This window comes from Arthrobacter sp. SLBN-112 (assembly GCF_030944625.1).
In the GTDB taxonomy this organism is placed as follows: domain Bacteria; phylum Actinomycetota; class Actinomycetes; order Actinomycetales; family Micrococcaceae; genus Arthrobacter.
Genome location: NZ_JAUSXY010000001.1, coordinates 57,672 through 171,969, shown reverse-complemented (window position 1 = coordinate 171,969; position 114,298 = coordinate 57,672). Strand labels below are relative to the sequence as shown.

Here is a 114,298-nt window from a genome sequence, read left to right as displayed (position 1 = left end):
GTTCTGGCTGCCGGACAAGGGCTACTTTGCCGTGGCTCTGGACAAGGACAAGCGGCACGTTGACGCGTTGACGTCCAACATCGGCCACTGCCTGTGGACGGGCATTGTGGACGAAGACAAAGCTGAGTCCGTCATGGAAAACCTGATGTCCCCGCAGATGTTCACCGGCTGGGGCATCCGCACGCTGGCCTCCGACATGGGCGCCTACAACCCCGTCAGCTACCACAACGGCTCAGTGTGGCCACACGACACCGCGCTGGTGGCCACCGGGCTGATGCGGTACGGGTTCGTGGACGAGGCGAGGAGGGTGGCCTTGGGAATACTCGACGCGGCCCGGCACTTTGATGGCCGGCTGCCGGAGCTGTTTTGCGGGTTCGACCGTGGCGAGTACCCCGGCCCGGTTCCGTATCCCACGGCATGTTCGCCCCAGGCCTGGGCTGCGGCGGCGCCGGTGCAACTGGCGCGGATTCTGTTGCGGTTCGACCCCGTCTTCACCCGGGGGGTGGTTCACCTGGCTCCGATCCTGCCGGAAACAGTGGGCACGTTCCGGGCGGAAAACGTCCTGCTGGACTCGAGCCGGGTGACCATCAAGGCCACCGGATCCACCGGCACCATCGAAGGTCTCCCGCCCGGACTGAAGCTCGTGGCCGAACCACGGCCGCCACTTGCCTACCCGTTGGAGGCGGCAGCCGCCGGCCCCGGTGTCCCCAGGCTCAACTAAGGAGGAAGACTGACCGGGCTCCACTTGCAAGGCGCCTCCAACGCCGGGGTCTTGGCCCCTTAACGGAGGGGCCGTTCCAGCACGAAGTCGTGTTCCACCGTGCTTCCCAGCCGGAAGGACTTGGTTCCCACGTTGCGGAAACCGGACTTTTCGTAGAAACGGATGGCCCGGGCGTTCTGGCTGTTGACGCCCAGCCAGGCTCCGGCCGCACCGGTTGCGGCCGCCGCCTCGAGGCTCGCGTGCATGAGCTCAGCGGCAGCGCCCAGCCCGTGGTAATCCGGGTGGACGTAGCATTTGCTGATCTCCACGGACGGGACCAGCGTCAGCGCGGAGGACACGTCCGGGTCCGCGGCGGGCCGGTCCACCAGCAGGCTGTAGCCGGTGAGCGGGCCGTCGGCGTCGATGACCAGGATGGTGGTGTCCGGATCCGCGAGATAACCCTTGAAGTGTTCTTCGCTGAGCGTGTTGGCCAGGTGCGCGGCAATGTCGGACGGTGACGACGACGGCGGGCACGCCAGCGGGAAGGTGACGGCCGCCAGCGCGGCCAGCCGGCCGGCGTCGTCCGCTGTTGCTGTCCGGATGGTGTGGGCCATGGGGTTCCTCCCGGCTCAGGCGGTGATGGTGCGGATGGCGGAGCCGGCCAGCCACGCGGTGATGTCCTCGACGGCTCCGCCGTAGAACTGCCGGTAGCTTTCCTGCGTGACGTAGCCCAGGTGGGGCGAGAGCACCGTGTTGGGTGCGCCCAGGAGCGGGTGCCCGGCCTGCAGCGGTTCCTGGTCGAAGACGTCCAGGGCGGCGCCGCGGATCCACCCCTCGGTCAGCGCCCTGAGGAGGGCGTCCTGGTCAACCAGGGGGCCGCGTGCCGTGTTCACCAGGATGCCCTCGGGGCCGAGCAGCCGCAGTTCCTCCTCGCCCACGATGTTTTCGGAGCGCGGGGAGAGCCGCAGGTGGAGGGTTGCGACGTCGGCGGTGGCGAACAATTCCTTCTTGGAGACCAGGCGCGCGCCGGCTTCCGCTGCGGACTCCGCCGTCAGGTTCCGGCTCCACGCCACCACGTCCATCCCGAACGCCTGCCCGTACGCTGCCACCCGCCGGCCGATCTTGCCCAGCCCCACGATGCCCAGGGTCTTCCCGGCCAGCTCAAAGCCCACGGTGGACTGCCAGGTACCGGCGCGCAGCGAGTTTTCCTCGGCCGGCAGGTGCCGGGCGATTGCCAGCAGCAGGGCCCAGGTCAGCTCCGGGGCGGCGGTGGGCGAGCCGGGCGTGCCGCACACGGTGACCCCGTGCTCGGTTGCCGCCGCGACGTCGATGGCGGCGTTGGCCATGCCCGTGGTCACCAGCAGTTGAAGGGCCGGAAGCTCCTCGAACACCTCACGCGGGAACGCGGTCCGCTCCCGCATGGCGATGACCATGCTGGCGTCGGCCAACGCGGAGACCAGGGCGTGGCGGGAAGCGAAGGGCTCCCGGTACGAAGTGACGGTGACGCCCGCAGCCTCCAGCGCCGCGAAGTCGGCGAAGCCGCGGGCCACGTCCTGGTAGTCATCAAGGATGGCAAGCCGGTGCGTCATGGTGGTCCTTTGCGGTGTCCATTCGTCCAAGGTCACGTTCATCGTATGGCAGGGCCTCCCGGGAGGGCGCCTGGAACCCGGGGCACGCGCGGCGTGATAGCAATGAGGGTGATGAATCCAAGCCCATTCCCGATGTTGTCCCTGTGAGCGGCGGCGTCCTTTCCCGCATGCCCAAGAGCTGGATCCTGCTGGCCTGCATCGGCCTGCTGGCCCTGAACCTTCGGGGTCCCTTCGTGGCGGTCGCGCCCCTCGTGGACCTCATGCAGGCAGAACTGCACTTCTCGCCCGTCCTGCTCGGCTTGCTGACCAGCATCCCCGTGCTCTGCTTCTCGCTCGCTGCTCCGCTGGCCTCCCTGGCGGCGCGGAGGTTCGGGGCGGAGTTCGCCGTCACGCTGACCATCCTGGGGGTGCTGGCCGGAGTGCTGGTCCGCTCCGCCGGCGGCCCGGTACTGGTGGTGGCCGGCACAGTGCTGATCGGGGTGGCCATCACGGTGGGCAACATTGCGGTGCCCCTGATCATCCGCCGCGATTTCGCGCCGCGCCGGCAGGGGACCGCCATGGGGATCTACACGGCAGCGTTGAATATCGGGTCGTTCCTGACCTCGGTGGCCATGGCCCCGCTGGCGGTCGTGACGGGGTGGAGGCTGGCACTGGCCGCTGTCGCCGTCCTGGCCGTCGCCGCCGTGGTGGTCTGGGTCCTGGCCGTGGGGCCGCGGACAGCATTCCTGCCCGAGGGGGACGACGGCGGGGACCAACCCCTGGCACGGGCGGCCGGTTCCGGCTGGACCACGTTCGGGCTCACGGCCGGATTCGGCGGCCAGGCATTCTCCTACTACGGCGTCACGGCATGGCTGCCCAGCTACCTCCACGACGAACTGGGGATGAATGCCGCCCAGGCCGGCGCCGCGTCCTCGATCTTCCAGATCCTGGCCATCGTGGGCGGCCTCGGCGTTCCCTTTGCCGCCAAATACATGAGTACGACGGCGGTGGCGGTCACCTTGGGGACGTTGTGGCTTGCCGTTCCCGTGGGGCTCCTGGTCCTGCCGCAGCTGTGGTGGCTGTGGTCCACATCCGGCGGAATTGCCCAGGGCGGCGGCATCACCCTGATCTTCATCGCCATCATCAAGCTGGCCCGCGACCAGGCCTCCGCCGGCCGGATGTCCGCCACCGTCCAGGGCCTTGGCTACTGCCTCGCCGCCGTGGCCCCGCCGCTGGTGGGCTTCGTCCACGACACGGCCGGCTCGTGGACGCCGGCCCTGCTGGTCATCCTGGCCTCCGTGCTGACCTTCTTTGCCAGCACCACCCTGTCCGTCCGGAAGGTGCCGAAGGGCCGCTAAGCCGGCTGCCGCCGTCGGACGCTCTCTGCCCCTTCCTCAACCCCCGCTCACTTATCGCAGGAATTACGGGGACGCCCGCTCACTTTTTGCAGGAATTACGAGGACGCCCGCTCACTTTCTTTAGGAAAGTGAGCGGGCGTTTTGGGTTTTCCCGCATCAGATGAGCGGGCGTGTGGGGTGGTGCTCCGTCGCCGGGCCGGCGCCCCGGATTTCGGGGGGCCTGTTGCGGAGGGCGTGCCGGCCCGGCGGACGGAAGTTCCCGATGGGTCAGGCGGCTGCCAACTCCTCGACGGTGGCCTTCTCGCGGGCCTCGGTGAGGTAGCTGGCGTAGGCGGGGAGGGTGAGGAAGGACGGGAACTCACGGCTGAGCGTGACTTCCTCGAAAATATCGCGGGCGTCCTCGAACCGGTCGCCGTCGAAGCGTTCCAGCCTGGCGTATTCCTCGTCCAGGAGTTCCTCGATCCATTCGTGGCTGATGATCTCGCCGTGGTCGGTGATGGCCCGGGCGTAAATCCACTGCCACAGCTGGGACCGGGAGATCTCGGCGGTGGCGGCGTCTTCCATGAGGTTGTGGATGGCAACGGCGCCGTTGCCGCGGAGCCAGGACTCGATGTAGCGGATGCCCACTTCGATGTTGTTCCGGATGCCCTGTTCGGTGATGGTGCCGGTGGTGGCGGCCACGTCGATCAGGGCGCGGTCGTCCGGGGTGACGTCCTCGCGGAGCCGGTCCAGCTGGTTGGGCTTGGCGCCCAGGACGCCGTCGAACACTTCCTGGCACACGGGGACCAGGTCGGGGTGGGCCACCCAGGAACCGTCGAAGCCGTCGTTGGCCTCGCGGGTCTTGTCGGCGCGGACCTTCTCCAGTGCGTTGGCGTTGGCTTCCGGGTCCTTGCGGTTGGGGACCGCTGCGGCCATGCCGCCGATGGCCATGGCACCGCGCTTGTGGCAGGCCCGGACCAGCTGTTCGGTGTAGGCGCGCATGAAGGGCTGGGTCATGGTGACCTGGCCGCGGTCCGGGAGGACGAAGCGGGGGCCGCGGGTGCGGAAGTTCTTGATCAGGGAGAAGATGTAGTCCCAGCGGCCGGCGTTCAGGCCTGAGGCGTGGTCCCGCAGTTCGTAAAGGATCTCCTCCATTTCGAAAGCGGCTGTGATGGTTTCAATCAGCACGGTGGCGCGGATGGTGCCCTGCGGGATGCCGAGCAGGTCCTGGGCCAGGATGAAGATGTCGTTCCACAGCCTGGCTTCGAGGTGGTTCTCGATCTTGGGCAGGTAGAAGTACGGACCCTTGCCCTGGGCCAGCAGGCGGCGGGCGTTGTGGAAGAAGAACAGGCCGAAGTCCACGATGCCGCCGGCGATGGGCGTGCCGTCGATGAGCATGTGCTTTTCCGGCAGGTGCCAGCCGCGGGGCCGGACCACGATGGTGGGCAGCTCGCCGGCCGGGCGCAGCTTGTATTCCTTGCCCTCTTCGGACGTGAAGTCGATCCGGCGTTCCAGGGCGTCGGTGAGGTTCAGCTGGCCCTTGATGACGTTCCGCCACGTTGGGGTGGAGGAATCCTCCATGTCAGCCAGCCACACCTTGGCGCCCGAGTTCAGTGCGTTGATGGTCATCTTCTTGTCCACCGGGCCCGTGATCTCCACCCGGCGATCCTCCAGGCCGGGGGCCGGGGGAGCGACCCGCCAGGACGGATCGTTGCGGATTTCCTCGGTCTCCCGGAGGAATCGGGGGTCGGCGCCGGCGGCGATGTCAGCCCGCCGTGTGCGCCGTGCCTGGAGCAGCTCCTGCCGCCGCTCGGCGGTGGCCCGGTGCAGACGAGCAACGAACTCGAGAGCATCCGGAGTAAGAACCTCGTCCTGCCGGCAAATCGGCTGCGCGGTCAAAGTAATGCCGTTGATCGTAAAACTGTCAGTGAAGCTGTTCATTTCAGTCTCCTTAAAGACGAAAGGGAAGTTCGACGGCGGGTGGCGGCGGGGTGGCGACTGAGGCACGAGGCCGAGGAGCCGGTGTGGCGGCAGCCTGCGTAAAAGGGGCCCTGCGTCCCGGTCTGGCCTCGCTCAGCGAGGCCCAAACCGGGACGTGGGGAATAGCAGGCAGAGCGATACCGGTCCGAAGGCCGGAGGCGACAACCGCCGTCGTAAGTTACTAGTGGAACTGGCCCTCTTCGGTGGATCCCACGAGGGCCAAGGTCGACGCGTTCGGGTTGAGCGCCGTGGAGATGGTGTCGAAGTAGCCGGTGCCGACTTCGCGCTGGTGCTTGGTGGCGGTGTAGCCGCGGGATTCGGAGGCGAATTCCTTTTCCTGGAGCTCGACGTAGGCGCTCATGCCTTCCCGGGCGTAGCCGTGGGCGAGGTCGAACATCGAGTAGTTCAGGGCATGGAAGCCGGCCAGGGTGATGAACTGGAAGGTGAAGCCCATGGCGCCGAGTTCGCGCTGGAACTTGGCGATGGTGGTGTCGTCCAGGTGCTTGCGCCAGTTGAAGGACGGCGAGCAGTTGTAGGAGAGCATCTGGTCCGGGAACTCGGCCTTGACCGATTCGGCGAACTTGCGGGCCAGCTCCAGGTCCGGGGTTCCGGTTTCCATCCAGATGAGGTCCGAGTAGGGGGCGTAGGCCTTGGCGCGGGCGATGCAGGGTTCGATGCCGTTGCGGACCTCGTAGAAGCCTTCCGCCGTGCGCTCGCCGGTGATGAATTCCTGGTCCCGTTCGTCCACGTCCGAGGTGATCAGGGTTGCAGCCTCGGCGTCGGTGCGGGCGATGACCACGGTGGGGGTACCGGCGACGTCGGCGGCCAGGCGGGCGGCGTTCAGGGTGCGAACATGCTGCTGGGTGGGGATGAGCACCTTGCCTCCGAGGTGGCCGCATTTCTTTTCCGAGGCGAGCTGGTCCTCCCAATGAACACCCGATGCGCCGGCCTGGATCATGGACTTCATCAGTTCGTAGGCGTTGAGGGGTCCGCCGAAGCCGGCCTCTGCGTCAGCAACGATGGGGACCATCCAGTCCTCGACGGTCTGGATGCCCTCCGAGAATTCGATCTGGTCGGCCCGGAGCAGGGCGTTGTTGATGCGACGGACCACGGTGGGCACCGAGTTGGCCGGGTAGAGGGACTGGTCCGGGTAGGTGTGGCCGGAGTTGTTGGCGTCCGCGGCGACCTGCCAGCCGGAGAGGTAGATGGCGCGGAGGCCGGCCTTGACCTGCTGCACGGCCTGGTTGCCGGTGAGGGCACCCAGGGCATTGGTGTACTTGCCTTCCTTGTGCTCCTCGGTGAGCTGCTTCCACAGCTTCTCCGATCCGCGGCGGGCCAGGGTGTGCTCTTCGGAGACACGGCCCCGGAGACGGACGACGTCGGAAGCTGAGTAGTCCCGGGTCACACCTTCCCAGCGGGGGTTGGCGGCCCACTCGAGCTCCAGGGCGGCGGCCTGCTGTTCGGGCGTCTGCTGGGTGGGCTCAAATGCTGCAGTCATCGTTGATCTCCTTGATTGAGCTCCGGAGGGAGTAGGTGGGAACCGCGTCGTTGAGGTTCCCACCGGCCTATCCGGTGCGGTGTTTCTTTCCGTAGCCACTACTTTTCAGCACTTTCAACGCCCTTTCTAGATAGAAAGTATGGAAAGAAATGCACTTCTTCCCGTATTCTTCAGAAATGTCACCTTCAAGCTGGAACCGGGACGTTTCGCAGCCGCCGTCCACCGCCGTGGCGGAACTGGACGTCATCGCCTTGGGCCGCCGTGTCCGCCATCTGCGCAAACAAGCCGGGCTGACGCTCGATGACCTGAGCGCCGCCGTCGGCACCGCTCCAAGCCAGCTCAGCCTGATCGAAAACGGTAAGCGTGAACCGAAACTGACCCTGCTGCAGCACCCTCGCGGGGGCGCTCAATGTCAGCATCGACCAACTGCTGGGGGCCGAGCCGCCCAGCCGCCGTGCCGCCCTTGAAATCGAGCTGGAGCGGTACCAGCGCGGACCGCTGTACGAGTCGTTGGGCCTGCCCAGGATCCGCATCAGTTCGCGGCTGCCGGTGGATGTGCTGGAAGCCCAGGTGGGGCTGCTGCACGAGCTCGAGCGGAAGATGAACGAGCAGGTGGCCACCCCCGAGGAAGCCCGGCGGGCCAACGGCGAACTGCGGGCCATGATGCGGGAGCGGGGGAACTATTTTCCCGAATATGAAGCGGAGGCCCAGAAGGTCCTCAAGGAGGTGGGGTACACCACCGGTCCACTGAGCCAGCACGTTATCGCGGACATCGCCGCGCACCTGGGTTTCACCCTGCATCATGTGGGCGATCTGCCGCACTCCACCCGTTCCGTGACCGACTTGAAGAACCGCAAAATTTACCTGACGCAAAGCCAGCGGCAGGACCACGACCCCCGCTCGGTGCTGCTCCAGGCCCTTGGCCATTATGTCCTGGGGCACGAGACGCCCAAGAACTACGGCGACTTCCTGGCCCAGCGCGTGGCAACCAATTACTTTGCCGCCGCCCTGCTCCTGCCCGAGCAGGCCACGGTGGAATTCCTGCAGAAAGCCAAAGCCGCCAAGGAGATCGCGGTGGAGGATATCCGGGACGCGTTCGCCGTCTCCTATGAGACCGCAGCGCACCGGTTCACCAACCTGGCCACCAAGCACCTGGGCCTCACCACGCATTTCCAGAAGACCCACCAGAGCGGCATCATCTACAAGGCGTATGAGAACGACGGCGTGAACTTCCCCCAGGACCACACCGGCGCCATTGAGGGCCAGCCGTCGTGCAAGGCATGGACGTCAAGGGCAGTGTTCGACGTTCCCGACAAGTTCAGCGCCTACAGCCAGTACACTGATACACCCTCCGGCACGTATTGGTGCACTGCCCGCACGGAGCGCTCGGCCGCTGGAGAATTCTCCCTGAGCATTGGGGTGCCCTACCAACACGTGAAGTGGTTCCGCGGCCGGGAGACCACCGCCCGGGCCACCTCCAACTGCCCGGATCCAACCTGCTGCAAGCGTCCGCCTGCCGAACTGACCAACCAGTGGGCCGGCAACGCCTGGCCCTCGGCGCGGGCGCACTCGCACCTGCTGGCCGCCATGCCCCCGGGAGCCTTCCCTGGCGTGGACGAGACCGAGGTGTACAGCTTCCTGCAGGCCCACTCGGGGAGCTAGTCAGCGGGGGCAGCCGTGACGACGGTGGCCGTCTCCGCGCCGCCGGGTGTCGAGCACGTGTCCAGGCAGAGGATGCCCGTCAGGATGCTGTTAACTGCCCGGTACGATTCCGGGTTGCCGGACCACCGGCCGGAATCATGGAGAAAGCGCAGGAACGTCGTCAATGAGTAGGTGGCCACGATGCCTTCATAGACGGTATGGATGATGAGGGACGCCAATCTTGCTGCGACCTCGGCCGGGTCGAGGGCAGTGATGGAACGGTTTTCACCAATCTCAGGGTAGAAGCGGAAGAAGAGCTTCAGGCTCGCCAGCACCTCTTCCACGTCTGTGCTGAAGGGGCGCTGGACGTACCAGCAGATGAAGGCCGGGGCCAAGGTTTCCAACTCGTGGACGTTGCCCGATGAAGGGACTGCCACCCGCGGGGCGGAGGCTTTAAAAGGGTCTCCTGGTTGGTTCCGCACATGGTTCGTTCGTCCCGCCCGTCGGTGCTGGTTCCTGCCCACAGTGATCCTCGCTTCCTTCCTGCTCTCCTGGTCCTCCAGACAGTAGGGAGGAAACTCTCAGCCCTGCGACAGCCGGAAGCGCGTATGTGGATAAGAAGCCGAAACCCTGACCCAATGCCTGCCCGCTTGTGGTGGGCTTTCCCGCAACCCGCGCTCACTTTCCTGACGAAAGTGATGGGGCGTTGCTGGATTCGGTCCAGGAGGTGAGCGGGCGTTTGGTGGTTTGGTGCAGGAGGTGAGCGGGCGTTAGTGGTCAGCCGTGCAGGGCCCGGTAGGCGTCGGCCGCTGCGGGGTGCAGCGGGACGCCGGCGGTATTGATGAGGCTTTCCGCACTGAGGAACTGCACGCCCAGGCTGGACTGCGGTATGAGCTCACCGGCGTTGTGCACCAGCAGTTGCACAGTCCGCTCCACAGTGGCGTCGTCCAGGTCCCTTCGGCACAGGAGCAGGTTTGGAGCGCCCACCGTCCACACCGCCGGAATACCCGGGTAGCTTCCTTCCGGAATCAGGACGCGGTCGTACATGCCCCCGTACCGCCGGCGCAGTTCCGGCAGCAGGCCTGACAGGTCCAGCAGCCCCAATGCCACCTCCTGCTGCGCCGCGGCGATGGCCGCCGTCGGAACGCCCCCGGACCAGAACAAGGCATCGACGGTGCCCGCCTTGAGGGCGGCAATGCCGTCATTCAAACCCAGATTTTCGACGGCGGCGGTTCCGGCTGCGGGCGCAGCGGCATCTCCCGAGGTGCCCAGGCCGGCCGCCTCGAGGAGTCGCGGAGTGGTCAGCGATGTGCCCGACCCGGGCTGTCCCACGGCAACCCGCCGCCCCGCGAGCCCGGTGAGGTCCCTGATGCCGCTGTCCTTGCGCACCACGCAGTGGACGTAGTTTTCGTAGACCTTGCCGACCGCGGCAATCCCGGCTGCGTCGGCATCCGCGGCCTGGCCTGCAGCATCCGCCAGGGCCACGGCAAAGGCGGCGCGTCCCGCCCGCAGCTCGGCAATATTGTCCAGGCTTCCGCCGGTGGGCACGGCGTTTGCATGGCGTGCCACCCCGTGGCGCTCCAGCGCAGCCGCCAGGAGCGTAGAGAACTCAAGGTAGAAGCCGCCCGGTTCGCCGCCGGCCACCGTCAGCAGGTCCGGCCGGTCACCTGCAGTACAGGCACTGAGGGCAGGCGCCAGGCAGGCTGCAAGTCCGACGCCGAGAGCCGACGTCAGCACGAGCCGGCGGGAGGGGCCCGTGGCAGCGGAGGAAGCGCTAGGCACGGTCGCCACCGTCTGGAGTCCCGGGAGGGACCAGGTCTGTGTACACCTGGAACTCGACCCGGGCCGACAACCCGTGCGGGGCGGCGTCGGCCAGTACCAGCCGGCCTCCGTTGGCTGCGGCAAGCTCACCCACAATCGTCATGCCCAGCCCTGTTCCCGGAACCGAGGCATGGCGCGGCGACCGCCAAAACCTGGTGGCAGCAGAGGCGCGCTCGGCTGCGGAAAGGCCCGGGCCGTCGTCGGACACTTCCACCACCACCGCGTCCCCTTCCACCCGCACCGCGGCGGTCACTGTGGCCCCGGGCGCATACTTGAAGGCGTTGCCAAGAAGTTCGTCCAGCATCTGTGCCAGCTCGGCCGCCCGGCACGCTACCAGCGCCGCCGGATGGGGTGCCGTCGCGAGCACCAGCCGGCACCCGGCCTGGTCAGCCAGCGGGGCCACCCGTTCGATTTCGCCTTGGAGGACGGGGAACGGGTCGATGGGCGGGGCGGCGTCGTGTTCCTGCGGCCTGCCGGCAATCCGGAGGGAACCTTCGGAGGCCCGGTGCTCGGCAGCCGCGAGCTTCAAAACCCCGTCAAGGATCTCCTCCACCCGCTCCAGCTCCGCCACAGCCCGTTCGGCGGCGTCGTGCTCGCGGGCGGTCTTCAGCTCAAGCTGGAGCAGGTCCAGCCGCAGCCGGAGCGCGCCCACGGGGTTGCGCAGCTGGTGGGACGTGTCTGCGATCAGCTGCCGTTGTGCTTCCATGCTGGCGCTCACGGTCCGGGCCATCGCAGTGAACGAGCGGCTGAGCTCCCGCAGTTCCGGGGGACCCTCCTCCGGCAGCCGTTCGGTGCGTCCGGTCCGCTCCAGCTCGTGCACCGCCGAATCGAGCCGAAGGACGGGGCGCAGGACCCACCCGGTGACCCTGGCCGCCCCCACCAGGAGCACGGCCGCCAGTGCGAGGGCGGCAACGCCGACGCCGAGCCAGCGCTGCTGGAGCTTCTGCCGGGCCGTATCTGCGTGGACGTCCAGGATTACGGCGCCCAACACCTGGCTGGCACTGCCGAACGGCCGGAAAATGACGTGCGAACCCGATCCGAAGGGCTCCAGCGGTTCCAGGGATGTGTTGCTCACGTTCAGCCGGGCCAGGGACAGTGCGTCCTGCACGTCGGACCGGCCGGCGTCCAAGTCCCCCGAACGCAGGGTGGCCTGCTGGACGCGGACCACAATCCCCTCGCCGTACAGGCCTGAATAGGTATCCATTTCGCGCTGCAGGCGCACGGTGTCGCCGTCGTCGGCGGCATCAAAAGCAACCTGGGCCAGGCGGTTCAGGGACGCTGCCCTGTTGATTTGCAGCTCCTGGGTCAGCTCCCGGGAGGCGGAAGTCAGGATGGTGCCCGAAATCAGGAAAACCACCACCAGGCACAGCACGCTGAGGACGCCCAGGACCCGCAGCCTCATGGGGCAGCCGCCTCCACGCGGTAGCCGACGCCGCGGACATTGATGATGAAACCGGGCTTTTGAAGTTTTGCCCGCAACCCGGTGAGGTGCACATCCAGGGACCGGGAAGAGGCCAGGAAGGCGTCCCCCCACAAAGCATCGAGGATCTGTTCCCTGGTGACCACCGAGCCTGCATGGCGTGCCAACAGCGCCAGGAGTTCGAACTCCGTGGCGGTCAGGGCAAGAGGCAGTCCGGCTTTGGAAGCGCTGCGACGGGCAAGATCGATCTCTACGTCGTCAAGCACAATGACCTCCTGCGGCGTCCCGCGCCTGCGTCCGGCACGCCGGGTCACAGCCTCGATCCGGGCAAGCAGCTCCACCAGCTTGACCGGCTTGACCAGGTAGTCGTCCGCGCCGGAACGGAGGCCGAGCACCACGCTGCGCTCGTCGTCGCGCGCGGTCAAAATCAGGATGGGGACGTCGGTGACCTGCCGGAGCTTCCGCAGCACCTCCAGGCCGTCCATGTCCGGAAGCCCCAGGTCCAGCAGGATCACCTGGAATTTCCGGTGCGAGAGCAGCGCGTCAGCGCCCCGGGAGAGCCGCTGCGAGTGGTGCCCGGCGCTTTCGACGGCGGCCGTGAGCGCGCCGGCCATGGCGTCGTCATCCTCGACGATCAGCACGTCCATGGCCATCTTCCTTGCCGCGTTTCCTGTGGTTGCCGGTTCATCCCCGCCCCGTGAGACTACCGCGTGGCGGAGCAATTTGCGCGACGGCGGAGGTCCGGCAGGAGGGGAGCTGGGCGCCGGCGAATCCTAAGGAAGTGTTAGGAAAGTCCGTTCGGCGTTGGTTGTGCGGTGGATCACCCATACCGTGAATGAGGTCCTCCGCCGCAGGAGGCCGAGGTTACTACCAGGAGGAACTCACCGATGAGCACCCAACAAGCCGCGCCCCAATCGGAGGCAGCCCAGACCCGCCGGGCGGTGGGCAACATCCTGAAGGGCTCCGCGGGCAACCTCGTGGAATGGTACGACGTCTACATCTACACGGCGTTCCTGGCGTACTTCCAGCCCCACTTCTTCAACTCCAAGGACCCGCTGCAGGGCGCACTGGAAGGCATGGCGGTCTTTGCCGTCACCTTCCTGATGCGGCCCATCGGCAGCTGGTTCTTTGGCAGGTTCGCCGACCGCAAAGGCAGGAAGGCGGCACTGACGCTGAGCGTGACCATGATGTCCGCGGGCTCATTCTTCATCGCCATCCTGCCCACCAAGGATGTCATCGGCGTCTGGGCGCTTGTCCTCCTGGTGCTGGCGCGCCTGGTCCAGGGCTTCTCGGTGGGCGGCGAATACGGCACCAGCGCCACCTACATGTCCGAGGCAGCCACCGCCAGGCGGCGCGGCTTCTTCTCCAGCTTCCAGTACGTCACGCTGATCGGCGGACAGATGCTGGCGCTGCTGGTGCTGGTGGTCCTGCAGAACGTCCTGGACAAGAACGCCCTCACCGAGTGGGGCTGGCGCATCCCGTTCGCCATTGGCGGCGTGGCGGCCCTGGTGGTGATGTGGCTGCGGCGTTCCATGGAGGAAACCGTCTCGGCCAGCCAGGTGGAGGCGGCTGCCAACGCCAAGGCGTCCGGCGAAGCCCAGCCCGGCTCCCTGAAACTGCTCTTCACGAAGCACTGGAAAGCGCTGCTGGTCTGCATCGGCGTGACCCTGGGCGGTACCGTGGCGTTCTACACCTACACGAACTTCATCCTCAGCTTCATGAACACCACCAGCGGGATCGCCAAGGAAACCACCTCCGTCATCAACTTCTGGGCGCTGTTCATCTTCATGCTCCTGCAGCCGGTCTACGGCATTATCTCCGACAAGATCGGCCGCAAGCCCCTGCTGCTCTGGTTCGGCATCACCGGTGTGCTGTTCACATGGCCGCTGATGTCCGCGCTCGCCGGGACGAAGGACCCCTTCGTGGCCTTCATGCTGATGATGGGCGGCCTGCTGATCGTGGGCGGCTACACCTCCATCAACGCACTGGTGAAAGCCGAACTGTTCCCGGCTTCCATCCGCGCCCTCGGCGTCGGCCTGGGCTACGCGATCGCCAACTCCCTCTTCGGCGGCACGGTTCCGCTGATCGGCGCCGCGCTGCAGAAGGCGGGGCAGGTTGAGCTCCTCTTCACCTACGTCACCGTGGCGATCGGCATCTCCCTGCTGGTCTACATCTTCGCCCTGAAGAACAAGAAGACCACCCACCTCGACGACGAGCAAGGCCACGCCTGGGAAACTTCCAAGGCGGCCGACGGCGAAGAACGGGTGGGTGCCGGACGCTAGCTTCCGGCGCTGGTGCTGCGCCGCCGGGCCAGCCGGCCGTGGACGGCGAAGAGGCGGGGCAGCACCACGTAGACGGCGGTGGGCACCACCACCAGGGTCAAGGCCATCGCCCGGAAGACAGGGTGCCAGTTCTCCATCAGGGGAGCGGCGGCCATCATGCCCACGGCCACCAGGGGAAAAATTGCCAGCCAGGTGATGGCAGCCCGGACATGGATCGACACCGCAGCGGGTGCTGCCGCCGGTGCCGCGGACTGGGGAGGCTGGAACGTTGCCGCTCGGGCAACTGCTGGTGCTGTGGTCCTGGAAGCCGCGTCCATGAAAACTCCAACTGTTTAGTTGCTTTTTACTTGCAATGACAATAAACGCTGCCGCCAGCAATTGCAACTATCTGGTTGGAATTGCGTAGACTTATGTCATGGCATGGAACACGGAGCGGACCAAAGAGCTGCTGCTGGCTGCCGCGACGGCTGAGTTCAGTGCCAGGGGCCTGGCCGGTGCGAGGGTGGACCGCATTGCCGCTGCCGCCGGCGTCAACAAGGAACGGATCTACCAGTACTTCGGCAAGAAGGATGAGCTGTTCGACGCCGTCCTGGCCGCCGAAATGATCCGGGTCATGACCGAGGTGCCCATTACGGGCGAGGGTCCGGCGGCGTTCGGCGAGTACGCCGGCCGTCTTTTCGACCGGCACACCACGGACGGTGTCCTGCCACGGCTCCTGTTCTGGGAAGGCCTGGAGCGGGGCGGCGAAACCGTCAGCCGCGCCACCCGCTCGGACCACTGCACCGTCAAGGTGGCACAGGTCCTGGATGTCCTGCCCGGAATTGACCGCACGGATGCCGCGGACCTCCTGATCACCGTCATCACCCTCTGCGACGGCTGGCCTGTCCTGCCACAGGTCGATACCCTCCTGGCGGGCAACGGTGCTGACCGCACCACCCGGCGTCGTGCATTCATTGTGCGGACCGCAACCCTGCTCGCCGGGGCGCTCCTCGCGGACGTTCAGGCAGCGCCGGCGAACGCATTGGGTTAGGGTCCCGACGCGGGCCGCCGGACAGGGGCGGACTATATTGGGCCATGTCAGCACACCACCACAAACGCGGGAGTCTGCACCCATGGCCAAGGAACTTGCGAACCAGCTCATCGAACAACTCCAGGCTGCCGGCGTGCAGCGGATCTACGGGATTGTGGGGGACAGCCTCAACCCGATCGTTGACGCCGTCCGCCAGACTGGAGGCGCGGCCAAGGGCGGCATCGATTGGATCCACGTCCGCCATGAGGAAGCGGCCGCCTTTGCCGCAGCCGCCGAGGCACAGCTCACCGGGAAGCTCGCCGTCTGCGCGGGGTCCTGCGGGCCCGGCAACCTGCACCTGATCAACGGCCTTTACGACGCCAACCGGTCCGGCGCGCCCGTGCTGGCCATCGCCTCGCATATCCCCAGCAAACAGATCGGCAGCAGCTTCTTCCAGGAAACCCATCCGGACCGGATCTTCAACGAATGCTCGGTGTACTCGGAACTGGTCAGCACCGCCGAGCAGGCGCCCCGCGTCATGCACAGCGCCATCCAGCACGCCGTGGGTCTTGGGGGAGTCGCGGTGGTCACGCTGCCCGGTGACATTGCCGGGCTGGAAGCCACCGCACCCACGCCACTGCCTGCCGCGTTCCGTCCGGCCAGCCTGGTGCCGGACCCCGCGAGTGTCCAGGCGCTCGCGGACGCCATCAACGAGGTCGGCAAGGTGGCCATTTTCGCGGGGGCTGGGGTGGAGGGCGCGCACGCAGAGCTGATGGCGCTCGCCGAGCTGGCCAAGGCGCCGGTGGGACACTCCCTGCGGGGCAAGGATTTTGTCCAGTACGACAACCCGTTCGACATCGGGATGACCGGCCTGCTGGGTTATGGCGCTGCGGCCGAGGGGATCGAGGACGCGGACCTGTTGATCCTGCTGGGTACTGACTTCCCGTACGACCAGTTTCTGCCGGACACCAGGACCGCGCAGGTGGACCGGGCGGCGCAGCGGTTGGGCCGCCGGACCGACGTCGACATCGCCGTCCACGGCGATGTGCTCCCCACCCTGCGCGCGCTGCTGCCGCTGGTGACGGCCAAGAAGAGCCGCCGCTTCCTGGACCAGATGCTCAAGAAGCACGACCGGCTGATGAACAAGGCTGTGGGCGCGTACACCCGCAAAGTAGAGAAGAAGCAGCCCATCCACCCGGAGTACGCGGCCTCCCTGTTGGACCAGGTGGCGGCAGAGAATGCGATCTTCACTGCGGACACCGGCATGTGCAACGTCTGGACCGCCCGCTACATCAACCCGCTGGGGACGCGCCGCCTGATCGGGTCCTTCCTGCACGGCTCCATGGCGAACGCCCTCCCGCACGCTATCGGCGCGCAACTGGCAAACCCCGGCCGCCAGGTCATCTCGGTTTCCGGCGACGGCGGCCTTTCCATGCTGCTGGGCGAGCTCATCACACTGGCCGCCTACAAACTGCCGGTCAACGTGGTGGTCTTCAACAACTCCACCCTGGGCATGGTCAAGCTCGAAATGCTGGTGGATGGGCTGCCGGACTTCGGCGTGGACGTGCCGGACGCCAACTACGCCGCCGTGGCCAAGGCCTTGGGCTTCCACGCGGTGCGCGTGACCGATCCAGCGCAGATCGAGGCGGCATACCGGGAGGCCTTCGCGCACCCCGGCCCCTCGCTGGTGGAGCTGATCACCGATCCGAAGGCGCTGTCCATTCCGCCCAAGATCTCCGGGTCACAGGTGCTGGGGTTCGCCACCGCCATGTCCAAGGTGGTGTTGAACCGTGGAGCCGGTGAAGCGGTGAGCATGGCCCGGAGCAACCTGCGCAACATCCCCCGGCGCTGACCCGGCCAAGTGGGGCGGCGCCTGCTACCGGGGGCCGCCCTGCCACAGCGCGTCGAAGGGGGCGCCGGAGGCGACGCGGTTGCGGATGCCGGCGGTGACGAACTCCTTGGCGGTCCGGGCAGCCTCCAGCGGGCTGGCGCCCTTGGCCAGTTCCGCGGTCACGGCGGCGGCGAGCGAGCAACCGGCACCGGAGACGGCCACCTCGCCCACCTTCGGGGCGGTGAGGACTTCCAGGGTCTCACCGTCGTAGAAGACGTCGACGGCGTCCCGGCCTTCCAGCCGCACCCCGCCCTTGGCCAGGACCGCCGCACCGCTGAGTTCGTGGATCCGGACGGCGGCGGCCTTCAAAGACTCGACGTCGGTGATCTCCAGCCCGGACAGCGACTCCGCCTCGAAGTGGTTGGGCGTGACGAACGTGGCCAGCGGCAGGATCTGCGCCTTCAGTGCCTGGTCCGTGTCCAGTGCGTGGCCCGGCTCCTGGCCTTTGCAGATCAGCACCGGGTCCAGGACCACGTTGGCGAAGCTGTTCTCCTGCAGCGCGGCGGCCACAGTGCTGATGGTGGCCGGGCTGCCCAGCATGCCGATCTTCACCGTGTCCAGCGCGGATGGTGCGCCCGACGCCGGACCGTAGGCCGCCGTCGTCGCCTCCAGCTGGTGGGCAATCACCTGCTGGTCCACGGGTACAAAGCGGTGGTTCCAGCTGTCCTTGGGGTCGAAGGACACGATGCAGGTCAGGTTCGCGATGCCGAAGACGCCCAGCTCCTGGAACGTTTTCAGGTCAGCCTGGGCGCCGGCGCCGCCGGTGGCTTCGGAGCCTGCGATGGTGAGGACGACGGCGGGGCCGGCGGCGGACAGGGGTGCGTCAGGTGCAACGGAAGTCATGCCACCATCCTGCCACCCGGCGTCGGCTCAGGCCTTCAGCGTCCCGTCCAGCAACGCCCGCAGCTCCCGGAAATGCCGTTCTGTAGCCTCAGGGTGGAAGACGGAGGTGTCCGCCATGGTGTAGCCGTGGGGCGCTCCGGCGTAGATTTCGTTAGTAGCCTCTAAGCCTGCGTCCTGGAGAGCATCACCCAGCCGGGCGACGGCGTCAGGGGCCATGCTCCTGTCGTTGTCGGCGTGGCCGAACACGAAGCGGGCCCGTGCGTTGCCGAGGCCCAGGTGCGGGCTGTCCGGCGCGTCAGTGGCCAGTCCGCCGCCGTGGAAGCCGCCGCAGGCCGCCACCACCTCAGGGTGCGCGGTTGCGGTGCGGACAGCGAGTCGCGCGCCCATGCAGTAGCCGGTTGTGCCGATGGGTCCGGGGGCAACGTCGTCGAGCCCGGCCAGCGCGGCAACCCACGCATCGATGTCCGGCAGCGCCTTGTCCGACGTCAGGTGGCCGACCCGCGGGAACGCTGCCTTGCCGGCCGCTTCCCGGCCTTCCTGCGTGGACATGTCAACGGCCGGGGCGAGCTGGTCCACGGTTCCGTCGCGGTAGAAGACGTTCGGCGCCAGCACCACGTATCCCCAGTCGGCGATGCGCTGGGCCATCTCCTCGATGCGGGGGCGCAGTCCAAAGGCGTCCATGTAGAGGATCACGCCGGGGAACGGGCCTGTTCCGGTGGACGGGCGGGCGACAATGGCTTCGGCAGGGCCTGCTGGGGCCTGGATCTCGATGAGCATTTGGTCAGGATAGCGGAGGCAACCGGGAGTAACGCTCAGGCGTAGTACCGGCCCAGTGTTTCTGCTTTGAAGTCGAAAAACGTGCCGTTTTCGATGGCCAGCCGGGCATCGTCCACCATCTTCATCACGAACCGCTCATTGTGGATGGAGATCAGGGTGGCGGACACCATCTCCTTGGCCTTGAACAGGTGGTGGATGTAGGCCCGCGAATAGTTGGCGCAGGCGTAGCAGTCGCAGCCCTCCTGCAGCGGCCCGAAATCGCGTTTGTACTTGGCTCCCGACAGGTTGAACCGGCCGTAAGGGGTGTAAAAGGCCGAGTTCCGGGCCACGCGTGTGGGGGAGACGCAGTCGAAGGTGTCGGCGCCGTTTTCGATGGCGGTGAAGATGTCGTCCGGCTCGGAGATCCCCAGCAGGTGGCGCGGCTTGTCCTCCGGAAGTTCCTCGTTGCACCAGCGGACGATCGTGCCCAGGTTCTCCTTCTCCAGGGCCCCGCCGATCCCGAAGCCGTCGAAGGGCATGGCACCGAGGTCCCGGCAGGCCTTCCGGCGCAGGTCCTCGTACTGCGCGCCCTGGATCACGCCGAACAATGCCTGGTACGGCTTCCCGGTCCGCGCCTCAGTCAGGCGGAAGTGCTCCTCGAGGCACCGCACGGCCCACAGCCGCGTGCGTTCGAGGGATTCCTCCTGGTAGCGCCGGGAGTTCTGCAGCGTGGTGAGCTCATCGAAGGCGAACATGATGTCCGCGCCGATTTGGTGCTGGACCTGCATGGAGATCTCGGGGGAGAAGCGGTGCCGGTCCCCGTTCAGGTGGCTCTTGAACCAGACCCCGTCGTCATCGATGTGCGCCAAACGCTCCTTGCCGGGCGCCACGGCATCGTCAGGTCCGGAAGCGTCCACGGACTTCATGTCGATGACCTTCTTGAATCCGGAACCCAGGCTCATCACCTGGAACCCGCCCGAGTCCGTAAACGTGGGGCCGGACCAGTTCATGAAGGCCCCCAGGCCGCCGGCCTCGTCCAGGATGTCCGGGCCCGGCTGAAGGTACAGGTGGTAGGCGTTGGCCAGCAGGGCCTGCGCACCCAGGTCCGCCATGGATTCCGGCAGCACGGCCTTGACCGTTGCCTTGGTGCCGACGGCGATGAACGCCGGCGTCTGGATCTCGCCGTGCGGGGTGGTGATGGTGCCGGTGCGCCCCAGGAACGCGCCGCCGTTTTCCTCAACCTGGGATGCCGACGGCGGGCACGCCTCCGCCAGGCGCGTGCCTACGGTGAAGGAGAACTGTGATTGGGTTTCAGGCAGGGTGAAGGCAGTGTTGGCAGGCACCGTACCAGTCTGCCAGCAAACATAACGACGCCGGCAAACGAGCCGGCGCAGGGTCAACCCCGGGGCGTCAGCTGGCGGGCTCCGATCCGGGATAGTTCGCGGACCGCCAGGACTCCCAGGCGGAACGGACGGCGTCGAGTGCTCCGGCCCCGAGGTCGTAAGTGGAAACCACCACCATCGAACCGTCGCCCTCTGCGCGGACGTCCTTGATGGCAGGGTGGTCAGCTACCACCAGCAGCCCTTCGCCGTGCTCGGCGTAACCGTGCACGGTGAGGCCCACCTGGTGGCTGGTCCGGTACCAGACCTTGCCGCTGATGTCCTCGCCGGTATCCAGGGTGATCTGATACGGCTCGCCCGGGGCCGGGAGGTCTGCCAACCCGAGTTTTTCGATGGCGGAGCCCTTCCCGTCCGTCAGGTGCAGGAACAGGGTGTGCCGCTTGCCGTGCGGGTGGCGTTCCAGGGCAAAGCGGAGCTGCTGCAGGAACGTCAGCCACCCTTGGGTGATGTCCTCGTCCCAGGCCGCCCACTCGGAATCGTGGTCCAGTGCCCCGCGGGTGATGCTGACCCTGGTACCTTCGGGCACTGGGTGGAGTTCGAACGTGTCCCCGCCGTGCACGGTGAGGCTGGTGTGGTCCGCGGATTCCTGTTCGTCGCCGGAGAAGTAGATCTGCTTGATCTCGGACTCCAGGTCCTCGGCCTGCCAGCCGTGCCACTGGGCCACCTTGGACGGTTCACGCAGCATGGTCCAGACCTGCGGCGCGTCGGCGTTGATCACTACGCTGAGATTGTTGGTCATAGCCCCGAATGTACAACTCCGGCCACGCCCCGGGTAGGGGGAATTTTTACCACCGGAGAGGTGCCGCGGGCATCAGGCGCGGACGGCCTCCAGCTCGTTGCTGATGCGCCGTTCAAGTTCTGTCATGCCGATGGTTTCCGAGCCGCCATGGGCGCGCAGGAACAGCAGGGATTCCAGTCGCAGGAGCCGCCATTCGCGTTCGGCGTCGTGGTTGGAGTTGTCGATGGAGCGGAAGATTTCCTTGTCGTACAGGTTGGGCTCATTGAGCGAGCGTTGCCGTACCTTGGCGGCCATCCGCGCCTTGAACGCATCCGTTTCCTGGTTTTCCGGGGTGCGGATCAGTTTCTCGTAGACCTCTGCGCGCTTGTCCTGGCCGTCCTGCCGGCAAATGTAGCTGGCCAGTGCCAGGGATGCTTCCACCGAGGACCACCGCCCCGGGTTTCCGTCGTACGGCAGCACGGTGAGCAGGTCCGCGACGGACAGGGCGCCGTCAGCGTCCTTGAGCGTGACGAAGAGTTCGTGCGCGAGGTCGCTGAGGTCCTTCAGGCAGCTGCCGGATTTGAAGTTGACCCCTTTGGAGAGCCGGTCGGCCAGGAGCAGGACGCCCTCCGCGTCGGGGTGCGCTTCCGCCGCGGCTTCCACCACGGATTCGGGCGTGCCGTTCGGTGCCGGGATGAGCGCGAGTTCCTCCTCGCTGGGCCCGTTCACGGCGGGCGGCACAGGCGGCAGCGGGGGGAGGACGACGGCGGGCGCCACCGCAAGGGGGCCCGTCCCGGCGGCCGGCTGCTCCGGCGCGGTCCCGGCCTCCATCAAGGGTGCGGCCTCTGGAAGGTCCGCCGGCAGCGGAAGCTGTGTGACGTCGTCGTGCGTTCCATCCACAACGGTAACCGTAGTGCCCACGGCGACCCGCAGCCTTCCGCCGCCGGACAGGCTCGCCAGTACCAGGGCAGGGGAGCCGAAGTCGTCCCGCTCAAGCTCCACCTGGTCGATTTCGGCGGTGCGCTGGCCGTCCGGAAGGAGGATGTGGTTGCCGGTGGTCAGAGATCCAGCCTGCTGTTCACGGTGGTGCCTGGCGGCTGGTGTTTCGGTCATGGGAGTCCTTAAGTTCTCTTGCGGTCCGCCCTACAGTCTACAAAGGCGGGCGCCTAAAACCGGGGACCCCCACGTCCCGGCGGGGGTTTCAGAAGCCCACACCTGCGAACGCCAGGGCCTGCCGGATGAGGCCGCCGCGGCCGCCCGAAAACTCCATCTGGACGCCCGGGCTGAGCACTTCTTCCGGGGTCATCCAGGTCAGTTCCAGGGCGTCCTGGCGGGGCTCGCACTCGCCCGTGACCGGGATGATGTAGGCCAGCGCTACGGCGTGTTGCCGCTCGTCGGTGAACCCGGTCTGGGACGGTGCCGGGAAGTATTCGGCCACCGTGAACGGCACCGGGCTGAGGGGCAGCTGCGGGAAAGCGAGTGGGCCCAGGTCCTTTTCCATGTGCCGCAGCAGCGCGGCACGGATGGTTTCACGGTAGATGACCCGGCCGGACACCAGGGAGCGCACCATGGTCCCGTCGGCGTCCGCCTGCAGCAGCGTTCCCACCTCGTTGACGTAGCCCAGCGGATCCAGCCTGACCGGAACTGCCTCCACGTACACCATGGGCAGCCGCCCGCGCGCCTCAAAGAGGTCTTCTTCGGAGAGCCAGCCGGGATTCGGGTCAGGTGTGCGCACGTTCATGGTTAAGTTCTACCCCATGGGGCGGCGCTCCGAGATCCAGACGGTGGCGGGCGCGTTGGGGGCGGCCGCGTCCGGATTGGCCACGTGGAGGGTGCTTCCGAAGGCCTCCTCGGTGAGGCCGGCGGCGATCCCGGCGGCCACGAGGCGCTCGCGCAACGGTTCCAGCGGGCCGCTGTACTCGAAGCCCAGGCCGGAACGGGACGGCCCCGACGCCGTCCGCACCAGCAGGATGCCGCCGTTCTTGGCCGTGAAGTCGGCGGTGTCGTCGTCGTCGGGAACGGGCCGTGGCCGCGCCCCGATATGCAGCATGGTGCGAACGGCGGCCTCCGGATCTGCGGTGTACCAGACGGCGACGACGGCCAGGGCAGGATCCGCGTCGGCGCACTGGGCGCCGTGGGGTGCCTTGTCAGCCAGGAAGCTGAATCCGTCCGGCGCGCTGATGCGGCAGGCTTCGCCGTGGTCGGCGGTGACGAGGTCGGCCGGCGCGGTTGCCTCGTCCTGCGCCGAGGCGTTGGTGCGGCGGGCGAATTCGGCGACGTCGCCGACCTCCACCGCAAACACGGTGCGGCCGTCCCGCTCCGATCCGGCCTCGGCGGCGTGCAGCGCCAGGCGGCCGGACGCCGAATCGAAGACCTGCCACCCGTCGTCGTCCTCTGTCCTCACCATCCCCAGGATGGTGAGGAGCTGCTCCCAGGACTCGGTGCGGGAGGTGAAATGGACGGGGCGGACTCGGAGCATGGCGTTGTCCTTGGTGCTGGGTGGGTTTGCTGCTGTATGGCCATGATGCCACGTGATTCCCGGCTGCACAGCGGGCTTGTGGCAGGGCGTTTTCCCGGCAGAATTAGGCCATGGCCGATGACCTCGAGGAACTGCTGGTGCCCGACGCTGCCGCCTGGCGTGCCTGGCTGGAAGAGAACCACAGCACCAGCCCGGGCGTCTGGCTGGTGCTGCACAAGAAGGGCGGCACGGTGACGGCCCTTGACTACCCGGCGGCCCTGGATGAGGCGCTGTGCTTTGGCTGGATCGACGGGCAGCTCCGGCGCCGCGATGATGAAAGCTCGTTCCAGCGGTGGACGCCGCGGCGTCCCCGCAGCGTCTGGTCGGCCCGGAACGTAGGGCATATCGCCCGGCTGGAGGAAGCGGGAAAAATGACCGACGCCGGCAGGGCGGCAGTTGCGGCGGCCAAGGCGGACGGCCGCTGGGAAGCGGCCTACGGCGGGCAGGCCGACGTGGAGGTTCCCCCCGACCTGGCGGCAGCGATCGCCGCGAACCCGGCCGCGCAGGAGATGTTCGATGTCCTGACCAAGACCAACCTGTTCGCCCTGGTGTTCCGGACCAACACGGCCAAGCAGGCAGCCACCCGGGAACGCCGGATCGCGGGATTCGTGGACATGCTGGCACGGGGAGAGACGCCGTATCCGCAAAAGAAGCGCCCGGCGGGCCGGGACTAGCGCCGGCCACAAAACGCCTCGGATTCGGTTCCGGACGGGCCGCCGGGTAAAATTGACGGTTCACTTGCGCTGGTGCCGTTCCCCATCCCGGGGGACGGCACTTGTGCGTTCAGCGACGGATCGATGAACCATGCTCCCCAAAATTTATGCCGCCCTTCGGCGCCGGCCCCTTCTGTGGGCAGCCGCGGCCGTTGCCGTGCTCCTGGTGGCGGCGTCCCTGGTGATCGCCGGGAACACCCGGACGGTCGAAGGACAGCCTGGCGGGGCAGCATCCACGGCACCTTCAGGCACACAGGCGCCCCAGGCTGACCAGGGCGGATACCGGCCGGCCTACCACCTCACCCCGGACCAGCGCTGGATGAACGATCCGCAGCGGCCCTTCTTCCTGGACGGGCTCTGGCACTACTACTACCTGTACAACGCCGACTATCCGGAGGGGAACGGCACCGAGTGGTTCCACGCCACCAGCACCGACCTGGTGCACTGGAAGAACGAGGGCGTGGCGATCCCCAAGTTCCGTAACGGCCTGGGGGACATCGAGACCGGCTCCGCCGTGGTGGACACGGAGGGCACCGCAGGCTTTGGCAAGGGGGCGGTCATCGCGGTGCTCACCCAGCAGCACGACGGCGTGCAGCGCCAGTCCCTGTTCTATTCCACGGACAAGGGCTACAGCTTCCAGAGCTACGGACAGAACCCGGTGATGGAAAACCCCGGCGCCGAACATTGGCGGGACCCGCGCATTGTCCGCGACGACGCCAGCAACCAGTGGCTGATGCTCCTTGCCGAGGGCTCCAAGATCGGGTTCTATACCTCCCTTGACCTCAAGCGGTGGACCTATGTGTCAGGATTCGAGCAGGACGGGCTGGGAATCCTGGAGTGCCCGGACTTCTTCCAGCTGGACATCGACGGCGACCCCGCCAAACGCACCTGGGTCCTGGCCGCGAGCGCCAACGGTTCCGGGGAGGGCCGCACCACGGGCCTGGCCTACTGGACCGGCGGGTTCGACGGCAAGGCCTTCACGGCGAACGGCGGCCACCAGTGGCTCGACGGCGGGGCCGACTTCTACGCGGCAGTCACCTGGGATGATCCACGCCAAAGCGAGGACGAACGGAAGGCATCCCGGCACGCCATCGGCTGGATGAACAACTGGGCCTACGCCCGGCAGTTGCCCACCGACGGCTGGTTCGGGGCCGCCTCGGTGGTGCGCGATATGCGGCTCACCTCCGAAACCGGCCGCCCCGCCCTGGTGCAATCGCCCACCCCCGCGCTCCAGTCCCTGGAAGGGGCGCCTGCCCAGGTGCCCGCCGGCTCGCTGCAGGCCGGCCGGACCCTGACCATCCCGGACAGCGGAGCATTCAAAGCCGACGTCGAGCTGGAAAAGCCCGCGGACGGCACCGGGAAAGCCACCCTGCTCCTGCAAAGCGGCGGCACCACGTACGCGACCATCGGCTACGACTTCGCCGCCGGCCGGGCCTTCGTCACCCGGGACGGGGACGCCGTGGCCGGCGGCCAGGGAAAGGCGGCCTCCGAAGGCGGTGGCGAGTACCGCCAGGCCCGCTCGGTGGAGGCACGCCCCGCCGGCGGGACCGTGCAGCTGACTGCGTACGTGGATCGGTCCTCGGTGGAGGTCTTTGTGGACGGACAGTCCCTGACGTCCCTGGTTTTCCCGCCTGCAGGTCCGAAAGAAGCCCGGCTCGCGGCCGACGCGCCCCTGACGCTCAAGGCGGGAACGGTCACGCCGCTGGCCGGCATCCGCTGAGCGCGGCGCCTGCCCGTCAGGGCCCGGGCCTTCCCGTCAGGCGCCCGCCGGCTAGGAAAGCGCCGGAGGGACGGCGGCGGGGTCGGCGGACATCACCGCGGCCGCCGCCTCCAGCGCCATCCAGGCCTGCAGTTGGGTGGCGAGCTCCACCGGGGCGCCCGGCGGATACGTCCGGTCCGCGGGTTGGGCAGCGTGCACGGAGAAGATGCTCCTGCCCTCCAATGGCGCTTTGGCTTCACCGGCGTGCACCGGGCGCCGGCCGGACCAGAGCGCCCCGGCCGTGTCCAGCACCAGCGCAGCGGCCGTGGCGCGGGTGGCCTCGGGAAGCCGCCGGTCTGCCGCCGCAAGCGCAAGGTACCGGCAGAGGATCCCGGTGAAGAGGCCGCCGTCGCCCGTCCCCTCGCAGCGCAGCACTGTGCCCGCGGCAGTCCCGCCTCCGCCTGCCGGGACCGTCAGCAACCGCCGCACCGAATCCACCACCGCAGCAGCCCGGGCGAGGTTGGAATCACCGCCCAGCTCCAGCAGGGCACCCAGCACAGGGCCCTGGTTGTAGGTGTACAGCGACCGTTCCACCAGCACGTCCCCGGCGGGGCCCGGCCGCGCACCATCAAGGTAGAGGCCCTGGCCCGGATCGAAGAGCGTGGCGTCCAGCCAGTCCAGCAGGGACTGGGCCTTGCCGCGCCGGCCGGTGCGGGCGTAGAACAGCGCCACGGGAGCCGTGGCCGGGGTGTTCTTGAAGTCACGCTTCTTGCTCCAGAACGTCCCGCCGCCCAGGTCGTCGGTGCAGGCGGCATCGAACTGCGGCGTCAGCGAGGCACGTACCCGGGCATTGCGCCGGCGGCCCGGGCGGCGGGCCTCTTCGGCCAGCCTGTCCAGCCGAAGGGCCGCCAGTGCCAGCCATGCCATGTCGTCGTAGTAGCCGTTCACGAACGTCAGGGCATTGCGGAGCCTCATGCCGGTCACCAGTCGCGAGGCCAGGTGCCCCGCGCTGGGCTGGTCCGGCCCGTTGAACCGCGCCGCGGGGGTCGCTCCGCCGCCAAGCTCCCGCAGCCCGGCGTCCACCAGGCAGTCCACGTAATGCGCCTGCCACCAGTAGTGCCACGGGGGCAGCAGCCCGGCCTGGCGCCTGCCCTGCCACACCACGGCAGCAAGATGGGTTCCGGGCAGGAACAACAGTTTCCGGCCGAACAGCCCGGTCACGGAGCGGGCTGCATGGTCCGCCCTGTCCTGCCAGGCGGTCAAGGGCGTGCTGCTGGAGGTCATGCCGTCCACCCTAGTGGCGGCATCGGAGCCCGGCCGGAAGGGTGAGTGCGGCGGCGCCGTATTTCAGTTAACATTCATTAACTGTTGCTCGAGGCCGCGCCGCGTCCGGGGCACACGCATCAAGGAGGATGTATGGACATCAAAGGCAGCGTCGCCCTCGTGACAGGGGGTGCCTCCGGGTTGGGAGCGGCCACCGCCCGCAGGTTGTTCGACGACGGCGCCTCCGTGGTGCTCCTGGATCTGGCTTCTTCGGACGGCCAGGCGGCGGCAGAGGAACTCAACGGCCGCGCCCAGGCCGGCCAGTCCGCCGTCTTCGCCGCCGCCGACGTGACCGGCGAGGCCGAGGTGCGGGCCGCCGTCGCAACAGCCGCCGGACTGGGCCCGCTGCGGATCGTGGTGAACTGCGCGGGAATTGCCACCCCCGGAAAGGTCCTGGGCCGCGACGGCGTCCTGCCGCTGGAAGCATTCAGCCGCGTCATCCAGGTCAACCTGGTCGGCACGTTCAACGTGCTGCGGCTGGCGGCCGAGGCCATGGTGGACACCGAACCCGTCGCCACCCCGGTGGGCGGCCCGGAGCGCGGCGTCATCATCAACACAGCGTCAGTGGCGGCCTTCGAAGGGCAGATCGGCCAGCCTGCCTACTCTGCCTCCAAGGGCGCGGTGGCCGCCATGACGCTGCCTATCGCCCGGGAACTGGCGCGCTCGCTGGTCCGGGTGGTCACCATTGCCCCCGGCATCTTTGAGACGCCCATGATGGCCGGCTTGCCGCAGGAAGCCCAGGACTCCCTGGGCGCCCAGGTACCGCACCCGTCCCGGCTGGGAAAGCCGGCGGAATACGCCAATCTGGTGGCGCACATCGTGGACAACGCCATGCTGAACGGGGAGACCATCCGCCTGGACGGCGCCATCCGGATGGGGCCGCGATGAGCGCCCCGGACATCACGGACCTGCCGGCGGCGGACTTCTTCGCCGTCGAATCCATGCTGGGCCAGGCTGAACGGAACAAGCTGGCGGAGCTGCGGGACTTCCTGGCAGCCGAGGTGGCGCCGTACGCCGCCGACTGGTGGAACAAAGCCGAGTTCCCGGCCCATATCCTGCCCAAGCTGGCCGCCCTGGAACTCAGCACGCCGGCGCACCGCGGCTACAGCCACTTGTTCGCCGGACTGGTCATCGCGGAAATGACGCGCGTGGATACGTCCCTGGCCACGTTCTTCCTGGTCCACCACGACCTGTTCGTCGAGTCCCTGCACGCCTTCGGCTCGCCGGACCAGAAGCGCCGGCTGCTGGCCGACGCCTCGGACCTGCGGATCACCGGCGCCTTCGCCCTCACCGAACCCCTGCACGGATCCGACGTCGCCGGCGGCATGGAGACACGCGCCCGGCGGATATCGTCCGGCACCGGAGAAGCGGACGACGCCGGCGACACCTGGGTGCTCAACGGCGCCAAACGCTGGATCGGCAACGGGACGTTCTGCGACTACATGCTGGTCTGGGCGCGCGACGAAGCCGACGGCTCGGTCCGGGGCTTCATCGTGGACGCGTCGCTGCCGGGCGTCAGCCGGAGCAGGATCGAGAACAAGATCGCGCTGCGGACCGTCCAGAACGCGGACATCGTGTTCCGTGACGTCCGGGTACCGGAAACGGACCGCTTCGGCGGCATCAGCAGCTTCGAAGACACCAAGGAGCTGCTGCGCAGTTCGCGGATCATGGTGGCCTGGCAGACGGTGGGCCAGCAACTGGCAGCGTTCGACGTAGCCCGGCAGTACGCCGTGGAGCGCCACCAGTTCGGCCGGCCGCTGGCACACTTCCAGCTGATCCAGCAACAGCTGGTGACCATGCTGGGCAACGCCGTGGCCAGCATGGGAATGATGGCCGGGATCGCCAGGCTCCAAGACCAGGGTACCGCCGGCATGCCGCAGGTGGCGCTGGCCAAGTCCTACCTCAGCGCCCGAATGCGCGAAACCGTGGCGCTGGGCCGATCCATCCTGGGCGGGAACGGCATTGTCACCGACTACCGGATGGCCAAGATCTTCGCTGACGCCGAGGCCATCTACACCTACGAGGGCTCCTTCGAGGTCAACACCCTGATCGTGGGCCGGGCCATCACCGGAGTGTCGGCCTTCGGCGGTTGAGCCGGTCCCGGGTGGTTGAGCCTGTCGAAACCGGTCACGCGCCCGGGTAGGGCTGCTTCTCGCCGGCCTCCACGCGGATGTCCAGGCTGTTGTTCTTCACCGGCATCGGGCAGGTGCCGTAGGGCGTGAAGGCGCTCGGGTAGTTGATGGCACGGTTGAAGTCCAGCACCACGGAGCCGTCCGGGCGGGGCCGGGGCAGCGAGAGCTTGCGCCAGTCGTCCGTGGTGTCGCCGTTCGTTTCGTCGTGGAAGGTGACGGTCAGGGCGCCCAGCTTTTCCTCTTCGGCCTGGAGCCGGAACTCGTGGCTGCTGCCTGGCAGGCCGAAGACCACCTCACCCACGCTGCGGTGCACGCCGTCCACCAGCGGATTTGCGGTGCCGATCGGCACGTCCACCGGCTCCGGGTAGGGCACGAACCGGCCCGTCACTTCCCACTCCTGGTTGTACGGATAGGTGGGCACGGCATCGAAATCCGTCAACACCGGCGAGGCCGAGTCCCGTGTGCGGATCGCATACCGCCCGCCGCGCATGGCCAGTTCCACCACCACCTGGTCCCCGTCCGGGCCGCCGAACTGCACCCACATCAGCGACTCCTCGTCCGCGAGGACGGCGGACACGGTGCCGTCCACCTTTTCCCCCGTCTCCACCAGCGTCAGCCCGTCCGCCGGGACCGCGGTGAGGACCGCCGTCGTGCCCGTGCCGTCAGTGGACCACAGGCCCGGGGCGAGGTCGACGGCGGCGGGTGAGTCTTCGAGCCACTGGAAGGAGGTGAGGGTGAGCCAGCCGTACGGGGTCGCCAGCGCCTTGTCCCGGTTGGTGCGGAAGCGCTGCCAGCGCTCAACTTTGGCTGCAGTGGTGGTGGACATGGTTCCTTCCGGTTGCGTGTGCCCACGCTACAACCACCCGTATTTCGCGTTCATTCCGCCGGTGCTGACATCTTTTGAGACAGATTCCACTGCGGCGCCGCACCGGGGGTAGCATCTTTAGCTAGTAACGTGGCTCACAGTATCCAGCGCAGTGTACGAGCCAAGTCCGAAACCCTCGAAAGATAGCTTCCATGGCTCACACTGCAACACCTCCCGAATCCGATCTCGCCTCCGAACTGCGCGCGGACGTCCGCCGCGTTTCCACCCTGCTGGGAGAGTCCCTGGTCCGCCAGCACGGGCCCGAACTCCTGAACCTCGTGGAACAGGTCCGGCTGCTGACCAAAGAATCCAAGGAAGCCGCACGTGGCGGCGCGGACGCCACCGGGCCTTGGAGCGCGCACGACGTCGTCGCCCAGGTCCGCGAGCTGCTCGGCTCCCTGCCCATCGAGCAGGCAACCGATCTGGTGCGTGCCTTCGCGTTCTATTTCCATCTGGCGAACGCCGCTGAGCAGGTCCACCGGGTCCGCGGCCTGCGCAATCGGGCGGAAAAGGACGGCTGGCTGGCCAAGACCGTGGCTGACATCGCCGAGCAGGCGGGCCCGGACGTCCTGCAGGAGGTAGTCAACGGGCTGGACGTCCGCCCGATCTTCACCGCGCACCCCACCGAAGCTTCCCGCCGTTCGGTCCTGGACAAGATCCGCAAGATCTCCGACGTCCTGTCCCGGTCCACCGCAGAGGGGTCCACGGCGCGGCGCCGGCAGGACCGGCAGCTGGCCGAGATCATCGACCAGATGTGGCAGACCGACGAACTGCGGCAGGTCCGGCCCACGCCCGTGGATGAGGCCCGCAACGCCATCTACTACCTGGGCGGCATCCTCACTGACGCCATGCCGCACATGCTGTCCGAACTCGCCGACCTCCTGGGCGAGCACGGCGTCAGCCTGGCGGCCAAGGACGCGCCCATCCGGTTCGGTTCCTGGATTGGCGGTGACCGCGACGGCAACCCGAACGTCACCGCGGCCGTGACCCGGGAGATCCTGCAGATCCAGAACCAGAGCGCCATCCGGATCAGCATCGGCATGATCGATGAACTGATCTCCGTCCTGTCCAACTCCACGGCCCTGGCCGGTGCCGACCAGGCGCTGCTCGAGTCAATCGACACGGACCTGAAGAACCTGCCCGGCCTGGACAAGCGGGTCCTGGAACTGAATGCGCAGGAGCCCTACCGGCTGAAGCTGACCTGCATCAAGGCCAAGCTCATCAACACCGGCAAGCGGGTGGCGGTGAACTCAAACCACGAGCACGGGCGTGACTACAACGCTACCGATGAACTCATGGCAGACCTGCACCTGCTGGAACTCTCGCTGCGGAACCACTCCGCGGCCCTGGCCGCGGACGGCTCCCTGGCCCGGGTCCGCCGCGCCATCGCCTCCTTCGGACTCCACCTGGCCACCCTGGACATCCGCGAACACGCCGACCACCACCACGACGCCGTCGGGCAGCTGATGGACCGGATCGGCGGCCCCGGCCTCCGCTACGCGGAGCTCAGCCGCGAGGAACGCTTCGAGGTGCTGGGCTCCGAGCTGGCGTCCCGCCGTCCGCTCTCCGGCCACCCGATCAAGCTCGACGGCGCCGCGGACGGCACGTACGACGTCTTCCGCGAGATCCGCCGGGCCCTGCGCATGTACGGCCCGGACGTCATCGAAACCTACATCATCTCCATGACCCGCGGCGCCGACGACGTCCTCGCCGCCGCGGTGCTGGCCCGCGAAGCCGGATTGGTGAACCTCTTCGGTGACAAGCCCTACGCCAAGCTCGGGTTCGCGCCGCTGCTGGAGACCGTGGAGGAACTGCGGGCCTCAGCCGAGATCGTCGACCAGCTGCTGTCCGATCCCTCCTACCGGGAACTGGTGCGGCTGCGCGGCGACGTCCAGGAAGTGATGCTGGGCTACTCGGATTCGAATAAGGAATCCGGCGTGATGACCAGCCAGTGGGAAATCCACAAGACCCAGCGGAAGCTGCGCGATATCGCCGCCAAGCACGGCGTGCGCGTCCGCCTGTTCCACGGCCGCGGCGGTTCCGTGGGCCGCGGCGGCGGGCCCACGTATGACGCCATCCTGGCCCAGCCCAACGGCGTCCTGGAAGGCGAGATCAAGTTCACGGAGCAGGGCGAGGTCATCTCGGACAAGTACTCGCTGCCGGAGCTTGCCCGGGAGAACCTGGAGCTCTCGCTGGCCGCGGTGCTGCAGGGTTCGGCCCTGCACCGCAACCCCCGGACCTCGGAGGACCAGCGGGAGCGTTACGGACACGTCATGGAAGCCATCTCGGATGCCGCGTTTGACCGGTACCGGAAGCTGATCGACCACCCGGACCTGCCCGCGTACTTCATGGCGTCCACCCCGGTGGAGCAGCTCGGCTCGCTCAACATCGGCTCCCGCCCGTCCAAGCGTCCGGATTCGGGTGCAGGGCTCGGCGGACTGCGGGCCATCCCGTGGGTGTTCGGCTGGACGCAGTCGCGGCAGATCGTGCCCGGCTGGTTCGGCGTGGGCTCCGGGCTCAAGGCCGCCCGGGAGGCGGGACACTCCGCCCAGCTGGTGGAGATGATGGACCACTGGAACTTCTTCCGGTCCGTGCTGTCCAACGTCGAGATGACCCTCGCAAAGACGGACATGGACATCGCCGGCTACTACGTGTCCACCCTGGTGCCGGAGGAACTGCACCACCTGTTCCGCACCATCCGGGAGGAGTACGAGCTCACGGTGGCCGAGGTCCGCAGGCTCACCGGGGAGAACCTGCTCCTGGACGCCCAGCCCACGCTGAAACGTTCCCTGGAGATCCGCGACCAGTACCTGGATCCCATCAGCTACCTGCAGGTGGAACTGATGCGCCGCATCCGGACCGAGGCGGAAATCAGCGGAGCCGAGATCGACGAGCGCCTCCAGCGGGCCATGCTCATCACCGTCAACGGCGTTGCCGCAGGCCTCCGTAACACCGGCTAGAAACGCCCGCTCACCTTTGGCGGCTTTTCCTGCGACGCGCGCTCACTTTTGGCGGCTTTTCCTGCGACGCGCGCTCACTTTTCGCAGTTCTAACAGCAACCCCCGCTCACTCTTCCGAAGAGAGTGAGCGGGGGTTGCTGCTTAAAGTGCCGGATGTGAGCGGGGGTTGCGTTTAAACCGTCGGATGCGAGCGGGGGTTTGGATAGGGTGGAGGGCATGCCTTCCTTCCAGACCCGCCTCAAGATCACCGGGCTGCGTCCGGGGAATCCGCCCGAGTCCGTCATGGACGCGGCCGTGGAGGCGCTGGGCACCCGCCACCACGTGGAAGCGCACCAGCTGCAGCTTGCCGGCGGGGTGCCGCAGCTTAACCTTCGGTTCCTCGTGGAGGCGAGCGAATACAGCGGCGAGAACCGGCAGGCGGTGGAGTCCGCGGCCATGATGCGCGACGCCGTCGAACGCGTTGCGCTGACAGGTTCGCTCAGCGTGCTGCGGCGCAGCCGCGGCAAGTGGCTGCCCGTCTAGCCTGCGTCCGGAATGGGTTCGTCCTCCACCGGGGACCGGTCGCCGCGCCGGCGGGTGACGATGAGCCCCACGACGGCGCCGATCACCAGGCCCACCGCCACGCCGATCAGCGAGCTGGCCCAAAACGGCAGCTTGGTGGTTGAACCGGTGAAGTATCCCAGCCCCACCAGCCAGCTTGCCCAAAGGACTGCTCCCAGCCCGGCGCAGAGGCCGAACCCGCGCACGGAGACGTTTGCGATCCCGGACGCTGCCGATGTGGCAAGCCGGCCCCCTGGGATGAACCGGGCCCCGATGATGGTGCCGTAGGTGGACGAGCGCCCGGCTTTGGCCAGCGCCGCATGGATGCCGGCGTGGACCCGGCGGCCCCATTTCCAACGGTCCAGCACGTGGCTCAGCCGTCGGCGGAACAGGTGGAAGACCACCATGTCGCCCAGCCAGGATGCCACCGCTGCGAGCAAAAATACCAGGAACACGTTGGCCCGGCCATCGGCGGACAGCGCACCCCCGGTAATCACCACCATCTCAGACGGAATGGGGGGGAAAATGGCGTCACCGACCACCAGCGGGATGACCCAGAAATAGAGGGCCGCCCCCCAGCTGTCTGCGCCGCCGAAGTCCATTGCCACAAGGTACCGCACTTGGGAAACTGGCGGCATGCGGATCACGGTTCTGCGGGGCGACATTACGCAGCGGCGGGTCGACGCGGTGGTTAACGCCGCGAATTCGTCGCTGCTTGGCGGTGGGGGAGTGGACGGGGCGCTGCACCTGGCAGCCGGTCCGGAACTGTTGGCAGCTTGCCGGGAGCTGCGGACAACTGACCTGCCGCACGGCCTGCAGACAGGCGCCGCTGTTGCCACGGCGGGGTTCCGGTTGCCGGCCCGCTGGGTCATCCACACGGTGGGGCCAAACCGGCATGCCGGGCAGACCAACCGGGCCCTCCTGGTCTCCTGCTTCAGCGAAAGCCTGCGGCTGGCGGACAGCCTGGGTGCCAGGGACCTGGCCTTTCCCGCTGTGGGTGCCGGAGCTTACGGTTGGGGTGCGGAGGCAGTAGCGCAGGCGGCCAGGGACGCGATGGCGGGTTTCCAGGCTTCACACCCGGCCAGCGGCCTGGAGCTGGTGGAGTTCGTGCTGCACACGGCCGAGGTTGAAGCGGCGTTCAGGGACGTGCTCGGGCAGCCTCGCTGAGTTCCAGGGCGCTCCGGTATTCCACGGGCCGGCCGGAGATCGGATCCACGAACCGGATGCCGCGGGCCAGAAGCTGGAGGGGCTTGGCGTAGTCGTCCGGAGCTTTGTCCAGCAGGTCCGGGTAGAAGGCGTCGTTCACGATTCCCAGCCCCAATGAGGCCATGTGAACCCGCAGCTGGTGGGTCTTGCCGGTGTGCGGTTCCAGCCGGTACCTGGCCAGGCGCACCGGCCTCCCGGTGGCACCCAGGGAGGGGTCGCCGTCGAACGTTTCCAGCCGCTCGATCCTGGTCTCCGCGTTCGGCTCGCCGTCGATGACTTCCGCCAGCAGGTAGCTGCGGGACTTGGTCATCCGGTTGCGGACCACCACGGGAAAGTCGACGGCGGGTTGCCCAGGCGCGGGCTCTGCGGCGGAGACGCACTCGTACTCCTTCTGCACCTGCCGTTTCTCGAAAAGCACCTGGTACTTGCCCCGGGTCTGCGGGTTGGTGGAGAAGAGCAGGACCCCGGCGGTCATGCGGTCCAGCCGGTGCATGGGGATCAGGTCCGGCAGGTCCAGCTGGTTCCGCAACCGGACCAGGGCGGACTCCTGGATGTAGGTGCCGCCGGGAGTGGTGGGCAGGAAGTGCGGTTTGTCCACCACCAGCAGGTGGTGGTCCTGGTGCAGGATGCTCAGTTCCACGGGCAGCCGGGTCTCCGGCGGCAGTGTGCGGTAGTACCAGATGAACGTGTGGTCCCGCAGCGGGGTGGAGCGGTCCAAGGGGATGCCGCCCTCGCCCACGATCTCGCCAGCGTCGAACCGGTCCTCGATGCCTTGCGGATCGATGTGTCCCCAGCGGTGCATCATGTAGTCCATCGCGGTGTCCCACGGGCCCTCATCCGGCAGCCGCAGGCGGGTGGCGTTGACGCCGTCGCGCACGGGGAGGGGGGATTGCATCACCGGCCCATTCTACCGGGGGCTCATCGCCGGCCATCCCGGGACCGGGGCGGCCTTGAATCTCCGACGATATAAAAGTTCTTGACAATAAAAGTTGTCGGTAACGACAATGGAGGCATGGAGGAAATCGCCGTCATCGAAGACCCGGCCGCAGCCGAAGCATCACTGGATCCTATCCGCACCAGCATTCTGCGGGAACTGGTCCGGCCCGGCTCCGCAACGCAGCTGGCGGCCCGCGTGGGCCTGCCCAGGCAAAAGGTTAACTACCACCTCAAGGCGCTGGAGCGGCATGGCCTGGTGGACCTGGTGGAGGAACGCCGTAAGGGCAACGTCACTGAACGGGTCCTCCAGGCCACTGCAGCCTCCTACCTGATCTCGCCGTCCGCGCTGGCCTCGGTGTCCCCGGACCCGCGTCGGTTCTCAGACCGCTTCTCCGCATTCTGGCTGCTGGCGCTCGCCGGCCGGATGGTCCAGGAGGTGGGAAAGCTGATAGCCGGCGCGGCCGCTGCCCGGCAGAAACTGGCAACGTTCGCCATCGACGGCGAGATTACCTTCCGCACCGCCGCCGAACGGGCCGCCTTCGCCGAGGAGCTCGGCGTGGAGGTCACCCGGCTGGTGGACAAGTACCACGACGCCGGATCACCCCAGGGGCGGCGGCACCGGCTGGTGGTGGCCCTGCACCCCGCTCTTAAAGAAACCAAAACCAACGAACCCACTCCAGGCAAGGAACAGGACAAATGAACAATAAGCGCAATTTCGAAATCGTTTACGACTCTGAGCTTCCCGGCACGCCAGAGCGGGTGTGGGAAGCCGTCACCTCCGGGACCCCGGCGTGGATGTTCCCCACGGACCAGTGGCCGGCCGTCAGGACCGTGGAGGAGTACCCCAGCCACCTGGTATCCAGGATGGAGGGCCCGGACGGCTGGTTCAACCAGCTGGAATACGTGTTGGAACCGCTGGACGGTGGCCGCGCACGCCTGCACTACGTCCACAGCGGCATCTTTGCCGACAACTGGGATGAGCAGTACGACGGCGCCAGCCGGCATACCGGGTTCTACCTGCACACGCTGGGCCAATACCTGCAGTACTTCGACGGCCGTCCTGTGGTGTTCACCGACATCCAGGCCCCCGCGGCCTCGCGGGTCCCGGACGGGTTCGCCCGGCTGCGTGAAGCGCTGGGCCTGGGATCCGCCGGGCAGGGGGCTACGGTTGACGTGGAGCTCAACGCCGTGGGGCGGCTGACGGGCGAGGTGGACTTTTCGAATGAGCACTTCCTGGGCCTGCGTACCCAGGACGCCCTGTACCGTTTCTTCGGCCGCAACGCCTTCGGCGCCCCGGTGGGCATGACGGTGCACGACTTCAGCGGCGCCGGCGACTCCGAGACCACGGCCAAGGCGTGGGGCGGCTTCCTGGAGCGCGTGTACGCGTAGCCCCGGACTCCCGTTTGGCCGCCCAATCGCCGGAACGGTGCGGCGTCGCCGTACCGCTCCGGCGGTTACGCACACCTCCGGCGATTCCGGTGGCCCCGGGTCAGGCTATTGCGACGGCGGGGGCGTGGGTCAGTGACCGGCGAAGCTGGGGAGCGGCGTCCAGCCGGTCCTGGGCGGCCCGGAGTCCCAGGACCGCCGTCTCGAGTTTGTCCGGTGCGAGGGTGAACGGCAGGCGCAGGTTGCGTTCGAACGCGCCGCCGATCCCGAACCGGGGTCCGGCCGCGAGCCTGATGCCATATTCCGGTGCCAGGACCGTCAGGGCCGTACTGATGGGGGCGGGAAGCTTGCACCAGACCGAGAGGCCGCCGGCCGGCGGCATCGTCTGCCAGGCAGGCAGGTGCTCCGCCAGGAGGGCGAGCAGTGTTGACCGGTTGCGGCGCAGCCTGTGCAAGAGTGCAGGCAGCGGCTCCTCGAGTGCCCGCACCAAGTGGGCGGCGGCCAGTTGCTCCATGACGGGCCCGCCCAGGTCCAGTGTGGTGCGCGCTGCGGCGAAGCGCTGGATCATCGGTTCCGATGCCCGGATCCACCCGGTGCGCAGGCCGCCCCAGTGCGACTTGCTCAGCGAGCCGATGGATACCACCGTGCTGCTGAAGCCGGCCAGCGGAGTGGTGGCGATACCGTCGAGGTTGAGGTCCCGGAGTGTTTCATCCGCCACCAGCACTGTTCCGGATGCGGCTGCCGCGCGGGTCAGGCGGCGGCGTTGTTCGTCGGGCATGATCATGCCGGTGGGGTTGTGGAAGTCCGGCACCAGGTAGGCAAGCTTGGGCCGCTGCTGGACCAGGGTCGATTCGAGGGCCGGCAGGTCCCAGCCGGACTCGGCGAAGGCCACCGGGACAGGGCGGCATCGGGCGGAACGGATGGCATCCAACGCGTGGGGATAGCTGGGGTGTTCCACCAGGATCCTGTCCTGCCGGTCGGCCAGGGTGCGGATGATGATGGTCAAGGCATGCTGGGCTCCGGAAGTTACCATGATCTGCCCCGGCTGCGTAGGCACTCCGGCAGCCGTGTACCGGTCTGCAACCGCCTGGCGCAACGGCAGCAGGCCCAACGCGTCGTAGCCAAACCCCGGGAGCAGGGCCGGGAGCTCCGTCAGTGCCGCAGCGAAGGCCCGGTGCACCACTTCGCCGCTGGCAGGCAGTGCGGAATACGCAAGATCGATCAGTCCTTCGGGGGCGGCCAGGCCCGGTGCCGCCAGCGGGACGGTGGACTGGGGCTGGGGACCGAAGAGTGCCGGGCCGAAGGGGGTCAGTTCGGGGATGCGGGTTTTACCGCGGCTGCCCTGGCCGGTGCTCAGGTAGCCCTGGTCCCTGAGGCTGGAGTACGCCGCCGTGACGGTTGTCCGGCTGACCCCCAGGGCGGAGCAGAGCGAGCGCTCGCTGGGCAGGGCGGTGTCCAGCGCGATCCGGCCGTCCAGGATCAGGAGCCGCACCACATCCGCAAGCTCGCGGTAGGCCGGCCCGGTTCCGCTGTTCCACGGGCCAAGGAGGCGGGACAAAGCCTGGGGGGTGAGGACAGCCATAGAGCCAGTATCTCAAACTGGCTATGTATTCCAATGCCAGTTGCGTGGAATGGTTGTTTTCATGATGACCCGCAGACTCCTCCAGCTCTTCACCGGCCTCACCATGTATGGCATCTCGCTGGCCATGTTCATCCGCGCCGGCCTGGGCCTGGACCCCTGGGATGTGTTCCACCAGGGCGTGGCCAACCGGACCGGGCTGAGCATCGGCGTGGTGGTCGTCATTGTGAGTTTCCTGGTGCTGCTCCTCTGGATTCCGCTGCGCCAGTGGCCCGGCTTCGGCACGCTGTGCAATGCCGTGCTGGTGGGAGTGTTTGCGGACATCGGACTGGCGCTGATCCCGCCGGTCTCCCTCCTGGCCGGCCAGATCGGCCTCCTCGCCGGGGCCATCGTGCTGAACGGCATCGCCTCCGCCTGCTACATCGGGGCACGCTTCGGTCCTGGCGCGCGGGACGGGCTGATGACGGGACTTGCCCGCCGCACCGGCTGGTCTGTCAGGCTGTCCCGCACGCTCATCGAGGTGACCGTGCTGGCCGTCGGCTGGCTGCTGGGCGGCTCGGTGGGCGTGGGCACGGTGGTCTATGCCCTGGCCATCGGCCCCCTGGTCCACGTGCTGCTGCCGCGCTTCATGGTTCCCGCAGCGGCGCCGGAAGCGGCAAGCAAGCCGGCTCCCGCCAACTGCTGAGTGCCGGCAATCCCTGCTGTTGTCAGGCCGGCTTTCGGTGTCAGGCGGGCGCTGGCTGGCACTTGGGGCAGAAGTAGATGTCCCGCTCCTCCTCCCCGTTGGGTTTGCCCAGGACTCCGCGCTGGATGGGAGTGCCGCATTTGAGGCATGGCCGGCGCTCCCCGCCATAAACCCAGTAGCCGGGCCTGCCGGCCATCCTGCCCACCGGGAGGCCACGGGCATTGAGGACCGTAACGCGGCGCCCCGGGCCCAGGTTGACCTCCAGGAGCTGCTTGGCGTCGGTCATCATGGTCCGCACGTCCGCAACTTCAGCTACCGGGGTGGCGGGGTGCACGCCGGACAGGAAGCACGCCTCGCAGCGGTAGATGTTGCCGATGCCCGCGAGATTCCGTTGGTCCAGCAGCGCCACGCCGATCGGCACCTCCGGACGGGACCGGACGCGGCGTTCGGCTTCATCCAGGTCCCAGTCCGGACCCAGGAGGTCCGGACCGAGGAATCCCACAATGGAGTCTTCGTCGGCCGTGGCCACCACTTCCACGATGCCCAGGGAGAAGCCGACGGCGTCAGCGGCGGCGGTCCGGAGCACGCACCGGGCAGTGAAGCCGGGCTTCCGCCACCTTCCGCCGGGCGGATAGACCTGCCAGGCGCCTTCCATCTTCAGGTGCGAGTGGATGGTCAGCCGTTTGTCCTCCGGGCCCACCACCCGCATCAGCAGGTGCTTGCCGCGGGGGACCACCTCCTTGACCGTCCACCCGGCGAGGTTCAACGTGGCAAACCGCGGCACCCGGAAGTCAGAGGCAAGCAACGTCTGCCCTGCGAGGGCCTGGTGCAGCTGACGGGCGGCCCGCCAGACGGAATCACCCTCAGGCACGGATCCTCAATCCCTTCGGCGTGGAGTAGGCGCCGGCGGCGCTGAGAGCGGCGGCAACGGGGGTATCCAGGATTCCCTGCCCGTTCACCTTCTCCATAATCAGTTTGTCAACGGCTCCCCGGGTGACTACCCCTACAAGGGCGGCCCCGGCGGCCGCCAGGACGGCGTCGTCATCGCTGAACACCAGCAAGGTCTTCCCGCCGCGTTCCACGTACAGCACCAACGCACCGTCCACCAGCACTACCAGCGCACCCGCCTTCCGGCCGGGACGGTGCCCGGTGCCGGCGTCGTCCCGCAGTGCAGGCCATGGGAGGGCTGCGCCGAAGGGATTGGCAGGATCGGTGGCTGCGAGGGCCAGCGCTACCGGCTCCGCCTTGGCCAGTTGCGTGTCCTCCGAGTAGGAACGCAGTCGGTCCACGGTGGCGGGAACGGCGAACTGGGCGGCGCCGAGGTGCTCGATGAAGTAGCCGCGGCGGCACCGGCCGGCCTCCTCCAGCCGGGCCAGCACCTTGTACATGAGCCCGAAGCCGCCCAGGATTTGTTCGGCCATGACCGAGCCCCTGGTGACCACGCCATAGCGGTCCAGCAGGAGCTCGGCGGTGGCGCGGGCGTGGATGGTGGCATCGAGTTCGGGCTCGGGAAGGGCGGACCAGCGGCCGACAGCCGTAGGCGGGGTGGCGGCGCCCTGTGTTCCGTACCGTCCGCCGGCCAGCCCTGGAGAACCCATCAGGCCCGTACCGTGGGAGCGGCCCAGCCGGCTCAGCCGGGGTGCCCGCGCACGCGGTGCACGAGCCACCTGCCGGTGCGCTGTGTGCCCCCCGGCGATCAGGGACCGGACCGGTGCGAACGTGTCGCCGGTAATCCTGCCGGCCCATGCGAGCTCCCACAGCGCGGTGACCACCTCCTGGTCGCTGAGGACGGCGTCCATGCCGCCGGCCACTTCGGTCAACTGCCGGAAGAAGTACCCGCCACCGTTGTTCCGCAAATGGTCCAGGAGGCGCCGGCCTGCGTCCCCGGGTTCAAAGTCGGGGGCAGGATTGAGCGTCAGTTCCGCGGAATCAGCCAGGTGGAGGCTGATCCAGCCGTCGTTGCCAGGCAATGATCCGGCGCCCGACCAGAGGACTTCACCTGCTGCCATGAGTTCGTCCAGCATGGCGGGCTGGTAGTTCGATACCCGGCTCGCCAGGACCAGTGGCTCCCAGGCCGACGCGGGAACGGGGACCCCGGAGAGCTGGTCGATGGCGGTGATGATCCCGTCCAGGCCCCGCAGCGAGGGCTGGCCGCGCCCGCCGCCCGGGGTCCTGACGTGCTGCCATGCAGGCAGGAAGCGCCCATAGGCTGCGGCGTCCACCGGCTCCACTTCGGCGCGCAGCGCGGCCAGGGAACGGCGGCGGAGCTTGCGCAGCACCTCGGCATCGCACCATTCGCTGGCGATGGCGTGCTGAACGTCAGGTGCGGAGGCGGCGTGTGGTGCAAGGTCATCCGCCGGCTGCCTGTGGTCCGCCGGCTCGGTTTCCTGCCCGGCCGGCTCCTGCGGAGGGGCGTCCGGAGGCGTGACGTGGGGCCGGAACTCGCCCTCCACAACGCGTCCGTCCGCTGCCAGGCGTTTCAGTGCCGTGCCCACCACGGCCACGCCCAGGCCCAGCCGGCTGGCAGCCTCGGCTGCGGTGAACGGACCATGCGTCCGGGCGTACCGGGAGACGAGATCGCCCAGCGGATCGGCAACCGGCTCGATGAAGGCCAACGGGACGCCCATGGGCAGCGGCACGCCGATGGCATCCCGGAGCCGCGCGGCATCCTCGACGGCCGCGAACCGCTCAGATCCTCCGATGTTGACCTTGATGGCGCGATTGGCCCGCTGCAGGGCGGCAAGGTGGGCGGCCGCTTCGACAACGGTGGCGGGGATGTCGGGCTGCCCGGTTTCGACAGGCTCAACCACCGGGGTGATTTCGGCGAGTTCAGCCGCCGGGGCGGTTTCGACCGGCTCAACTGCCGGGGCGGTGCCCTGCAACCGCGCGGCTGCCTCTTCCGGCGCGAGCGGGCCCAGCAGGCGCAGGAGATCGGCCACTCCCTCCATGCCCCGCGCACGCCGGTCGGCGGTGAGCCGCTGCAGCTCGCGTTCGGTGGCCTCGATGACCTTGGCGTCCAGCAGTTCGCGCAGTTCCACCCGGCCCAGCAGTTCGTTGAGGAGCGTGGAGTCCAGGGCCAGGGCGGCGGCGCGGCGTTCCGCGAGCGGGGAATCGCCCTCGTAGAGGAACTGGGCAACATAGCCGAAGAGCAGGGACTTGGCGAACGGCGAGGGTTGTTGGGTGGTGGTCTCCACAATCCGCAGTTCGCGCCGCTCCACGGAGGCGGCGATGTCCTTCAACGCCGGCAGATCGTAGACGTCCTGCAAGCACTCGCGCACCGTTTCGAGCACGATGGGGAACGTGGGGTACTTCCTGGCCACGTCCAGCAGCTGTGCCGACCGCTGGCGCTGCTGCCAGAGCGGCTGCCGCTTGCCGGGGGTCTGCCGGGGCAGCAGGAGCGCGCGGGCCGCGCACTCGCGGAAGCGGGAGGCGAAGAGCGCGCTGCCGCCCACCTCAGCGGTGACGATCTGCTCCAGCTCCTCGGGGTCGAAAAGGAAGAGTTCGGCGCCCGGCGGCTCGTCCTCCATCATGGGCACCCGCAGGACGATGCCGTCGTCGGCCGCCATGGCGGAGCCGTCCAGCCCGTACCGCTGGTGCAGCCGCTGCCCGACAGCGAGGGCCCACGGCGCATGGACGGGCATGCCGAACGGGCTGTGCAGGATCACGCGCCAGTCGCCCAGTTCGTCGTGGAACCGCTCCACCACCAGCGTGGTGTCGCTGGGAACCACCTCGGTGGCCTGCTTCTGTTCGCTGAGGTACTGGATGAGGTTGTTGGCAGCGTAGTCGTCCAGGCCGCTGGCTTTGCAGCGCTCGGTGGCCGGGCCGGGATCGGACGCAGAGAGTTCGCGGACGAACGCGCCCAGGGCGCGGCCCAGGTCCACGGGGCGTCCCAGGGAGTCGCCCTTCCAGAACGGCAGCTTGCCCGGCTGCCCGAACGCGGGGGAGACCAGGACGCGGTCGTGCGTGATGTCCTCGATCTTCCAGCTCGTGGCACCCAGGGCAAAGACGTCCCCCACCCGGGACTCGTAGACCATTTCCTCGTCCAGCTCGCCCACGCGCCGGCCGCCCTTGGGGACGCGTGCAGGTTTGCCGTCCTCGGCCGGGGACGCCGAACCTTCCGCCTCGGTGCCGATGATGTAGACGCCGAACAGGCCGCGGTCCGGGATGGTTCCACCGGACGTGACGGCCAGCCGCTGCGCGCCGGGACGGCCCTCGATGGTGCCTGCGTTCCGGTCCCAGATGATCCTCGGGCGGAGCTCGGCGAATTCGTCGGACGGGTACCGTCCCGCCAGCAGGTCGAGGGTGGCCTCGAACGCGGACCGGGGGAGGGACGCGAACGGAGCGGAGCGGCGCACGGTGCTGAACCATTCCTCCACATCGATGCTGCCCAGGGCCGTTGCCGCCACGGTCTGCTGGGCCAGGATGTCCAGCGGGTTGGCCGGGATGGCAAGGCGCTCGATCTTGCCGTCCAGCATCCGCTCCACGGTGATGGCGGTATGGACCAGGTCCGCCCGGTGCTTGGGGAACAGGACGCCCTGGGAGACCTCGCCCACCTGGTGGCCGGCGCGGCCCACCCGCTGCAGGCCGCTTGCCACCGACGGTGGCGACTCGACCTGCACCACCAGGTCCACGGCACCCATGTCGATGCCAAGCTCCAGCGAGGACGTGGCCACCACGCACCGCAGGCGCCCGGATTTGAGGTCGTCCTCGATCAGCGCCCGCTGGTCCTTGGAAACAGAACCGTGGTGGGCGCGCGCCAGTACCGGATCAGCCCCGGCGGAGCTGCCCGCCTGCGCCATCATGTGCGCGGGCGTGGCCGTTGAAGCGGGAATGCCCGACGACGGTCCCCACGGGGTGCCCGGCCCGGCGTCGAGCCCTTCCGGAGCGGCGTCGTCCCAGCCGCCGCCCACGGCCACCAACTGGCGTTCGGCGTAGATTTCGTTGAGCCGGGCGGTGAGGCGTTCGGCGAGCCGCCGGGAATTCGCGAACACGATGGTGGACTGGTTGGCCAGCACCAGGTCAACGATCTTTTCCTCGACATGCGGCCAAATGGATGCCTGTGGCTGCAGCCCGGAAGCGGGGCCGGAGTCGAACGCCCCCGCAGCGCCCTGCAGGTCCGACATGTCCTCCACCGGCACCGACACCGTCAGGTCCCAGTTCTTGCTGGCCGGTGGCGCGACGATCTCCACGGGGGCCGAACCGGCCAGGAACTGGGCCACGAGTTCCCGCGGCTCCACGGTGGCGGAAAGCCCGATGCGCTGCGCAGGTTTGGGCAGCAGCGCGTCCAGCCGCTCCAAGGACACCGCAAGGTGGGCGCCGCGCTTGGTTCCGGCGACGGCGTGGACTTCGTCGATGATGATGGTGTCCACCTCGGTGAGGGTTTCGCGGGCCCTGGAGGTAAGCATGAGGAACAGCGATTCGGGGGTGGTGATGAGGATGTCCGGCGGGTTGCTCAGCAGGGACCGGCGGTCCGCGGCCGGGGTGTCCCCGGACCGGACCCCCACGGTGATCAGCGGTGCGGGAAGCCCCAGCCGCTTGGCTGTTTGCGTGATGCCGATCAGCGGCGAGCGGAGGTTGCGTTCCACGTCAACGCCCAATGCCTTGAGGGGCGAAATGTAGAGGACGCGGGTTTTGCGTTTGGGTTCGCGGGACCGCTTCCCTTTGGCCGGCGCTTCCGCGGCGGGGTCAGGGGGCGCCGGTGCCGTGCTGAGGAGGCGGTCCAGGGCCCACAGGAAGGCGGCGAGGGTCTTGCCGGAGCCGGTTGGCGCCACCACCAGTGCGTGCGAACCTGACGAGATGGCAGTCCAGGCCCCGGCCTGCGCGGGTGTCGGTTCAGAAAAGGCGCCCAGGAACCAGTCCCGGGTGGCGCGGCTGAACTGGCCCATGGGCGCAGCGGCGCCCGAAGCGCTGCCGGCAGGGCGCTGTTCCTGGTTCATGCCTCCATCATGCCCCAAGGCACCGACACCGGCTTTCGGGGACGCAGCGGCCCGGCGTGGTCGCCGGGCCGCTGTCAGCTCTTCGGGAGGTTGCGCCCGGTCAGGCCGGCTGGAACGCCCCAATGGAGAGCAGGGTGATCTGCTCGTTGCTGCAGGCCTTGGTGGGCTGCGGGAGGAACAGGGAGTCAGTGTCTTCGGGCGGGTAGACCCGGTACCCGGCGGCATCCACCTGCGAGCAGTCCATGTAGTTGGCCGCCTGGGTGTAGCGCAGCACAGCGGTGCCGGTCTGGCCGGGAGCCAGCAGTACATCAACCACTGGTGCGGAATCATCCCGTGTGGCCGGGGCCCCGATCGGGGCCCCGGCAGCGTCCGCCACCAGGGAGACGCCGGCGAAACCCTTGAGTACGCAGGGTTCGGTGCCCTTGTTGGTGAGGTTGAGCTTCATGTAGACACTGCCCGCCGCGCCGCCGCCGGTGGCGTCGGTGGCCGCCGTGAGTCCGGCCGCCTTGCACAGGGCAGGCGCGCCCGCGGCGGTGGTGCCGGGGGCGGGGGATTCCGGCGGCGTCGTGGCAGGTGCGGAGGACGCCGGCGGAGCGGTGGATGCCGACGATGTGGGTAACTGGCTGGCCTGCCCGGTGCCGGGCGCCGTCGTCGTCTGGGACTGCGGCTGGCTTGGACCGCACGCGGTGAGCAACAGCGCTGCCGCTGCGGCCGCCGTCGTCATGGCAAACGCCTGGGAAATTATCTGAGACCTCATGGCACCACCTTCGCCGTACCGGTTGCCCGCGTCAACGATGCCACATGCCTTGGCGGCAATTTGATGCCCGGATCGTGATGATCCGGGCACTGAAGGGCTCCCGCGGGATGCCATGCGGCGGCAGCGCACCCCGGCCGGGAACCGGCAACTGTCAGTCCGTTTCCGGCCCGGTGCAGTAGGGGCAGTCCTCGGGGCACTCTGTCATGCCGGCACCCCTGCCAGGTCTAAGCCGTCTGCGATGTGGAACAGCCGGCGGCCGCCCGCGGGCGCGGTCACCCACACGATGTCGCCGTCGTCAGTCTTCTCATCCACCACGCCGCTGAAGGCCGCCCGGCCGTTCCCTCTGAGTTCCACCGGGTCGCCGATCTCTACCGGGTCCCAGCGGACAGGGCTTTTTACGCGGCTCGTCATTGAAGTCACGGGCATTCCTTTGCACGGCTTGGCTGCGGCGGCAACTGCCGCCCCATGAAGCCATCAAACAGGGGCGTTGCCGTCCGGCTCAATGGAGGAGTGACCACGCACGCCGGCACTTCTTTGTGCATGCCTCCAGCGGCCTTGTGCGGCCATCCAGCGGGGCCGTGTGCCATGGCCAAGGCCGGGGTTAGACTGCCTGCGTAAGCGTCGGCGATCGAAGGAGAAGTTCATGGACTACACCGGAAGCCAGTCGGAAAAGGCAGTCACCGCCGGTGAACTGGGCCGCAGCCACATCGGGCAGACAATCAGCTTCCAGCCGAACGACTTCACGGTGGTCTTCGGCAAGCTCGCAGGAATCGCGCGGACGGAAGCCATGGTTTACATCTCCCTGACCGGGGTGGGAAACGGCACGCATTTGAAGGATGAGTACGATCTGCCGGTGACCCATGAGGTCTACGTTCCCGTGGACGTCATCTCCAACGCGGAATCCACCATCAAGGATTTGTTCGGCAAGGTCCAGGAGAACCTTCGCGGGACCGGCCACAAGGGCGGCGAGGACCGGACCGACCGGCTGTAGCCCGGAAACCTGGCTGATGGCCGGCATCGTTTTCGATGCCGGCCATCAGTGCTTGGGAAGGCAGTGCTCCACATCTCTGTTGGAAGGAACATCATGGGCAACGAAGCTGCATGGCAGGAAACCACAACCGCGGGCAGGTTCGCAGGGAGGACCGTCATTGTCACCGGCGCAGGCTCGGGCATCGGGTTGGCAACCGCACTGCGCGTCGCCAAGGAAGGCGGCCGGGTGATCGCGGCGGACATCAGCAAGGAACGGCTGGATGACCTCGTGGCCGGGAATCCGGGCCTGGACCTGGTTGCCGTTGCCGGTGATATCTCCACCGAAGACGCTGTGGCGGCGGTGGTGGCGGCCGCCGGCGGCAGGGTGGATGCGCTGGCCAACGTTGCCGGCATCATGGACAACTTCGCTCCCATCCACGAGATGGACGACGAGGTCTGGGAGCGGGTCTTCCGGGTCAATGTCACTGCGCTGATGCGCCTCACCCGTGCCGTGGTGCCGCTGATGCTGGAGGCAGGCACCGGATCCGTGGTGAACGTGTCCTCGGAGGCCGGCTTGCGGGGCTCCGCCGCGGGCGCGGCCTACACGGCCTCCAAGCACGCCGTGGTGGGACTCACCAAGAACTCCGCCGTCATGTACGGCCCCTCGGGACTGCGCTTCAACACCGTGGCGCCGGGTGCCACCATCACCAATATCGAGGCGAACTGGGGCTCGGAGCTGGCGGCAGGGCGGCTGGGTCCGCTGATGCAGGCGAACATCCCGACGCCCGCCACCGCTGCCCAGCTCGCCGCGTCCATCACCTTCCTGCTCAGTGACGACGGCACCAATGTGAACGGCGCCGTCCTCGCGTCCGACGGCGGCTGGTCGGCACTGTAGCCGGCACCGGCGCTGCCGGCAGGCACCTTAAGGCCAAGCGGACGACGCCGGGTGAGTCCCGTCGTCGTCCGCTCACCCAGGGCAGCCCCCGCAAGGCTGCCTAGTACGCCTTGACGCGCTGGTCCACCACCAGGTGGATCAGCGCGAATGTGCGGTCCCGGTCAATGGCCGCCAGTGCGGAATCCAGGGCGGCCGGCACGTCGCGGTCGTCCGTGACAGTGATGCCGAAGCCACCGAACGCCGTGGCCATCAACCCGAAGTCCGGGTTCTTGAGTTGGGTGCCGGAGACCCGCTGCGGATAGTGCCGCTCCTGGTGCGTGCGGATGGTGCCGTACTCCTGGTTGTCCATGACCACCACCAGGGGCGCGGCGCCGTATTGGGCGGCGGTAGCCAATTCCTGGCCGTTCATGAGGAATTCGCCGTCCCCCGCGATGGTCACGACGCGCCGGTGCGGGTCGGCGAGCGATGCGGCAATGGCGGACGGAATGGAGTACCCCATGGAGCCGTTGCGGGCACTGAGCATGGAGGCATAGCGGCGGGTGGGGAAGTACCGGTGCGCCCAGTTGGTGTGTTCGCCGGCGCCGAACGTCACCACGGCGTCCTCGGGAAGCCGGGGCACCAGGTTTGCCATCAGGGTGTCCATCCTGGCCTGCCCTGCCCCCGGCGCAGCGGGAGGCAGCGCGGCGAAGCGCTCCTGTTCCGCCCGCATCCGGGCCGTCCAGTCCCGCCACTCGTCCTTCACCGGCAGGGTGATGCCGGCAAGGCCGCGCACGAACGCTTCCGGCTTGGCCAGGATCTGCCGCGACACCGGGCCGGACCGTCCGCGCAGCGACGGGTCCACCGTGACCAGGAAGTTCTCCTTGGTCCAGTCCTGCCGGCACACGAAACCGTCCGTAATGACGTCCCCCGGCACCGTGCCCACGAAGACCAGCAGGTCGGTTTCCTCCAGCAGGTCATAGGTGGGACGTGGACGGCCATAGCCGATGGGTCCCACGTAGGAGGGCGAGTCGAAGGGCACCGTACCCTGCGTCCGCCACTCCGCCGCCGCCGGGATGTGGTGCCTTTCCAGCCACTCGGTGAGCTGGTCCGCGGCCTCCTGCGTCCAGTCGTTGCCGCCGGTGACGAAGAGGGGCTTGCTCGATTTAGCAAGCGCCGCTTCCAGCGCTGCCGCATCCGTGCTGGCCATGCCGCCGGCGGCAACGGGAATCGCAGGGTGCAGCGCGGGGCTGACCTGCTGCCGGATGATGTCCTCAGGCAGGCCCACCACCACGGGCCCGGGCCGGCCGCTCATGGCCGCAAACATGGCTTCCGCCACGATCTCGGACGCCCGCTCCGGGTGGTCAAGGACCATGACCCGTTTGGCGCCGGTATCGAACCAGGACTTGATGTCGAATTCCTGGAACGCCTCCCGGTCCCGGTGGGCGAACGGAATGAGGCCCACGAAGAGCAGCATGGGGGTGGAGTCCTGCCAGGCGGTATGCAGTCCCACGTGGGCGTTCGCGGCGCCGGGTCCACGGGTCACCATCGCCACCCCGGGACGCTGGTTCATCTTGCCATCGGCCTCGGCCATATAGGCGGCCCCGCCCTCATGGCGGCAGACGATGGTTTCGATGGCGGACCCATGCAGGCCATCCAGCACATCAAGGAAGCTCTCGCCGGGAACAACGTAGGTGCGCTCCACGCCATGGGCCACCAGGGAATCGATAATGACGTGCCCGGCGGACTTCAGGGTTGGCTGCGCATGGTCCGGCGCGTTTGGGTGGAGGTTCTTCCGGTCATCGACGACGGCGGCGGGCTGGGGACGGGATGCGGTCACGGTGGGCTGCGGCTCTGGAGTCATGTTCTTTCTTTGGCTCGAAGGGTGGGAGGGAACGGGGTCCGTGTTACGTGATGGGTGTCCGGTTGGCGATGACGGGGGAGGTGCCGGTGTAGCCGTCGCGGGTTTCGGCGATGTGGCGGATGCGGGTGCGGCAGGCGTACCAGCCGGCGACCATGAGGATGGAGGCGATGGCGGTGACGAGCATGGTCAGGGGTGAGTCGATGAAGACCATGATGAGGACGCCGATGAGGAAGAGGAGTGAGAGGTAGCCGGTGTAGGGGGCGCCGAACATGCGGAAGGAGGGGCGTTCGACCCAGCCTTTGTCGGCCCAGCGTTTGAGTTGGATCTGGCACAGGACGATGGTGGCCCAGGTCATGATGATGCCGACGGAGGCGATGTTCAGGACGATTTCGAAGGCGTCGGCGGGGACGAGGTAGTTCAGCGGGACGCCGAGGAGGGAGACGGTGGCGGTGATGGCGATGCCGCCGTAGGGGACGCCTGCTTTGTTCATGCGGGAGGCGAATTTGGGGGCGGAGCCGTTCACGGACATCGAGCGCAGGATCCGGCCGGTGGAGTAGAGCCCGGCGTTCAGGGAGGACAGGGCTGCGGTGAGGACGACGAGGTTCATGATGACGTCCACGCCCTGGACGCCGATGGAGCCGAAGAACGTCACGAAGGGGCTGACGCCTTTTTGGTAGGAGGTGAAGGGCAGCAGCAGGGCGAGGAGGATCACGGAGCCGACGTAGAACACGGCGATGCGGAAGACCACGGAGTTGATGGCTTTGGGCATGATTTTTTGGGGGTTTTCGGTTTCGCCGGCGGCGGTGCCGACGAGTTCGATGGAGGCGTAGGCGAACAGGACGCCTTGCATGAGGATGATCATGGGCAGCAGGCCGTTGGGGAAGATCCCGCCGTTGTCGGACAGGAGGCTGATGCCGACTTGTTGGCCGGAGACGGGGGTGCCGAAGATGACGAAGTAGGTGCCGATGATCAGGAACGCGACGAGGGCGGCGACCTTGATCAGGGCGAACCAGAATTCCATTTCGCCGAAGACTTTCACGGAGACCAGGTTCAGGGCGAGGACGACGATCAGGGCGGTCAGTGCCCAGGCCCACTGCGGGACGTCGGCCATCCAGGGGATGTAGTTGCCGAAGAAGTGCATGTAGAGGGCGGCGGCGGTGATGTCCACGATGGTGGTGGTGGCCCAGTTGATCCAGTAGAACCAGCCGGAGACGAACGCGGCTTTTTCGCCGAAGAATTCGCGGGCGTAGGAGACGAAGGAGCCTGAGGAGGGCCGGTGCAGGACCAGTTCGCCCAGGGCGCGCAGGATCAGGAACGCGAAGAACCCGCACACGGCGTACGCGATCACCAGGGACGGGCCCGCGGCGTTGAGGCGGCCGCCGGCGCCGAGGAACAGGCCGGTACCGATCGCACCGCCGATCGCGATCATCTGGATCTGCCGCGGCTTGAGGTTCTTGTGGTAGCCCTTGTCCTCCGCGTGCAGGGAGGTCTCAGACGCATGCGCGTGACCACCATCAATCAAGTGGTCGAACTCAACCTCGTCATTGGGGTTGTTGGGCATGGGTATTCCTTTCGATCCGGGAAAGATCTTGCTGGATGGGGAAAATTAGAAAACTGACCAGCCGGTGCGGTCGGAGAGGTCGGCCAGAGCTGCCGTGCCGGCGAGGGAATTGCCTTTTGGATCAAGGCGCGGGCTCCACACACAGATGGCGCACTGGCCCGGGACGATGACCAGGATGCCGCCGCCCACACCGCTCTTGCCGGGCAGGCCCACCCGGTACGCGAATTCGCCGGCGGCGTCATACATGCCGCAGGTCAGCATGATGGAACCGATCCGCTTGGCCTCGCTGCGGGACAACACCCTGCCCGATCTCCCCAGGCCGTCATTGGCAAGGAACAGCCCGGCCCTGGCCAGCTCCTTGCAGGTCATCATGATGGAGCATTGGCGGACATAGTTTTCCACCACGGATTCCGCAGGCTGCGTGAGGTTGCCGAAGTCCTTCAGGAAGTGCGCGAGGGCCAGGTTGCGGCTGCTGCCGGCCAATTCGCCGGCAGCGGCGGCTTCGTCGATGAACGGGCTCTGGCTGCCCGCGCCTCCCCGTGTACCCGCTTGTTCGGTGAGGAACCGCAGGAGCTGTGTGGCGGCGTCGGGCGTCTCTTCCATCAGGTGGTCCGTGACCACCAGGGCGCCGGCGTTGATGAAGGGGTTGCGGGGGATGCCGTGCTCGGCTTCGAGCTGGACCAGCGAGTTGAACGCCGTTCCGGAGGGTTCGCGCAGTACCCGCGACCACAGCCGGGCGGAGCGGCTTCCCTGCAGTGCCATGGCCAGGGTGAATACCTTGGAGATGCTCTGGATGGAGAAGGGAACGTCGGCATCGCCGGAACTGAAGACTTCACCGGAGGTGGTGGCGACGGCGATCCCGAAACGGTTGAAGGGGACTGTGGCCAGGAAGGGGATGTTGCCGGGTACTGCACCCGTTTCCGTCCGCGGCCGGTGCTGCCGGACGATCTCCTCGAGGAGGATGTCCAGGGGCGGTGCGCTGAGCGTCGTGGTCATTTCCTGCCTGAATTGTTGTTTGAAGCGGCCCACTCCTGAAGATGGAGCAGAGCCACGAGTGAGTCCCGGGGACTGCCGAAGTTGAGGCCCGTCACCCGGGTGGCCTTGGCCACCCGGTAATACACGGTGTTCTTGTGCAGGTTCATCTGCCGGGCGCACTCGGCGACGTCGAAGGACGCATCGAAATACACGCGGAGGGTTTCGGCAAGTTCTGCGTCATCCTGGAGGAGCGCTGCCAGGCTGCGGTGCCGGAAGGGCGAGGTATGAAAGTTCCGCACCGCCTCGCGGTACAGGATTTCCGCTTCGAAATCGGCCACCCCGGCAACCGTGCCGGGTTCCGCAGTGCCCACGCAGGCCAGCAGCGCCTCCGTCACACGGGTCACCGTATGGAGGGACAGCAGGTCCGGCACCAGGGGGCCGACGGCGGCGAAGGGGATGATGCCGAGGTGTTTGCGGGCGTCCCGGACGATTGCCTCGGCAAGGGACCGCAGCCCCGCTTCCGCGGTGCTTGACTGCAGGTCCGGGACGATGATGGCCGTGTCGCCGTTGAACTGGCCGACGACGGCGGAGGCCTTGTAGGCGGCCGCGTGGATGGACGCGAGGTTGGCAAGTTCCCCGTGCTTGAGCGCGGCGTCGTCGGCACGCGAGTCGGCGTCGGACATGCCCATCAGGATGAGCGCGGCGGGAGCTTCAGAGGGGATTTTTCCGCTGTGCGCGCCGGCGGCGGCTTCTGCCGGACCCGACAGGATCCGCGCAATCCGGTCCTCCCGCATGTGTACGGACTGCTGGTTGCGGTAGCGGATCAGTTCTGCCGAGACGCGTGCCGCGGATCCCGTCAGGACATATTCAACATCCGGGCCGAAGCCTCCACCGGTCTCCTGGAGCCAGATGTAACCCATGATCCGGTCGCCGGCAAAGAGCGCGATGGCCACCCGTTCCCGCAGCCCGTCCTGGGGCCTCGCGGGGACGCGGACCGGTTGACGGGTGCGGTGGAGTTCCCGGTAGGCACCCAGGTCCTTGAGCAGCAGTTCGTACTTCCGGGGGCCGCGGCGGGCCAGGATGGACGCTTTCCGGAGCTCATCGATGTCATTGGTGACCGTGGAATAGGCCAGGACTTTGTTGGCCGCATCCTCAATGAGCACGTGGCTGGACGTGAGCCGCGCCGTGGTCTGGGCAATCGCGAACAGGTCTTCCTCGAGCAGCGTCAGCACTTCGCTCTGGTAGCTGCGCGGCTGGATCCGGTCCTTGGCGATGGACAGCAGTCGGTCCCAGTCTGCTGCCGGGTCCACCAGCAGGAGCCCCGATCCGGCTGCCCGCAGGAGCTCTTCCGCTTCTGCCAGGTCGTCCCGCTGGCCCTTCATTGCGACTACCGGGGGCGGGTCCTTCAGCAGGCGCCGGAGGGCAGGCAGCGCAGACCTGCCGCGGACCCCGATGAGCAGGACAAAGGCTTTGGCGGCCTCGACTGATTCATCATCGGCGTCGACAATCAGGAACCGTTCGATGGCCGGCGCCGAAGGGCCGGGCCGGAGGATGAGGCTGGCGAAGCCAAGCGGAAGATCCGAGAGGATGTCATCCACCGTAACCGCGGCCATGGTTGTCCCTTTGCATTGATCCCGCCGGACGGCTCCGTCCGGTCACCTCATGCTATCGAGCGGCAGGGGGCGGCATTATGGAATCTGTTCCAAGACCAACGGCCGATTTTTGGTTTCCCGTCCGAGGCGGTGTGCCCGGGCGTCAGATCCACCCCGGTGCCGCGGGCACCGGGGTGACCGACCCGCCGTCGTACGCCCGCCTTCGACTTACTTCTTACATTTCGAGGCGCATCTACCCTGGCGCCCCCCATATACGGGGTGCGTCCCGGGGTATGCGCCGCGAGGATGAAAATGAGTGTCGAGAATGTAGGATCGCCGCGCCTATCCCTCGTCGCAAAGCAGGTGGAACCCGCTGTCGTTTACAGGGCCCGTCAGGCGGGCGCCGGTCCCGTCGATTCCCGTACCGTCAGGTGGGTTGGCATGACGGCGAGCTTCCGGGTGGCGCTTCCCGGGAGCGGATTGAGCTGGGCCAGGAGCATGGACACCGCCACCCTGCCCGCCTGCTCGATGGGGCTGGAGATGGTGGTCAGCGGCGGATTGCAGAAGTCTGCGCCGAAAATGTCGTCCGAGCCGATGATGCTCATGTCCGCGGGTACCCGGATACCGCGGGCCTGCAGGCGCTGGAGCATGCCGATGGCCAGCAGGTCGTTGAAGACGATGCAGGCAGTGGCCCCGGTGCGGACTGCGGCGTCCGCTGCGGCCGCCCCGGACGTCGTCTTCGGTACGTAGGGGCCAATCCGGTGGACTTCCATCCCGCGCTTCGTGGCGTCCTCTTCGAAGACTTTCCACCGCATCTGGTTTGACCATGACGTGGGTGGTCCGGCGACATAGCAGACCTTGTGGTGTCCCAACGATGCCAGGTGCTCCAGCGCCTGGATGATGGCCGAAGGCGTATCGATCATGACTGTCGGGGCGCTGGTGGAGGCGCGGTTGAAAGTCACCAGGGGCTGCGACTGCGAGACCTCTGCCAGCTGGGCATCCGTCAGGCGTGAGGCGGCAAGGATGAAGCCATCGGCAGACTTGCGCATCTTGTGCAGCGCATCCAGCTCCATCTCGTTGGACTCCTCGGTGTCCACCAGGAGCTGGGTCACGCCGGCGGCCTTGAGCTGGTGCTGGGTACCCCGGATGATGTCGAAGTAGAACGGGTTGGTGATGTCGGGCACCAGGACGGCCACTGCGTTGGTCCGCCCCGAGCTAAGGCCGCGCGCCTGTGAGCTCGGTACGTAGTTGAGTTCCGCTGCCGCCTCTTCAATCCGGACCCGCGTCCGCGGATTCACCCGGTCGGGCCGCGAGAGGGCCCGGGAGACCGTGGACGTGGCCACGCCGGCGAGCTCCGCCACATCCCGGATGGTGGGGGGCCGGTCCCGCCGGGTGTTCGCGTCTCCGGCGCCCTGTCGAGCAGCCTCCACCGATGGATTAGCCATAGTTGCCGACCTTTCATCGCTGGCTTGAAGAATCCGCCGGCGGTAACCCCCTGCGTTTCCCCGACTTTGGATGATCCAAGCAGACCACTTGTGGCAACTTTTGGCAACCGCTTGCCGCAAGCTTTCCAATTTCCTAGACTGACTCTCGAGTCGCCTGCAGTGATTTCCGCCACAAGACGGATGTGGCCATGCGGGTGTCCTAGAGGAGAAAAACAATGAGGTTTAAATCGACTACTGGACTTGCGGCGATAATCACGGCTGCAGCGCTCGCCTTGACCGGCTGTGGATCGAGCTCCGGAAACGGCGGCGGCTCCACCAGCTCGGACGGCAAAGTGGACGGGACGGGCAAGACTCTTGATGTCCTGGTCGGCGTCCTTAGCCAGTACCCGGAGCAGCAGAAGCAGTGGCAGAGCGATATCGCCGCCAAGTTCAAGGCGGAAACCGGCGCGGACGTGAAGTTTGAAACCTTCGCATCGGCCAATGATGAACTCACCAGGATCCAGACGTCCGTGGTATCCGGGCAGGGACCGGACATCTACGGTCTCGGCACCACGTTCACCCCCACGGCCTACGCCACCAAGGCCTTCGTGACCCTCTCCGACGACGACTGGAAGAAGGTTGGCGGCAAGGACCGCTTCAACCAGGCCGCTCTCGGTATCTCCGGGCCGGACAAGGACCACATGGCCGGCATCCCCTTCGTCAGCCGCCCGTTCGTCATGGCCTACAACAAGGACCTGCTGGCAGCGGCGGGCATCGATAAGCCCGCAACCAGCTGGGATGAGCTTGCCGCCCAGGCCAAGAAGATGACAAAGGGTGACACCTATGGCATCGCGACGGGCTACAAGGACAACTTCGATCCTTGGAAGTTCATTTGGGCCATGTCCGTCCAGGCCGGAAACCCGCTGGTTGACGGCAACAAGCTGAAGATGGATGACCCCACGGTCAAGAAGGCGTACGAAACGTATTTCGGCTGGCTGACCAATGACAAAGTGGTCGACCCCGCCTCGGTGGGCTGGAGCAACAGCAACGCCGTGGCCGCCTTCGCCAGCGGCAAGGCCGGCTACCTGATGATGACCACGTCCAGCTCCATTCCCACCCTGGACAAGTCAGCGGTTGCCGGCAAGTACGAGTACGCCCTGATGCCCACGATCGCTCCGGGTGAGACCCAGTCCAAGTCGGACGGCGACGCCGCCAGCATCCTCTCCGGCGACAACCTGGTGGTTGCTGATTACTCCAAGCAGAAGGACCTTGCCTTCGCCTATATCAAGTTGATTACCTCCAAGGATGAGCAGTTGAACTACCAGAAGACCTTCGGTGACCTGCCTGCAAACGCCGAAGCCCTCGCCGCCCTGACAGACGCCAAGCTCAAGCCAGTGGCCGATGCCGCAGCCAAGTCCAAGGCCACGCCGTTCACCGGCGCCTGGGGCGACATCCAACTGGGCCTGCTTAACGTCACCGTCCAGTCGATTCCGGACCTGGCCGCCGGCAAGGTGGACGAATCCGCCCTGGATTCACGGATCAAAGACGCCCAAACCAAGGGCCAGGCCTCCCTGGACCGGGCCTCCAAAGGATAAGTTCCAATGTCAACCGACGCCTCTCATGAAGTACGGCCTGCGGTGGATTCCGCCGCAGGCCGGGCGCCCCGGACCGCTGACGGAACCGGGCAGCAGCCCGCGCCCAAGGGCGGACCAAGGCGCAAGGGCCTGAGCGAGCGGAACCGCCCGCTCTGGATGCTGATCCCCGGCGGGGTCCTGATGATCATCATCATCGTGGTGCCGCTGTTGCTGGGCATCTATATGTCCGTCCTCAACCTGGACCAATACACCCTCCGGAAATGGATCAGTGCACCGATCATCGGAGTGGAAAACTTCGTTGAAGCCGCCACGAACTCTCCCCTCCTGCACGCCGTCTGGCTCAGCGTCAGCTACTCGCTGCTTGCCATGGTGGTGACCCTGCCGCTTGGCATTGCCGCTGCAGTGGCAACCCAGAACGCCTTCAAGGGCCGCGCCCTGATCCGCTCGGTCTTCCTCATCCCGTATGTCCTGCCATCCTTCGTGGTGGCAACCGTCTGGCGTACCATGCTCCAGCCGGGCGGCATCGTGGACGAGGCGCTGGCCACCGTGGGAATCCACGTGGGGCTCTGGCTCAACGGGCCGCAAACGTTCTGGACACTGGTCCTGGTCCAGATCTGGGCCTCCTGGCCGTTCATCTACCTGCTCGCGTTGTCCGGCCTGCAGTCCGTGGACCACGAGGTGCACGAGGCCTCCGCCCTCGACGGGGCGCTCTGGTGGAACAAGCTCCGGTACGTGATCTTCCCCTACTTGAAGGGTCCGCTGGCCCTCGCTTTCCTGATCGGGATGCTGCACCACATCAACAACTTCACCCTCCCGTTCGTGTTGTTCGGCGTCCCGGCGCCCACGGACGTGGAAGTCCTCCCCATCCTGACCTACGTCACCAGCTTCCAGAGCTTCCGCTTTGGCCTGAGCGCCGCGATGGCCTTCATCTCCCTGGTGCTCATCGCCATTCCGCTGTTCGTTTACCTCCGCGCCGTGAAGCTTGACGACGCCGACACCCCAGGAGCGAAGAAATGAGCGCCACGATCACCGGTCGTCGGAGCGCGCCAACCGCCGACGTCGACCGTCCGGGTTCGCACCGCCAGCACGAGGTGCTGAGGCTCCTCCCGGGCCCCCTGCTGGTCATCATCCTTGTCTTCCTGGGTTCCTTGGTCCTGATTCCGGTGCTGTACATCTTCCTGGCGTCAGTGAACTCGGACATCGGAGTCGCCAAAGGCGAGTTCTGGCCGTCATCGGTCACGTTGGAGAACTACTCGAAGATCTGGACCAGCGTGGGCCTGGCCACCGGCCTGACCAACAGCGTCCTGGTGGCCGGATCAACGGCCGTAGTTTCCGCGGCCTTGTCCATTTCCACCGCATTCGTCCTGGTCCGGTACAGCTTCCGGGGAAGGCTCAGCATCCTGCGCGGCCTCCTGGCACTGCAGTCCGTCCCGGGAACCCTGATGGTGCTGCCGGTCTTCGTGCTCTTTTCCTCGGCGGCCACCTACCTCGGCATCCAGGTGATCGGGACCCAGTGGGGCCTGTTCGTGACGTACCTGACCTTCGCCATGCCATTCTCCACCTGGGTGATGGTCACCTACCTCCGCGGGCTTCCCAAGGAACTGGAAGAAGCTGCCAAAATCGACGGCGCGTCCAACCTCGGTGTCCTGTTCCGCATCGTCCTGCCCCTGAGCTGGCCCGGCATCGTCGTCTCCGGCATCTTCGCCTTCCTGCTCGGCTGGAACGACGTCCTGTTCGCCTCGGTGATGACGCGCCCTGAAAGCCAGACCGCCGCCGTCGCCCTGCAAATTTTTGGTGCCTCGCAGGAAGGCGGCGCCATCCCTTACTACGGCCAGATGATGGCCGCAGCCTTGGTGTGCGCAGCACCGGTGGTCATCCTTTACCTGATTTTCCAGCGATACCTAGTAGGCGGGCTGACCGCCGGAGGAGTTAAATAACCATGGTTTCGACCACCCAGGTCACGTGGCAGCTGTCAGGCTTCGGCGACGAAATTGACGACGACCCTGCAGTCCAGATAGCCGTGCTGCAGGCCCTCGGCGCCAACCACATCGAGGTTCGCAGCGCATGGGGAACCAACATCGTGGACCTCAGCGACGAACAGCTCCAGGCACTTGCCGCCCTGCTGGCAGATAAAGGCATGAAGGTCTCGGCCATTGCCTCGCCCATCGGGAAGGTGGACGTCAGCCTCCCGGTGGAGCATGAGGTGGAACGGCTGCGCCGGGCAGCCAATGCCGCCAAGGTCCTGGACGCCAAATACATCCGCATCTTCTCCTTCTACTACGGCGAGTCAGTCCAGGTGGAAAGCATCCGGGATGAGGTCATCGAGCGCATGCGTGCCCTTGCCGACGTGGCCGAGGAAGCCGGGGTGATCCTCCTGCACGAAAACGAGAAGGACATCTTCGGGGACGTCCCGGACCGGGTCCTGGACATCATCGAGACTGTGGACTCGCCGGCCCTGAAAGTGGCCTGGGACGCTGCGAACTTCGTCCAGGTCGGCGTCAAGCCCTTCGATGAGGGGTATGCCAAGCTGCGCCCGCACCTGGAATACCTCCAGGTCAAGGATGCCCTCTTCGCCAACGGCCACGTGGTGCCCGCCGGCGAAGGCGACGGGGACGTACTCAAGACCGTGGAGGCGCTCAAGGCCGACGGCTACGAAGGTTTCGCCTCCCTTGAGCCGCACCTTGCCGGCGCCCACGGCTTGGGCGGATTCTCCGGCCCCACGGCCTTCGGCATCGCGGCACGCGCGTTCGCAAAAGTTACTGCAGAAGCAGGAGTCCAGACCGCATGAGCACTTTGAACGCAGCCATCACCGGGTGCGGTGTCATCGGCCGCACCCACGCCGTAGCCCTCCGTGAATTCCCGGAAGTCCGCATCGTGGCCCTCATCGATGCCATCCCGGCCGCGGCCGAAGCGCTCGCCGACTTCATCGAACAGCAGGGCGGTGGGCGCCCGGCGCTGTACACCACCCAGGCGGAAGCTTTCGCCGCCGAAGACATCCATCTGGTTGCCCTGGCAACCCCCAGCGGCCTGCACATCCAGCAGAGCCTGGAGGTGCTCGCGGCGGGCAAGCATGTGGTCATCGAGAAGCCCCTTGACGTGGACCTCAGCCGGGCCCAGGAAATCGAAGCCGCCGCGAAGGAAGCAGCGGGCAAGGGCATCGTTGCCTCGGTCATCAGCCAGCACCGGTTCGACCAGTCCAGCGTCGCCGTGTCCCGCGCCATCGCCGACGGCCGCTTCGGCAAGCTGACCTCCGCCATCGCCTCGGTGGCATGGTGGCGCAGCCAGGGCTACTACGACTCCGGTGACTGGCGCGGCACGTGGGCGATGGACGGCGGCGGCGCCCTCATGAACCAGGGCGTGCACACCGTGGACCTCCTCCTGTGGTTCATGGGCCGGCCGGTGGAAATTTTTGCGCACACCGCCCGCCTCGCCCACGAACGCATCGAAGTGGAGGACACGGCGGTAGCCACCGTGACCTTCGAGAACGGCGGCCTGGCCGTCCTGCACGCCACCACTGCCGCCTACCCCGGGCTGACCGTGCGCGTGCAGCTGATGGGCTCCGAGGGCTCGGCCGTGGTGGACAACGACCGCCTGCAGTACTTCCACAGCAGGGACACCGGCGGCGCCTCGGCGGACATGGGCCTGCAGGGCGGCGGCAACCAGGCGGACGAGGAACTGGCCAAATACCCCGAGGAAGACTACAAAGCAGCCGATCCCACCGTGTACCCGGCCGGCCACGTCCGGCAGTACCGGGACATCCTGGCCGCCATCGCCGGTGGAAAGCAGCCTGGAGTCACCGTCAGCGACGCCGTCAATGCCCTTGCCGCGGTGCGTTCGGTGTACGTCTCGGCCACCCTCGGCCAGCCCGTCCTCTTCGAGGATGTCCTGGCAGGCAAGTACAACGACCTCGAAGTCCACACCGGCAGCACAGCGGCAGAAAGCGCCTGAAACCATGAAGTTCTCAGTATTTACAGCATCGACGCCCGAGTGGACCCCCGAGGAGGCAGTTAAGCAGCTCGCGGGCCAGGGCTGGGACGGCATTGAATGGCGCATTACGGACCAGGGTGACGCCCCCGAGCCTGGCTTCTGGGCCGGGAACAAAGCAACGGTACCGTTGACCGGCATGGAGGAGAACCTGGACCGGATCGCCGCCCTCACCACCGGCGCCGGCCTGGAGTTCTCCGGCATCGGCGGATACGCGCGGTGCGACAACCACGCGGACGTGGACCGCATGCTCGCCGCCACCGCCAAGCTGGGAGCCGGCCAGGTGCGGGTGACCACGCCGCCGCTGGGAACCGCGGCCTGGGGCAACGAACCGGCCAGCGGGACGCCCTACCCGGAACTCTTCGCCGCAGCCCGCCTTGATTTCGAATGGATCGCGGAGCGGGCCGCGCACCACGGGGTGAAGGCGCTCGTGGAGCTGCACCACCGCACCATCACCGCCTCGGCGTCATCGGCGCTGCGGCTGCTGGACGGCCTGGACCCCCGGCACGTCGGCGTCATCCATGACCTTGGCAACCTGCTGATCGAAGGGCAGGAGGACTACCTCCCTGCCTTCGAGCTCCTGGGTGACTACCTGGCGCATGTGCACGTGAAGAACGCGGTGTGGGTGGACAGCGGCGGGACCGACGAATCCGGGGCAGCCATCTTCAAGAACGAGTGGGCGCCGCTGCGATCAGGCCAGGGCAGCGTGCTGCAGTACTTCAAGGCACTCGCCGCTTTCGGATACGACGGCTGGGTGACGGTGGAGGACTTTTCCACGGAACTCCCGCTGGCTGAGCGCACCGCCGGGAACCTGGACTACCTCCGCGCCACGGCCGCCCTGGCAGGTCTCCCGGTCCCCGCAGGGAGGCGCTGAGCCATGGGACAGCCGATAGCGGACCACCCGGACCGGCTACTGCCCGCCGATCCGGGTGTCCGGGACATAGCCCGCTCACTTTTCTCTCGGGTGGAGGGCCTGCCTATCCTTTCCCCGCACGGGCACGTCGATGCTGCAGTCATCGAACAGAACACACCGTTCCCGGACCCGGCCGCTCTCCTGGTCACCCCGGACCACTACGTTACGCGGCTGATCCACGCCGGCGGAGTGACCATGGACCAGCTGGGGCTTGGCAGCCAGCCCGCTGACTCGCGGCAGGTGTGGCGCCACTTCTGTGCGGCGTGGCCTGCCTTCGAGGGAACCGCGTCCGGGTATTGGATCCGGCAGGAGTTCGCCCACGTTTTCGGCTTGGCCGAGGAGCCGTCCGTCCAGAACGCGGACCAGCTCTACGATGCCTTGCAGGCCAAACTGTCCGAGCCGGGTTTCCGGCCCCGGGAACTGTTCAAGGAATTCAACATCGAGGTGCTCGCCACCACAGATGACCCCTTGGACTCCCTGGAAAGCCACGCCGCGCTGCACGCGGACCCCGCCTTCGCCGGCCGCGTGGTGCCTACTTTCCGGCCGGACCAGTACTTGAACATGGCGCATCCTGCCTGGCAGGACAACGTGGAGCGGCTCATCGGTGCTGCCGGAGGTGGTGCGTCCGGCTACGCCGGGTACATCAAGGCACTTGAGGCACGCCGGCGCCACTTCGTGGACCGCGGCGCTGTGTCCGCTGACCACGGCGTGTTCACGCCCGCCACCTTGAAGCTGGACGACGGCGAGGCGGGGCGGCTGTTCGAGCGGGGCCGGACGGGTCAGGCGAGTGCCGAGGACAGGGACGCCTTCGAGGCCCACATGTTGTACCAGATGGCGAGGATGTCGGTGGAAGACGGGCTGGTCATGACCATCCACCCGGGCTCCTTCCGCAACCACCATGCGCCCACGTTCGAAGCCTTCGGAGCGGACACCGGGCATGACATCCCGGTGGCCGTGAACTACACGGAGGCCGTCCGGCCGCTGCTGCAGGACTTCGGTACAGTCAAGGATTTCCACCTGGTCCTTTTCACCCTGGACGAGACCGTCTTCTCCCGCGAGCTGGCACCGCTGGCCGGGTTCTACCCGTCGGTGTACCTCGGTGCGCCCTGGTGGTTCCTGGACGCCCCCGACGCCATGCTGCGCTTCCGGTCCGCGGTGACGGAGACCGCGGGTTTCTCCCGGTCCTCCGGTTTCATCGATGACACCCGCGCCTTCTGCTCCATTCCGGCCCGCCACGACACGGCCAGGCGGATCGAGGCGTCCTTCCTGGCCCGCCTCGTCGCCGAACACCGGGTCACCGAGGAGCGGGCTCACGAACTGATCGTGGACATCGTGGACGCCTCGCCGCGGAGGGTGTTCAAGCTGTGAGTGCCCCTCTCGAGGTTCCGCCGTCCGCCACGCGTCCGGCGGCTGACCTTCCGCGGCTGAACCGGCAGCTCCGCCCCCTCCCCAAAGCACCGGTGCGGATCGTGCACCTGGGACTGGGCGCATTCCACCGTTCGCACCAGGCCTGGTACACCCAGCAGGCATCGGATTCGGCGGACTGGGGAATCGCCGCGTTCACCGGCCGCCGGCCGGACGCAGCCGTTGCCCTGGCGGAGCAGGACGGGCTCTACACCTTGGTGGAACGGGCGGATGAGGGTGACTCCTTCACTGTCATCGGCAGCATCGTGCAGGCTGTGGACGGAGCGGACCTGGGCCGGCTGACGGCCTTGGTGGCCGCGCCCGAGACTGCCCTGGTCACGCTGACCATCACAGAAGCCGCCTACGGGTTGGGTGCGGACGGCAAGCTGGATATAAACGCGCCCGACGTCGCAGCCGACCTTGCGCTGATGGGTTCGGGGACCGGGCGGCCGGGGACGCCGTTGGGACGCCTGGTGCTTGCGCTCGCCGCGCGTCGGGACGCGGGCGCCGGGCCGATCGCCGTGGTCTGCTGCGACAACCTCTCCAACAACGGCACGGTGGCCCGGCAAGGGGTTGCAGGGTTTGCCCAGGCCTGGGATCCCGGGTTCGCCGCCTGGATTGACGGCAACGTCAGCTTTGTCAGCACCTCAGTGGACCGCATCACGCCGCGGACCACCGACCAGGACGTGGCCGCCGTACGGGAGGCCTGCGGCTACCGGGACGAGTCGCCGGTGGTGGCCGAACCCTTCTCCAGCTGGGTGCTCAGCGGGGACTTCCCTGCAGGGCGTCCAAAATGGGAAGACGCCGGCGCCCTGTTCGTCGATGACATCGAACCCTATGAGGACCGGAAGTTGTGGCTGCTCAACGGCGCGCACTCCCTGCTGGCCTACGCCGGGCAGCTGAGGGGCCACACAACGGTGGCGGAAGCCCTGGCTGACCCGGCGTGCCGGCGCGCCGTGGAGGCTTTCTGGGACGAAGCGGAAGCCAACCTGCCCGTCAACGTGGACCTGCAGATTCCCGCGTACCGGAAAGCCCTGCTTGCCCGCTTCAGCAATGCCAGGATCTCGCACCACCTGGCCCAGATTGCGATGGACGGCAGTACCAAACTGCGCATGCGCGCCGTTCCGGTGCTGCAAGCCGAACGGGCGGCCGGCAGGTCCGGTGCCGCGGCCGCGCTGATGATCGCAGCCTGGATGGACTACAGTGCCGCAACCGCATCGTTCCAGGATCCGCTGGGCGGGGACGTTGCCGCCGCCCACCGACTGCAGGGGACTGAACGGACCAAGGCGCTGCTGGCGGTCATCGATCCCGTCCTGGCCGGGGACGACGGCGTCGTGGCCCTGCTGGAAGGACTGTGCGGCACGGTTGCCGGCCACTCCGCCTCCGCCTGACCACTCTGCCGGACCCGGTTGAGTGCCAAACATGGCCCGTTTCCCGGCACAATTTTTCCCAACCCTCCGACCCGACTGTCTCCGAAAGGACCTGCTGTGAAAATCATTGCCGCGGATGTGTTCGTCACCAGCCCCACCCGAAACTTCGTTACCCTCCGGATCACCACGGACGACGGCGTGACGGGCATTGGCGACGCCACCCTGAACGGCCGCGAGCTCGCCGTCGCCGCCTACCTGAAGGAGCACGTCGCGCAGCTGCTCATCGGTAAGGACCCGCACCGGATTGAGGACACCTGGCAGTTCCTGTACCGGAGCGCGTACTGGCGCGCCGCGGCCCGGTCACCATGGCGGCCATCGCCGCCGTCGACATGGCGCTGTGGGATATCAAAGGCAAGGTTGCCGGGCTTCCCGTGTACCAGCTGCTGGGCGGGGCGTCGCGGAACGGGCTGCGGGCCTACGGCCACGCGTCCGGTTCGGACATCGAGTCGCTCTTCGATTCCGTGCGGGAGCACCTGGAGCTCGGCTACAAGTCGATCCGGATCCAGACCGCCATCCCGGGAATCAAAGCCGTCTACGGTGTGGCCGCACAGGCACAGGCATCGGGCGAGCGCTACGACTACGAGCCCGCCGGCCGCGGCGCGTTTCCGCAGGAAGAGGACTGGGACACCCGCGCATACCTGCGGCACCTGCCCACGGTCTTCGAGGCCGTCCGGAACGAGTTCGGCCCGGAGATCCCGCTGCTGCACGATGGCCACCACCGGATGACGCCCATCCAGGCCGCGAAGCTCGGCAAGGCGCTGGAGCCCTATGACCTGTTCTGGCTGGAGGACTGCACCCCGGCCGAAAACCAGGAAGGCCTGCGACTGGTCCGCCAACACACCACCACCCCGCTGGCCATCGGTGAAATTTTCAACACCGTGTACGACTTCCAGACGCTGATCAAGGAACAGCTGATCGACTACGTCCGGGCGGCGTCCACGCACTTCGGCGGGATCTCGCCATTGAAGAAGGTCATGGACTTCGCCGCGCAGTACCAGATCAAGTCCGGCTTCCACGGCCCCACGGACATTTCCCCCGTCGGCTTCGCCGCGCAGCTGCACGTAGGCCTGGCCATCCACAACTACGGCATCCAGGAATACATGCAGCACTCGGACAAGACCAACGAGGTCTTCGAACAGTCCATGACCTTCACCGACGGCTACCTGCACCCCGGCGACAAGCCCGGGATCGGCGTCGAGTTCAACGAGGAAGCAGCAGCCGCCTACCCCTACCAGCAGGCCTACCTGCCCTACAACCGCCTCGTCGACGGCACCGTCCACGACTGGTAAGGAAAGCACCCGATGAACAAAACCAGAATCGTCGTGATGGGGGTATCCGGCTGCGGCAAGACCACCATCGGCGACCTCGTGGCCCGCGAATTGGGCGTCCCGTTCCTGGACGGCGATTCCCTGCACCCGGTGGAAAACGTCGCCAAGATGGCGGCCGGCACGCCCCTTACCGACGACGACCGCTGGCCGTGGCTGGCCACGGTGGGCGGCAGGCTTGCAAACGCAGCCGACGGCGGCCTGGTCCTGGCATGCTCGGCGCTGCGCCGCACGTACCGGGACGCCATCCGTGCCCAGGCACCGGACACGGTGTTCCTTCACCTGGACGGCAGCAAAGAGGTCCTCAAAGTACGGACGGAAGGCCGCACGGGGCACTTCATGCCTCCCGCGCTGCTGGACTCCCAGCTCGCGACGCTCGAACCACTCCAGGAGGACGAACACGGTGTGGTGGTGGACATTGCGGCGCCCGTCGCTGACGTGGTGGCCGCGGCACTCAAGGGGATTGCCGGCGTCGTACCTCCTGCCCGGGTGGCCGGAGGCGGCAAGCCGCGGCAGTTCGAGGTGGATCTGGCGGCGGCGCCGTACAATCTCGACGCCGACGCCATAGCCTGGGTGGAGGGCACCCTGGCGGGGATGACGCTCGAGGAAAAGATCGGGCAAATGTTCATCAACCACAACAACGACTACTCGCCCGGGTACCTCGACGGCGTGCTGGACAACTTCCACGTGGGCGGCATGCGCTACCGGCCGGGGCCGTCCGCCGCCGTCCAGGAGCACATCCGGTACGCCCAGTCCAGGTCCCGGATCCCGCTGCTGGTCGCGTCCAACCCGGAGATGGGCGGGGCAGGCAGCTGTGACGACGGCACATTCGTCTCCACGCACCTGCAGGCCGGTTCGCACCCGGACAAGAACATCGCCCGGCAGATGGGGCAGGTGGCAGGGGTGGAGACGGCGGCCCTGGGCTGCAACTGGGCGTTCGCGCCGATCGTGGACATCCACTACAACTGGCGGAACACCGTGATCTCGACGCGCTCGTTCGGAAACACGCCGGAGATCGTGGTGGAACGGGCCAAGGAGTACTTCGACGGCATCAGTGAATCACCCACGGCCTGCGCCATGAAGCACTTCCCGGGTGACGGCGTCGACGAGCGGGACCAGCACGTGGTGACGTCCTACAACACCCTCTCCTATGAGGAGTGGGAGCGGACGTACGGGCACGTGTACCGGGAGATGATCGCCCACGGCGTGCAGTCGATCATGGTGGGCCACATTGGAGCGCCGGAGGTTTCGCGGCATTTCCTGCCCGGCCTGGCCGATGCCGATATCCTGCCGGCCACGTTGTCGCCGGAGCTTCTGCAGGACCTGCTGCGCGGGGAGCTCGGCTTCAACGGGCTGGTCCTCACGGATGCTTCCCAGATGGTGGGCCTCACGCAGGCCATGAAGCGCAAGGACCTGGTGCCTGCAACGATCGCCGCCGGCTGCGACATGTTCCTCTTCTTCCGGAACCCGGCCGAGGACTTCGGCTACATGCTGGACGGGTACAAGTCCGGCGTCATCACCGAGCAGCGGCTGCACGATGCGCTGCGCCGCATCCTCGGCCTGAAGGCGTCATTGGGGCTGCACCTCAAGCCTGTTGACCAATTGGTGCCGCCGGCCGAGGCTCTTGCCGTCATTGGCAGTGCCGAGCACCGCGCTATTGCCGCGGAGATCGCTGACAAGACCGTAACGCTGGTCAAGGACACGGCCGGGAACCTGCCCATCACGCCTGAAATCCATCCCCGGATCCGGCTGTACGGCATCTCCGGCGGTGCCGACTTCACCCGCGCTGATCCGCTGGCCTACCTCGGCGTCGTCAAAGAGGAACTGGAGGCCGCCGGGTTCGAGGTCAGCCTGTTCCGGACGGCGGAGCAGCGCGAAGCTGCCGGGGAGACAGGCGTGAACTTCATGTCCATCATCTCCGAGGAAGCCACCGGGGACTACGCGGAGAAGTACGACGCCGCCTTGGTGTTCGCCAATGTGAAAGGTTTCGCGCAGGAGGCGGCCATCCGGATCAAGTGGTCCTCGCCCATGGCAGCGGAGATCCCGTGGTACGTCACGGAGGTGCCCACCGTGTTCGTGTCGCTGAACCAGCCGAACCACCTGATCGACGTGCCGATGGTCAAGACCGCCATCCATGCGCACGCCGGCACCCGGGAAGCCATCCGGGCCGCGGTGGAAAAGATCCAGGGCAAGTCCGGCTTCCAGGGCACCTTCAACGAGAACGTGTTCTGCGGGTCCTTCGACACGCGGGTATAGGGGGCTTTGGACTCTGGGGGGTGCCACAGAGCCTGAAAAGACTGAGCTACTCCCGGGTGACGAACTGATTCCCGACGCCGAAGAAGTCTGGACCATGGCGGTCACCGTCGCCGCCCGGCCCGGGGACGTCTGGCCATGGCTCGTGCAAATGGGAGTGGACCGGGCCGGCCTGTATTCCTACACTGCGGTGGAGAACGGCTTGCTGCGCCTGGGGGTCACGAACGCGGGCCGCATCCATCCGGAGTGGCAGGACCTGAAGGTGGGGGACATCATCGCCTTCACACCCGTTGGGTACCCTGGCGGCCGGCGCGGGCCACGCGTCGTGGAACTGGAGCAAAACCGCCACCTCGTCCTTGATTCCAGCCCGGGCGCACCGCCCGGAACGGTGACCGGTACCTGGCAGTTCGTCCTGCACGACGCCGGTCCTTCCGGTACCAGGCTCCTGCTCAGGACGCGGTACGGCGCCGGACGGCCTGCCGGGCTGCGCGTCACGGACTTCCTCCTTCGGCCCGGCTACCTCGTGATGGACCGGGCGATGCTGCGGGGCATCAAAAGGCGCGCCGAGGCGGAAATGCACGGCCCGCCGACGTCCGCTCCGCGGTAAAGGGGGAAGGACCAACAATGCCCGGCAGCCAGTTCGCTACCTGGCGGCCCGGCTGCCCTGGCCCGACAACCATTCAAGGGCTTCGCGTTCGTTGGTGAAGTATGCGGTGGGTGTCAGCGACCGTTGGGAAAATGCCGCCACGACCTTGGCCATTGGTCCGTCTCCGATGAGGGCTACCGCAGCGAAGCCCCGGTAGGAATTCATGCCGGCCCTCGCCTCCGGAGTTAACCCGGCCACCCCGTTCAGGTCAACGAGGAGAGGCAGGACCCAGCCGCCGCTGAAGCCTTCCAAGGCCCGGGCAGCCCGAACGGCAATCTCGTACGTGATGTGGACACCCGGGGCCCAGCGCAAACGCAGAACGCCTTGCTCGCACGAAGCGGCAAACAACTCGTTCATCCCTGTCCTCGTTCCGCTTTTCGGCTTGTTCTTCCAGGCGCGCGTGACTGATTGAAGCCCCATTCTGCCTGAATAATGCAAAACACTCATCCAGCAGATGGTCCGAAGCCGTAGTGCTCCGTCCCGGCACGCGGGCTGGCCATTGGGAGGGGCTCAAATGGGACTCAGGGCACGGCTCAGGCACCGTTTAGGGCACCGCTCAGGGGAAGCGGAGGCACCGCTCCGGGCCCACCTAGACTGGGCTGGACAAACCCGATTTAAGGAGGGCCTGTGCGTTCCCTTGTCATGCACCAAATCGCCGGACCGCTGACCGTTCAGGAAGTAGACCAACCGGAGGCACCCGCGGGTGGTGTGGTGATCTCCGTCGTCGCCACGGGCTTGTGCCGTAGTGACTGGCACGCGTGGGCCGGTCATGATGACATCGCACTGCCGCACGTTCCCGGCCACGAGTTCGCCGGCGTCGTCGTCGAGGTCGGCCCGGGAGTGACCGGCTGGGTGGTCGGTGACCGCGTGACGGCGCCTTTCGTCGAGGGCTGCGGGACCTGCGAGTGGTGCCTCGGCGGCAATGCGCAGGTATGCCCGGAACAGCAGCAGCCGGGCTTCACGCACTGGGGGTCGTTCGCAGAGCGCGTGGTGATCCATGCGGCGGACACCAATCTCGTGGCGATCCCCGAGGGTGTCAGCTTCGAAGCTGCGGCCAGCCTGGGCTGCCGTTTCGCCACCGCCTACCGGGCCCTGACAAGCCGGGCACGCCTGGCCGCCGGTGAATGGGTCACCATTGTTGGGGTAGGGGGCGTGGGGCTGAGCGCCGTCATGATTGCCAAGGCGCTGGGTGGCAATGTCATTGCCGTGGACCGGAACGCGGCGGCCCTTGATGTGGCGGGTTCCCTCGGGGCCGATCACGTGGTGGTCGCCGACGGTTCTGATATTCCGGCGAAGGTACAGGACCTGACGGGTGGAAGCCACGTCTCCATCGACGCCGTCGGCAGCGAGCAGACGTGCGCCGATGCGATCCTGAGCCTCCGGCGCCGCGGCCGGCACGTCCAGATCGGGCTCTTGCCGCCAGTCGAGGGACACCCCCGCGTTCAGATGGCCCGGGTCATTGCGTGGGAGTTGGACGTTTTCGGAAGCCACGGGATGGCCGCTGTGGATTACCCCGGGATGCTTGCCCTGATCGAGTCCGGCGCACTCCAGCCGCAGAAACTCATCGAACGCGTCATCGGATTGGAAGAGGCCGCAGAGCTGCTGCCCCGGCTCGACACGGCAAACGTCGCAGGCATGACCATGATCCACCCCGCCCGCTAACGCTCATGGGGCGTCGGGCCGGGTGTCACTGGGGTGAGGCCGCGTCAGGCCAGAGGAGTCTTTTTTCCGCAGCTTGCGCTCCGGGAGGGAATAGCTTCCTGCCCGGGGCAAGCGAAAGGCCCTGGTTCCTTTGTTTCCAAGGGAACCAGGGCCTTTCTGCGTGGCGGTGACGGTGGGATTTGAACCCACGTTGGCTTTTACACCAAACAACATTTCGAGTGTTGCACCTTCGGCCGCTCGGACACGTCACCAACCTCAATAGGGTACCGGAGCGAGGCCGTCATCCCCAAAACGGAGCCGGATCCAGGCTGTTTGCATGGCGATGAGTGCGCAGCGGCGGTGCTCTGCTTGAGCCCCGGGGGTTCGGTCTGCCGGTGGGTGGGCCCGCCCGATACCGGGTGGTTGAGCTTGTCGAGACCCGGTGGTTGAGCTTGTCGAAACCCGTCCGGTCTTCTGTGGTGTCCGTTGTGGTGGCGGCCTTAAATGTCAGACCCTCTGGTGATGATTGGTGTATGGGGAAAGCGGCGGTGGTGGGGGCGTTTGAGGATATTCGTGCTGCCCTTGCCGTGCTTGTTGCGGAGGTGGATGGGTGCGGTGTGGAGCTGTTCTCGGTTGCTGATCCGTTGGCGGGGGTGGCGGATGGGTGCCTGGATGTCCTGGCCGGTGTCCGTGAGGTGGAGGCCAGGGTTGCCGGTCTGAAGGCGAAGGCCGCGGTGGGGTATGCGGATGCTGCCGGTGTTGTTGCGGGGCCGGGTGTGCCGGTGGTGGCGCAGGAGATGGCGGTCGCGGCGGAGATCGGCTGTGTGCTGGCTCTTGGTCCGCGGGCGGCGTCGTCGTTCCTTGCCGCGTCGCACGCCCTGGCCGGTTCGTTGCCGTTGACCCTGGCCGCGTTGCAGGCGGGGTCTTTGTCGTGGGGGCATGCGGTGGCCATGGCTGATGAGACAGCCGGCCTGGATGTTGCCGGGGCGGCGGCGTTGGAGGCGCATTTCCTGGACCCCGGCGAACCGGATCCGGCGCGCGGTTGTCCGGTGGGGGAGTTGCCGGCGCACCGGTTCCGTGCCAAGGCGCGGACGTGGCGGGAGCGCCATCATGCCGGGTCGATTGAGAAGCGCCATGCCAAGGGAATTTCGGATCGGCGGGTGGAGTACCGGCCGGACCGGGACGGGATGGCGTGGCTGGGCGCGTACATGCCTGCGGACCAGGCGTTGGCTGGGTTGAACCGGCTCACCGCGATCGCCCGGTCCCAGCAGGGACCTGAGGAACCCCGGACCATGACACAGCTCCGTGCGGACAACTTCGCTGACGCGATCCTTGGCAGCGTCCGCATTGACGCCAACGGTACCGCCGCCGGGACCGTTGAGGGAGCAGATCTCCCGCCGTCGCCGGTCCGGGCGCAGGTGTTGGTGACCGTGCCGGTGTTCTCCCTGCTGGGTCTGACCGATGAGCCGGCGGTGCTGGACGGGTACGGGCCGATCCCGGCGTCGATGGCCCGTCGGCTGCTCGCTGAGGGGGCGGGCTCGTTCTACCGGGTGCTGGTGGACCCGCGGGACGGGGCGCCGTTGGAGATCGGGCGGACCAGTTACCGGGTGGGCAAGGCCATGCGGAACTGGCTCCGGCTCAGGGACGGTAAATGCCCGTTCCCCGGCTGCAGCAACCCCTCCCTGGACACCGAGGCCGACCACATCCTTGCCTGGGCAGAGGGCGGCACCACCGGAATCAGCAACCTGGGACAGCCCTGCCCCAAACATCACCGCCTCCGGCACACCACAGGCTGGAAACCCACACCCGCCAGCAAAACCGAACCACCCGGCTGGACCTCACCGGCCGGCCGCCACTACACCAGCGAACACCAAGACTGGGAACCCACAACATGGCCCCAACAGCAGAAACAGGCACCGGGCCAGGCCAGCGGACCACCGGGCAGCCACCCCGACTTTGCCTACTTCGGGCTGTCGCCAGGAGAAGAAAGCCTGGCGCGGATCCTTCACACTCCCGCATGACACAAACCCGCATGACACAAGCCCGCACGACTACGGCGTGGGCTCCCGGATGACCAGTGCGCCGCCGCCGAACGGGACTCGCGCATGCACAAACCGGCCCCCACCGCGCCCAGCCAGGCCCGCGCCCTGCCAGCGCTGTTGGCATACGATCCCGTCCGACACCCGCACATACGTCAGCCATGCCTCGACACGGACACCGCCAGCCGCCGCCGGACTTTCCCAGCACCTGCACGTCCGGCTAGATTCATCAGCAAGATGATGAATTCACAGCCTCCGATCCATGCAACCGCATACTGGACCACTGCAAAGCAGCACGGCGAGCTCAGGCCCGAAGAAATGCCCCCACCCGGTCCCGGTGAGGTGTTGGTCCGTGCCCTGTACTCCGGTATCAGCAGGGGCACCGAAATGGTGGTCCACGCCGGGGCTGTTCCGCCCCGGGTCGCGGAGCAGATGCGCGCCCCGCACCAGGAAGGGGAATTCCCCGGGCCCGTAAAGTTCGGCTACCTCTCCGTTGGGGTTGTGGAGGAGGGGCCCGAGGACTGGAAAGGTGCGCGCGTCTTCTGCCTGAGCCCGCACCAGGACCGTTATGTGGTTCCGCTGGAGTCCTTGACGCGGATCCCGGATGACGTCCCGTCCCGGCGCGCGGTGTTGACCGGAACGGTCGAAACCGCCGTCAACGCGCTGTGGGAGGCCGGGCCGCGCCTGGGGGACCGGGTTGCGGTCGTCGGCGCCGGCCTGGTGGGCGGCATGGTCGCCACACTGCTGCGCACGTTCCCGCTGCAGCGCCTGCAACTGGTGGACCTTGACCCGGCCAGGAAGCAGCTGGCGGAGGCTCTGGGCGTCGACTTCGCCCACCCCGATGAAGCCTTGGCCGACTGCGACATCGTCATCCACTGCTCGGCCTCGCAGGAAGGCCTGGAGCGCAGCCTCCAGCTCGTCGGCGACGACGGCGACGTTATCGAGATGTCCTGGTACGCCAACCGGACGGTCACCATACCGCTGGGCGAGGATTTCCACGCGCGGCGGCTGTCCATCCGGGCAAGCCAGGTAGGTATGGTGGCCCGGGCCCGGCGCCACCGCCGCACCAATGCGGACCGCCTCAACCTTGCCGTATCGCTGCTCAAGGACGCCGTCTTCGATGCCTTCCTGACCGGTTCGTCCCGGTTCGAGGACCTTCCCGAGGTGGTTCAAAGCCTGGCCAACGGCACGCTGGTGGCCTTGTGCCACGTCGTCGAGTACCCGTCGGGCAACCCGGCCCCCAGCAACGCTACCCACAATTCCGAAAACGTAAGGTAACCCATGTTCAGCCTGACCGTCCGTCGCCACTTCATGATCGCCCACAGCCTTCCCCGCGAAGCGTTCGGGCCCGCACAAGCACTGCACGGGGCAACATTCGTCGCTGAGGTGACCTTCCGGCGTCGTGCCCTGAACACGGACGCGATCGTCCTGGACATCGGAGCCGCCGGGACCATCATCGAGGAAGTGCTGGGCGCCCTGAACTATCGCAACCTGGACGACCACCCGGACTTCAAGGGCAAGCTCACCACCACCGAAGCATTGGCGGAGTACATCGCCCAGGCAGTCTTCGCCAACATCAAGGACAGCGACGACGGCCGGGAGCTCGCCGGGATTGACGTTACCCTCCGTGAAAATCCGGACGCCTGGGCCACCTACGCCCTGGACCTGTCCGTCTGACGATGCGCCCCATCCGGCTGTTCGTTCCGGGCAATATCCGCCACAGCTCGGGCGGCAACGTCTACAACGCGCGCCTGGTTGCCGGCCTCAAAGCCTCGGGCGCGGAGGTGGAGGTCATCGCCGTGGAGGGCAGCTGGCCGGGTGCCGGCGCACACGAACGACGCCGGCTGGGCGCCCTGCTGGGTGCGTGGGACCGGGAAGCAGATCCGGGGCAGCCAGTGGCGATCGTGGATGGCCTGGTGGCGGTGGGCGCTCCAGACGAACTGGAATTTGCTGCAAAGGCCGGACGGCAAACATGGGTCCTGGTGCATATGCCCGTGCCGGAAAGTGCCGGCAGCGAGGCCCTTAGACGCGAAGCCAGGGCCATGCGCGCCGCAACGGGCGTCATCTGTACCAGCACCTCGGCGGCAAGCGAGCTCAGCAAACGCGGACTCCCACGAGCGCGGGTTGTCCTCCCCGGCGTAGACCCGGCACCCGGGGCGCCCGGTTCCACGCCGCCCCACCTGGCGGTCGTCGCGGCGCTGCTGCCCAACAAGGACCAGTTGCTGGCGGTTGAGGCCTTGGCCCGGATCCGGGATCTTGACTGGACTGCGTCGTTCGTGGGGTCGGACCAGGCAGATCCTGGCTACGCGCGGGAGGTTCAGTCTGCGGTCATCGCCAGCGGGCTGCAGGAGCGGTTGCGGCTGACCGGCGAGCTCACCGGCGAACCCTTGGAAACGCAGTGGGCCCGGACGGACCTGACGTTGTTGGTGTCCCGGACGGAAGCGTTCGGGATGGCCGTCACCGAGAGCCTCGCCCACGGCATCCCCGTGCTGGTCCGGGCGGGGACCGGCGCGCTGGAGGCGCTCACCCTCGCCGGTCTGGAAACGTCCGACGGCGAACCAAGACTTCCCGGGGCAGCGGTTCCCCTGCCCGTTGGGGGACAGGAGAGTCCGGGCCGGCTGGCCGGGGTCCTGAGGCGCTGGCTCGAGGACGCGGGCGTCCGGGAAAGCTGGCGAACAGCGGCAGTGGAGGCCCGGCAGAAGCTCCCCGGCTGGAGCAGCACGGCGCACGGCCTGCTGGCCCTGCTGGAGGCGCGGGACTGAGACGCCAGCGCAGGACTGATTGAACCCGCCGCAGGACTGATGGGACACGCCCCCGACGCCGGAGGGCGCTAAAGGCTGCTGCGGTGCGCCGCGAAGAACTCGCGCAGCAACAGGGCGCACTCCTCCTCGCGGACTCCCGGGTACACCTCAACCCAATGATTGAGGCGCCGTTCGCGCAGGATATCGAACACCGATCCTGCCGCACCCGCTTTATCGTCCCACGCCCCGAATACCACCCGGGGGATCCTGGCCAGGACAATCGCGCCCGCGCACATGGCACACGGTTCCAAGGTGACCACCAAGGTGCAGTCGGACAACCGCCAGCCCTCGCCGCGGCCGCCGTCGAGCCTTGCCCGTTCCTGCAACCGTGCGGCAGCCTCCCGGATCGCCACCACCTCGGCGTGGGCTGTGGGGTCGCCCAGTTCCTCCCGCTGGTTTCGGCCGGAACCCAGCACCCCGCCGTCGGGCCCTATGACCACGGCGCCGATCGGCACATCCTCTGTGGCGAGGGCGCGACGGGCTTCCGCGAGCGCAAGGCCCATCCAGGCATCGTGTTTCTTTTCGGGCAACGGCATGGCTCAATGATAGTTTCGGGGATACTCAGGTTACTTACCGATGCCGGGAGGCACCATGGATACGCTTCGGGACCGCTTGGGGACCTGGTTCAAACCCTACGCGGCGCTGTTCCTCACCATCCTCGTGGGCGGTGTGGTCATCGTCTCCCTCGCCCTGCTCGGCGCCGAGGTGTACGACAACGTAGTGGACTCCGCGGGGCTGGCGAACCTGGACAAGCCTGCCCTGGCCCTGTCCGAGAGCCTGCGCAGCCCCGGGCTCGATGCGTTCGTCACCGGCTTTACCAACATTGGCGGCGGCATCGGCATGCCCATACTGGCCAGCATCCTCACCGCGTGGCTGACCTACCTAAGCCGCAACTGGCGTCCCCTGATCCTGATTGGCGGTGCGGCAGCCGTATCCATCACCGCCACCACCTTTGGCAAGAAGCTGGTGGGCCGCACGCGCCCGGACCACGCAGACGCCGTTCCGCCGTTTGAGGACTCGCCGTCGTTCCCCAGCGGGCACACGCTGAACACCACGGTGGTGATCAGCCTTGTGGTCTACCTGATCTGCCTCCAGTTCCAGGTTATGCGCGTCCGGGTTACGGCCATCACGGCGGGTGCGGTGTTCATCATCGCCATGGGATTGAGCCGGGTCTTCCTTGGGCACCACTGGCTTACGGATGTGATGGCCGGCTGGTTGTTGGGGCTCACCTGGGTGGGCGTGGTGATTTTGGCCCACCGGCTGTTCCACATCGTCCGCAGGCGGGAGCACGTGGGTGCCGCGCCGTCGTTCGACCGTCCCATTGTCCGCGACGTGGTGGCGGAGGAGCTGCACGACGGCGGTTCCTCCGGACCCGGGAAAGGCAGCGCCGGATGATAGTTTTGGGGGATGCGCACTCTCGTTGTTGACCACCCCTTGGTCGCCCATAAGCTCACCGTCCTGCGGGACAAAAACACGCCGTCGCCGGTCTTCCGCCAGCTGACGGAAGAGCTGGTGACCCTCCTGGCCTACGAGGCCACGCGGGAGGTCCGCACCGAGCCCGTCACCATCCAAACGCCGGTCAGCACCACTGTCGGCACCGCATTCACCAAGCCGACGCCGCTGGTGGTCCCCATCCTGCGCGCCGGCCTGGGCATGCTGGAGGGCATGACCAAGCTGGTTCCCACCGCAGAGGTGGGCTTCCTGGGCATGGCCCGGGACGAGGAAACCCTGGACATCATCACGTACGCCGAGCGCCTCCCCGAGGACCTGACCGGCCGCCAGGTCTTTGTCCTGGACCCGATGCTGGCCACCGGCGGAACACTGCGCGAAGCCATCAAGTTCCTGTTCAAGCGCGGTGCTTCCGACGTCACCTGCATCTGCCTGCTGGCCGCCCCGGAGGGCCTGGCCCGGCTGGAGGAGGAACTGTCCGGGGCCAACGTACACATCGTCCTGGCTTCAATTGACGAGAAGCTCAACGAAAAGTCCTACATTGTTCCCGGCCTGGGTGACGCCGGCGACCGCCTGTACGGCATCGCCGGTTAGCACCGGCCCTTTTCCACGCCGGTTCCCGCCGCTAGCCTGTGCGGATGGACTGGAAACTTGAACTCGTCTTTGTCCCTGTGTCCGATGTGGACCGCGCCAAGGATTTTTACGTCAACAAGGTTGGCTTCAACGCCGATTACGACGAGCGACCGTCGGATTCGATCCGCTTCGTGCAGTTGACGCCGCCCGGCTCTGCCTGCTCCATCTGCATCGGCGAAGGGCTCACCGACGCTCCGCCCGGCACCGGCTCCAACCTGCAGCTGGTGGTCAGCGACATCCAGGCCGCCCACCGCCAGCTCAAGGGCAACGGCGTGGATGTCAGCGACGTGGACGTGCAGCAGTGGGGCCACTTCCTGTACTTCGCCGATCCGGACGGCAACAGGTGGTCTGTCCAGTACATCCCGTGGCGGAACGCCGGGCAGGGCGACGGGAAAGACGCCGCGCAGGACGCCGGTTAACGCAAAACCGCGGGCCGGATCATGGTGACGCGGCCCGCGGCGGGCGTTGTCCAGTGGTGTCCAGTACCAGTGGTGCCTAGTAACCAGTTGTGCGCCAGGTGGAAGTTCAATGCGCCACAGGGCGAGGCGTAGCTCTTCTTGATGTAGTCCAGGCCCCAGTTGATCTGCGTGCGGTAGTTGGTCAGGTAGTCGGCGCCCGCGCTGGCCATCTTCTCCGCGGGCAGCGACTGGACGATGCCGTACGCGCCACTGCTGGCGTTGGTGGCCGTGGTGGTCCAATCGGATTCCTTGGTCCACAGCGTCTGGAGGCACTGCATCTGGTCCGGTCCCCAGCCAAAGGAAGACAGTTGGCTGGCGGCATAGGCCTGGGCACCTGCGGGATCGTTAACCGCGACGGCGGGGGCAGGAGCGGGTGCGGGGGCAGGAGCGGGTGCGGGGGCAGGCGCCGGGGCGGGTGCTTCAGCTGCCGGGGCGGCGGGTGCGGGCGCAGGAGCCGGCTCGGCCGCTTGCGGCGCCACGCTGATGGCGGAAGGAGCGGGATTCGCGGCCGGGTTGGACCGGATTTCGCTCTTCTCGATGCTCATCTGAGCGTCCGACGCCGAACTTGAAGAGTTTGACCCGGTGGACGACGCCTGGGTCATGCTGGTGGTCGCCTGGCCTGCCGCGCCAACGCCAACCAGCACAGCGCACGATGCCGCGAGGACTGCAGCACGCCGGCCCAAGGTGGTGTTTTTGGCGGGCTGGGGTTTGGCCCGGTGTTTTGCCTTGGTTTGCAGGCATGGTTTTGCCATGGATTTAGACATGATTGATCGCCTCTCACACCTGCGGAGTTAGCTGTCGGGTTCGGATGAGGGCATCCGGCCGCACGGAACAAACACGTGCTGGCTTAACCCCAAGGGCAATCAATGCCCGGGACGGTGGGTCCCCCGCCTCTGCCGTTGCTCAAGCGGAATCCGGGAAGCGGCAGAGCTTGGCGTCAACCCGGGATATGCGGCCCGAACGGGGACCGCACCCAATCAACGCTACAGGAAGATCACGCATTAGTCACATTTGGGTAACGGAAGTCACGATTCCTGGCGCGTCGATTTGCTGCGCGACTTGTCCTGCAGCGCGATTATCACGCCAGGACGTAGACCGTGGTCCCGCCGATGCTTTGCGACGGGAAGGTAGACGCTACCCACTGCGCAATCCGGGTGGAGGCGTCCGAACCGCTGTTGGACATCATGGTCCCGCCGGCAATGAAGTAGTGGACCTTGCCTTGGGATACCAGTGCCTGGAACTGTTCCAGCGTGGGGGAGGGGTCGGTGCCGTTGAAGCCGCCCACAGCCATCACCGGCAGTTCCGTTGCCAGTTGGTAACCGGCGGCATTGTTCGAACCGACCACTGCCGCGGCCCAGGTGTAGTTCGAGGCACCGTCCTTGAGTGCGGCCACGAGCTCGGCCGACGGCGTGGGCGCACCAAGGAGGCCACCCAGGCCACCCATCCCGCCGGCACGGCCACCGCCGGCACCTTGGCCTTGTCCAGTCTGGCCTGCGCCGCCCCGGGTTGCCCCGGCCTGGCCGCTGAACTGCCGGGAATTGCCGCCCGCACCAAACCCGCCGGCCCGGTTTCCGCCGAACCCACCCGGGCCGCTGAACGACGTCGCCGGCCCGGCACTGACAATGGCCCCGCTGTGCGCCGTCGTCGCCGTCGACATGGAGAACGCCAGCGGTCCGGCGAGCGATGCCGCAATGGCGAGCGCCGTCGTCGTCCGCTGAACCGAGCGCAGGCGAATGAACCTGCCCAGCCCAATTCCTGCCGCGGCCGCCAGGCCTGCAACCAGCACCAGCCAGCGCAGCCACGGACCGTAGGCGGACGTGGTACCCAGCAGGGTGAAGGCCATCAGGGCTGCCGCGGCCACCGATGCCGCGAGGAGGACCGCTGCAGCGGCCTGCCGCCGGTGCTGCCAGAGGAGTACCGGGCCCAGGCCGGCAAGCCCGGCGATCCCCGGTGCCAATGCCACCGCGTAATACGGGTGGATGATGCCGGCCATGAAACTGAAGACCAACCCGGTCACCAGCACCCAGGAACCCCAGATGATCACCGACGCCCGCACGGCGTCAGTCCGCGGCGCCCGCCGCCCAAGCCACAGCAGGCCCGCAGCAAGGATCAGGGCGGAGGGCAGCAGCCAGGCGATCTGGCCGCCGAATTCACTGTTGAACATCCGCAGCAGGCCGGGAACGCCCCAGCCGTTGCCGCCACCCACGCTGCCGGTTTCGTCGCCCGTCAGCCGGCCCAGGCCGTTGTAGCCGAGGGTCAGCTCCAGGATGGAGTTGTCCTGCGAACCGCCGATGAACGGACGGTCCGCCGCCGGGATGAGTTCGACGACGGCCAGCCACCAGCCGGCCGCGGCAACCATCGCCGCACCGGTGGCGAGCAGGTGCAGCAGCCGCCGGCCCAGCCCTGCCGGCGCCGCAACCAGGTAGGCGAACGCAAAGCCGGGGACCACCAGCAGCACCTGCAGTTGCTTGGCAAGGAACCCGAAGCCCAGGAAGACCCCTGCCAGCAGGAGCCAGCGCAGCCGGTCCTCCTGGACGGAGCGAAGCACCGCGTAGCCGGCGGCGGTCATGAGCAGCACCAGCAGGGCGTCCGGGTTGTTGAACCGGAACATCAGCGTGGCCACCGGCGTCAGGGCCAGCGCCACAGCGGCCAGCAGGCCTGCCCGGTGGGCGAGCCGCGGGTCGCCGGTGGCCGGCGCCGCTGCCCGCCGGACGGCCAGGTACAGCAGCCAGGCGATCCCGACGCCCATCAGGGCTTCGGGAACCAGGATGCTCCAGGAGCTCAGGCCGAACATCCGGACCGACAACGCCATGATCCACAGGGACGCCGGTGGCTTGTCCACCGTGATGGAGTTGGCGGCGTCCGAGGAGCCGAAGAACCAGGCCGCCCAGTCCTGCGATCCGGCCTGGGCGGCGGCGGAGTAGAAAGCGTTGGCCCAGCCGGACGCCCCGAGGTTCCACAGGTACAGCACGGCGGTGGCCGCCAGAACGCCTAACAGTTCCAGCCGGTGCCGGAGGGCCAGGGGATCCCGCCGCACGCGGGCCGCGGCAACAGGGCCCTGGGCAGCGGGAGCGGGGGGAGCCTTCACTGGGGTTGGGTAATAGCCGGCCATGGGGTCCTACTTAGTGAGTTGGTACACCGTGGAGTTCCCCACGGTTTGGGCCTGGAAGTTGGCTTGCACCCACGCGGCCACCTCGGAGTTGCCGCCCCGGCCGCCCATGCCGCCTCCGCCCATGCCGCCTTCGATGAAGTAGCTGATCTCACCCTTGGCCACCATGTCCTGGAACTCGGCGAGCGTCGGGTAGGGATCACCGCCGTTCCAGCCGCCCAGTGCAATGACGTTGGTGTTCGTGGCCAGTTCCAGGCTGGCGGCCTGGCTGGCCCCGGAGACGATCGCCGACCACTTCGTGGTGGTGCCCGTCAGCAGTGCGGTCACGGCGGCATCGGCGGTGCCTTCGCCGGGACCACCGGCCCCGCCGGCACCCGGGGCGCCGTTGACGCCATTCGCGGGATCAAAACCGCCGGCACCAGCGGCCGCATCCGTGCCGTCGGTCCGGTCGCTACGGAGCGCTGCGTCGTCCCGGAACCCGGCAGCCCTGTTGCCGAAGCCGCCCGCCGACGAACCCGCGGGTCCCGACGTCGGAATGGATCCCGAATGGGCGGACGCAGCGGTGGCAAGGGTCCAGGCGGCCGTTCCAAGTCCTCCGGCCAGCAGGGACAGGACGACGACGGCGGCCGCCCCGGCGCGCCGGAACCGTCCCGGAGCGCCCTTGGCGTCAAGGCGGAGGAGGATGGCGGCGGCGGCAAGGACGCCGAGGACGATGGTGGCGGTGCGCAACCACGGAAGCCAGGACGTGTCGCGGCCCAGGAGCACCGAGGACCAGATGGAGGTGCCCAGGACGACGGCGGCGAGGGTGATCCGTGCCGGCCAGTACGCGCGGCCCCGCCAGAGTTCAACCGCGCCGATGCCCACCAGCGCCGCGATGGCCGGTGCCAGTGCCACGGAGTAGTAGGGGTGGACAATGCCGCTCATGAAGCTGAAGACGCCCGCCGTGACCAGCAGCCAGCCGCCCCACAGAATCAGGGCCGCACGGCTCCGGGACGTGCGCAGTTCGCGGCGGGTAAACCACAGGCCCGCCACCAGCAGTACCAGGGCGGCAGGCAGCAGCCAGGACACCTCGCCGCCGAAGCTGGTCCCGAACATCCGCAGCAGGCCCGCCGCGCCGCCGAATCCGGCATTGCCGCCGCCGAAGCCGCCCGCCGCTCCGCCGAAGCCACCCCCGACGGCGTCGCCGAAGCCTGCGGGTGCGCCCGCAGGCCCTCCGGCTCCGCCTCCGGGCATTCCTTCCCCGGAGCCGGTGATCCGGGCGAGGCCGTTGTAGCCGAAGGTCAGTTCCAGGAAGCTGTTGGTGGTGGACCCTGCCATGTACGGCCGTTCCGAGGCCGGCGTCAGTTGGAACAGGGCGACGTAGCTGCCGGCCACCACAATGATCCCGCCCAGCGCGCCGAGCAGGTGGACCAGCCGGCGTCCCAGCGGGGTGGGAGCTGCCCACAAGTAGGCGAGTCCAAGCGCGGGAACCACCAGGAAACCCTGCAGCATCTTGCTGAGGAACGCCAGGCCAATCACGGCCCCCGCGGCGACCAGCCACTTCCAGCCGGCCCGCTCGATGGCCCGGGTGGTGAAGTACGCCGCCAGCACCAGGCAGAGTGTGAGCATGGCGTCCGGGTTGTTGAATTTGAACATCAGCGCCGCTACGGGCGTCAGTGCCAGGGCGCCACCCGCCAGCAGGCCTGCCGCCGGCCCCGAGACCCGTTTCACGGCGAGGTACAGGAAGCCGACGGCGGCCACTCCCATGAGCGCTTCGGGCACCAGCATGCTCAGCGAGGAGAAGCCGAAGATGCGTCCCGCGAGGGCCGGGATCCAGAGCGCTGCGGGCGGCTTGTCCACGGTGATGGCGTTGCCGGCGTCGAGCGATCCGAAGAGGAACGCCGTCCAGTCCTTGGTGCCCGCTTGGATGGCAGCGGCGTAGAAGGAGTTTCCGTAGCCGGTGGCAGCCAGGTTCCAGAGGTACAGGACTGCTGTGGCCACCAGGAGGCCGGCGGCCGAGGGCCGCACCCAGCGGGGCTGGCCGCCGAAAGCGTACCGGGCCCAGCGCGGCCCGGGCTTTGCCGGGTCAGCTGCGGAAACAGCGGCACCTGACGGGTGCTGGGGGCCGCCGGTTGATTCGGTGGTTGATCCGGCGCCTGCCGGTGTAATGGTGGAGGTCATGATGCTGCCGTTTCTGTGGAGGCGGTGGCTGTCGTGTCGTCGGCGGTTGGTGCCGCGGGGGTTCCGGCGGGTGCAATTCCGGTGCTTTGGTCTGTTCCGGGACCGGGGTGAGCGGCGGGTGCTGTGTGCGGTGCCCGTTCCCGGAAGACCCAGAGCCGGAACAGCAGGAACCGCACTGCGGTGGCGGCAAGGTTCGCCGCCACCACGGTGAGGATTTCCGCCCACCGGTCCGGCGTCGTCGTCCTATGGACCAAGGCAAGGGCCCCCGAAGTAAGCACCAGGCCGATCCCGAACACGATCAGCCCCTCGAAATGGTGGCGGACCGGGTTGCCGCCCTGGATGCCGAACGTGAACCGCCGGTTGGCTCCCGTATTGGCCACCGCCGTGATCAGCAGCGCCAGGAAGTTGGCAAGCTGCGGATCCATGAACCCCCGGCAGAACACGAAGATCACCAGGTAGGCCAGGGTCGACGCGGCACCGATGGCGGCGAACCGCACCAGCTGGCCAAACAGGCTGCTGCCGCGCGTTTGCTCGGCCGCCCGGGACGATGCGGGCAGCGGCCCCCGAGCCAGGGCCGCCCGCAGCTCAGGAACCGGGATGCGCCCGTAGAGCAGGTCGCGGGTGAGCCGTGCCATGCCCCGGACGTCCGCCAGCGCCGTCCGGAGCACGTCAACGCTTGAATCAGGATCGTCGATCCAGTCCACGGGAACCTCATGGACGCGCAGGCCGCACCGCTCCGCCAGGACCAGGAGCTCGGTGTCAAAGAACCAGGAGTTGTCCACGGTGTACGGGAGGATCTGCTGGGCGACGTCGGCGCGGATCGCCTTGAACCCGCACTGCGCGTCACTGAACCGGGCACCCATGAAGGAGTGCAGCATCAGGTTGTAGCCGCGCGAGATGAATTCCCGCTTGGGACCGCGGACAACGCGGGAATTGCGGGTCAGCCGCGTTCCGATGGCCAGGTCCGAGTGGCCGGAAATCAGCGGCGCCAGCAGGGGTGCCAGGGCTGCAAGGTCGGTAGAGAGGTCCACGTCCATATAGGCCAGGACTGGCGACGGCGAGGCCAGCCACACCTTGCGCAGGGCATTGCCGCGGCCCTTTTCGTCAAGGTGGACCACCGCGAGTTCGGGGAACTCCCGGGCCAGCCGTTCAGCGATCTTCAACGTCCCGTCCGTGCTGGCGTTGTCTGCCACAGTGATCCGGAACTTGTGCGGAAAGGAATCGCGCAGGTGGGCGTGCAGCCTGCGGAGGCATTCCTCCAGGTCGCGTTCCTCGTTGAAGACCGGAATGGTCACATCGAGGACGGGCACAGCGGTGCGGGTGTCCACGGGGGCGCGCCGTACGGCGCGTCCCCTGGACGGAATGCCCACCGGCGCCACCGCGGCGTCCGGCAGGGTTCCTGAAGTGGAGTCGGTGAGGGTCATGAATCAAGGGTGGCGCCGCCGTATTTGAAGGCTTTAGGCGCAACCTGTGACGTACCTGTGTAAGTGCGGCCCCTGCTTGCAGGAGTGGTCAGGCCGTGGCAGGCCCGGTTGACGGAAGGCGGACGGCAAACTCGGTCCTGCCCGGCCGGGAGACCAATTCCACGGTACCGCCGTGGGCCGCGACGATGGATTCGACGATCGATAGTCCCAGGCCCGACGAGCCCTCGGAGCCGGAGCGGGCGGCATCGGCCCGGGTGAAGCGCGAGAAGATGTTGCCCTGGAATTCGGCGGGAATGCCGGGTCCGTCATCGGTGACCGTGACCACCACGCTGCCGTCGGCGGAGCGCATCACGCCTGTGGTCACGGTGGTGCCGGCCGGCGTGTGCTTCCTTGCGTTGGATAGCAGGTTGGCCAGCACCTGGTGGAGCTGGGTGCTGTCGCCTCGGACGGTCACCGGCTCGTCGGGCAACGTCAGCTGCCAGGTGTGGTCCGGTGCCATGACCTTCTCGTCACTGACCGTTTCGATGACCAGCTGGGTAAGGTCCACATCGGTGGTTACGGTTGCCTTGCCCTCATCCAGCCGGGCCAGCAGCAGCAGGTCTTCCACCAGGGCAGTCATGCGCTCCGACTGGCTTTGCACCCGGCCCAGCGACTTCCGGCCGTCCTCCGTGAAGGTTTCGGTCATGCGCATCAACTCGGTGTAGCCGCGGATGGCCGTCAAAGGGGTTCGAAGTTCGTGGGAAGCGTCGGCAACAAACTGGCGCACCTTCATCTCGCTGCGTTGCCGGGCTTCCAGCGCGCTGGAGACGTTGTCCAACATCAGGTTCAGTGCATGGCCCACGCTGCCCACCTCGGTGGTGGGATGCGCCGCCGACGGCGGTACACGCACCGCCAGGGCTACCTCGCCGGCGTCGAGCGGCAGCTTGGAAACTTTGGTGGCGACGTCGGAGAGCTGCTCCAGTGGCCGCATGGTCCGGCGGATCAATGCTGTGCCGGCCAGCCCGATCAGGACAAGGCCGCCCAGTGAGACGAGCACCATCGTCAGCACCAGCGAGGCTTCGGTGCTTTCCTTGGTTGCCAGCGGGAGCCCGGTGATCACCACGTCGCCGTAGGGCGTCTCGGTAGCGATCAGCCGGTAGTCGCCGTTGGACAGTTCGCGGTCCACGGAAACACCGTTGTGGGGGAGCGACTGCAGGGTGCTGATGTCGCGCGAGGTCAGCGCGGTGCGGGTGGCGTCGGAGGAGAGGAAGCCGGCCTCGCGGCTGATCTGGCCGCCCACCACCCGCGCATTGAGTGTTCCCACGCTTTGTCCCCGCGCATCGAGCGGGTCAGGACGGCCGGACGGGTTGCCCTCCGGCGGACGGCCGCGGGAGGCCAGCATCAGCTGTGCATCGAGCTGATTGGACAGCACCACGTCCATGGATGCGTAGCTGACCACGCCGATCGCGCCGGAAATGGCCACCAGGAGGGCCATGGAGAGCAGGATGAGGCGGGTGCGGAGGTGCCAGGTGGCCGGGTTGAACCATGAGCGGCCGGTGGGCCGGGGAACCCCGGAAAGCGATGACATGCGTTTCCTTGGCTTAGTCTGCGGGCTTGATGACGTAACCGGCTCCGCGCACGGTGTGGATCATGGGCGGATGGTTGGCCTCGAGCTTCTTGCGCAGGTAGGAGATGTACAGTTCCACGATGTTCGCCTGGCCGCCAAAGTCGTAGTCCCACACGTGGTCCAGGATCTGTGCTTTGCTGACCACGCGCTTGGGGTTTTCCATGAGGTAGCGCAGGAGCTCGAACTGTGTGGCAGTCAGCTGGATTTCCTCCCCGGCGCGGGTGACTTCCCGGGTGTCGACATTGAGGACCAGGTCGCCCACCACCAGTTCGGCAGTGTCCATGGCTGCCACGCCGGAGCGCTGGACCAGGCGGTGCAGGCGCAGCAGGACTTCCTCCATGCTGAAGGGCTTGGTCACGTAGTCGTCGCCGCCGGCTGCCAGCCCCACGATCCGGTCCTGGACGTCGTCTTTTGCGGTCAGGAACAGTGCAGGCACCTCCGGCGCGAAGGCGCGGATCCTGCCCAGCAGCTCCACGCCGTCGAACCCGGGCAGCATGACGTCCAGCACCAGGACGTCCGGATGGAAGTCCTTGGCGAGCTTGACGGCCGTGGGGCCGTCCCCGGCCACGGCCACGGCCCAGCCCGCCATGCGCAGGCCCATGCTCATCAGCTCCGACAGGCTGGGTTCGTCATCCACCACCAGGGCGCGGATCGGGGACCCGTCGGGGTGGGTGAGCTGGGGAAGGTTGTTGGTCATGGAGTGCGGGGATGCCATGGGACAACTCTCCGATCTACCGGTTTGCCGGTGCTTTGCCGTTGCTGTGTTCCAGCTGTGAGCTCCAGCCTAGCCACCTGGGCCGGCGGCCAGGCGCTTCCTCGTGCACGGGGAACCGTGCAGGTCACAGGCGGACTTGGCCTGCCGCACAGCCCCCGCACAGCAAACCGGCAGAGCCTGATGGAACAAACAGCATCACCACCATCAGTTCAACTTCTTTGGAGAGAGCAATGGACCAGCAGAACAACCAGGCAGTCCCGGGGGCATCAGGGCAGAACGGGCAGCCGGCCCCCGTCTGGGGAGGCACCCCGGAAGGCAGCGGCCGCGACGCAGCGGCCCCCGACCTTAAGGTCCCGGCCGGCCAAGACGCGCATTCACCCGGCGAGTCCCGGCAGGGGCAGCCTGCACAGGGCTGGGGCGCACCCGTCCCCGGCCAGCAGTCGGCAGGATGGGGTACGACGCCGGCCAACGGCCAGGTGCCGAACGCCGGCACTGGCTGGGGCGCCCCGCAGCAATACGCATCCACTTCGGCCTCCCGCGCCAACAAGGGCACCTGGACGGCAAAGAAGGGGCTGCTGGTCGGGGGCGCGGCCGTGGTCCTGGGCGCAGCGGCCGGCGCCGGTGCCTACGCGGCCGGAAACGGTTCGGGTACCGCAGCCAACGCCCAAGGCGCTGGCGGTGCCAGCCAGTTCGGTCCCGGCGGCCAAAACGGCATGGCCGGGCCGGGCAGCCAGACTGGAACCAACGGCGGCACCCCCGGCGGCATGGGCATGGACGGCGGACCCGGTGGCCTGGGGATGGGGGCGGCAGGCCTGAACGCAGCCATCCACTCCGAATACGTGGTCCTTGAAGGTTCCAACTATGTGACCATGGCGGGCCAGACGGGTACCGTGACGGATGTCTCGGCCACCTCGCTGACTGTCAAGAGCGAAGACGGCTTCTCCCGCACCTACGCAGTGGGCTCCGATGTGCAGGTCATGCAGGGGATGCGGCAGCGCGGGGGCACATCCACCGGCAGCACCCTCAGCCTGTCCAACGTGACCACCGGGGCCAGCGTTCGCGTGACCGCGCTGAAGAATGGCGACACCTACACGGCGCAGATCATCCAACTTGTCACCGCCGGTACCTCTGCCGGTTCGGGAACCGGCAGCAACTGACGGCGGCACGCCGTACCACTCCCAGGCAGGTCCTGCCGCCGGCCCGCGCCCGCTGTCGGGGCCAAAAAATTTGCCGCCGGCAGGACCGGGACTGGACACGGCAGGCTGTCGTCCGGCCGATTCTATGTCAAGCGATTGAATTTCGGAGAGATTCGGGAAAGGGGCAATCTATCGAATAATGTTCCGAACGAATAGCTATCCGAGACTCTTCTCCGGATAACGAGCGTTATTATTTCCCCATCGCGAAATAGTGATCTAAAACACAATCGCCACTTTTGTCTCACCATGTGGACGAATTAGTCCATTGTTACTTGCAAGTTGGCATTGTTACGCTGCACACTTCCAATGTGAACAAGAACTCAACAGCACCTGCAGCCGCAGAATATTGGCCCAGCACATCCGCTGCTGCCGACATGCGCTGTTGTCGAATGCACGCCTGACCTTCGCACCCCTGAAGTTCTTAGGCATTCGCCCCCCCAGCCCAGCGTCGGGCGCCCTTCCCCGGTCCGCGTCTACGGGGAATCCAGCATTCGAGCCGCGAACACGGCCATTCACATTGAGGTAAGCAATACATGTCAGTTGCATCCGGATACGTCCACATCTCCGTCCGTAACGCCGCCAAGGCCGGCCAGCCCTCCGGCCTGCGCCCCGGCTTTGGCCCTCGCCCGGCGCTCGCTCCCACTTCCGGAAGCAGCTTCCCCGCCCAGGGCTACGCCCCGCAGGGATACAACCCGAACTCCTACGGCCAGCTCCGCGCCGTCCAGCCCGCCGAGGCCGCTCCCGTCACCGCCCCAACCCCCGTCGTTGCCGGTCCGAATGCCGTCCGCCCCGTGGCCAACGACAACGTGGCCCGCGGGTTCGTCCTGTACATGGGCATTGACGAGGAAACCGCGGCAGCAGCCGGCACCTCCATCGCCAAGCTCGCCCAGGAGATCCGCGCGTACGCCCAGTCGCTGGTCTCCGGCGCCGAGAGCTACGCCGCTGTTGCGGTAGCTCCCGCCGGAACCCCCGGGTCCGCGCTCGACGTCGTCCGTTCCACCTTCGGCGACCCAACGGTCAACTCCCGCCAGCGCACCGAGGCCGCCCGTCCTGCCCAGCCACAGGAACCTCGCCCCTCCGGCGTCCTGATCGACCTCGCCCGCCGCGAAGTCCACCTCGACGGCGAATCCCTGAACCTCACCTTCAAGGAGTTCGAGCTGCTGAACTACCTCGTCGAGAACGGCACCCGCACCGTCGGCCGCGACGAACTCCTCGAGGGCCTGTGGCGGAACGCCGAAGAGGTCCCCAACGAGCGCACCATCGACGTGCACATCCGCCGTCTCCGCTCGAAGCTCGGCCGCCTCGCGAACACGGTCCGCACGGTCCGCGGTCAGGGCTACCGCTTCTACGAGCACCCCGAGGTTGTCGTCTGGGCCGCTCCGGAGTACTCGATCTAACTCCTCTCTAACCTCCGCTTAAAGGCGGCATATCCCTCGGCGCCTGCGCTCGTTCCTCACGCAACAACGGCGCTTTCGGGACATCCCGCCTTTCGGCCGTTTGTGAATCTTCTCCGCGCGCTGTGCGTCCTCGGCTGATGGGCCTCGTGTCACTGTGGGCTTGTTTTCAAAGTCTTATCCGTTGCTGACCCCTGAATTCCTGGGCCTCGCGTTTTTTCTCTGTGCCCAAAGCGTGCTTGGCGTGACGTTCGCGGGCCAAGGAACGTGGGCGCTTCGCTGTGCTTTTGCTGGCGCTAGGCTTGGGCCATGAGTTCGCACCATGTTCGACGCCTTGTGATCATGCGCCATGCCAAGGCTGACTGGCCGGGCGGGGTGGCCGATCATGAGCGGCCGCTCGAGGAGCGCGGGCACCGGGAGGCGCCGCTCGCCGGACGGTGGCTGCTCAAGCACAACATCGTTCCGGACTTCATCCTGTGCTCCAGCGCCCTGCGTACCCGGCAAACGTGCACCTGGGTCTGCTCCGAGCTGGGGGACAAGGCGCCCACGCCCAAGCTTGAGGACGGCCTGTACGCGGCCTCGGCCCAGCGGATGCTCACCGTGGTCAACCACGTGCCGGATACCGTGACCACCCTGATGCTGATCGCGCACCTGCCCGGCGTACAGGACCTGGCAATGCACCTCGCGTCGCGGGATTCCGACCACGACGCCTACATGGACGCCGCCACCCGCTATCCCACCAGTGCGCTGACCGTCCTGGAAACGGAGAAGCCCTGGGCGGAACTGGATGGGCAGGACGCCAGGATCACCAAGTTCAAGGTTCCCCGGGCCCACTAGCGCCAACCCCGCCGGCGGCAATCCCACGCAGGAGCCCGGCGATGTGCCTGATGCCCGGGCTGGAAGTCATGGTCTTGCGATGGACGAGCCCAACCTGGCGCGCCTGCACCGGGTTGATCACGGGAACAGCGATGACATCCCGGGGGAGTGCCGGGCGCCCCAGCCGGGGAACGAGCGCCACCGCCACTCCCTGCTCCACCATCGCGATATGCGTCGCGAAATCGGGATCATAAACCCGGATATCCGGCACCCGCCCCAAGTCCGCGAAAATCCGGAGCAGGGCCTCATTGCAGATTGCCCCCGCAGGCGTGCTGATCCACCGTTCGTCAACAAGCTCTGCCGGCGCAACCTCGGGGCGCCCTGCGAGGGGATGGGTGCGGTGCACGAGGACGTCCGCCACATCCTCGCACAGCCACTCCAGCGTCAGATGCTCCGGAATCACCAGTGGCACGGAATTCCAGTTATGCACGAGGCCGAGGTCCGCCTCGCCGTGGGCGACCCGGGCCACGGCTTCGCGCGGATCCTCGGCCAGCACGGTGACATCCAGCGCCGCTCCCGACCCCTCAAGCCGTGCCAGCAGCGGGCCCACCAGTCCGCGGCAGGCCGTGGAAAAGGAAACCACGCGGAGGCTGCCGCTGGGCTTGGCCGGGTCTGCCAGCAACGTGGACTGCAACTCCTCCAACTCGGCAAGGATGCGCCGGCCGTATGCCGCCAGGGCCAGTCCGCGCTCCGTGAGCAGGACCCCGCGGCCCCGGCGCTCCAGGACCGCGAAGCCAGCCTCTTTCTCCAGCTTCTTCACCTGCTGGGACACGGCCGACGGGCTGAATCCCATGGCCTCCGAGGCCGCAATGACGGAACCGTGCTGTTCGACCGCCGCGAGCGCCCGCAGGGATCCGATATCAATCATGAAGCAAACGTACATGATTGCCGGTATATATCGGCGCTGGTGCTTCATCGTTTGCCCTGCCAGAGTATGGATTGTGAACCTGCGCGATTCCCTCCTTGCCGTCCTTGTCGCCCTGCTGTGGGGCCTGAACTTCGTAGCCATCGACATCGGGCTGCACGCCGGAGGCCGCGACTTCCCGCCGCTGCTGTTCGTCGCCATGCGCTTCGTCCTCGTGGTGGTCCCCTGGATCTTCTTCATCAGGAAGCCGGACGTCAGCTGGAAGGCCATCATCGGCGTCGGACTCTTCATGAGTGCAGGCCAGTTCGGCCTCCTCTACCTGGCCATGGCGCTGGGCATGCCCGCGGGGCTGGCGTCCCTGGTCCTGCAGGCGCAGGTCCTGCTGACCGTCCTCCTCGCTGCGGGTTTCCTGGGCGAACGCCCCAGCCGGCGGCAGCTGGCGGGCGTCGTGCTGGGCGTCGCCGGACTGGCCCTCGTGGCGGTAGGCCGCAGCGCCGTGGCACCGCTGCTCCCGCTGGTCATCGTCCTGGCCGCGGCGTTGTCGTGGGCGGCGGGAAATGTGATTGCCCGGAAGGCCAAAGCCGCCTCCGGCCTGGGGCTGGTGGTCTGGTCCGGGGCTGTGGTCCCGCTCCCGCTGGGCGTGTTGTCAGTGCTGGTGGACGGGCCCGATACGGTCTGGCAGTCGCTGTTCACGCTGCAGGCGCCCACCGCGCTCAGCGCACTGTACACGGCAATCTTCGCCTCACTGGTGGGTTATGGAATCTGGAACCGGCTCCTAGCCAGCCACCCGTCGTCGGCCGTTGTGCCCTTCACCCTGCTGGTCCCGGTGGTGGGCATGAGCGCAGCGTGGCTGGTCCTTGCCGAGGTGCCGTCGGCAACGGAACTGGCGGGCGGCCTGCTCCTCCTGGGCGGCGTCGCGACGGCGGTGCTCACCCGGGCAGGCGGGCGCCGTCAGCGGCGCGAGGTTGAGCCGCTGCCGGACCTGGGTGCCGGTTTGGGCGCCGGAGACACGGACGACGACGGGCGCTTGGCTGCTGCGGACGTCCCCCGGGCAGGGGTGCGGGAGGCGGACGTCCGCTGAACGGGCGACGCCTGTGACCCGGACGCCTGACCGGCGGTCCGCGGCGCGGCAGCACGCTGGCTGCGCGCCGCCGGTCCTGGCCTTTGTGATGGGGTGCGTTGTGATGCCGTGCGTGCAGGGGCCTGCGCGTTGGCACGGGTGGCCGGCCGTGGAGCGGACGCCGGACGCCTTCTGGTTCCGGCGGGTCTCCGGGCCGCGGTGGCGCTCCGCCTTCCCGGCCAGAGCGCGCCTAGGAAGAGGGCGCCGAATGTTGCCGCGGCTGCGATGCCGGCACCCAGGAAGTAGTTGTCCGGGTCGTGGGTGGGCAGCGGAGTGCCCAGGAAGGAGGACTGGTCGTCGTACGCCAGCGTCCAGGTGCTGAGGAACGCCAGGGAAAAGCCGAGGGCGAGTGCGGTTCCGGCACCCGCAGCGAGCAGGGCGAAGCGCCGGCGCCGCACCACGATCTCGGCAACAGCAGCCAGGTAAGCCAGCCCCAGGACGCCGAGGAACGCAAGGAACACCGGTTCGGCAAGGGTCATCCCCGTGAGCACCAGCAGCCCGGCGGCGACGACGCCGCAGATCACCGCAAACTTTCCGCTCATTCCGGTATGGCGCATGTGCTCCATCATCCCCGAGGAGCAGCCTCCTTCAGGACGTAGCCGCGCATGATGGCCATGATTGCTGCAACACTTTGGTCACGGGTGCGCTCGGGATTGTAGGTCTGCCGGTCCAGCCCCACCACGAAGCAGGCACCGAAGATGGCCGTTTCCAGGCTTCCCCGGGATACCGAGTCATCCACCGGGTACGCCGCTGCCACGCTTTCCACGGCCTGGCCGACCACCTCGAGGAGCTCCCCGCGCAGGACCGAGAACGTGCCCTGCCATTCACTCGGGATCCGCCAGTTCTCACTGACCCACAGGCGCGCGAAGGAGGGGTATTCGGCCATGAAGTCCATGGCCTGGCCAATCATCGCTTCCATGGCCAGCAGCGGGTCACGGCCACTGCCGCCGCCGTCGGCGGCCTCAAGCAGCCGGGCCTTGAGAATGTCCACCCCGTGCCGCAGCAACTGGGCGATGAGCTCGGATTTGCTGCCGAAATTGTAGTAGACGGTGCCCTTGGACACCCCGGCCGCGGCGGCGATTTCATCCACCGTGACGTTGGCCGCCCCGCGCTCGCCGATCAGTTCCATGGAGGCGTCGAAGAGTTTCTGGCGGGTGGCGTTGGTCCGGGCAGGCCGGAGCCCTTTCGACCCGGCCGGTGGTTCGGTGGTCATACGGCGATCTCCGGTTTCAGGGTCTTGAGCGTCCAGTACTTGTTCTTGCGCACTGCCAGGGTGGACAGGGCAGCGCCCAGTACGGTGTAGCCCAGCAGCCCGGCCAGGGTGGGAATAATCATGGACAGGTCCGCGCCGTAGATCAGGTGCCGCATCCCGGTCACCACATAGCCCATGGGGAGGACCTGATGCACCGCATGCAGCGGCTCCGGGGTGGTCTGCCACGGGAACGTACCGCCGGATGACACCAGCTGCAGCACCAGCAGGATGAGTACCACCAGCTTGCCCGGTGACCCCAGCAGGGCCACGATCCCCTGGATGAGTGCGCTGAAGGCCATGGCCGCGGCAAGCAGGAACAGCCACATCAGCACAGGATGCGCAGGGTTCAGCCCCAGCCCCACATCCACCACCAGGGTCAGCAGGGACGCCTGCACCACCGAGACCAGCAGGAACGGCAGCCAGCCGCCCAGCGCGATCTTCCACGACGGCGCGTTCGAGGCAAGGGCCCGCTGCGTAATGGGCCGCATCGCCTGGATCAGCATGAAGATCCCGATCCACAGGGCCAGCGTGAGGAAGAAGGGTGCCAGCCCTGCGCCGTAGGAACCGGCCTTGGCCTGCGAGACATTGCTGACCGCCACAGGATCGGCCATCACCTGGGAGAGGTTGCTCTTTTGGGTGTCGTCCGGGTTGGGGACCTGGCCGGCCCCCTTTCCGATCTCGTCGGCCAACGTCCGGGAACCGGTGGCGGCCTGGCCCGCACCATCAACGAGTTGGGCCGCGCCGGCGTCCACCTTCCGCGCGCCGTCCGCAAGTCCGGCGGCGCCGTCGACGGCGGACTGCTCACCGGTTGCCAGCGCTGCGGCCCCCGTGTGAAGCTGGTTCGCCCCGGCCGACGCCTGCACGATGGCATCCTTCAAGGCCGGCATTCCGGCGGCCAGCTGGGCTGCGCCGACGCTGACGGCCTCGGATCCGTCGGCCAACTGCTGGACCTGTTCGGCGTCCGTCTGAATCTTGGCCTTTGCGGCGGCAACAGGACTGGACGCTGCGGCGGCGTCGAAATCGGCCAACACCTTGTCAGCCTGTTCCTGGGTCAGGACGCCGGAAGCCACGAGCCTGCTGTTGGACTCCACCACCCGGGTCCGCAGTCCCTGGTCTGCTGCCTCCAGCTGGGACGCCACATCCTGCACTTTGGTATTCAATTGGGCATTCCCGGCAGCCACCTGCGCCGCGCCGGAGGCCAGCGTCTGGGCATCGGTCGGCAACGTGGCGGTCTTGTCCTTCAGCGTCGACAATCCGCTGCTGAGCTGCCCCGCGCCGTCGGTCAGCTGGTTGGCACCATCCAGCAGCTTCAGCTGGCCGGCGTACAACTGGTCGGCGCCGCTGCTCAAGGCGGAAGTCCCGTCGTGGAGGGTGACCGTTCCGTCCCTGAGCGTCGCCACGCCGTCGGCCAGCCGGGAGGCGCCGTCCGCGGCCTGGACCATTTTGCTGTGGATGGTCCCGAAGCCGGTGAGCAACTGGTTTGCAGTCTCCTCACCAACCTCCTTGGCCACGGTGGTGTGAACGGCCGTGGTCAGTTTGTCCACGATGGTGCTCAGGAGGTAATTGTTGGCGTCGTTCGTGGTGACGTTCAGCATGGCCTGGCTCGCGGAATCAAAGCTGCCCGGCGAGACCAGGTTTGCCGAGAAATCCTTGGGGATCTTCAGGGCGAAGGCGTACTGGCCGCTGCTGACTCCGGCATCGGCCTCTGTTGCACTGGCCACCGGAACCCAATGGAACACGTTGCCCTCCACCAGGCTGTCCGCCACTTTGGTTCCGGCCTCCAGCCGGGTGCCGTCGGCAGCGGTTGCACCCGAGTCCTCCACCACCAAGGCCGCGTCAAGGTTGTTGAGGTGGCCGTAGGGGTCCCAGTTCGCATACAGGTATACGGCACCGTAGAGCAGCGGGACCATGGTCAGCGCCAGGATGGTCAGCTTGGGCAGCAGCCCGCCGGTCATGCGCTTGAGTTCGGAGCGGGCCAGCCGCAGGACAGTCACTTGGCAACCTCGGTTTCGAGTTCGGTTTCCTGGTCTTCCCGGTCAGGCAGGGACTCCGCTGAGTGCTTGCCGGCCGGGGCCTCGGGCGCCGGCTCCGGCGCGGGTTCGGGGGCGGCTTCGGATGCCGCGTTGCCGATGACGGCAACCGGCCCGTCCCACGATGCGGGGACGGCACTGACGGCCGCTACGACGGCGAGCGGCCGCCCGGCGTCGTAGGCCAACGCCTGGAGGCGGGGCAGCCAGGTGAGTTCATCCGCGCTGTGCCGGTCCGGGGAATCGACCACCAGCAGGTCGGTGCGCGGGTTGGCCAGGGCCAGCGCCGTCAGCAGTTCGAGCCGCCGCCGGGGCTCGAGCTGTTCCGTCCACAGGTCCGCGATGTCCTCGAACCGGTTGACCTTGAGCCAAGGCCGGCTGAGCAGGGCACCACGGTAGCGGCGGGGGATCAGGGCCAGGTCCTCGGTCACCAGGTCGCGGACGCTGAGGTGTTCCTCCGGTTCATTGACGCCGGGGGAGTCCACCAGTGCCGCGGCGAGGCGGAGCTGCTTGGTCCGGGAGTTGTTGTCCCAGCTGAGCTGACCGCCGCCGGTGGCCTTCATCCTGCCGCTGAGCAGGAGCGCAAGTGCGGTGCGCTGGTCCTGGCGGTCGCCGCTGACGAGCAGCAGCTCGCCGCGGGCGGCGGTCAGTGAGGTCGGCGGAAGCAGCGGGTCCCGGCGTCCTTTGGCGTGGAGCTGGTGTGCTGAGAGCAAGGCTTGCCTTTCGCAGAAGAGGTCTGCATCAAGGCTAACCGAACTGACTGGTCAGTTCAAATAGAAATCAGAGACCGTACTTCTCCAGCAGGCGCAGCCACACTTCGCTGATGGTCGGGTAGGAGGGGACAGCGTGCCAAAGGCGTTCCAGCGGCACCTCGCCCACCACCGCGATGGTGGCCGCGTGTAGTAGTTCGGCAACATCGGGTCCGGCAAAGGTGGCCCCCAGGAGGACTTTGCGGTCTTCGTCAACCACCAGCTGCGCCCACCCCTCATAGTTCTCCGAGTGCAGGGAAGAGCCGGCAACCTGGATGGGCAGCTCCACGGAGGATGCGTTATAGCCGTCCTTCGTGGCGGTCTTCAACGTACGTCCGACGCTGGCCAGCTCGGGGTCCGTGAAGACGACACTGGGCACGGCGTGCTGGTTGGCCGTCTGGGCGTAGCGGGTCCAGTCGTCCGGCGTTCCTTTGAGGTCGCCTTTGGCCCGGGCGGCGATGGCGTCGCCGGTGGCGCGGGCCTCGTACTTGCCCTGGTGGGTGAAGAGGTTCTTGCCCGCGGCGTCCCCCACGGCATAGAGCCAGGCGTCGTCGCCGGGGGTGCCTTCCACCAGGCCTGTGGTGTCCGCCGAAAGGGCCAGGTGCCCGGATTCGCCAGGTTCAAAGCCGACGCTTTCCAGGCCCAGGCCTTCCAGTGCCGGGTGCCGGCCGGTGGAGACCAGGACCTTCTCTGCCGTGACGGTGGTTCCGTCGCCCAGGCTGAGGGTGAGCGTCCCGTCGTCGTTCGCGCGGATCCGTTCGGTGGCCGTATGCAGCCGCAGGTCGACGCCGTCTGCCCGCAATCCCGCCGCGACCAGCGCCGCCGCTTCCTCAGGGAACGTGCCAAGCAGGCCGCTGCGCGCCACCAGGGTGACGCTTGAGCCCAAGCGGGCGAATGCCTGAGCCAGTTCGGTTCCGGCCACTCCGCCGCCCAGGACTGTGAGGCGTTCCGGAACCTCGCTGGCCGACGTCGCTTCCCTGGTTCCCCAAACCTGCACGTCCTCCAGTCCCTCGAGGGGAGGGGTGTTGGGGGTCGATCCGGTGGCGAGGACCACCGCGTGCCGTGCCCGCAGCAGGTGCTGAGCCCCGTCCAGGGCGGCCACCTCCACCGTCTTGGGGCCGGTCAGCCAGCCGTGGCCGCGTACCAGTTCGATCCCTGCATCCTCCGCCCAGGAAACCTGGCTGTCGTCCTGCCAGTTGGACGTGAAGTAGTTCCTGCGTGCCAGGACGGCGGCGGCGTCGAGGGTGCGGGTGACGGCTTCCTTGGCGCCGGGGGTGGCCTGCGCCCCGTGCAGGGCGGTGCCGGGCCGGAGCAGCGCCTTGGATGGCATGCACGCCCAATAGGAGCACTCACCGCCAACCAGCTCTGCCTCAACCATGACGGCTGTCAGGCCGGCCTGGACCACGCGGCCCGCCACGTTTTCTCCTACGGCGCCTGCGCCGATAACAACAACATCAAATTCGCGCTCAGCGGCGTCGGGCATCATGTGCACAGCCTAGCCGGGCCGCGATGGCGGGACAGCACAAAAAAGGTCCGCACCGGCGAACCGGTGCGGACCTGGTTGGTGCGCCCAAAGGGATTCGAACCCCTGACCTTCTGTTCCGTAGACAGACGCTCTATCCAGCTGAGCTATGGGCGCATTCCGTGTCCTGGGAGAAGAACCGCTCTCCCCGAACCTCGAATTACTTTACGCGAGCCGGGCCCGTAGTGCCAAATCGAAACGCTTGTAATCTCCGCAACTAGACCGGTCTAGGTGACCTTTGTCACTTAATCGGCACTTCAGCGGCAAAAATTTCCCGAATTTCCGCGGAATTCACTTTTCGTGACCGGAGATGTCAGTCAAGCTCCCCAAAAACTCCAGTGGTCCGGACCATAGCATTTAGCTCACACCGATGAACCCGAGGAAGGGAACTGCAATGGGCGATCTGGCGCAGAAGCCGCTGCTTGAGAAAGCACCCACCACACATGCCGGCTTGCTGGCATGGGTCGAAGAGGTTGCTGAGCTAACGCAGCCGGACCGCATCTACTGGGTTGACGGGTCTGAAGAGGAAAACACCCGCCTGACCGATGAGCTTGTCGCTGCCGGAACGCTGACCCGTCTCAACCAGGATCTGTTCCCGAATTCCTTCGCCGCATTCTCGGATCCCGCCGACGTTGCCCGCGTCGAGGAGCAGACCTTCATCTGCTCGGAAAACAAGCGTGACGCCGGCTTCACCAACAACTGGATGGACCCGCGCGAGATGAAGGACAAGCTGCGCGGGCTCTTCGCCGGTTCCATGCGCGGCCGCACTATGTACGTCATCCCGTTCGTCATGGGCCACCTGGACGCCGAGGACCCAAAGTTCGGTGTGGAGATCACCGACAGTGCCTACGTTGTTGCCTCGATGCGCATCATGGCGAACATCGGTACCGAGGTTCTGGACAAGATCACGGCCACCAATGCCTTCTTCGTTCCGGCCCTGCACTCCCTCGGCGCCCCGTTGGCCCCCGGCCAGGACGACGTGTCGTGGCCCTGCAACCCGGACAAGTGGATTGTGCACTTCCCCGAAGAGCGTTCCATCTGGTCCTTTGGCTCCGGTTACGGCGGCAACGCCCTCCTGGGAAAGAAGTGCTACGCCCTGCGCATCGCCTCGGTCATGGCCCGGGACGAAGGCTGGCTGGCGGAGCACATGCTCATCCTCAAGCTCACCTCGCCGGAGAAGAAGTCGTACTACATGTCCGCAGCCTTCCCCTCGGCCTGCGGCAAGACCAACCTTGCCCTGCTCGACCCCACCATTGAAGGCTGGGAGGTCGAAACCCTTGGCGACGACATCACCTGGATGCGGATCGGCAAGGAAGGCGAACTGCGCGCCACCAACCCGGAGGCCGGCCTCTTCGGCGTGGCCCCCGGCACCGGCTGGGGCACCAACCCCAACGCCATGCGCGCCATCGCCAAGGGCCACAGCATCTTCACCAACGTCGCCCTGACGGACGACGGCGGCGTGTGGTGGGAAGGGATGACGGACGAGGTTCCGGCGCACCTGACCGACTGGCAGGGCAATTCCTGGACTCCGGACTCTGACAAGCCTGCCGCCCACCCGAACTCCCGGTTCTGCACGCCGATCTCGCAAATCGACATGCTCGCCGAGGAGTACTACAGCCCCGAAGGCGTGGAGCTCTCCGCCATTCTCTTCGGCGGCCGCCGCAAGACCACCGTTCCCCTGGTCACCGAAGCGCGCAGCTGGACCAACGGCATTTTCATGGGTTCCACCCTGTCCTCCGAGACCACGGCCGCTGCCGCCGGGCAGGTTGGCGTGCTCCGCCGCGACCCGATGGCCATGCTGCCCTTCATCGGCTACGACGCCGGTGACTACCTGAAGCACTGGATCAGCGTTTCCGGCAAGGCCAACCCCGAACGCCTGCCGCACATCTTCCTGGTCAACTGGTTCCGCCGCACCGCCGACGGCGACTTCGCCTGGCCCGGCTTCGGCGACAACGCCCGCGTCCTCAAGTGGGCCATCGAGCGTCTCGAGGGCAAGGCTGACGCCGTCGAAACCCCCATCGGCTTCGTTCCGGCGGGCCACGCGCTGGACGTCACCGGCCTGGACCTGACCCACGCCCATGTGGAGGACGCCGTCCGCGTTGACCGCGAGGAATGGGACGCCGAGCTGGCCTCGATCGAGGAATGGTACGCGAAATTCGGCGATTCACTCCCGGATGCCCTGCGCGCCGAGCTTGAGTCCCTCAAGGAACGCATGGCGGACCACAGCTAGCCAGCTGGGGAGAAGCAGAGACAACGACGGCGGCCCCGCACCTTTTCCGAAAAGGTGCGGGGCCGCCGTCGTTCCCCACCATCCATTGCTCCGTACCGGCCCTTTTGGGGGGTCAAAACGGCCGGTACGGAGCAATGGAGTCAGCTCGCGAGCCAGATGTCCGGGCCGAAGACCTCGTAGTGGATCCGGGTGGCCGGAATGCCGGCGTTGATGGCCTCGTTGCGGATGTTCTTCATGAACGGCAGCGGGCCGCAGAGGTAGAGGGACGCATCGGCCGGAAGGTCTACTTCGCGCAGGGACATGAAGCCCTCTTTGGTGCCGTCCACCGGCTGCTCCAGCCAGAGTTGCAGCTCGGCGCCGTCCAGGCGTTCGACGTCGTCCGTCATCTGGCTGCGGAGCGCCCAGCTGTCCAGGGTGCTCTCCGCGTGCAGTACCAGCACCTGGCGGTCCGAACCCGACTCTGCCAGCGAACGCAGGATGGAGGCGGTGGGGGTGCAGCCGATGCCGGCGGAGGCCAGCACCACCGGGCCGTCGCCGTCCTTGAGTGTGATCTCTCCATAGGGGTTGGAGATTTCGACGACGTCGCCCACCTGGACGGTGTGGTGCAGGACGGAGGAGACCTCGCCGCCGTCGTCGAGCTTGGTGGTGAAGGTCCGGCTGGTTCCGGCGTCGCCGGAGAGTGAATACTGCCGCACCTGCCGCAGGCCATCCGGGAGCGCCACCTTCACGCTGACGTACTGTCCGGGCAAGGCTGCGGTGATCGGGGTGTCATCCGCCGGTTCCAGGGTGAAGGTCATGGAGCCGGTTCCGGCAGGGGCCTTGGCCGCAACCCGCCACGGCGTCCACATTTTGTCGTTGGCCTGGGCCGCGTAGAGCCCTTTTTCGAGCTTGATCAGGGCGTCCGCCATCAGCCAGTACACCTCGGTCCAGGCTTCGGCGATCTCCGGCGTGATGACCTCGGCGAGATCTTCTGCGATGGCGGCGAACAGGTGCTCGTAGACCACCTGGTACTGCGGCTCCGTGATGCCCAGCGAGGCGTGCCGGTGCGCGATCCGGGAGAGTACGGTTTCCGGCAGGGTGCCGGGGTTGTTGACCAGGTGGGTGGCGAAGGCTGCGATGCTGCCGGCGAGGGCCTGCTGCTGGTTCCCGGAGCGCTGGTTGGAGCGGCTGAACAACCCGTCCATCAGTTCGGGGTGCGCCGCAAAGAGGCGGGCGTAGAACTTGGGGGTGATGGTTCCGATCCTGGAGCCGACCAGCGGCAGGGTGGCCTCAATGACGGGGCGGGATTTGTCCGAGAGCATCTGAAACTCCTGAGGTTATGGCCGGGGCCTTCGTCCGGCCGGATGAAAACTCGTATTTGAAATACAAGTATTTCTGCCTCAGTTCTACACTGTGTAGAAGTTTGAAATCAAACTGATAGGTGACGCCCGGATGCGTTGGGCTACAAGCCCGGGCGGAGGCCGATCATCTGGAACACAGGCGCCATCTGGCGGGCCTGGGGAAGGTCCGCGATCACCACGGAGTCGAGCTCTGCGTAGAAGGCCTCCCGGGCGCGGGCCAGGGCGCTGCGGAGCCGGCATTCGGTGATCAGCGGGCAGTTGCCGGCCGGAGATACGCAATCGGCCGGATCGGCCCGGGAATCGAGTTGCCGCAGGATCTGCCCCACGCTGGCGACGCGCCCGGCATGGCTGAGTCGGGACCCGCCGGAGCGGCCACGGACAACCTCAATCAGTCCCATGCCCCGCAGCTTGGCCATGGCCTTGCTGACATGGTTGTACGGCGTGCCCACCGAGTCGGCGATGCTCTGGGTGGTCAGCAGGGTGCCGTCCGGGACCGCCGCGAGCACCATGAGTGCGCGCAGGCTGACGTCGGCGAAGGCGTTGATCTTCACGGCAGCCGCTGGTCTAGTCCACCCAGATGGCGGGCTCGCTGGCATCCGCGCCCAGCTCGCCGAAATCCCAGGACTGGGTGCTGGGGTTGGCGGCATACGGCAGGACGGCCGCGAACAGGGAGCCGTCCCGGTGCTCGGCCGCGACGTGGATGGCGTCGGATTCCTCTTCCACCAGCAGGATGTCGCACACGACGGCGGCGGCTCGGAAGTCGTCCCGGTTCTGCCGCAGGAGCGCCTGGAGGTCGTGGATCATGGCCTCGGCGTCGAAATCCGCGTCCGTGTCCTCCGCGGACTCTGCCGGGGAAACGGCAACCAGCCGCACCTCGCCGTCGTTCTGGACGGTCAGCGCGAAGGGCAGGAAGCCGCCGTTGCGCTGGAGCTGCTCCTGGGCCGCGCTGACACCCGTGCCCAGGAGGTTCTCCAGGTCGGTTGCCGTGGCTTCCGGAACAGAATCGCGCCAGCTCTCCTGGCCGCCGAGGCCCTCCGTTGCCTGCCCGGTGTGGTCAGCCATCCGCTGCTAGGCCCGTACCAGCGAGAGGACACGGTCGCGGACCCGCTCCATGGTGGCCCGGTCGGTGGCCTCGGCATTGAGCCGCAGGAACGGTTCAGTGTTGGACGGGCGGAGGTTGAACCAGTAACTGCCGTCGTTGGCCGTGAACGTGCTGCCGTCCAGGGTGTCGATGGTGAGGTCCTCGTCGGCGAAGGCCTGGCGTACCCGCTCCACCGCCGCCGGCTTGTCCTCCACCTCGGAGTTGATCTCGCCGGAGCTGACATAGGGCTCGTATTCGCGTGCCAGGTCGGACAGCGGCCCGTCCTGCTCGCCCAGCGCCGCCAGGACATGCATGGCCGCCAGCATGCCGGTGTCCGCGTTCCAGAAATCACGGAAGTAGAAGTGCGCGGAGTGTTCCCCGCCGAACACGGCACCTTCCTCGGCCATGACCGCCTTGATGAACGAGTGGCCCACGCGCGTCCGGACCGCGCGTCCGCCGTCGTGTTCCACCAACTCGGCGACCGCACGGGAGGTCAGGAGGTTGTGGATGATCGTGGGCTCTTCCTCGCCCTGTGCCTTGGCGCGGGCGATCTCACGGCGCGCCACCATCCCGGTGATGGCCGACGGCGAGACGGGCTCGCCCTTCTCGTCGATGACGAAGCAGCGGTCAGCGTCGCCGTCGAAGGCCAGGCCGATGTCCGCACCGTGCTTGATGACCGCTGCCTGCAGGTCGCGGAGGTTTTCCGGCTCCAGCGGGTTGGCGGGGTGGTTGGGGAAGGAACCATCCAGTTCGAAGTACAGCGGAACAATGTCGAACGGCAGTTTGTGCAGCAAGGCGTCGCCCAGCACGGCGGGAGTGGTCAGGCCTGCCATGCCGTTGCCGGCGTCCACCACCACCTTCAGCGGGCGGGAGGCCGAGAGGTCAACCAGCTTGCGGAGGTACTCGGAGTAGTCCTTGAGGACGTCGCGGACGCTGATGCTGCCACGGGCGCCGGCGGCGGGGATGGACCCGGCGTTGAGGTACTGCTCCGCGAGGGCCTGGATCTCCTTGAGGCCGGTTTCGGAGGAAATCGGGACGGCGCCGGCCTTGGACATCTTGATGCCGTTGTACGCGGCCGGGTTGTGGCTGGCGGTGAAGGTTGCGCCGGCGCGGTTGAGGAAACCGCAGGCAAAGTACAGCTCATCGGTGGAGATCAGGTCCAGCAGCTCCACGTTGGCGCCCCGCGTTGCGGCTCCGTTGGCGAAGGCCTTTGTGAACTCGGGGGAGGAGGGGCGCATGTCGCCGCCCACCACGATGGTCTGGCCTTCGAGCTTGAGGACATCCACGAACGCGGCCCCCACGGCTTCGACGATTTCGGCGGTGATCGACTCGCCCACAATCCCACGGACGTCGTAGGCCTTGAAGGATGCCGAGAGATCAAATGTCGTTGTCTGTTCGCTAGTCACGGGCTTTATCTTACGTGTGCGGCGGACGCAGCCAAGCTGGTTCCGGGCGCACTTTCGTAACAGCTGCGCGCATTCCGGCGCATCGGCGGCCGCTTTCCACATAGCAGCCCGGGGCTGTGCCGGCTGTCAGGGGGTGCTGGGATACTGAATCAATGGCCGATAACCAGTACACGTCCACACTTGCCCCTACCGCTGTTGCAGACACGGAAGGTCCTGGCACGCCGGGCACCGCCACCCACGCCGAGGCCCTAGAGGTCCTTCGCGGCCTGGTGGGGCATCCCGGTGCAGTTTTCCATGACGGGCAGTTTGAAGCCATTGAGGCATTGGTCGACGCCGGGAGGCGGGCTTTGGTGGTCCAGCGCACCGGCTGGGGCAAGTCCGCCGTGTACTTCGTGGCGTCCCTGCTGCTGCGGCGCCGGGGCGCGGGCCCCACGCTGATCGTCTCGCCCTTGCTCGCCCTCATGCGGGACCAGGTGGCCGCCGCTGCGAGGGCCGGGGTACGCGCCGTGGCCATCAACTCCGCCAACCAGCTGGAGTGGGACTCGGTCCGTGAGCAGTTGGCCGCCGATGAAGTGGACGTCCTCCTGGTCTCCCCGGAACGGCTGACCAACCCCGCCTTCCGCGAAAACCAGCTGCCGGAGCTCCTCCGCCGGACCGGCCTCCTGGTGATCGACGAAGCCCACTGCATCTCCGACTGGGGCCACGACTTCCGCCCCGACTACCGCCGGATCGCGGACCTCATCACGCGGCTGCCGGATTCGGTTCCGGTCCTGGCCACCACCGCCACGGCCAATTCACGGGTTGTGCACGATATCGAAGAGCAGCTCGGTGCAGGGGTGCTGACCATCCGCGGCGCGCTGGGCCGCGATTCGCTGCGGCTCGGCGTCCTGTCACTTCCCGATTCCAAAGCGCGCCTCGGCTGGCTGCTGACGCACCTCTCAGACCTCCCCGGCAGTGGAATCATCTACACGCTCACGGTTTCGGCAGCGGAGGACACCGCCAGGCTGTTGGCTGAGGCAGGTCACCACGTGCTTTCCTATACCGGCCGGACCGATCCGGCTGACCGGGAACGGGCCGAGCAACTGCTGAAGGACAACCAGGTCAAGGCGCTGGTGGCCACCTCGGCACTGGGAATGGGCTTCGACAAGCCGGACCTTGGCTTCGTTGTCCACCTGGGGGCACCGTCGTCGCCCGTGGCCTACTACCAGCAGGTGGGCCGCGCAGGCCGTGGCGCCGCGAACGCTGACGTCCTGCTGCTGCCCGGGTCCGAGGACCGCGAAATCTGGCAATACTTCGCCACCGCGTCCATGCCGTCCGAGGAGAAGGCGGGGGCCGTGCTGACCGCATTGGCCGATGCGGGAACGGCCCTGTCAACGGTGGCACTGGAAGCCAGGGTGGACCTGCGGCGCACCCCGCTCGAGCTGCTGCTGAAGGTACTTTCCGTGGATGGCGCCGTGGAACGGGTCGGCGGTGGCTGGCGCTCCACCGGGCAGCCCTGGACCTACGACGCCGAGCGCTACCGCCGGATCGCTGAGGCGCGCGTGGACGAGCAGGACTCCATGGTGATCTACCAGGACACCGCGGGCTGCCGGATGGAGTACATCACCTCGGTCCTTGACGATGAGACGGCGCGGCCCTGCGGGCGCTGCGACAACTGTGCGGGCCAATGGTTCCCGGCCGACGTCGCAGCCGATGCCACGGCAGCCGCCAGCCAGACCCTGAGCAGGGCGGGCGGAGTCCTGGAGCCGCGCCTGCAGTGGCCCAGCGGCATGGACCGCCTGGGGGTTCCGGTGAAAGGCAAACTGAAGCCCGGGGAAGGCCTTTCGGAGGGCCGTGTCCTCGCCCGGCTGACGGATCTGGGCTGGGGCGGGGCCCTGCGGGAGCTGTTCGCCGCCGGTGCGCAGGACCGGCCGGTGGATCCCGGGATGCTCCAGGCCTGTGTGCAGGTGCTGCGCGAATGGGGCACGGGGAGATGCACGGAACCCTGGGTGGAGCGGGGCAGGCAGGCCTGCTGCGATCGTCAGCATCCCCTCACGGAGCAAGCCGCAGCTGGTGGGTTCGCTGGCCCGCGGGATCTCGGACATCGGGCGCATCCCCTACCTGGGCGAGCTGGAGTTGGCGCACGGGGGTCCCACCGGCGGCCGGGGCGGGAACAGTGCGTACCGGCTGGCCGGGGTGTGGGACCGGCTGGTGGTGGGGCCGGAGCTTGAGGCCGCGCTGCAGTCTGCCCAAGGCCAGGCGGTCATGCTGATTGATGACCTTACCGACAGCCGGTGGACCCTTACGGTCGCCGGGCGCGTCCTTCGCCAGGCCGGGGCGGGAGCGGTGCTTCCTTTGGTTCTGGCGCAGGCGGGCTGACCGCAGGACCGCCGGTACCGGGCCGGCCGCCGGAGTCCGTCCGGTGTCCCCGCTGGCTCACCGACGCCCCGGCGTGCCGCGGCAGCAGGATGCTGTCCGCGGTGCTGGCCAACATCAGGACGGCCATGGCCAGGAACGCGGCCCGGAACGGTCCGGCGGCGTCCTGGTGCCCGAGGGAAACCCCATCAAAAGTCCGGATCAGCAGCGCGGCAACGGCGATACCCGAGCCCGTTGCCAGCTGTACCAGGGTTGCTGAGACTGTGTTGGCGGAGGTCAGTTGCGCGGGCGGGATGTCCGCGTACTGGACGGACGCATACGCCGAAAAGCCGATGGAGCGGAAGGCGCCGCTGCACACCAGCAGCACAAACATCAGGGCCTCCGGGGTCTCAGCTGTCAGCAGGGCGCACGCGGCGAAGGTCGCGGCTGATGCCAGTGAGGCAAACACCAGCATGGCCTTGAAGCCAAACTTCCGGATCAGCGGCGTGGTGGCCGGCTTGATGCCGATATTCCCGATGAACACCGCGGCCACCAGCGCGCCGGCGTGCAAGGGGGTCCAGCCGAACCCGGCCTGGAACATGAGCGGCAGCAGGAACGGCACCGAGCTGATGGCCACCCGGTACACGAACCCGCCGGTAGCCATGGCACGGAACGTCCGGGTGCGGAAGACCTGCAGGTTGAACAGTGGATGCGGGGTGCGCCGCATCCACACCACGGCCCCCGTCAGTGCTGCGGCCCCGGCGGCGGCGCTGATCCCGGCCCAGGGCAGTTCGGGGTGGCTGCTGGCAAGCTCCAGGCCGGCCACGAGCGCTCCCACCCCGACGGTGGTCAGTGCCATGCCGGGCCAGTCCAAGCGCCGGCCGGGATCGCCCGGCGCCACCGGGACCAGGCGGAGCGAGGCCACGAACGCGGCGGCACCGAGGGGAAGGTTGACCAGGAAGATCCAGTGCCAGGACAGGTAGGTGGTGAGCGCGCCGCCCACCAGCGGGGCGAGGACCGGTGCCAGGAGCCCGGGCCACACCAGGAACGCGGTGGCGCGCAGCAACTCGGACTTGGGTGTGCCCCGCAGTACCACCAAGGTGCCCACCGGGACCATCATGGCGCCGCCCGTACCCTGGGCGATACGGCTCAAGGTCAGGGTAGTGAGGTCCTGGCTGAGGGCGCAGGCCAGCGACGCGAGGGTGAAGACGGCGATTGCCAGGCAGAAGATCCGGCGGGCACCAAAGCGTTCCGCCAGCCAGCCGCTGAGCGGGATGCCGATGGCGACCGTCAGCAGGTACGCGGTCATGGTGATGTTCACGTCCGCTGCGGGGACAGCGAAGTCCGCCGAAATGCTGGGGATGGCGGTGGTGAGGACCGTCCCGTCAAGGAACTCCATGAAGAAGGTCGCCGCCACCAGGAGTGCCAGGCGAGGATTCCATCCCGGCCGGGTGCCTTCCGGCCGGGGTAAATTGCTGCGTGCCGCCATGGGCCAATCCTGCCACCCGCCCCGGCGCGGCGCCCTTCGCGTCCGTTGTGCGGACAGCGCATTCCAACCAGCCGCGTCGGCAGGGGAGTAGTACAGGTGGGTCCGGGAACGCAAAAGGCCCCGGTTCGGGGACCGGGGCCAAACGCGGAGACGGGGGGATTTGAACCCCCGGTCGAGTTTAACCCCGACCCTTCATTAGCAGTGAAGTCCATTCGGCCGCTCTGGCACGTCTCCAATTGCTATTCCTAGCCCACCAAGGATACGCAGATCCGGCCATGCAGTGCAAAACGGTGCCCGGCCGGTCGAACCGGCCGGCCACAAGGGTGCCACGCCAAGCCCGCCCTGGCCCCGGAACCGGGGCCAGGGCGCCCTACGGAAGGCGTTGCTCCGCGCGGACCATCCGAATTTCGGGCAGGTCCTCCCAGTCAGCAAGAACATCCCTGGCACCGTCAGGTTCAAAGCCGAAGCGGCGGTAGAAACCGATGGCCTTGCTGTTCCCGGCCGCCACCCAGAGACTCGCCGCATCGGTGCCCAACGCAGCGGTCAGCAGCTGGCGGCCAAGGCCGCGGCCTTGATGCGAGGCCAACAGGTACAGCCCCCACAGCTCCAGGTCGCCGGAAGGCGGCGGCTGATGCCCTTCGGGGGAAAACCCGGGGCCGGCAGCCGCCGCCGGCCGGCGAACCCCACGACTGTCCCGCCGTCGCATGCCACCCACGCCTCCGCGGGGTCCGGGCGGTCCAGCAGGTGCCGCCACAGGGCAAGCCGCCCTGCGGGATCCACGGAGGCAAGGAAAGCATCGCTCAACAATCCCCGGTACGTTTCCCGCCAGCAGCGGATGTGTACCTGGGCCAGTTGCTCAATGTCCCCGGCCACAGCCCTCCGGACCGCCACCCCGGCCGCCATTCAGCCGGCCAGCGCCTTCCAGAGGAAATGCTGGCTGCGGGCCTGCAGTGCCGCTGCCTGCCGGTTGTCGGAGGCGCCGGCGTGGCCGCCCTCCAGCGCTTCGTGGAACCACACGTTGGGGATCCCCATGGCCAGCATCCGGGCGGCCATCTTCCGCGCCTGGACCGGGCCCACGCGGTCGTCCGAGGTTGCCGTCCAGATGAAGGTTTCCGGGTATTCCACCGCGTCCTTGAGCAGGTGGTACGGCGAAAAAGTCCTGATGTACTCCCACTGTTCGGGAACATCCGGGTCGCCGTACTCGGCGATCCAGGAATGCCCGGCCGACAGCTTGGTGTACCGGCGCATGTCCAGCAGGGGCACACCGCAGGAAACCGCCCGGAAGAGTTCCGGGTAGCGGGTGAGCATGTTCCCCACCAGGAGGCCGCCGTTGGAACCGCCCACGCAACCGAGCCGCTGCGGGGAGGTCACGCCGCGGAAGATCAGGTCCCGGGCCACCGCTGCGAAGTCCTGGTACGCCTTGTGCCGGTTTTCCTTCAATGCGGCACGGTGCCAGGCCGGCCCGTACTCGCCTCCGCCGCGGATGTTCGCCACCACGTACACACCGCCGCGCGAGTGCGGCGCCTTCCCGTCGCTGCCGTCCGACAAGGCCGTCCGCCGCTCCAGCCAGGCCCGGCCGACCGTGCCGCTGTACGCGGGGGTCCGTGAGACCTCAAACCCGCCGTAGCCGGAGAGCTGGGTGGGGTTCTGCCCGTCCAAAGCCAACCCGCGCGGGGCTACCTGGAAATACGGGATCCGGGTCCCGTCGTCGGACACGGCGAAGTGCTGCTCCACCACGTAGTCGCCGTCAGCGAAGAAGGACGGCGAGGCCTTGATGGCCGCCTGCCGGCTCACTACACCGGGCGTTCCGTCGCCGTCCCCGTCGGGGGCACTCCGCTCCAGGGTGCCCCGCATCAGGGTGGTGGGGGTGGTGAAGCCCGTGGCGATGAGCCAAAAGTCATCGCCCGCTCCGCCGTTGGCTGGTTCGTCGTCCTCGTCGTCCACGGCGTAGGCGTTCACGTCATGCAGGGGCGGGCAGGCATCCAGAGGAGTGGCCGCCCAGCCGCCGTCGGCCGGCCGGGAGGGGTCCAGCACCCGGATCTCGGAGGAAACATCCCTGAGCAGGTTGAGCAGCAGGAAGTTCCGCGTCCAGCTCCAGGACTGCAGCGAGGTGTGCGAATCGGGCGTAAACAGGACGGTGAGTTGCCGGTTTCCCGCGAGGTAATCCTCGAAGCCGGCGGCGAGCAGTGCCCCGGACGGATAGGTGGTGCCGTCCACGGCCCAGTCCTGCTGTGGACGGAAGAGCAGCCATTCGCGGTGGGCGCTGACGTTGACGTCCGTGGGCACGTCAATCGGCACCCACTCGTCGCCCCGCAGCACCAGGTTGGTGCGGTTGAAGAAGTCGATATAGTCCACCGCGAAGGTCCGCTCAAAGCCGGGGGTGGAATCGTGCGCCACGATGGCCATCATGTGGTCCTCCGGCACCTCCAACAGGCGTGGAGCGTCCGCCAGCGAATCGCCGCGCTTGAGGGTCACCGCCGTCCGGGCGTACGAGGACGCCGTCTTGGGCAGGTCGGCCGCGGTCGAGGCGACGAGCAGGGTGTCGGCGTCCAGCCATGACACATTGCCTTTGGCCGTCGGCAGGTCGAATCCTCCCTGCGCCGGATCCACGAAGCCGCGTGCCTCGACGTCGAACTCGCGGTACCTGTTCGCGTCGCCGCCGTCGGGGGAGAGGGCCAGCAGTGCCAGCCGGTAGGGTTGGCCCGCGGCGGGGCGCAGGAACGTGGCGCCGTGGAAAACCCACTCTTCGCCTTCGGCCGTGGCCAGCGCGTCAACGTCCAGCAGGACATCCCATTCCGGGGAATCGGTGCAGTAGCTCTCCCACGTGGTCCGGCGCCAGAGGCCCTTGGGGTTCTGCCGGTCCTTCCAGAAGTTGTAGTACCAGTCGCCGCGCTTGCCCACCATGGCGATCCGGTCGGTGGAATCCAGGACTTCGAGGATGCCTGATTCCAGTTCCGCGTAGTCAGCGCCTTCGAGGAGGTCTTCGGTGCGGGAGTTCTGCTCCTTGACCCAGGCCAGCTGCTCCTCGCCATAGATGTCCTCCAGCCACACATTCTCGTCGACTGGTTCGGGAGCGGCGCCGGGGGACGCGGTAACGGGGGTGTCCCGGCCGGGACCGGACGCTTGATCAGCTGGTGTGGTGGTCATGCGCCCCATCCAAACAACATCCCCCAAGGCTGGCAAGTCAAGCGTCCGGGGCACCGGTTGCTTTGAGCCCGTACGCTGGATGGCGTGGAATTATCGCAGAGCAACCGGGCCGTCATCATCGGCGCCGGCCCCCGGGGCACCAGTGTGCTGGAGCGGCTGCTCGCCCACACCGCCGCCGCGGGACGCCTTGTGCGGCTCCACATCGACGTCGTGGACCCTTACCCCGCTGGTCCCGGTCACGTATGGCAGCCTGGGCAGTCCCGGCTGTTCCTCATGAACACCCAGTCCTTCTACCCCACGCTGATTCCCGAGGACCCGGCGCTGCCTGCCCCCGTTGCCGGCACCACGTTCGACCAGTGGCGGTTGCGGCAGCAGCAGAATCCGCTGCCGGCCCTCACCGATGACGAACGGGCGGAAATTGCGGTACTGGGCTCGCGTGATTTCCCCAGCCGCGCCCTGTACGGCCGGTACCTTCGCAGCACCCTGGAGGAGGTGCTGGCCAAGGCCCCCGACGGCGTCACCATCGAATTCCACGAAACGTCAGCGCTGTGGGTGCGCCCAGCCGCGGACGGAATGTTCGACGTCGGCCTGGCCGCCGGGGAAACCATCAGGGCCAACTCCGCGGTGCTCGCCCTGGGGCACATCCCTTCCCGGCTGAACCCGGAACAGCGCGACCTCCAGGACTCGGCCGCGCGGCTGGGTTTGCAGTACTTTCCGCCCGCAGCGCCCGCGGATGTGGATTGGTCCCGGGTCCCGGCCGGCGAACCTGTCCTGGTCCGCGGCATGGGGCTGAACTTCTTTGACACCATGGGCCAGCTCACCGAGGGCCGGGGCGGGAAGTTCGTCTCCACCGGCAACCGGCTTGAGTATGAGCCGTCCGGCCAGGAGCCGTTGATCATTGCGGCCTCCCGGCGCGGCACCCCGTACCGCGCCAAGGCTGCCCTGGACGGCTACTACGCACCCTCCGTCAGGCTGCGCTACCTCACCGAGGCCGCCATCGGGCGGCTGGCCAAGGCGGGAATCCGGCCCTCGTTCGACCATGACTTGTGGCCGCTGCTGCACCGTGACGCCCTGTGGGCCTACTACTCCACGCTGGTGCGCTCGCAGCCGGGAGCGGTACCTGACGCGCCGGCATTTCTTGCCGCGCTGGAGGAAGCCCTGCAGCCGCATGCGCACAGTGCCGTGAAGTGGGAGGACGGTGTGGAGAGCGTCCTTGCCGTCCACGTCGGCCCCAGGCACCGCCTGGACCTGCTGGGCCTGGCCGCTCCGCTGGCCGGCCGGTCGTTTGCGTCCCGGGCCGAGCACGACGCCGCCGTGGTGGAGTTCCTGCTCGACGATGCACGCCGTTCCGCGCTGGGCGAGGACGATCCGGTCAAGATGGCCATCGGCGCCCTGCACCACGGACGCGCCGTCCTCAAGACGGCAGTGGCCGACGGCGGCATCACCGATGAGTCCTGGGTGGCCGGACTGCGTGGCTGGTTTGAGTCCTTCGTTGAGGGCCTGGCCAGCGGGCCGCCGGCGCTGCGTTCCGAACAGCTCGCCGCGCTGGCCCGGGCCGGGGTGGTCAGCTTTGTTGGGCCGGACCCCAAATTCGGGGTGGACCGGAAGTCGGCGTCGTTTACGGCTTCCTCCCCGTGGGTTTCCGGGCCGCCGGCCACTGCGCGGACCATGGTGGAAGCGTTGGCCCCGGGCAACCGGGTGTCAGCCAACGATTCCCCCCTGCTCGAGCAGCTGCTGGCCGACGGGCTGGTCCGGTCCAAGCTGATGATGACCGCCGAAGGCGCCCCTGTGCAGTCCACCGGACTGGACGTGGAGCCCCACCCGTACCGCCCGGTGGGGGCCAACGGGTCTGTGACCGGGGGCCTGTTCGTGCTGGGACTGCAGTTGTCATCGGCACAATGGGGCACCGCAATCGCCGCCGAAGCCCTCCAGCCGGGAGGCCCGGCCTACCGCAGCGGCCAGCGCACGCTGCGCGATGCCGACGAAATCGCGGCAGCCATTCCTGTCCAGGGTGTAACCCACCAAGGCTCAATGGCGCATCCTGGTGTCAGCCGTGCGGGCAGGCCTGGGGGAGCTTAAAGCAAAAAACCCCTGGCGGCCGGTGCCGGCTGCCAGGGGTTCCCTTGCGGAAGGTAAGAGATTCGAACTCTTGGTACGGGGTTACCGCACACTGGTTTTCAAGACCAGCTCCTTCGGCCGCTCGGACAACCTTCCTCAGCTAGTAGTGTTTCATAGGCACTTGCCTGCAACAAAACAGGCCGCGGGCAGGAGCCCGGTGCACACTGGTTGCAGCCAGGATTTGAATCAGGAACGGGAGAAGTCCATGAAAGCCGTCTACATTACGGAACCGGGCGGCCCGGAAGTGCTGGAAGTCCGCGACGTGGATGCGCCGGTACCCGGCCAGGGGGAAGTGCTGATCGATGTGGTGGCTGCCGGCTTGAACCGGGCCGACGTCCAGCAGCGCCGCGGCTTCTACCCGCCGCCCCCTGGCGCCTCCGAGATCCCCGGGCTGGAAGTATCAGGCCGGATCGCGGGCTTCGGCCCCGGCGTCAGCAAGCCCTTCTCGGTGGGGGACAAGGTGGTGGCGCTGCTGGCAGGCGGCGGTTACGCCCAGCAGGTGGCGGTTCCGGCCGAGCAGGTTCTGCGCGTGCCCGAAGGGGTTGACCTGGTCACAGCGGCCTCCCTGCCTGAAGTGGCGGCTACGGTGTACTCCAACCTGATCATGACGGCGCAGCTGCAGCCGGGTGAGACCGTCCTGATCCATGGCGCCACGGGCGGAATCGGCACCATGGCCATCCAGCTCGCCAAGGCCTTTGGCGCCAAGGTTGCCACCACGGCCGGCACGGCCGAGAAGGTGGGCACCGCCAAGGCGTTCCTCGGTGCGGACATCGCCATCAACTACACGGAGGAGGACTTTCCCGAGAGCCTCCGGCGCCAAAATGACGGCAAGGGTGCCGATGTCATCCTGGACGTCGTGGGAGCCAAGTACCTTCAGCAAAACGTGGATGCGCTCGCGGATTACGGGCGCCTCATCGTGATCGGGCTGCAGGGCGGCACCAAGGGGGAGCTGGACCTGGGGCTGCTGTTGAAGAAGCGCGCGGCCGTGGTGGCCACGGCGTTGCGGCCCCGGCCCGTGGCGGAGAAGGGGGCCATCATGACCGCCGTCCGGGACGCCGTGTGGCCGCTGATCGTGGACGGCAGGATCCGCCCGCTCGTCGCCAAGACGTTCCCGCTGGACCAGGTCGGCGCGGCCCATCGCTACTTCGACAGCGGGCACCATGTGGGCAAGGTCCTGCTGGTCATGTAGGGCTTAGATACTCAGTATTGCCA

The 114,298-nt window shown here is 67.4% G+C and carries 92 protein-coding genes, 4 tRNA genes, 3 pseudogenes and 1 riboswitch (1 of these 100 running past the window's edge); of the genes and pseudogenes, 45 read left to right on the top strand and 54 right to left on the bottom strand.

Going from position 1 to position 114,298, the window contains the following annotated elements; genetic code table 11:
* Window positions 1-721 carry the 3' end of a glycogen debranching N-terminal domain-containing protein gene (locus QF050_RS00740; RefSeq protein WP_308928704.1) on the top strand. The gene continues 1,448 nt to the left of window position 1, outside the view, so the window shows 721 of its 2,169 coding nt (coding positions 1,449-2,169); its start codon lies beyond the left edge, outside the window; it ends in the stop codon at window positions 719-721.
* Between the two features lie 59 nt (window positions 722-780).
* Here QF050_RS00740 and QF050_RS00735 read toward each other — a convergent pair whose 3' ends face one another.
* Together QF050_RS00735 and QF050_RS00730 are read right to left on the bottom strand one after the other, a co-directional pair.
* On the bottom strand, window positions 781-1,314 hold the full coding sequence (locus tag QF050_RS00735) for a GNAT family N-acetyltransferase (protein ID WP_308928703.1): 534 nt from the start codon (window positions 1,312-1,314) through the stop codon (window positions 781-783).
* A 15-nt stretch (window positions 1,315-1,329) separates the two neighbouring features.
* Window positions 1,330-2,289: a D-2-hydroxyacid dehydrogenase family protein gene (locus tag QF050_RS00730; protein WP_308928702.1), complete on the bottom strand. Its 960-nt coding sequence runs from the start codon at window positions 2,287-2,289 to the stop codon at window positions 1,330-1,332.
* A 167-nt stretch (window positions 2,290-2,456) separates the two neighbouring features.
* On the opposite strand from QF050_RS00730, the gene QF050_RS00725 reads away from it, so the two are divergent.
* Window positions 2,457-3,626, top strand: a complete 1,170-nt coding sequence (locus tag QF050_RS00725; RefSeq protein ID WP_308928701.1) for an MFS transporter — start codon at window positions 2,457-2,459, stop codon at window positions 3,624-3,626.
* A 267-nt stretch (window positions 3,627-3,893) separates the two neighbouring features.
* Here QF050_RS00725 and aceB read toward each other — a convergent pair whose 3' ends face one another.
* Window positions 3,894-5,546 (bottom strand): malate synthase A, encoded by a 1,653-nt coding sequence (gene aceB, locus QF050_RS00720; protein WP_308928700.1) that lies wholly within the window; start codon window positions 5,544-5,546, stop codon window positions 3,894-3,896.
* Between the two features lie 220 nt (window positions 5,547-5,766).
* Complete coding sequence (aceA, locus tag QF050_RS00715; RefSeq protein ID WP_308928699.1) at window positions 5,767-7,083, bottom strand: isocitrate lyase; 1,317 nt, start codon at window positions 7,081-7,083, stop codon at window positions 5,767-5,769.
* A 149-nt stretch (window positions 7,084-7,232) separates the two neighbouring features.
* Between aceA and QF050_RS00710 the strand changes: the two are divergent.
* Window positions 7,233-8,745: pseudogene (locus QF050_RS00710) on the top strand (helix-turn-helix domain-containing protein).
* Here the strand turns inward: QF050_RS00710 and QF050_RS00705 are convergent.
* The 4 genes from QF050_RS00705 to QF050_RS00690 all read right to left on the bottom strand — a co-directional run bounded on the left by QF050_RS00705 (window position 8,742) and on the right by QF050_RS00690 (window position 12,612).
* Window positions 8,742-9,161: a hypothetical protein gene (locus QF050_RS00705; protein ID WP_308928698.1), complete on the bottom strand. Its 420-nt coding sequence runs from the start codon at window positions 9,159-9,161 to the stop codon at window positions 8,742-8,744. The pseudogene QF050_RS00710 and the gene QF050_RS00705 overlap by 4 nt on opposite strands.
* 340 nt (window positions 9,162-9,501) lie before the next feature.
* Window positions 9,502-10,506 carry a TAXI family TRAP transporter solute-binding subunit gene (locus QF050_RS00700; protein WP_308928697.1) on the bottom strand — a complete coding sequence of 335 codons (1,005 nt, stop codon included), beginning with the start codon at window positions 10,504-10,506 and terminating at the stop codon, window positions 9,502-9,504.
* Window positions 10,499-11,947: a HAMP domain-containing sensor histidine kinase gene (locus QF050_RS00695; protein ID WP_308928696.1), complete on the bottom strand. Its 1,449-nt coding sequence runs from the start codon at window positions 11,945-11,947 to the stop codon at window positions 10,499-10,501. The genes QF050_RS00700 and QF050_RS00695 overlap by 8 nt, the downstream gene beginning before the upstream one ends.
* A complete protein-coding gene (locus QF050_RS00690; RefSeq protein WP_308928695.1) occupies window positions 11,944-12,612 on the bottom strand; it encodes a response regulator transcription factor in 669 nt (222 codons plus the stop codon). The genes QF050_RS00695 and QF050_RS00690 overlap by 4 nt, the downstream gene beginning before the upstream one ends.
* A 240-nt stretch (window positions 12,613-12,852) precedes the next feature.
* On the opposite strand from QF050_RS00690, the gene QF050_RS00685 reads away from it, so the two are divergent.
* The gene (locus QF050_RS00685; RefSeq protein ID WP_308928694.1) at window positions 12,853-14,247 is read left to right on the top strand and encodes an MFS transporter; all 1,395 of its coding nucleotides are present in this window, start codon (window positions 12,853-12,855) and stop codon (window positions 14,245-14,247) included.
* Here QF050_RS00685 and QF050_RS00680 read toward each other — a convergent pair.
* A complete protein-coding gene (locus QF050_RS00680; protein ID WP_308928693.1) occupies window positions 14,244-14,564 on the bottom strand; it encodes a hypothetical protein in 321 nt (106 codons plus the stop codon). The two genes, QF050_RS00685 and QF050_RS00680, sit on opposite strands and share 4 nt — an antisense overlap.
* Window positions 14,565-14,662: 98 nt before the next feature.
* On the opposite strand from QF050_RS00680, the gene QF050_RS00675 reads away from it, so the two are divergent.
* Window positions 14,663-15,277: a TetR family transcriptional regulator gene (locus QF050_RS00675; protein ID WP_308928692.1), complete on the top strand. Its 615-nt coding sequence runs from the start codon at window positions 14,663-14,665 to the stop codon at window positions 15,275-15,277.
* Window positions 15,278-15,359: 82 nt separating this feature from the next.
* On the top strand, window positions 15,360-17,108 hold the full coding sequence (locus tag QF050_RS00670) for a pyruvate dehydrogenase (protein WP_308928691.1): 1,749 nt from the start codon (window positions 15,360-15,362) through the stop codon (window positions 17,106-17,108).
* 24 nt (window positions 17,109-17,132) lie between these two features.
* Here the strand turns inward: QF050_RS00670 and QF050_RS00665 are convergent, their stop codons facing one another.
* From QF050_RS00665 to QF050_RS00635, 7 genes are all read right to left on the bottom strand, one after another.
* Entirely contained in the window at window positions 17,133-17,990 is an 858-nt protein-coding gene (locus QF050_RS00665) for a hydroxymethylpyrimidine/phosphomethylpyrimidine kinase (RefSeq protein WP_308928690.1), read from the bottom strand.
* A gap of 27 nt (window positions 17,991-18,017) precedes the next feature.
* Window positions 18,018-18,767, bottom strand: a complete 750-nt coding sequence (locus tag QF050_RS00660; protein ID WP_308928689.1) for a dienelactone hydrolase family protein — start codon at window positions 18,765-18,767, stop codon at window positions 18,018-18,020.
* Window positions 18,768-18,802: 35 nt separating this feature from the next.
* Window positions 18,803-20,089 (bottom strand): tRNA guanosine(34) transglycosylase Tgt, encoded by a 1,287-nt coding sequence (gene tgt, locus QF050_RS00655; RefSeq protein ID WP_308928688.1) that lies wholly within the window; start codon window positions 20,087-20,089, stop codon window positions 18,803-18,805.
* 67 nt (window positions 20,090-20,156) lie between these two features.
* Window positions 20,157-20,885, bottom strand: a complete 729-nt coding sequence (locus QF050_RS00650) for an SRPBCC domain-containing protein (RefSeq protein WP_308928687.1) — start codon at window positions 20,883-20,885, stop codon at window positions 20,157-20,159.
* A gap of 72 nt (window positions 20,886-20,957) precedes the next feature.
* Window positions 20,958-21,977, bottom strand: a complete 1,020-nt coding sequence (locus tag QF050_RS00645) for a DUF6707 family protein (protein WP_308928686.1) — start codon at window positions 21,975-21,977, stop codon at window positions 20,958-20,960.
* A gap of 88 nt (window positions 21,978-22,065) precedes the next feature.
* A complete protein-coding gene (locus QF050_RS00640) occupies window positions 22,066-22,605 on the bottom strand; it encodes an NUDIX hydrolase family protein (RefSeq protein WP_308928685.1) in 540 nt (179 codons plus the stop codon).
* Between the two features lie 9 nt (window positions 22,606-22,614).
* Window positions 22,615-23,343, bottom strand: coding sequence for a VOC family protein (locus QF050_RS00635; RefSeq protein ID WP_308928684.1), 729 nt, complete (start codon window positions 23,341-23,343; stop codon window positions 22,615-22,617).
* Window positions 23,344-23,453: 110 nt separating this feature from the next.
* Here QF050_RS00635 and QF050_RS00630 point away from each other — a divergent pair, with 110 nt between their 5' ends.
* The gene (locus QF050_RS00630; protein WP_308928683.1) at window positions 23,454-24,056 is read left to right on the top strand and encodes a YdeI/OmpD-associated family protein; all 603 of its coding nucleotides are present in this window, start codon (window positions 23,454-23,456) and stop codon (window positions 24,054-24,056) included.
* Window positions 24,057-24,186: 130 nt separating this feature from the next.
* Window positions 24,187-25,815, top strand: a complete 1,629-nt coding sequence (locus tag QF050_RS00625) for a glycoside hydrolase family 32 protein (RefSeq protein ID WP_308928682.1) — start codon at window positions 24,187-24,189, stop codon at window positions 25,813-25,815.
* Between the two features lie 51 nt (window positions 25,816-25,866).
* On the opposite strand, the gene QF050_RS00620 is transcribed toward QF050_RS00625, so the two are convergent.
* Entirely contained in the window at window positions 25,867-27,078 is a 1,212-nt protein-coding gene (locus QF050_RS00620; protein WP_308928681.1) for a glycoside hydrolase family 76 protein, read from the bottom strand.
* 132 nt (window positions 27,079-27,210) lie between these two features.
* Here QF050_RS00620 and QF050_RS00615 point away from each other — a divergent pair, with 132 nt between their 5' ends.
* Window positions 27,211-28,005 carry an SDR family NAD(P)-dependent oxidoreductase gene (locus QF050_RS00615; protein WP_308928680.1) on the top strand — a complete coding sequence of 265 codons (795 nt, stop codon included), beginning with the start codon at window positions 27,211-27,213 and terminating at the stop codon, window positions 28,003-28,005.
* Window positions 28,002-29,210: an acyl-CoA dehydrogenase family protein gene (locus tag QF050_RS00610; protein WP_308928679.1), complete on the top strand. Its 1,209-nt coding sequence runs from the start codon at window positions 28,002-28,004 to the stop codon at window positions 29,208-29,210. The genes QF050_RS00615 and QF050_RS00610 overlap by 4 nt, the downstream gene beginning before the upstream one ends.
* A gap of 34 nt (window positions 29,211-29,244) precedes the next feature.
* On the opposite strand, the gene QF050_RS00605 is transcribed toward QF050_RS00610, so the two are convergent.
* Window positions 29,245-30,075: a DUF1684 domain-containing protein gene (locus QF050_RS00605; protein ID WP_308928678.1), complete on the bottom strand. Its 831-nt coding sequence runs from the start codon at window positions 30,073-30,075 to the stop codon at window positions 29,245-29,247.
* 191 nt (window positions 30,076-30,266) lie between these two features.
* On the opposite strand from QF050_RS00605, the gene ppc reads away from it, so the two are divergent.
* Entirely contained in the window at window positions 30,267-33,074 is a 2,808-nt protein-coding gene (ppc, locus tag QF050_RS00600) for a phosphoenolpyruvate carboxylase (protein WP_308928677.1), read from the top strand.
* A gap of 216 nt (window positions 33,075-33,290) precedes the next feature.
* Window positions 33,291-33,596, top strand: a complete 306-nt coding sequence (locus QF050_RS00595; RefSeq protein ID WP_308928676.1) for a hypothetical protein — start codon at window positions 33,291-33,293, stop codon at window positions 33,594-33,596.
* On the opposite strand, the gene QF050_RS00590 is transcribed toward QF050_RS00595, so the two are convergent.
* On the bottom strand, window positions 33,593-34,252 hold the full coding sequence (locus QF050_RS00590) for a DedA family protein (protein WP_308928675.1): 660 nt from the start codon (window positions 34,250-34,252) through the stop codon (window positions 33,593-33,595). The two genes, QF050_RS00595 and QF050_RS00590, sit on opposite strands and share 4 nt — an antisense overlap.
* On the opposite strand from QF050_RS00590, the gene QF050_RS00585 reads away from it, so the two are divergent.
* The gene (locus QF050_RS00585; protein WP_308928674.1) at window positions 34,251-34,781 is read left to right on the top strand and encodes an O-acetyl-ADP-ribose deacetylase; all 531 of its coding nucleotides are present in this window, start codon (window positions 34,251-34,253) and stop codon (window positions 34,779-34,781) included. The genes QF050_RS00590 and QF050_RS00585 overlap by 2 nt on opposite strands.
* On the opposite strand, the gene QF050_RS00580 is transcribed toward QF050_RS00585, so the two are convergent.
* Window positions 34,753-35,715: an RluA family pseudouridine synthase gene (locus QF050_RS00580; RefSeq protein WP_308928673.1), complete on the bottom strand. Its 963-nt coding sequence runs from the start codon at window positions 35,713-35,715 to the stop codon at window positions 34,753-34,755. The genes QF050_RS00585 and QF050_RS00580 overlap by 29 nt on opposite strands.
* Before the next feature lie 117 nt (window positions 35,716-35,832).
* Between QF050_RS00580 and QF050_RS00575 the strand changes: the two genes are divergently transcribed.
* Window positions 35,833-36,456 (top strand): helix-turn-helix domain-containing protein, encoded by a 624-nt coding sequence (locus QF050_RS00575; RefSeq protein ID WP_308928672.1) that lies wholly within the window; start codon window positions 35,833-35,835, stop codon window positions 36,454-36,456.
* On the top strand, window positions 36,453-37,145 hold the full coding sequence (locus QF050_RS00570; RefSeq protein ID WP_308928671.1) for an SRPBCC domain-containing protein: 693 nt from the start codon (window positions 36,453-36,455) through the stop codon (window positions 37,143-37,145). The genes QF050_RS00575 and QF050_RS00570 overlap by 4 nt, the downstream gene beginning before the upstream one ends.
* Window positions 37,146-37,245: 100 nt before the next feature.
* Here the strand turns inward: QF050_RS00570 and QF050_RS00565 are convergent, their stop codons facing one another.
* A complete protein-coding gene (locus QF050_RS00565; protein WP_308928670.1) occupies window positions 37,246-38,724 on the bottom strand; it encodes a PLP-dependent aminotransferase family protein in 1,479 nt (492 codons plus the stop codon).
* Window positions 38,725-38,785: 61 nt separating this feature from the next.
* Between QF050_RS00565 and QF050_RS00560 the strand changes: the two genes are divergently transcribed.
* On the top strand, window positions 38,786-39,406 hold the full coding sequence (locus QF050_RS00560) for a hypothetical protein (protein ID WP_308928669.1): 621 nt from the start codon (window positions 38,786-38,788) through the stop codon (window positions 39,404-39,406).
* 40 nt (window positions 39,407-39,446) lie between these two features.
* Here QF050_RS00560 and QF050_RS00555 read toward each other — a convergent pair whose 3' ends face one another.
* The 4 genes from QF050_RS00555 to QF050_RS00540 all read right to left on the bottom strand — a co-directional run bounded on the left by QF050_RS00555 (window position 39,447) and on the right by QF050_RS00540 (window position 46,510).
* Window positions 39,447-40,277, bottom strand: a complete 831-nt coding sequence (locus tag QF050_RS00555) for a DNA-formamidopyrimidine glycosylase family protein (RefSeq protein WP_308928668.1) — start codon at window positions 40,275-40,277, stop codon at window positions 39,447-39,449.
* Window positions 40,270-45,342 carry a DNA glycosylase AlkZ-like family protein gene (locus QF050_RS00550; RefSeq protein ID WP_308928667.1) on the bottom strand — a complete coding sequence of 1,691 codons (5,073 nt, stop codon included), beginning with the start codon at window positions 45,340-45,342 and terminating at the stop codon, window positions 40,270-40,272. Before QF050_RS00550 ends, QF050_RS00555 begins: the two co-directional genes overlap by 8 nt.
* 100 nt (window positions 45,343-45,442) lie before the next feature.
* Entirely contained in the window at window positions 45,443-46,099 is a 657-nt protein-coding gene (locus tag QF050_RS00545) for a DUF4232 domain-containing protein (RefSeq protein WP_308928666.1), read from the bottom strand.
* Between the two features lie 201 nt (window positions 46,100-46,300).
* Window positions 46,301-46,510: a hypothetical protein gene (locus tag QF050_RS00540; RefSeq protein ID WP_308932062.1), complete on the bottom strand. Its 210-nt coding sequence runs from the start codon at window positions 46,508-46,510 to the stop codon at window positions 46,301-46,303.
* A gap of 232 nt (window positions 46,511-46,742) precedes the next feature.
* On the opposite strand from QF050_RS00540, the gene QF050_RS00535 reads away from it, so the two are divergent.
* Window positions 46,743-47,090 carry a hypothetical protein gene (locus QF050_RS00535; RefSeq protein ID WP_308928665.1) on the top strand — a complete coding sequence of 116 codons (348 nt, stop codon included), beginning with the start codon at window positions 46,743-46,745 and terminating at the stop codon, window positions 47,088-47,090.
* A gap of 93 nt (window positions 47,091-47,183) precedes the next feature.
* Window positions 47,184-47,963, top strand: a complete 780-nt coding sequence (locus tag QF050_RS00530; protein WP_308928664.1) for an SDR family NAD(P)-dependent oxidoreductase — start codon at window positions 47,184-47,186, stop codon at window positions 47,961-47,963.
* A 100-nt stretch (window positions 47,964-48,063) separates the two neighbouring features.
* On the opposite strand, the gene QF050_RS00525 is transcribed toward QF050_RS00530, so the two are convergent.
* From QF050_RS00525 to QF050_RS00505, 5 genes are all read right to left on the bottom strand, one after another.
* A complete protein-coding gene (locus tag QF050_RS00525) occupies window positions 48,064-49,803 on the bottom strand; it encodes a thiamine pyrophosphate-dependent enzyme (protein WP_308928663.1) in 1,740 nt (579 codons plus the stop codon).
* A gap of 43 nt (window positions 49,804-49,846) precedes the next feature.
* Entirely contained in the window at window positions 49,847-51,364 is a 1,518-nt protein-coding gene (locus QF050_RS00520; RefSeq protein ID WP_308928662.1) for an amino acid permease, read from the bottom strand.
* Between the two features lie 45 nt (window positions 51,365-51,409).
* Window positions 51,410-52,360 (bottom strand): glutaminase, encoded by a 951-nt coding sequence (locus QF050_RS00515; RefSeq protein WP_308928661.1) that lies wholly within the window; start codon window positions 52,358-52,360, stop codon window positions 51,410-51,412.
* Window positions 52,357-53,952: a helix-turn-helix domain-containing protein gene (locus QF050_RS00510; RefSeq protein WP_308928660.1), complete on the bottom strand. Its 1,596-nt coding sequence runs from the start codon at window positions 53,950-53,952 to the stop codon at window positions 52,357-52,359. Before QF050_RS00510 ends, QF050_RS00515 begins: the two co-directional genes overlap by 4 nt.
* 371 nt (window positions 53,953-54,323) lie before the next feature.
* The gene (locus QF050_RS00505) at window positions 54,324-55,376 is read right to left on the bottom strand and encodes a LacI family DNA-binding transcriptional regulator (protein WP_308928659.1); all 1,053 of its coding nucleotides are present in this window, start codon (window positions 55,374-55,376) and stop codon (window positions 54,324-54,326) included.
* Between the two features lie 215 nt (window positions 55,377-55,591).
* Between QF050_RS00505 and QF050_RS00500 the strand changes: the two genes are divergently transcribed.
* From QF050_RS00500 to QF050_RS00450, 11 genes and pseudogenes are all read left to right on the top strand, one after another.
* Entirely contained in the window at window positions 55,592-56,950 is a 1,359-nt protein-coding gene (locus QF050_RS00500) for an extracellular solute-binding protein (RefSeq protein WP_308928658.1), read from the top strand.
* Window positions 56,951-56,956: 6 nt separating this feature from the next.
* The gene (locus tag QF050_RS00495; protein ID WP_308928657.1) at window positions 56,957-57,967 is read left to right on the top strand and encodes a sugar ABC transporter permease; all 1,011 of its coding nucleotides are present in this window, start codon (window positions 56,957-56,959) and stop codon (window positions 57,965-57,967) included.
* Window positions 57,964-58,887: a carbohydrate ABC transporter permease gene (locus tag QF050_RS00490; protein ID WP_308928656.1), complete on the top strand. Its 924-nt coding sequence runs from the start codon at window positions 57,964-57,966 to the stop codon at window positions 58,885-58,887. Before QF050_RS00495 ends, QF050_RS00490 begins: the two co-directional genes overlap by 4 nt.
* Before the next feature lie 2 nt (window positions 58,888-58,889).
* Complete coding sequence (locus QF050_RS00485) at window positions 58,890-59,738, top strand: sugar phosphate isomerase/epimerase family protein (RefSeq protein WP_308928655.1); 849 nt, start codon at window positions 58,890-58,892, stop codon at window positions 59,736-59,738.
* Window positions 59,735-60,898, top strand: a complete 1,164-nt coding sequence (locus QF050_RS00480; RefSeq protein WP_308928654.1) for a Gfo/Idh/MocA family oxidoreductase — start codon at window positions 59,735-59,737, stop codon at window positions 60,896-60,898. The genes QF050_RS00485 and QF050_RS00480 overlap by 4 nt, the downstream gene beginning before the upstream one ends.
* 4 nt (window positions 60,899-60,902) lie before the next feature.
* Window positions 60,903-61,808 (top strand): sugar phosphate isomerase/epimerase family protein, encoded by a 906-nt coding sequence (locus tag QF050_RS00475; protein ID WP_308928653.1) that lies wholly within the window; start codon window positions 60,903-60,905, stop codon window positions 61,806-61,808.
* Between the two features lie 3 nt (window positions 61,809-61,811).
* A complete protein-coding gene (gene uxaC / locus QF050_RS00470) occupies window positions 61,812-63,215 on the top strand; it encodes a glucuronate isomerase (RefSeq protein WP_308928652.1) in 1,404 nt (467 codons plus the stop codon).
* Window positions 63,212-64,642 carry a mannitol dehydrogenase family protein gene (locus QF050_RS00465; RefSeq protein WP_308928651.1) on the top strand — a complete coding sequence of 477 codons (1,431 nt, stop codon included), beginning with the start codon at window positions 63,212-63,214 and terminating at the stop codon, window positions 64,640-64,642. The genes uxaC and QF050_RS00465 overlap by 4 nt, the downstream gene beginning before the upstream one ends.
* 96 nt (window positions 64,643-64,738) lie before the next feature.
* Window positions 64,739-65,970 (top strand): annotated as a pseudogene (gene manD, locus QF050_RS00460) (D-mannonate dehydratase ManD).
* Window positions 65,971-65,982: 12 nt separating this feature from the next.
* Window positions 65,983-68,262: a gluconokinase, GntK/IdnK-type gene (locus QF050_RS00455; protein WP_308928650.1), complete on the top strand. Its 2,280-nt coding sequence runs from the start codon at window positions 65,983-65,985 to the stop codon at window positions 68,260-68,262.
* A 94-nt stretch (window positions 68,263-68,356) separates the two neighbouring features.
* Window positions 68,357-68,866 (top strand): hypothetical protein, encoded by a 510-nt coding sequence (locus QF050_RS00450; protein ID WP_308928649.1) that lies wholly within the window; start codon window positions 68,357-68,359, stop codon window positions 68,864-68,866.
* Window positions 68,867-68,902: 36 nt separating this feature from the next.
* Here the strand turns inward: QF050_RS00450 and QF050_RS00445 are convergent, their stop codons facing one another.
* Window positions 68,903-69,262: a hypothetical protein gene (locus QF050_RS00445; protein ID WP_308928648.1), complete on the bottom strand. Its 360-nt coding sequence runs from the start codon at window positions 69,260-69,262 to the stop codon at window positions 68,903-68,905.
* Window positions 69,263-69,532: 270 nt separating this feature from the next.
* On the opposite strand from QF050_RS00445, the gene QF050_RS00440 reads away from it, so the two are divergent.
* Window positions 69,533-70,567 carry a zinc-binding dehydrogenase gene (locus QF050_RS00440; protein WP_308928647.1) on the top strand — a complete coding sequence of 345 codons (1,035 nt, stop codon included), beginning with the start codon at window positions 69,533-69,535 and terminating at the stop codon, window positions 70,565-70,567.
* Between the two features lie 161 nt (window positions 70,568-70,728).
* On the opposite strand, the gene QF050_RS00435 is transcribed toward QF050_RS00440, so the two are convergent.
* A tRNA-Ser gene (locus tag QF050_RS00435) sits at window positions 70,729-70,818 on the bottom strand.
* 261 nt (window positions 70,819-71,079) lie between these two features.
* Between QF050_RS00435 and QF050_RS00430 the strand changes: the two genes are divergently transcribed.
* The 4 genes from QF050_RS00430 to QF050_RS00415 all read left to right on the top strand — a co-directional run bounded on the left by QF050_RS00430 (window position 71,080) and on the right by QF050_RS00415 (window position 75,347).
* Window positions 71,080-72,567 carry a DUF222 domain-containing protein gene (locus tag QF050_RS00430; protein ID WP_308928646.1) on the top strand — a complete coding sequence of 496 codons (1,488 nt, stop codon included), beginning with the start codon at window positions 71,080-71,082 and terminating at the stop codon, window positions 72,565-72,567.
* Window positions 72,568-72,822: 255 nt separating this feature from the next.
* Complete coding sequence (locus QF050_RS00425) at window positions 72,823-73,863, top strand: zinc-binding alcohol dehydrogenase (protein WP_308928645.1); 1,041 nt, start codon at window positions 72,823-72,825, stop codon at window positions 73,861-73,863.
* 3 nt (window positions 73,864-73,866) lie between these two features.
* The gene (locus QF050_RS00420; protein WP_308928644.1) at window positions 73,867-74,262 is read left to right on the top strand and encodes a 6-carboxytetrahydropterin synthase; all 396 of its coding nucleotides are present in this window, start codon (window positions 73,867-73,869) and stop codon (window positions 74,260-74,262) included.
* A gap of 2 nt (window positions 74,263-74,264) precedes the next feature.
* Window positions 74,265-75,347 carry a glycosyltransferase family 4 protein gene (locus tag QF050_RS00415; RefSeq protein WP_308928643.1) on the top strand — a complete coding sequence of 361 codons (1,083 nt, stop codon included), beginning with the start codon at window positions 74,265-74,267 and terminating at the stop codon, window positions 75,345-75,347.
* 68 nt (window positions 75,348-75,415) lie between these two features.
* On the opposite strand, the gene QF050_RS00410 is transcribed toward QF050_RS00415, so the two are convergent.
* On the bottom strand, window positions 75,416-75,922 hold the full coding sequence (locus tag QF050_RS00410; RefSeq protein WP_308928642.1) for a nucleoside deaminase: 507 nt from the start codon (window positions 75,920-75,922) through the stop codon (window positions 75,416-75,418).
* A gap of 55 nt (window positions 75,923-75,977) precedes the next feature.
* On the opposite strand from QF050_RS00410, the gene QF050_RS00405 reads away from it, so the two are divergent.
* The 3 genes from QF050_RS00405 to QF050_RS00395 are packed head-to-tail and all read left to right on the top strand — an operon-like array spanning window position 75,978 to window position 77,887.
* A complete protein-coding gene (locus QF050_RS00405; protein ID WP_308928641.1) occupies window positions 75,978-76,781 on the top strand; it encodes a phosphatase PAP2 family protein in 804 nt (267 codons plus the stop codon).
* 12 nt (window positions 76,782-76,793) lie between these two features.
* A complete protein-coding gene (upp, locus tag QF050_RS00400; protein WP_056330138.1) occupies window positions 76,794-77,429 on the top strand; it encodes a uracil phosphoribosyltransferase in 636 nt (211 codons plus the stop codon).
* 44 nt (window positions 77,430-77,473) lie between these two features.
* A complete protein-coding gene (locus QF050_RS00395; protein WP_308928640.1) occupies window positions 77,474-77,887 on the top strand; it encodes a glyoxalase superfamily protein in 414 nt (137 codons plus the stop codon).
* Here the strand turns inward: QF050_RS00395 and QF050_RS00390 are convergent.
* The 6 genes from QF050_RS00390 to QF050_RS00365 all read right to left on the bottom strand — a co-directional run bounded on the left by QF050_RS00390 (window position 77,884) and on the right by QF050_RS00365 (window position 86,940).
* On the bottom strand, window positions 77,884-78,690 hold the full coding sequence (locus QF050_RS00390) for a hypothetical protein (protein WP_308928639.1): 807 nt from the start codon (window positions 78,688-78,690) through the stop codon (window positions 77,884-77,886). The genes QF050_RS00395 and QF050_RS00390 overlap by 4 nt on opposite strands.
* Before the next feature lie 3 nt (window positions 78,691-78,693).
* A riboswitch (cyclic di-AMP (ydaO/yuaA leader) is annotated at window positions 78,694-78,856 on the bottom strand.
* 148 nt (window positions 78,857-79,004) lie between these two features.
* On the bottom strand, window positions 79,005-81,038 hold the full coding sequence (locus QF050_RS00385) for an ArnT family glycosyltransferase (protein WP_374121483.1): 2,034 nt from the start codon (window positions 81,036-81,038) through the stop codon (window positions 79,005-79,007).
* A gap of 6 nt (window positions 81,039-81,044) precedes the next feature.
* Window positions 81,045-83,195, bottom strand: a complete 2,151-nt coding sequence (locus QF050_RS00380) for a glycosyltransferase family 39 protein (RefSeq protein ID WP_308928637.1) — start codon at window positions 83,193-83,195, stop codon at window positions 81,045-81,047.
* The gene (locus tag QF050_RS00375; protein WP_308928636.1) at window positions 83,192-84,619 is read right to left on the bottom strand and encodes a bifunctional glycosyltransferase family 2/GtrA family protein; all 1,428 of its coding nucleotides are present in this window, start codon (window positions 84,617-84,619) and stop codon (window positions 83,192-83,194) included. The genes QF050_RS00380 and QF050_RS00375 overlap by 4 nt, the downstream gene beginning before the upstream one ends.
* A gap of 88 nt (window positions 84,620-84,707) precedes the next feature.
* Complete coding sequence (locus QF050_RS00370; RefSeq protein WP_308928635.1) at window positions 84,708-86,186, bottom strand: ATP-binding protein; 1,479 nt, start codon at window positions 86,184-86,186, stop codon at window positions 84,708-84,710.
* Between the two features lie 13 nt (window positions 86,187-86,199).
* Window positions 86,200-86,940 (bottom strand): response regulator transcription factor, encoded by a 741-nt coding sequence (locus tag QF050_RS00365; protein WP_308928634.1) that lies wholly within the window; start codon window positions 86,938-86,940, stop codon window positions 86,200-86,202.
* A 230-nt stretch (window positions 86,941-87,170) separates the two neighbouring features.
* Between QF050_RS00365 and QF050_RS00360 the strand changes: the two genes are divergently transcribed.
* The 3 genes from QF050_RS00360 to QF050_RS00350 all read left to right on the top strand — a co-directional run bounded on the left by QF050_RS00360 (window position 87,171) and on the right by QF050_RS00350 (window position 90,367).
* The gene (locus tag QF050_RS00360; RefSeq protein WP_308928633.1) at window positions 87,171-88,097 is read left to right on the top strand and encodes a hypothetical protein; all 927 of its coding nucleotides are present in this window, start codon (window positions 87,171-87,173) and stop codon (window positions 88,095-88,097) included.
* 572 nt (window positions 88,098-88,669) lie between these two features.
* Window positions 88,670-89,533: a winged helix-turn-helix domain-containing protein gene (locus QF050_RS00355; protein ID WP_308928632.1), complete on the top strand. Its 864-nt coding sequence runs from the start codon at window positions 88,670-88,672 to the stop codon at window positions 89,531-89,533.
* A 306-nt stretch (window positions 89,534-89,839) separates the two neighbouring features.
* Window positions 89,840-90,367 carry a histidine phosphatase family protein gene (locus QF050_RS00350; protein WP_308928631.1) on the top strand — a complete coding sequence of 176 codons (528 nt, stop codon included), beginning with the start codon at window positions 89,840-89,842 and terminating at the stop codon, window positions 90,365-90,367.
* On the opposite strand, the gene QF050_RS00345 is transcribed toward QF050_RS00350, so the two are convergent.
* Window positions 90,345-91,274, bottom strand: coding sequence for a LysR family transcriptional regulator (locus QF050_RS00345; protein WP_308928630.1), 930 nt, complete (start codon window positions 91,272-91,274; stop codon window positions 90,345-90,347). The genes QF050_RS00350 and QF050_RS00345 overlap by 23 nt on opposite strands.
* Before the next feature lie 73 nt (window positions 91,275-91,347).
* On the opposite strand from QF050_RS00345, the gene QF050_RS00340 reads away from it, so the two are divergent.
* Window positions 91,348-92,352 carry an EamA family transporter gene (locus QF050_RS00340; RefSeq protein WP_308928629.1) on the top strand — a complete coding sequence of 335 codons (1,005 nt, stop codon included), beginning with the start codon at window positions 91,348-91,350 and terminating at the stop codon, window positions 92,350-92,352.
* A 604-nt stretch (window positions 92,353-92,956) separates the two neighbouring features.
* Here QF050_RS00340 and QF050_RS00335 read toward each other — a convergent pair.
* The 5 genes from QF050_RS00335 to QF050_RS00315 all read right to left on the bottom strand — a co-directional run bounded on the left by QF050_RS00335 (window position 92,957) and on the right by QF050_RS00315 (window position 98,058).
* Window positions 92,957-93,604, bottom strand: a complete 648-nt coding sequence (locus QF050_RS00335) for a TetR/AcrR family transcriptional regulator (RefSeq protein WP_308928628.1) — start codon at window positions 93,602-93,604, stop codon at window positions 92,957-92,959.
* Window positions 93,601-95,637: a YhgE/Pip domain-containing protein gene (locus tag QF050_RS00330; RefSeq protein WP_308928627.1), complete on the bottom strand. Its 2,037-nt coding sequence runs from the start codon at window positions 95,635-95,637 to the stop codon at window positions 93,601-93,603. Before QF050_RS00330 ends, QF050_RS00335 begins: the two co-directional genes overlap by 4 nt.
* Window positions 95,634-96,383 (bottom strand): ABC transporter ATP-binding protein, encoded by a 750-nt coding sequence (locus QF050_RS00325; protein ID WP_308928626.1) that lies wholly within the window; start codon window positions 96,381-96,383, stop codon window positions 95,634-95,636. Before QF050_RS00325 ends, QF050_RS00330 begins: the two co-directional genes overlap by 4 nt.
* 67 nt (window positions 96,384-96,450) lie before the next feature.
* On the bottom strand, window positions 96,451-97,905 hold the full coding sequence (locus QF050_RS00320; protein WP_308928625.1) for an NAD(P)/FAD-dependent oxidoreductase: 1,455 nt from the start codon (window positions 97,903-97,905) through the stop codon (window positions 96,451-96,453).
* A 76-nt stretch (window positions 97,906-97,981) separates the two neighbouring features.
* Window positions 97,982-98,058 (bottom strand) — tRNA-Arg (locus QF050_RS00315).
* Between the two features lie 277 nt (window positions 98,059-98,335).
* Here QF050_RS00315 and QF050_RS00310 point away from each other — a divergent pair.
* Window positions 98,336-100,171: a phosphoenolpyruvate carboxykinase (GTP) gene (locus tag QF050_RS00310; RefSeq protein ID WP_308928624.1), complete on the top strand. Its 1,836-nt coding sequence runs from the start codon at window positions 98,336-98,338 to the stop codon at window positions 100,169-100,171.
* Window positions 100,172-100,311: 140 nt separating this feature from the next.
* Here QF050_RS00310 and QF050_RS00305 read toward each other — a convergent pair whose 3' ends face one another.
* The 4 genes from QF050_RS00305 to QF050_RS00290 form a co-directional block, all read right to left on the bottom strand.
* The gene (locus tag QF050_RS00305) at window positions 100,312-101,472 is read right to left on the bottom strand and encodes a globin domain-containing protein (protein WP_308928623.1); all 1,161 of its coding nucleotides are present in this window, start codon (window positions 101,470-101,472) and stop codon (window positions 100,312-100,314) included.
* A gap of 140 nt (window positions 101,473-101,612) precedes the next feature.
* Window positions 101,613-102,062 carry an Rrf2 family transcriptional regulator gene (locus QF050_RS00300; protein WP_308928622.1) on the bottom strand — a complete coding sequence of 150 codons (450 nt, stop codon included), beginning with the start codon at window positions 102,060-102,062 and terminating at the stop codon, window positions 101,613-101,615.
* Between the two features lie 13 nt (window positions 102,063-102,075).
* The gene (locus QF050_RS00295) at window positions 102,076-102,573 is read right to left on the bottom strand and encodes a hypothetical protein (protein WP_308928621.1); all 498 of its coding nucleotides are present in this window, start codon (window positions 102,571-102,573) and stop codon (window positions 102,076-102,078) included.
* 6 nt (window positions 102,574-102,579) lie between these two features.
* Window positions 102,580-103,998: a phosphomannomutase/phosphoglucomutase gene (locus QF050_RS00290; protein ID WP_308928620.1), complete on the bottom strand. Its 1,419-nt coding sequence runs from the start codon at window positions 103,996-103,998 to the stop codon at window positions 102,580-102,582.
* A gap of 152 nt (window positions 103,999-104,150) precedes the next feature.
* Here QF050_RS00290 and QF050_RS00285 point away from each other — a divergent pair.
* Window positions 104,151-106,356, top strand: a pseudogene (locus tag QF050_RS00285) (ATP-dependent DNA helicase RecQ).
* On the opposite strand, the gene QF050_RS00280 reads toward QF050_RS00285, so the two are convergent.
* From QF050_RS00280 to QF050_RS00265, 4 genes are all read right to left on the bottom strand, one after another.
* A complete protein-coding gene (locus tag QF050_RS00280; protein ID WP_308928619.1) occupies window positions 106,280-107,821 on the bottom strand; it encodes an MFS transporter in 1,542 nt (513 codons plus the stop codon). The pseudogene QF050_RS00285 and the gene QF050_RS00280 sit on opposite strands and share 77 nt — an antisense overlap.
* Before the next feature lie 145 nt (window positions 107,822-107,966).
* Window positions 107,967-108,055, bottom strand: a tRNA-Ser gene (locus QF050_RS00275).
* Window positions 108,056-108,191: 136 nt separating this feature from the next.
* On the bottom strand, window positions 108,192-108,527 hold the full coding sequence (locus QF050_RS00270; protein ID WP_308928618.1) for a GNAT family N-acetyltransferase: 336 nt from the start codon (window positions 108,525-108,527) through the stop codon (window positions 108,192-108,194).
* Between the two features lie 197 nt (window positions 108,528-108,724).
* A complete protein-coding gene (locus QF050_RS00265) occupies window positions 108,725-110,968 on the bottom strand; it encodes a prolyl oligopeptidase family serine peptidase (RefSeq protein ID WP_308928617.1) in 2,244 nt (747 codons plus the stop codon).
* 84 nt (window positions 110,969-111,052) lie between these two features.
* On the opposite strand from QF050_RS00265, the gene QF050_RS00260 reads away from it, so the two are divergent.
* A complete protein-coding gene (locus QF050_RS00260; RefSeq protein ID WP_308928616.1) occupies window positions 111,053-113,047 on the top strand; it encodes an FAD/NAD(P)-binding protein in 1,995 nt (664 codons plus the stop codon).
* Window positions 113,048-113,094: 47 nt separating this feature from the next.
* Here the strand turns inward: QF050_RS00260 and QF050_RS00255 are convergent.
* Window positions 113,095-113,182, bottom strand: a tRNA-Ser gene (locus tag QF050_RS00255).
* Between the two features lie 109 nt (window positions 113,183-113,291).
* On the opposite strand from QF050_RS00255, the gene QF050_RS00250 reads away from it, so the two are divergent.
* Entirely contained in the window at window positions 113,292-114,275 is a 984-nt protein-coding gene (locus tag QF050_RS00250; protein ID WP_308928615.1) for an NAD(P)H-quinone oxidoreductase, read from the top strand.
* Window positions 114,276-114,298 lie beyond the last annotated feature (23 nt).

What these genes read in the sequence shown, in the direction of transcription:
- QF050_RS00735 (WP_308928703.1), bottom strand. Translation starts at nt 1,314, where the DNA reads ATGGCCCACACCATCCGGACAGCAACAGCGGACGACGCCGGCCGGCTG.
- QF050_RS00730 (WP_308928702.1), bottom strand. Translation starts at nt 2,289, where the DNA reads ATGACGCACCGGCTTGCCATCCTTGATGACTACCAGGACGTGGCCCGC.
- QF050_RS00725 (WP_308928701.1), top strand. Translation starts at nt 2,457, where the DNA reads ATGCCCAAGAGCTGGATCCTGCTGGCCTGCATCGGCCTGCTGGCCCTG.
- aceB (WP_308928700.1), bottom strand. Translation starts at nt 5,546, where the DNA reads ATGAACAGCTTCACTGACAGTTTTACGATCAACGGCATTACTTTGACC.
- aceA (WP_308928699.1), bottom strand. Translation starts at nt 7,083, where the DNA reads ATGACTGCAGCATTTGAGCCCACCCAGCAGACGCCCGAACAGCAGGCC.
- QF050_RS00695 (WP_308928696.1), bottom strand. Translation starts at nt 11,947, where the DNA reads ATGAGGCTGCGGGTCCTGGGCGTCCTCAGCGTGCTGTGCCTGGTGGTG.
- QF050_RS00690 (WP_308928695.1), bottom strand. Translation starts at nt 12,612, where the DNA reads ATGGACGTGCTGATCGTCGAGGATGACGACGCCATGGCCGGCGCGCTC.
- QF050_RS00685 (WP_308928694.1), top strand. Translation starts at nt 12,853, where the DNA reads ATGAGCACCCAACAAGCCGCGCCCCAATCGGAGGCAGCCCAGACCCGC.
- QF050_RS00680 (WP_308928693.1), bottom strand. Translation starts at nt 14,564, where the DNA reads ATGGACGCGGCTTCCAGGACCACAGCACCAGCAGTTGCCCGAGCGGCA.
- QF050_RS00675 (WP_308928692.1), top strand. Translation starts at nt 14,663, where the DNA reads ATGGCATGGAACACGGAGCGGACCAAAGAGCTGCTGCTGGCTGCCGCG.
- QF050_RS00670 (WP_308928691.1), top strand. Translation starts at nt 15,360, where the DNA reads ATGGCCAAGGAACTTGCGAACCAGCTCATCGAACAACTCCAGGCTGCC.
- QF050_RS00665 (WP_308928690.1), bottom strand. Translation starts at nt 17,990, where the DNA reads ATGACTTCCGTTGCACCTGACGCACCCCTGTCCGCCGCCGGCCCCGCC.
- QF050_RS00660 (WP_308928689.1), bottom strand. Translation starts at nt 18,767, where the DNA reads ATGCTCATCGAGATCCAGGCCCCAGCAGGCCCTGCCGAAGCCATTGTC.
- QF050_RS00650 (WP_308928687.1), bottom strand. Translation starts at nt 20,885, where the DNA reads ATGACCAACAATCTCAGCGTAGTGATCAACGCCGACGCGCCGCAGGTC.
- QF050_RS00645 (WP_308928686.1), bottom strand. Translation starts at nt 21,977, where the DNA reads ATGACCGAAACACCAGCCGCCAGGCACCACCGTGAACAGCAGGCTGGA.
- QF050_RS00640 (WP_308928685.1), bottom strand. Translation starts at nt 22,605, where the DNA reads ATGAACGTGCGCACACCTGACCCGAATCCCGGCTGGCTCTCCGAAGAA.
- QF050_RS00635 (WP_308928684.1), bottom strand. Translation starts at nt 23,343, where the DNA reads ATGCTCCGAGTCCGCCCCGTCCATTTCACCTCCCGCACCGAGTCCTGG.
- QF050_RS00630 (WP_308928683.1), top strand. Translation starts at nt 23,454, where the DNA reads ATGGCCGATGACCTCGAGGAACTGCTGGTGCCCGACGCTGCCGCCTGG.
- QF050_RS00625 (WP_308928682.1), top strand. Translation starts at nt 24,187, where the DNA reads ATGCTCCCCAAAATTTATGCCGCCCTTCGGCGCCGGCCCCTTCTGTGG.
- QF050_RS00620 (WP_308928681.1), bottom strand. Translation starts at nt 27,078, where the DNA reads ATGACCTCCAGCAGCACGCCCTTGACCGCCTGGCAGGACAGGGCGGAC.
- QF050_RS00615 (WP_308928680.1), top strand. Translation starts at nt 27,211, where the DNA reads ATGGACATCAAAGGCAGCGTCGCCCTCGTGACAGGGGGTGCCTCCGGG.
- QF050_RS00610 (WP_308928679.1), top strand. Translation starts at nt 28,002, where the DNA reads ATGAGCGCCCCGGACATCACGGACCTGCCGGCGGCGGACTTCTTCGCC.
- QF050_RS00605 (WP_308928678.1), bottom strand. Translation starts at nt 30,075, where the DNA reads ATGTCCACCACCACTGCAGCCAAAGTTGAGCGCTGGCAGCGCTTCCGC.
- ppc (WP_308928677.1), top strand. Translation starts at nt 30,267, where the DNA reads ATGGCTCACACTGCAACACCTCCCGAATCCGATCTCGCCTCCGAACTG.
- QF050_RS00595 (WP_308928676.1), top strand. Translation starts at nt 33,291, where the DNA reads ATGCCTTCCTTCCAGACCCGCCTCAAGATCACCGGGCTGCGTCCGGGG.
- QF050_RS00585 (WP_308928674.1), top strand. Translation starts at nt 34,251, where the DNA reads ATGCGGATCACGGTTCTGCGGGGCGACATTACGCAGCGGCGGGTCGAC.
- QF050_RS00590 (WP_308928675.1), bottom strand. Translation starts at nt 34,252, where the DNA reads ATGCCGCCAGTTTCCCAAGTGCGGTACCTTGTGGCAATGGACTTCGGC.
- QF050_RS00580 (WP_308928673.1), bottom strand. Translation starts at nt 35,715, where the DNA reads ATGCAATCCCCCCTCCCCGTGCGCGACGGCGTCAACGCCACCCGCCTG.
- QF050_RS00575 (WP_308928672.1), top strand. Translation starts at nt 35,833, where the DNA reads ATGGAGGAAATCGCCGTCATCGAAGACCCGGCCGCAGCCGAAGCATCA.
- QF050_RS00570 (WP_308928671.1), top strand. Translation starts at nt 36,453, where the DNA reads ATGAACAATAAGCGCAATTTCGAAATCGTTTACGACTCTGAGCTTCCC.
- QF050_RS00565 (WP_308928670.1), bottom strand. Translation starts at nt 38,724, where the DNA reads ATGGCTGTCCTCACCCCCCAGGCTTTGTCCCGCCTCCTTGGCCCGTGG.
- QF050_RS00560 (WP_308928669.1), top strand. Translation starts at nt 38,786, where the DNA reads ATGATGACCCGCAGACTCCTCCAGCTCTTCACCGGCCTCACCATGTAT.
- QF050_RS00550 (WP_308928667.1), bottom strand. Translation starts at nt 45,342, where the DNA reads ATGAACCAGGAACAGCGCCCTGCCGGCAGCGCTTCGGGCGCCGCTGCG.
- QF050_RS00545 (WP_308928666.1), bottom strand. Translation starts at nt 46,099, where the DNA reads ATGAGGTCTCAGATAATTTCCCAGGCGTTTGCCATGACGACGGCGGCC.
- QF050_RS00540 (WP_308932062.1), bottom strand. Translation starts at nt 46,510, where the DNA reads ATGACGAGCCGCGTAAAAAGCCCTGTCCGCTGGGACCCGGTAGAGATC.
- QF050_RS00535 (WP_308928665.1), top strand. Translation starts at nt 46,743, where the DNA reads ATGGACTACACCGGAAGCCAGTCGGAAAAGGCAGTCACCGCCGGTGAA.
- QF050_RS00530 (WP_308928664.1), top strand. Translation starts at nt 47,184, where the DNA reads ATGGGCAACGAAGCTGCATGGCAGGAAACCACAACCGCGGGCAGGTTC.
- QF050_RS00525 (WP_308928663.1), bottom strand. Translation starts at nt 49,803, where the DNA reads ATGACTCCAGAGCCGCAGCCCACCGTGACCGCATCCCGTCCCCAGCCC.
- QF050_RS00520 (WP_308928662.1), bottom strand. Translation starts at nt 51,364, where the DNA reads ATGCCCAACAACCCCAATGACGAGGTTGAGTTCGACCACTTGATTGAT.
- QF050_RS00515 (WP_308928661.1), bottom strand. Translation starts at nt 52,360, where the DNA reads ATGACCACGACGCTCAGCGCACCGCCCCTGGACATCCTCCTCGAGGAG.
- QF050_RS00510 (WP_308928660.1), bottom strand. Translation starts at nt 53,952, where the DNA reads ATGGCCGCGGTTACGGTGGATGACATCCTCTCGGATCTTCCGCTTGGC.
- QF050_RS00505 (WP_308928659.1), bottom strand. Translation starts at nt 55,376, where the DNA reads ATGGCTAATCCATCGGTGGAGGCTGCTCGACAGGGCGCCGGAGACGCG.
- QF050_RS00500 (WP_308928658.1), top strand. Translation starts at nt 55,592, where the DNA reads ATGAGGTTTAAATCGACTACTGGACTTGCGGCGATAATCACGGCTGCA.
- QF050_RS00495 (WP_308928657.1), top strand. Translation starts at nt 56,957, where the DNA reads ATGTCAACCGACGCCTCTCATGAAGTACGGCCTGCGGTGGATTCCGCC.
- QF050_RS00490 (WP_308928656.1), top strand. Translation starts at nt 57,964, where the DNA reads ATGAGCGCCACGATCACCGGTCGTCGGAGCGCGCCAACCGCCGACGTC.
- QF050_RS00485 (WP_308928655.1), top strand. Translation starts at nt 58,890, where the DNA reads ATGGTTTCGACCACCCAGGTCACGTGGCAGCTGTCAGGCTTCGGCGAC.
- QF050_RS00480 (WP_308928654.1), top strand. Translation starts at nt 59,735, where the DNA reads ATGAGCACTTTGAACGCAGCCATCACCGGGTGCGGTGTCATCGGCCGC.
- QF050_RS00475 (WP_308928653.1), top strand. Translation starts at nt 60,903, where the DNA reads ATGAAGTTCTCAGTATTTACAGCATCGACGCCCGAGTGGACCCCCGAG.
- uxaC (WP_308928652.1), top strand. Translation starts at nt 61,812, where the DNA reads ATGGGACAGCCGATAGCGGACCACCCGGACCGGCTACTGCCCGCCGAT.
- QF050_RS00455 (WP_308928650.1), top strand. Translation starts at nt 65,983, where the DNA reads ATGAACAAAACCAGAATCGTCGTGATGGGGGTATCCGGCTGCGGCAAG.
- QF050_RS00450 (WP_308928649.1), top strand. Translation starts at nt 68,357, where the DNA reads ATGGCGGTCACCGTCGCCGCCCGGCCCGGGGACGTCTGGCCATGGCTC.
- QF050_RS00445 (WP_308928648.1), bottom strand. Translation starts at nt 69,262, where the DNA reads ATGAACGAGTTGTTTGCCGCTTCGTGCGAGCAAGGCGTTCTGCGTTTG.
- QF050_RS00430 (WP_308928646.1), top strand. Translation starts at nt 71,080, where the DNA reads ATGGGGAAAGCGGCGGTGGTGGGGGCGTTTGAGGATATTCGTGCTGCC.
- QF050_RS00425 (WP_308928645.1), top strand. Translation starts at nt 72,823, where the DNA reads ATGATGAATTCACAGCCTCCGATCCATGCAACCGCATACTGGACCACT.
- QF050_RS00420 (WP_308928644.1), top strand. Translation starts at nt 73,867, where the DNA reads ATGTTCAGCCTGACCGTCCGTCGCCACTTCATGATCGCCCACAGCCTT.
- QF050_RS00415 (WP_308928643.1), top strand. Translation starts at nt 74,265, where the DNA reads ATGCGCCCCATCCGGCTGTTCGTTCCGGGCAATATCCGCCACAGCTCG.
- QF050_RS00410 (WP_308928642.1), bottom strand. Translation starts at nt 75,922, where the DNA reads ATGCCGTTGCCCGAAAAGAAACACGATGCCTGGATGGGCCTTGCGCTC.
- QF050_RS00405 (WP_308928641.1), top strand. Translation starts at nt 75,978, where the DNA reads ATGGATACGCTTCGGGACCGCTTGGGGACCTGGTTCAAACCCTACGCG.
- upp (WP_056330138.1), top strand. Translation starts at nt 76,794, where the DNA reads ATGCGCACTCTCGTTGTTGACCACCCCTTGGTCGCCCATAAGCTCACC.
- QF050_RS00395 (WP_308928640.1), top strand. Translation starts at nt 77,474, where the DNA reads ATGGACTGGAAACTTGAACTCGTCTTTGTCCCTGTGTCCGATGTGGAC.
- QF050_RS00390 (WP_308928639.1), bottom strand. Translation starts at nt 78,690, where the DNA reads ATGTCTAAATCCATGGCAAAACCATGCCTGCAAACCAAGGCAAAACAC.
- QF050_RS00385 (WP_374121483.1), bottom strand. Translation starts at nt 81,038, where the DNA reads ATGGCCGGCTATTACCCAACCCCAGTGAAGGCTCCCCCCGCTCCCGCT.
- QF050_RS00380 (WP_308928637.1), bottom strand. Translation starts at nt 83,195, where the DNA reads ATGACCTCCACCATTACACCGGCAGGCGCCGGATCAACCACCGAATCA.
- QF050_RS00375 (WP_308928636.1), bottom strand. Translation starts at nt 84,619, where the DNA reads ATGACCCTCACCGACTCCACTTCAGGAACCCTGCCGGACGCCGCGGTG.
- QF050_RS00370 (WP_308928635.1), bottom strand. Translation starts at nt 86,186, where the DNA reads ATGTCATCGCTTTCCGGGGTTCCCCGGCCCACCGGCCGCTCATGGTTC.
- QF050_RS00365 (WP_308928634.1), bottom strand. Translation starts at nt 86,940, where the DNA reads ATGGCATCCCCGCACTCCATGACCAACAACCTTCCCCAGCTCACCCAC.
- QF050_RS00360 (WP_308928633.1), top strand. Translation starts at nt 87,171, where the DNA reads ATGGACCAGCAGAACAACCAGGCAGTCCCGGGGGCATCAGGGCAGAAC.
- QF050_RS00355 (WP_308928632.1), top strand. Translation starts at nt 88,670, where the DNA reads ATGTCAGTTGCATCCGGATACGTCCACATCTCCGTCCGTAACGCCGCC.
- QF050_RS00350 (WP_308928631.1), top strand. Translation starts at nt 89,840, where the DNA reads ATGAGTTCGCACCATGTTCGACGCCTTGTGATCATGCGCCATGCCAAG.
- QF050_RS00345 (WP_308928630.1), bottom strand. Translation starts at nt 91,274, where the DNA reads ATGATTGATATCGGATCCCTGCGGGCGCTCGCGGCGGTCGAACAGCAC.
- QF050_RS00335 (WP_308928628.1), bottom strand. Translation starts at nt 93,604, where the DNA reads ATGACCACCGAACCACCGGCCGGGTCGAAAGGGCTCCGGCCTGCCCGG.
- QF050_RS00320 (WP_308928625.1), bottom strand. Translation starts at nt 97,905, where the DNA reads ATGATGCCCGACGCCGCTGAGCGCGAATTTGATGTTGTTGTTATCGGC.
- QF050_RS00310 (WP_308928624.1), top strand. Translation starts at nt 98,336, where the DNA reads ATGGGCGATCTGGCGCAGAAGCCGCTGCTTGAGAAAGCACCCACCACA.
- QF050_RS00305 (WP_308928623.1), bottom strand. Translation starts at nt 101,472, where the DNA reads ATGCTCTCGGACAAATCCCGCCCCGTCATTGAGGCCACCCTGCCGCTG.
- QF050_RS00295 (WP_308928621.1), bottom strand. Translation starts at nt 102,573, where the DNA reads ATGGCTGACCACACCGGGCAGGCAACGGAGGGCCTCGGCGGCCAGGAG.
- QF050_RS00280 (WP_308928619.1), bottom strand. Translation starts at nt 107,821, where the DNA reads ATGGCGGCACGCAGCAATTTACCCCGGCCGGAAGGCACCCGGCCGGGA.
- QF050_RS00270 (WP_308928618.1), bottom strand. Translation starts at nt 108,527, where the DNA reads ATGCGACGGCGGGACAGTCGTGGGGTTCGCCGGCCGGCGGCGGCTGCC.
- QF050_RS00265 (WP_308928617.1), bottom strand. Translation starts at nt 110,968, where the DNA reads ATGACCACCACACCAGCTGATCAAGCGTCCGGTCCCGGCCGGGACACC.
- QF050_RS00250 (WP_308928615.1), top strand. Translation starts at nt 113,292, where the DNA reads ATGAAAGCCGTCTACATTACGGAACCGGGCGGCCCGGAAGTGCTGGAA.